At 68.5% G+C, this 109563-nt stretch carries 115 protein-coding genes, 3 tRNA genes and 1 pseudogene (1 of these 119 only partly in view); 65 read left to right on the forward strand and 54 right to left on the reverse strand.

Annotated elements, in window-relative coordinates:
- The 13 genes and pseudogenes from tuf to BUE42_RS03600 form a co-directional block, all read left to right on the forward strand.
- Nucleotides 1–342: pseudogene (gene tuf, locus BUE42_RS03540) on the forward strand (elongation factor Tu); the annotation flags it as partial.
- A gap of 114 nt (nt 343–456) precedes the next feature.
- A complete protein-coding gene (gene rpsJ / locus BUE42_RS03545) occupies nt 457–771 on the forward strand; it encodes a 30S ribosomal protein S10 (protein WP_047506357.1) in 315 nt (104 codons plus the stop codon).
- 248 nt (nt 772–1019) lie between these two features.
- On the forward strand, nt 1020–1691 hold the full coding sequence (gene rplC / locus BUE42_RS03550; RefSeq protein WP_073462815.1) for a 50S ribosomal protein L3: 672 nt from the start codon (nt 1020–1022) through the stop codon (nt 1689–1691).
- Entirely contained in the window at nt 1691–2311 is a 621-nt protein-coding gene (gene rplD / locus BUE42_RS03555) for a 50S ribosomal protein L4 (protein ID WP_073462817.1), read from the forward strand. The genes rplC and rplD overlap by 1 nt, the downstream gene beginning before the upstream one ends.
- Nucleotides 2308–2622, forward strand: coding sequence for a 50S ribosomal protein L23 (gene rplW / locus BUE42_RS03560; RefSeq protein ID WP_047506361.1), 315 nt, complete (start codon nt 2308–2310; stop codon nt 2620–2622). Before rplD ends, rplW begins: the two co-directional genes overlap by 4 nt.
- The gene (rplB, locus tag BUE42_RS03565; RefSeq protein ID WP_056809653.1) at nt 2622–3446 is read left to right on the forward strand and encodes a 50S ribosomal protein L2; all 825 of its coding nucleotides are present in this window, start codon (nt 2622–2624) and stop codon (nt 3444–3446) included. The genes rplW and rplB overlap by 1 nt, the downstream gene beginning before the upstream one ends.
- A gap of 9 nt (nt 3447–3455) precedes the next feature.
- Nucleotides 3456–3734: a 30S ribosomal protein S19 gene (rpsS, locus tag BUE42_RS03570; RefSeq protein ID WP_073462818.1), complete on the forward strand. Its 279-nt coding sequence runs from the start codon at nt 3456–3458 to the stop codon at nt 3732–3734.
- An 11-nt stretch (nt 3735–3745) separates the two neighbouring features.
- Entirely contained in the window at nt 3746–4075 is a 330-nt protein-coding gene (gene rplV, locus BUE42_RS03575; RefSeq protein ID WP_073462820.1) for a 50S ribosomal protein L22, read from the forward strand.
- Between the two features lie 16 nt (nt 4076–4091).
- On the forward strand, nt 4092–5003 hold the full coding sequence (gene rpsC / locus BUE42_RS03580) for a 30S ribosomal protein S3 (RefSeq protein WP_073462822.1): 912 nt from the start codon (nt 4092–4094) through the stop codon (nt 5001–5003).
- 11 nt (nt 5004–5014) lie between these two features.
- Nucleotides 5015–5431 carry a 50S ribosomal protein L16 gene (gene rplP / locus BUE42_RS03585; protein WP_047506369.1) on the forward strand — a complete coding sequence of 139 codons (417 nt, stop codon included), beginning with the start codon at nt 5015–5017 and terminating at the stop codon, nt 5429–5431.
- 19 nt (nt 5432–5450) lie between these two features.
- The gene (gene rpmC, locus BUE42_RS03590) at nt 5451–5648 is read left to right on the forward strand and encodes a 50S ribosomal protein L29 (protein WP_047506370.1); all 198 of its coding nucleotides are present in this window, start codon (nt 5451–5453) and stop codon (nt 5646–5648) included.
- The gene (gene rpsQ / locus BUE42_RS03595) at nt 5645–5932 is read left to right on the forward strand and encodes a 30S ribosomal protein S17 (RefSeq protein ID WP_073462824.1); all 288 of its coding nucleotides are present in this window, start codon (nt 5645–5647) and stop codon (nt 5930–5932) included. The genes rpmC and rpsQ overlap by 4 nt, the downstream gene beginning before the upstream one ends.
- 97 nt (nt 5933–6029) lie before the next feature.
- Nucleotides 6030–6536, forward strand: a complete 507-nt coding sequence (locus BUE42_RS03600; RefSeq protein WP_073462826.1) for a peroxiredoxin — start codon at nt 6030–6032, stop codon at nt 6534–6536.
- A 6-nt stretch (nt 6537–6542) separates the two neighbouring features.
- Here the strand turns inward: BUE42_RS03600 and BUE42_RS03605 are convergent, their stop codons facing one another.
- Nucleotides 6543–7655, reverse strand: coding sequence for a YbdK family carboxylate-amine ligase (locus BUE42_RS03605; protein WP_073462828.1), 1113 nt, complete (start codon nt 7653–7655; stop codon nt 6543–6545).
- 1 nt (nt 7656) lies between these two features.
- Nucleotides 7657–8937, reverse strand: coding sequence for a cation:proton antiporter (locus tag BUE42_RS03610; protein WP_073463373.1), 1281 nt, complete (start codon nt 8935–8937; stop codon nt 7657–7659).
- Nucleotides 8938–9154: 217 nt separating this feature from the next.
- Here BUE42_RS03610 and htpG point away from each other — a divergent pair, with 217 nt between their 5' ends.
- Nucleotides 9155–11035 carry a molecular chaperone HtpG gene (gene htpG, locus BUE42_RS03615; protein ID WP_073462831.1) on the forward strand — a complete coding sequence of 627 codons (1881 nt, stop codon included), beginning with the start codon at nt 9155–9157 and terminating at the stop codon, nt 11033–11035.
- Nucleotides 11036–11042: 7 nt separating this feature from the next.
- On the opposite strand, the gene BUE42_RS03620 is transcribed toward htpG, so the two are convergent.
- The 3 genes from BUE42_RS03620 to BUE42_RS03630 form a co-directional block, all read right to left on the reverse strand.
- On the reverse strand, nt 11043–12077 hold the full coding sequence (locus BUE42_RS03620; RefSeq protein WP_073462833.1) for a serine/threonine protein kinase: 1035 nt from the start codon (nt 12075–12077) through the stop codon (nt 11043–11045).
- Between the two features lie 38 nt (nt 12078–12115).
- On the reverse strand, nt 12116–12931 hold the full coding sequence (locus BUE42_RS03625) for a DUF2726 domain-containing protein (RefSeq protein WP_073462835.1): 816 nt from the start codon (nt 12929–12931) through the stop codon (nt 12116–12118).
- A 158-nt stretch (nt 12932–13089) separates the two neighbouring features.
- Nucleotides 13090–13800: a GNAT family N-acetyltransferase gene (locus tag BUE42_RS03630; RefSeq protein ID WP_073462837.1), complete on the reverse strand. Its 711-nt coding sequence runs from the start codon at nt 13798–13800 to the stop codon at nt 13090–13092.
- Between the two features lie 290 nt (nt 13801–14090).
- Here BUE42_RS03630 and rplM point away from each other — a divergent pair, with 290 nt between their 5' ends.
- From rplM to erpA, 5 genes are all read left to right on the forward strand, one after another.
- A complete protein-coding gene (gene rplM, locus BUE42_RS03635; protein WP_073462839.1) occupies nt 14091–14519 on the forward strand; it encodes a 50S ribosomal protein L13 in 429 nt (142 codons plus the stop codon).
- A 9-nt stretch (nt 14520–14528) separates the two neighbouring features.
- Entirely contained in the window at nt 14529–14921 is a 393-nt protein-coding gene (gene rpsI, locus BUE42_RS03640) for a 30S ribosomal protein S9 (protein ID WP_047506382.1), read from the forward strand.
- 225 nt (nt 14922–15146) lie between these two features.
- Complete coding sequence (locus tag BUE42_RS03645) at nt 15147–15809, forward strand: DUF6776 family protein (protein WP_369822941.1); 663 nt, start codon at nt 15147–15149, stop codon at nt 15807–15809.
- A gap of 98 nt (nt 15810–15907) precedes the next feature.
- Nucleotides 15908–16336 (forward strand): bactofilin family protein, encoded by a 429-nt coding sequence (locus BUE42_RS03650; protein WP_073462843.1) that lies wholly within the window; start codon nt 15908–15910, stop codon nt 16334–16336.
- A gap of 43 nt (nt 16337–16379) precedes the next feature.
- Nucleotides 16380–16757, forward strand: coding sequence for an iron-sulfur cluster insertion protein ErpA (gene erpA / locus BUE42_RS03655; RefSeq protein ID WP_073462845.1), 378 nt, complete (start codon nt 16380–16382; stop codon nt 16755–16757).
- A gap of 42 nt (nt 16758–16799) precedes the next feature.
- Here erpA and BUE42_RS03660 read toward each other — a convergent pair whose 3' ends face one another.
- Entirely contained in the window at nt 16800–17924 is a 1125-nt protein-coding gene (locus BUE42_RS03660) for an anhydro-N-acetylmuramic acid kinase (RefSeq protein ID WP_073462846.1), read from the reverse strand.
- Nucleotides 17925–17970: 46 nt separating this feature from the next.
- On the reverse strand, nt 17971–19350 hold the full coding sequence (locus BUE42_RS03665) for a M23 family metallopeptidase (protein ID WP_073462847.1): 1380 nt from the start codon (nt 19348–19350) through the stop codon (nt 17971–17973).
- A gap of 246 nt (nt 19351–19596) precedes the next feature.
- Between BUE42_RS03665 and tyrS the strand changes: the two genes are divergently transcribed.
- From tyrS to dtd, 4 genes are read left to right on the forward strand one after another with little or no spacing between them, the layout of a single operon-like run.
- A complete protein-coding gene (gene tyrS, locus BUE42_RS03670; RefSeq protein WP_073462850.1) occupies nt 19597–20823 on the forward strand; it encodes a tyrosine--tRNA ligase in 1227 nt (408 codons plus the stop codon).
- A 5-nt stretch (nt 20824–20828) separates the two neighbouring features.
- The gene (locus BUE42_RS03675) at nt 20829–21185 is read left to right on the forward strand and encodes a DUF5329 family protein (RefSeq protein WP_073462852.1); all 357 of its coding nucleotides are present in this window, start codon (nt 20829–20831) and stop codon (nt 21183–21185) included.
- Nucleotides 21185–22084, forward strand: a complete 900-nt coding sequence (locus tag BUE42_RS03680) for a cation diffusion facilitator family transporter (protein WP_235002070.1) — start codon at nt 21185–21187, stop codon at nt 22082–22084. The genes BUE42_RS03675 and BUE42_RS03680 overlap by 1 nt, the downstream gene beginning before the upstream one ends.
- Nucleotides 22081–22524 (forward strand): D-aminoacyl-tRNA deacylase, encoded by a 444-nt coding sequence (gene dtd, locus BUE42_RS03685; RefSeq protein WP_073462854.1) that lies wholly within the window; start codon nt 22081–22083, stop codon nt 22522–22524. The genes BUE42_RS03680 and dtd overlap by 4 nt, the downstream gene beginning before the upstream one ends.
- 6 nt (nt 22525–22530) lie before the next feature.
- Here the strand turns inward: dtd and BUE42_RS03690 are convergent, their stop codons facing one another.
- The 3 genes from BUE42_RS03690 to BUE42_RS03700 all read right to left on the reverse strand — a co-directional run bounded on the left by BUE42_RS03690 (nt 22531) and on the right by BUE42_RS03700 (nt 27373).
- Nucleotides 22531–23502: a tripartite tricarboxylate transporter substrate-binding protein gene (locus BUE42_RS03690; RefSeq protein WP_073462856.1), complete on the reverse strand. Its 972-nt coding sequence runs from the start codon at nt 23500–23502 to the stop codon at nt 22531–22533.
- 113 nt (nt 23503–23615) lie between these two features.
- Nucleotides 23616–26621: an FAD-binding and (Fe-S)-binding domain-containing protein gene (locus tag BUE42_RS03695; RefSeq protein ID WP_073462858.1), complete on the reverse strand. Its 3006-nt coding sequence runs from the start codon at nt 26619–26621 to the stop codon at nt 23616–23618.
- Nucleotides 26622–26680: 59 nt separating this feature from the next.
- Nucleotides 26681–27373: a GntR family transcriptional regulator gene (locus BUE42_RS03700; RefSeq protein WP_073462860.1), complete on the reverse strand. Its 693-nt coding sequence runs from the start codon at nt 27371–27373 to the stop codon at nt 26681–26683.
- Between the two features lie 137 nt (nt 27374–27510).
- On the opposite strand from BUE42_RS03700, the gene BUE42_RS03705 reads away from it, so the two are divergent.
- Together BUE42_RS03705 and BUE42_RS03710 are read left to right on the forward strand one after the other, a co-directional pair.
- On the forward strand, nt 27511–28752 hold the full coding sequence (locus tag BUE42_RS03705) for a pyridoxal-phosphate-dependent aminotransferase family protein (RefSeq protein ID WP_073462862.1): 1242 nt from the start codon (nt 27511–27513) through the stop codon (nt 28750–28752).
- 35 nt (nt 28753–28787) lie between these two features.
- On the forward strand, nt 28788–29765 hold the full coding sequence (locus BUE42_RS03710) for a Bug family tripartite tricarboxylate transporter substrate binding protein (protein WP_073462864.1): 978 nt from the start codon (nt 28788–28790) through the stop codon (nt 29763–29765).
- Here the strand turns inward: BUE42_RS03710 and BUE42_RS03715 are convergent, their stop codons facing one another.
- The 9 genes from BUE42_RS03715 to BUE42_RS03755 all read right to left on the reverse strand — a co-directional run bounded on the left by BUE42_RS03715 (nt 29766) and on the right by BUE42_RS03755 (nt 39016).
- The gene (locus tag BUE42_RS03715; RefSeq protein ID WP_073463375.1) at nt 29766–31040 is read right to left on the reverse strand and encodes a phenylacetate--CoA ligase family protein; all 1275 of its coding nucleotides are present in this window, start codon (nt 31038–31040) and stop codon (nt 29766–29768) included.
- Nucleotides 31040–31333, reverse strand: a complete 294-nt coding sequence (locus BUE42_RS03720) for a hypothetical protein (RefSeq protein ID WP_073462865.1) — start codon at nt 31331–31333, stop codon at nt 31040–31042. The genes BUE42_RS03715 and BUE42_RS03720 overlap by 1 nt, the downstream gene beginning before the upstream one ends.
- A 12-nt stretch (nt 31334–31345) precedes the next feature.
- The gene (locus tag BUE42_RS03725; RefSeq protein WP_073462867.1) at nt 31346–32167 is read right to left on the reverse strand and encodes an ABC transporter ATP-binding protein; all 822 of its coding nucleotides are present in this window, start codon (nt 32165–32167) and stop codon (nt 31346–31348) included.
- A 4-nt stretch (nt 32168–32171) separates the two neighbouring features.
- Complete coding sequence (locus BUE42_RS03730; protein ID WP_073462869.1) at nt 32172–33506, reverse strand: ABC transporter substrate-binding protein; 1335 nt, start codon at nt 33504–33506, stop codon at nt 32172–32174.
- A gap of 32 nt (nt 33507–33538) precedes the next feature.
- Nucleotides 33539–34603 carry a branched-chain amino acid ABC transporter permease gene (locus BUE42_RS03735; RefSeq protein WP_073462871.1) on the reverse strand — a complete coding sequence of 355 codons (1065 nt, stop codon included), beginning with the start codon at nt 34601–34603 and terminating at the stop codon, nt 33539–33541.
- 2 nt (nt 34604–34605) lie between these two features.
- Entirely contained in the window at nt 34606–35535 is a 930-nt protein-coding gene (locus BUE42_RS03740) for a branched-chain amino acid ABC transporter permease (protein ID WP_073462873.1), read from the reverse strand.
- Nucleotides 35535–36317, reverse strand: coding sequence for an ABC transporter ATP-binding protein (locus BUE42_RS03745; RefSeq protein ID WP_073462875.1), 783 nt, complete (start codon nt 36315–36317; stop codon nt 35535–35537). Before BUE42_RS03745 ends, BUE42_RS03740 begins: the two co-directional genes overlap by 1 nt.
- Nucleotides 36314–38260, reverse strand: coding sequence for an AMP-dependent synthetase/ligase (locus BUE42_RS03750; RefSeq protein WP_073462877.1), 1947 nt, complete (start codon nt 38258–38260; stop codon nt 36314–36316). The genes BUE42_RS03745 and BUE42_RS03750 overlap by 4 nt, the downstream gene beginning before the upstream one ends.
- A 114-nt stretch (nt 38261–38374) precedes the next feature.
- Nucleotides 38375–39016, reverse strand: coding sequence for a VOC family protein (locus BUE42_RS03755; protein WP_073462879.1), 642 nt, complete (start codon nt 39014–39016; stop codon nt 38375–38377).
- 83 nt (nt 39017–39099) lie between these two features.
- On the opposite strand from BUE42_RS03755, the gene BUE42_RS03760 reads away from it, so the two are divergent.
- Nucleotides 39100–39918: a Crp/Fnr family transcriptional regulator gene (locus BUE42_RS03760; RefSeq protein ID WP_083613856.1), complete on the forward strand. Its 819-nt coding sequence runs from the start codon at nt 39100–39102 to the stop codon at nt 39916–39918.
- Here BUE42_RS03760 and BUE42_RS03765 read toward each other — a convergent pair.
- Together BUE42_RS03765 and BUE42_RS03770 are read right to left on the reverse strand one after the other, a co-directional pair.
- Nucleotides 39854–40627 carry a tetratricopeptide repeat protein gene (locus BUE42_RS03765; protein WP_073462881.1) on the reverse strand — a complete coding sequence of 258 codons (774 nt, stop codon included), beginning with the start codon at nt 40625–40627 and terminating at the stop codon, nt 39854–39856. The two genes, BUE42_RS03760 and BUE42_RS03765, sit on opposite strands and share 65 nt — an antisense overlap.
- A gap of 15 nt (nt 40628–40642) precedes the next feature.
- Nucleotides 40643–41353, reverse strand: coding sequence for a TetR/AcrR family transcriptional regulator (locus BUE42_RS03770; protein WP_073462883.1), 711 nt, complete (start codon nt 41351–41353; stop codon nt 40643–40645).
- Between the two features lie 145 nt (nt 41354–41498).
- On the opposite strand from BUE42_RS03770, the gene BUE42_RS03775 reads away from it, so the two are divergent.
- From BUE42_RS03775 to BUE42_RS03840, 14 genes are all read left to right on the forward strand, one after another.
- Complete coding sequence (locus tag BUE42_RS03775; protein ID WP_073463376.1) at nt 41499–42419, forward strand: ABC transporter ATP-binding protein; 921 nt, start codon at nt 41499–41501, stop codon at nt 42417–42419.
- Nucleotides 42416–43192, forward strand: coding sequence for an ABC transporter permease (locus tag BUE42_RS03780; RefSeq protein WP_073462885.1), 777 nt, complete (start codon nt 42416–42418; stop codon nt 43190–43192). Before BUE42_RS03775 ends, BUE42_RS03780 begins: the two co-directional genes overlap by 4 nt.
- Before the next feature lie 39 nt (nt 43193–43231).
- On the forward strand, nt 43232–43504 hold the full coding sequence (locus BUE42_RS03785) for a BolA family protein (RefSeq protein ID WP_047586287.1): 273 nt from the start codon (nt 43232–43234) through the stop codon (nt 43502–43504).
- Nucleotides 43505–43587: 83 nt separating this feature from the next.
- Nucleotides 43588–44847 carry a UDP-N-acetylglucosamine 1-carboxyvinyltransferase gene (gene murA, locus BUE42_RS03790; protein ID WP_073462887.1) on the forward strand — a complete coding sequence of 420 codons (1260 nt, stop codon included), beginning with the start codon at nt 43588–43590 and terminating at the stop codon, nt 44845–44847.
- A complete protein-coding gene (hisG, locus tag BUE42_RS03795; protein WP_073462889.1) occupies nt 44847–45491 on the forward strand; it encodes an ATP phosphoribosyltransferase in 645 nt (214 codons plus the stop codon). The genes murA and hisG overlap by 1 nt, the downstream gene beginning before the upstream one ends.
- Nucleotides 45488–46807, forward strand: coding sequence for a histidinol dehydrogenase (gene hisD / locus BUE42_RS03800; RefSeq protein ID WP_073462891.1), 1320 nt, complete (start codon nt 45488–45490; stop codon nt 46805–46807). Before hisG ends, hisD begins: the two co-directional genes overlap by 4 nt.
- On the forward strand, nt 46807–47886 hold the full coding sequence (gene hisC, locus BUE42_RS03805) for a histidinol-phosphate transaminase (RefSeq protein WP_073462893.1): 1080 nt from the start codon (nt 46807–46809) through the stop codon (nt 47884–47886). Before hisD ends, hisC begins: the two co-directional genes overlap by 1 nt.
- Nucleotides 47886–48485 carry an imidazoleglycerol-phosphate dehydratase HisB gene (hisB, locus tag BUE42_RS03810; protein ID WP_073462895.1) on the forward strand — a complete coding sequence of 200 codons (600 nt, stop codon included), beginning with the start codon at nt 47886–47888 and terminating at the stop codon, nt 48483–48485. Before hisC ends, hisB begins: the two co-directional genes overlap by 1 nt.
- The gene (gene hisH, locus BUE42_RS03815) at nt 48486–49142 is read left to right on the forward strand and encodes an imidazole glycerol phosphate synthase subunit HisH (protein WP_073462897.1); all 657 of its coding nucleotides are present in this window, start codon (nt 48486–48488) and stop codon (nt 49140–49142) included. It abuts the gene before it with no gap.
- An 82-nt stretch (nt 49143–49224) separates the two neighbouring features.
- Nucleotides 49225–49980, forward strand: a complete 756-nt coding sequence (gene hisA / locus BUE42_RS03820; RefSeq protein ID WP_073462899.1) for a 1-(5-phosphoribosyl)-5-[(5-phosphoribosylamino)methylideneamino]imidazole-4-carboxamide isomerase — start codon at nt 49225–49227, stop codon at nt 49978–49980.
- Entirely contained in the window at nt 49980–50744 is a 765-nt protein-coding gene (hisF, locus tag BUE42_RS03825) for an imidazole glycerol phosphate synthase subunit HisF (RefSeq protein WP_073462901.1), read from the forward strand. The genes hisA and hisF overlap by 1 nt, the downstream gene beginning before the upstream one ends.
- Nucleotides 50741–51349: a 16S rRNA (guanine(966)-N(2))-methyltransferase RsmD gene (gene rsmD / locus BUE42_RS03830; protein WP_235002072.1), complete on the forward strand. Its 609-nt coding sequence runs from the start codon at nt 50741–50743 to the stop codon at nt 51347–51349. Before hisF ends, rsmD begins: the two co-directional genes overlap by 4 nt.
- Nucleotides 51350–51371: 22 nt before the next feature.
- Nucleotides 51372–51872, forward strand: coding sequence for a pantetheine-phosphate adenylyltransferase (coaD, locus tag BUE42_RS03835; protein ID WP_073462903.1), 501 nt, complete (start codon nt 51372–51374; stop codon nt 51870–51872).
- Nucleotides 51873–51897: 25 nt separating this feature from the next.
- Nucleotides 51898–52155: a YfhL family 4Fe-4S dicluster ferredoxin gene (locus tag BUE42_RS03840; protein ID WP_073462905.1), complete on the forward strand. Its 258-nt coding sequence runs from the start codon at nt 51898–51900 to the stop codon at nt 52153–52155.
- Nucleotides 52156–52166: 11 nt separating this feature from the next.
- Here BUE42_RS03840 and BUE42_RS03845 read toward each other — a convergent pair whose 3' ends face one another.
- The 9 genes from BUE42_RS03845 to BUE42_RS03890 form a co-directional block, all read right to left on the reverse strand.
- Nucleotides 52167–52589 (reverse strand): hypothetical protein, encoded by a 423-nt coding sequence (locus BUE42_RS03845; protein WP_073462907.1) that lies wholly within the window; start codon nt 52587–52589, stop codon nt 52167–52169.
- Nucleotides 52586–53224, reverse strand: a complete 639-nt coding sequence (gene pth / locus BUE42_RS03850; RefSeq protein ID WP_073462909.1) for an aminoacyl-tRNA hydrolase — start codon at nt 53222–53224, stop codon at nt 52586–52588. The genes BUE42_RS03845 and pth overlap by 4 nt, the downstream gene beginning before the upstream one ends.
- Nucleotides 53225–53275: 51 nt before the next feature.
- The gene (locus tag BUE42_RS03855) at nt 53276–54631 is read right to left on the reverse strand and encodes a peptidase inhibitor family I36 protein (RefSeq protein ID WP_159445363.1); all 1356 of its coding nucleotides are present in this window, start codon (nt 54629–54631) and stop codon (nt 53276–53278) included.
- Nucleotides 54632–54785: 154 nt separating this feature from the next.
- Nucleotides 54786–55427, reverse strand: coding sequence for a 50S ribosomal protein L25/general stress protein Ctc (locus tag BUE42_RS03865; protein ID WP_073462911.1), 642 nt, complete (start codon nt 55425–55427; stop codon nt 54786–54788).
- A gap of 105 nt (nt 55428–55532) precedes the next feature.
- Nucleotides 55533–56495: a ribose-phosphate pyrophosphokinase gene (locus BUE42_RS03870; protein WP_056809748.1), complete on the reverse strand. Its 963-nt coding sequence runs from the start codon at nt 56493–56495 to the stop codon at nt 55533–55535.
- A 139-nt stretch (nt 56496–56634) separates the two neighbouring features.
- Nucleotides 56635–56711, reverse strand: a tRNA-Gln gene (locus BUE42_RS03875).
- A gap of 74 nt (nt 56712–56785) precedes the next feature.
- Nucleotides 56786–57667: a 4-(cytidine 5'-diphospho)-2-C-methyl-D-erythritol kinase gene (gene ispE / locus BUE42_RS03880; RefSeq protein ID WP_083613857.1), complete on the reverse strand. Its 882-nt coding sequence runs from the start codon at nt 57665–57667 to the stop codon at nt 56786–56788.
- A 30-nt stretch (nt 57668–57697) separates the two neighbouring features.
- On the reverse strand, nt 57698–58237 hold the full coding sequence (locus tag BUE42_RS03885; protein ID WP_083613858.1) for an outer membrane lipoprotein LolB: 540 nt from the start codon (nt 58235–58237) through the stop codon (nt 57698–57700).
- Nucleotides 58234–60093 (reverse strand): tetratricopeptide repeat protein, encoded by a 1860-nt coding sequence (locus BUE42_RS03890; protein WP_073462912.1) that lies wholly within the window; start codon nt 60091–60093, stop codon nt 58234–58236. Before BUE42_RS03890 ends, BUE42_RS03885 begins: the two co-directional genes overlap by 4 nt.
- Nucleotides 60094–60217: 124 nt before the next feature.
- On the opposite strand from BUE42_RS03890, the gene mutM reads away from it, so the two are divergent.
- The 3 genes from mutM to mutY all read left to right on the forward strand — a co-directional run bounded on the left by mutM (nt 60218) and on the right by mutY (nt 64252).
- Nucleotides 60218–61045 carry a bifunctional DNA-formamidopyrimidine glycosylase/DNA-(apurinic or apyrimidinic site) lyase gene (gene mutM, locus BUE42_RS03895; protein WP_073462913.1) on the forward strand — a complete coding sequence of 276 codons (828 nt, stop codon included), beginning with the start codon at nt 60218–60220 and terminating at the stop codon, nt 61043–61045.
- Nucleotides 61046–61203: 158 nt separating this feature from the next.
- Nucleotides 61204–63183: a dynamin family protein gene (locus BUE42_RS03900; RefSeq protein WP_073462915.1), complete on the forward strand. Its 1980-nt coding sequence runs from the start codon at nt 61204–61206 to the stop codon at nt 63181–63183.
- Nucleotide 63184: 1 nt separating this feature from the next.
- On the forward strand, nt 63185–64252 hold the full coding sequence (mutY, locus tag BUE42_RS03905) for an A/G-specific adenine glycosylase (protein ID WP_073462917.1): 1068 nt from the start codon (nt 63185–63187) through the stop codon (nt 64250–64252).
- Here the strand turns inward: mutY and BUE42_RS03910 are convergent.
- From BUE42_RS03910 to BUE42_RS03925, 4 genes are read right to left on the reverse strand one after another with little or no spacing between them, the layout of a single operon-like run.
- Nucleotides 64245–64865: an LON peptidase substrate-binding domain-containing protein gene (locus BUE42_RS03910; protein WP_073462919.1), complete on the reverse strand. Its 621-nt coding sequence runs from the start codon at nt 64863–64865 to the stop codon at nt 64245–64247. The two genes, mutY and BUE42_RS03910, sit on opposite strands and share 8 nt — an antisense overlap.
- A 29-nt stretch (nt 64866–64894) precedes the next feature.
- Nucleotides 64895–65842 carry an RNase adapter RapZ gene (rapZ, locus tag BUE42_RS03915; protein WP_073462921.1) on the reverse strand — a complete coding sequence of 316 codons (948 nt, stop codon included), beginning with the start codon at nt 65840–65842 and terminating at the stop codon, nt 64895–64897.
- A gap of 10 nt (nt 65843–65852) precedes the next feature.
- Nucleotides 65853–67550 (reverse strand): DNA repair protein RecN, encoded by a 1698-nt coding sequence (gene recN / locus BUE42_RS03920; RefSeq protein WP_073462923.1) that lies wholly within the window; start codon nt 67548–67550, stop codon nt 65853–65855.
- A 4-nt stretch (nt 67551–67554) separates the two neighbouring features.
- Complete coding sequence (locus BUE42_RS03925) at nt 67555–68427, reverse strand: NAD kinase (protein WP_073462925.1); 873 nt, start codon at nt 68425–68427, stop codon at nt 67555–67557.
- Nucleotides 68428–68496: 69 nt separating this feature from the next.
- Here BUE42_RS03925 and hrcA point away from each other — a divergent pair, with 69 nt between their 5' ends.
- On the forward strand, nt 68497–69519 hold the full coding sequence (gene hrcA / locus BUE42_RS03930; protein WP_073462926.1) for a heat-inducible transcriptional repressor HrcA: 1023 nt from the start codon (nt 68497–68499) through the stop codon (nt 69517–69519).
- A 58-nt stretch (nt 69520–69577) separates the two neighbouring features.
- Nucleotides 69578–69654: transfer RNA gene (locus tag BUE42_RS03935), tRNA-Ile, on the forward strand.
- A gap of 48 nt (nt 69655–69702) precedes the next feature.
- Here BUE42_RS03935 and BUE42_RS03940 read toward each other — a convergent pair.
- The 4 genes from BUE42_RS03940 to BUE42_RS03955 are packed head-to-tail and all read right to left on the reverse strand — an operon-like array spanning nt 69703 to nt 71947.
- Nucleotides 69703–70575, reverse strand: a complete 873-nt coding sequence (locus tag BUE42_RS03940) for an anti-sigma factor family protein (RefSeq protein WP_073462927.1) — start codon at nt 70573–70575, stop codon at nt 69703–69705.
- Nucleotides 70576–70580: 5 nt separating this feature from the next.
- Nucleotides 70581–71093, reverse strand: coding sequence for an RNA polymerase sigma factor (locus BUE42_RS03945; protein WP_073462929.1), 513 nt, complete (start codon nt 71091–71093; stop codon nt 70581–70583).
- Nucleotides 71094–71112: 19 nt separating this feature from the next.
- Complete coding sequence (locus BUE42_RS03950) at nt 71113–71478, reverse strand: COG4315 family predicted lipoprotein (RefSeq protein WP_235002110.1); 366 nt, start codon at nt 71476–71478, stop codon at nt 71113–71115.
- Between the two features lie 16 nt (nt 71479–71494).
- Complete coding sequence (locus tag BUE42_RS03955; protein ID WP_073462933.1) at nt 71495–71947, reverse strand: nuclear transport factor 2 family protein; 453 nt, start codon at nt 71945–71947, stop codon at nt 71495–71497.
- A 65-nt stretch (nt 71948–72012) separates the two neighbouring features.
- On the opposite strand from BUE42_RS03955, the gene BUE42_RS03960 reads away from it, so the two are divergent.
- The gene (locus BUE42_RS03960) at nt 72013–72657 is read left to right on the forward strand and encodes a tRNA-uridine aminocarboxypropyltransferase (protein ID WP_083613859.1); all 645 of its coding nucleotides are present in this window, start codon (nt 72013–72015) and stop codon (nt 72655–72657) included.
- An 87-nt stretch (nt 72658–72744) separates the two neighbouring features.
- The gene (locus BUE42_RS03965; RefSeq protein WP_073462937.1) at nt 72745–73113 is read left to right on the forward strand and encodes a DUF1428 domain-containing protein; all 369 of its coding nucleotides are present in this window, start codon (nt 72745–72747) and stop codon (nt 73111–73113) included.
- Nucleotides 73114–73218: 105 nt separating this feature from the next.
- Here the strand turns inward: BUE42_RS03965 and metE are convergent, their stop codons facing one another.
- A complete protein-coding gene (gene metE / locus BUE42_RS03970) occupies nt 73219–75522 on the reverse strand; it encodes a 5-methyltetrahydropteroyltriglutamate--homocysteine S-methyltransferase (RefSeq protein WP_073462939.1) in 2304 nt (767 codons plus the stop codon).
- A gap of 104 nt (nt 75523–75626) precedes the next feature.
- Between metE and BUE42_RS03975 the strand changes: the two genes are divergently transcribed.
- The gene (locus tag BUE42_RS03975) at nt 75627–76511 is read left to right on the forward strand and encodes a LysR family transcriptional regulator (protein ID WP_073462941.1); all 885 of its coding nucleotides are present in this window, start codon (nt 75627–75629) and stop codon (nt 76509–76511) included.
- An 81-nt stretch (nt 76512–76592) separates the two neighbouring features.
- Here BUE42_RS03975 and BUE42_RS03980 read toward each other — a convergent pair whose 3' ends face one another.
- Nucleotides 76593–78554, reverse strand: a complete 1962-nt coding sequence (locus BUE42_RS03980; RefSeq protein WP_235002074.1) for a glycosyl hydrolase family 18 protein — start codon at nt 78552–78554, stop codon at nt 76593–76595.
- Between the two features lie 291 nt (nt 78555–78845).
- On the opposite strand from BUE42_RS03980, the gene BUE42_RS03985 reads away from it, so the two are divergent.
- Nucleotides 78846–79688 carry an alpha/beta fold hydrolase gene (locus BUE42_RS03985; RefSeq protein ID WP_235002076.1) on the forward strand — a complete coding sequence of 281 codons (843 nt, stop codon included), beginning with the start codon at nt 78846–78848 and terminating at the stop codon, nt 79686–79688.
- On the opposite strand, the gene BUE42_RS03990 is transcribed toward BUE42_RS03985, so the two are convergent.
- The 3 genes from BUE42_RS03990 to BUE42_RS33615 form a co-directional block, all read right to left on the reverse strand.
- Nucleotides 79610–79894, reverse strand: a complete 285-nt coding sequence (locus BUE42_RS03990) for a helix-turn-helix domain-containing protein (RefSeq protein WP_073462945.1) — start codon at nt 79892–79894, stop codon at nt 79610–79612. The two genes, BUE42_RS03985 and BUE42_RS03990, sit on opposite strands and share 79 nt — an antisense overlap.
- 98 nt (nt 79895–79992) lie before the next feature.
- Nucleotides 79993–80631, reverse strand: a complete 639-nt coding sequence (locus BUE42_RS03995; protein WP_073462948.1) for a phosphoribosyltransferase — start codon at nt 80629–80631, stop codon at nt 79993–79995.
- Nucleotides 80632–80671: 40 nt separating this feature from the next.
- Complete coding sequence (locus BUE42_RS33615; protein ID WP_235002080.1) at nt 80672–81745, reverse strand: glycoside hydrolase family 16 protein; 1074 nt, start codon at nt 81743–81745, stop codon at nt 80672–80674.
- A gap of 190 nt (nt 81746–81935) precedes the next feature.
- On the opposite strand from BUE42_RS33615, the gene BUE42_RS04005 reads away from it, so the two are divergent.
- From BUE42_RS04005 to pssA, 3 genes are all read left to right on the forward strand, one after another.
- On the forward strand, nt 81936–82979 hold the full coding sequence (locus BUE42_RS04005; protein ID WP_073463389.1) for a LacI family DNA-binding transcriptional regulator: 1044 nt from the start codon (nt 81936–81938) through the stop codon (nt 82977–82979).
- Between the two features lie 172 nt (nt 82980–83151).
- Nucleotides 83152–85953, forward strand: a complete 2802-nt coding sequence (locus BUE42_RS04010; RefSeq protein WP_073462950.1) for an AbfB domain-containing protein — start codon at nt 83152–83154, stop codon at nt 85951–85953.
- Between the two features lie 75 nt (nt 85954–86028).
- Entirely contained in the window at nt 86029–86643 is a 615-nt protein-coding gene (gene pssA / locus BUE42_RS04015) for a CDP-diacylglycerol--serine O-phosphatidyltransferase (protein ID WP_143171286.1), read from the forward strand.
- On the opposite strand, the gene BUE42_RS04020 is transcribed toward pssA, so the two are convergent.
- The gene (locus BUE42_RS04020) at nt 86624–87586 is read right to left on the reverse strand and encodes a LysR family transcriptional regulator (RefSeq protein ID WP_073462955.1); all 963 of its coding nucleotides are present in this window, start codon (nt 87584–87586) and stop codon (nt 86624–86626) included. The genes pssA and BUE42_RS04020 overlap by 20 nt on opposite strands.
- A gap of 111 nt (nt 87587–87697) precedes the next feature.
- Between BUE42_RS04020 and BUE42_RS04025 the strand changes: the two genes are divergently transcribed.
- Together BUE42_RS04025 and BUE42_RS04030 are read left to right on the forward strand one after the other, a co-directional pair.
- Nucleotides 87698–88555, forward strand: a complete 858-nt coding sequence (locus BUE42_RS04025) for an oxidoreductase (protein WP_073462957.1) — start codon at nt 87698–87700, stop codon at nt 88553–88555.
- Nucleotides 88556–88612: 57 nt separating this feature from the next.
- Nucleotides 88613–89560, forward strand: a complete 948-nt coding sequence (locus BUE42_RS04030) for a ketopantoate reductase family protein (RefSeq protein WP_073462958.1) — start codon at nt 88613–88615, stop codon at nt 89558–89560.
- Here BUE42_RS04030 and BUE42_RS04035 read toward each other — a convergent pair.
- From BUE42_RS04035 to BUE42_RS04045, 3 genes are all read right to left on the reverse strand, one after another.
- A complete protein-coding gene (locus BUE42_RS04035) occupies nt 89541–90074 on the reverse strand; it encodes a hypothetical protein (RefSeq protein WP_073463391.1) in 534 nt (177 codons plus the stop codon). The two genes, BUE42_RS04030 and BUE42_RS04035, sit on opposite strands and share 20 nt — an antisense overlap.
- 77 nt (nt 90075–90151) lie before the next feature.
- Nucleotides 90152–90583 carry a nucleotide triphosphate diphosphatase NUDT15 gene (locus tag BUE42_RS04040; protein ID WP_073462959.1) on the reverse strand — a complete coding sequence of 144 codons (432 nt, stop codon included), beginning with the start codon at nt 90581–90583 and terminating at the stop codon, nt 90152–90154.
- Nucleotides 90580–91347, reverse strand: coding sequence for a class I SAM-dependent methyltransferase (locus BUE42_RS04045; protein ID WP_073462961.1), 768 nt, complete (start codon nt 91345–91347; stop codon nt 90580–90582). Before BUE42_RS04045 ends, BUE42_RS04040 begins: the two co-directional genes overlap by 4 nt.
- A gap of 94 nt (nt 91348–91441) precedes the next feature.
- Here BUE42_RS04045 and BUE42_RS04050 point away from each other — a divergent pair, with 94 nt between their 5' ends.
- Nucleotides 91442–91810 (forward strand): hypothetical protein, encoded by a 369-nt coding sequence (locus tag BUE42_RS04050; RefSeq protein ID WP_073462963.1) that lies wholly within the window; start codon nt 91442–91444, stop codon nt 91808–91810.
- Here the strand turns inward: BUE42_RS04050 and BUE42_RS04055 are convergent, their stop codons facing one another.
- A complete protein-coding gene (locus tag BUE42_RS04055) occupies nt 91811–92221 on the reverse strand; it encodes a hypothetical protein (RefSeq protein WP_073462965.1) in 411 nt (136 codons plus the stop codon). It abuts the gene before it with no gap.
- Between the two features lie 111 nt (nt 92222–92332).
- Here BUE42_RS04055 and BUE42_RS04060 point away from each other — a divergent pair, with 111 nt between their 5' ends.
- Nucleotides 92333–94555 (forward strand): TonB-dependent receptor, encoded by a 2223-nt coding sequence (locus BUE42_RS04060; protein ID WP_073462966.1) that lies wholly within the window; start codon nt 92333–92335, stop codon nt 94553–94555.
- Nucleotides 94556–94557: 2 nt separating this feature from the next.
- On the forward strand, nt 94558–95721 hold the full coding sequence (locus BUE42_RS04065) for a PepSY-associated TM helix domain-containing protein (protein ID WP_073462968.1): 1164 nt from the start codon (nt 94558–94560) through the stop codon (nt 95719–95721).
- 256 nt (nt 95722–95977) lie between these two features.
- On the opposite strand, the gene BUE42_RS31445 is transcribed toward BUE42_RS04065, so the two are convergent.
- From BUE42_RS31445 to BUE42_RS04090, 3 genes are all read right to left on the reverse strand, one after another.
- Nucleotides 95978–98104: an RICIN domain-containing protein gene (locus BUE42_RS31445; RefSeq protein ID WP_083613861.1), complete on the reverse strand. Its 2127-nt coding sequence runs from the start codon at nt 98102–98104 to the stop codon at nt 95978–95980.
- Between the two features lie 163 nt (nt 98105–98267).
- Nucleotides 98268–99290, reverse strand: coding sequence for a pirin family protein (locus tag BUE42_RS04085; protein ID WP_073462971.1), 1023 nt, complete (start codon nt 99288–99290; stop codon nt 98268–98270).
- A gap of 40 nt (nt 99291–99330) precedes the next feature.
- On the reverse strand, nt 99331–99582 hold the full coding sequence (locus tag BUE42_RS04090) for a hypothetical protein (RefSeq protein WP_073462973.1): 252 nt from the start codon (nt 99580–99582) through the stop codon (nt 99331–99333).
- A 201-nt stretch (nt 99583–99783) separates the two neighbouring features.
- Here BUE42_RS04090 and BUE42_RS04095 point away from each other — a divergent pair, with 201 nt between their 5' ends.
- The 3 genes from BUE42_RS04095 to BUE42_RS04105 are packed head-to-tail and all read left to right on the forward strand — an operon-like array spanning nt 99784 to nt 102412.
- Entirely contained in the window at nt 99784–100917 is a 1134-nt protein-coding gene (locus BUE42_RS04095) for a sensor histidine kinase (RefSeq protein WP_073462975.1), read from the forward strand.
- On the forward strand, nt 100914–101690 hold the full coding sequence (locus BUE42_RS04100; protein WP_235002082.1) for a LytR/AlgR family response regulator transcription factor: 777 nt from the start codon (nt 100914–100916) through the stop codon (nt 101688–101690). Before BUE42_RS04095 ends, BUE42_RS04100 begins: the two co-directional genes overlap by 4 nt.
- Nucleotides 101687–102412 (forward strand): head GIN domain-containing protein, encoded by a 726-nt coding sequence (locus BUE42_RS04105; protein ID WP_143171287.1) that lies wholly within the window; start codon nt 101687–101689, stop codon nt 102410–102412. The genes BUE42_RS04100 and BUE42_RS04105 overlap by 4 nt, the downstream gene beginning before the upstream one ends.
- 65 nt (nt 102413–102477) lie before the next feature.
- Here BUE42_RS04105 and BUE42_RS04110 read toward each other — a convergent pair.
- Nucleotides 102478–102554 (reverse strand) — tRNA-Met (locus BUE42_RS04110).
- Nucleotides 102555–102660: 106 nt separating this feature from the next.
- Between BUE42_RS04110 and ftsY the strand changes: the two genes are divergently transcribed.
- Nucleotides 102661–103716 (forward strand): signal recognition particle-docking protein FtsY, encoded by a 1056-nt coding sequence (gene ftsY, locus BUE42_RS04115; RefSeq protein ID WP_073462979.1) that lies wholly within the window; start codon nt 102661–102663, stop codon nt 103714–103716.
- Between the two features lie 12 nt (nt 103717–103728).
- Here the strand turns inward: ftsY and BUE42_RS04120 are convergent, their stop codons facing one another.
- Nucleotides 103729–104460: a DUF2726 domain-containing protein gene (locus BUE42_RS04120; RefSeq protein ID WP_073462981.1), complete on the reverse strand. Its 732-nt coding sequence runs from the start codon at nt 104458–104460 to the stop codon at nt 103729–103731.
- 139 nt (nt 104461–104599) lie between these two features.
- Nucleotides 104600–105979 (reverse strand): signal recognition particle protein, encoded by a 1380-nt coding sequence (ffh, locus tag BUE42_RS04125; protein ID WP_073462982.1) that lies wholly within the window; start codon nt 105977–105979, stop codon nt 104600–104602.
- A gap of 100 nt (nt 105980–106079) precedes the next feature.
- On the opposite strand from ffh, the gene BUE42_RS04130 reads away from it, so the two are divergent.
- The 4 genes in view from BUE42_RS04130 to BUE42_RS04145 are tightly spaced (at most 7 nt apart) and all read left to right on the forward strand, a layout consistent with a single transcriptional unit that may run on beyond the window.
- Nucleotides 106080–106889 carry a cytochrome C assembly family protein gene (locus BUE42_RS04130; protein ID WP_073462985.1) on the forward strand — a complete coding sequence of 270 codons (810 nt, stop codon included), beginning with the start codon at nt 106080–106082 and terminating at the stop codon, nt 106887–106889.
- Between the two features lie 7 nt (nt 106890–106896).
- Entirely contained in the window at nt 106897–107175 is a 279-nt protein-coding gene (locus tag BUE42_RS04135; RefSeq protein ID WP_073462987.1) for a PP0621 family protein, read from the forward strand.
- On the forward strand, nt 107172–109085 hold the full coding sequence (locus BUE42_RS04140) for a sensor histidine kinase (protein WP_073462989.1): 1914 nt from the start codon (nt 107172–107174) through the stop codon (nt 109083–109085). The genes BUE42_RS04135 and BUE42_RS04140 overlap by 4 nt, the downstream gene beginning before the upstream one ends.
- Nucleotides 109082–109563, forward strand: the beginning of a protein-coding gene (locus BUE42_RS04145; protein ID WP_073462991.1) for a sigma-54-dependent transcriptional regulator. Its footprint extends 1138 nt past the window's final position; 482 of the gene's 1620 nt are visible here — the first part of the coding sequence; the start codon lies at nt 109082–109084; the stop codon falls past the right edge of the window. Before BUE42_RS04140 ends, BUE42_RS04145 begins: the two co-directional genes overlap by 4 nt.

Raw genomic sequence — 109563 nt, forward strand, 5'->3', positions numbered from 1 at the left:
ACCAAGCGCGAAGACGTGCAGCGCGGCCAAGTGCTGTGCAAGCCGGGCAGCATCAAGCCGCACACGCACTTCACCGCCGAGGTGTACGTGCTGAGCAAGGAAGAAGGCGGCCGCCACACGCCGTTCTTCAACAACTACCGCCCGCAGTTCTACTTCCGCACGACGGACGTGACCGGCGCGGTGGAGCTGCCGAAGGACAAGGAAATGGTGATGCCTGGCGACAACGTGAGCATCACGGTGAAGCTGATCAACCCGATCGCGATGGAAGAAGGCCTGCGCTTCGCCATCCGTGAAGGTGGTCGCACCGTCGGCGCCGGCGTCGTCGCCAAGATCCTCGAATAAGGTGGAGTCATCGGTCGGCTGGCGTGCTGCTTCGGCATCGCGCGGGCCGGCCACTCTCTCCCTCCATCGATTTCGCGGTCCGCGAGGACCGCATGCTCTTTTCAGGAAACTGCCATGGCCACCAAGCAAAAGATCCGCATTCGCCTGAAGGCGTTTGACTACAAGCTGATCGACCAATCGGCGCTCGAGATCGTTGACACCGCGAAGCGCACCGGCGCGATCGTCAAGGGCCCGGTGCCCCTGCCGACCCGCATGCAGCGCTTCGACATCCTGCGCTCGCCGCACGTCAACAAGACCTCGCGCGACCAGTTCGAGATCCGCACCCATCAACGCCTGATGGACATCGTCGACCCGACCGACAAGACCGTGGACGCGCTGATGAAGCTCGACCTGCCGGCTGGCGTCGACGTCGAGATCAAGCTGCAGTAATCGGAGCGCCTGCGAGGAAGTGGTTGCGGCTTTGGCCGCAGCTGGCTAGAATCGCAGGCTTTCCGCAGTAGCCGGCCTTTCGAGGTTGGCTACTGAAGAAGTAGCCGGCCCTCGCGGGCCGGTTCGGCGCTTGTTCCCAGGAGCAAGACGCCACCAAGTCAGTCCGGCCAATCGATGTCGGGCATGTCAAACAAAGGCTTCCAAGCGCTCCCAGTTGTTGGGGGTGGTGCGGGGGCTGGAGAATATTCATGAGTCTTAGCGAACAAGTCGGTTTGCTGGGCCGCAAGGTGGGCATGATGCGCATCTTCACGGACGACGGCGATGCCGTTCCTGTGACGGTGCTCGATGTGTCGAACAACCGTGTCGTCCAGGTCAAGACCGAAGCCACCGACGGCTACAACGCCATTCAAGTGGCGTTCGGCGCGCGCAAAGCATCGCGCGTCATCAAGCCGGCAGCCGGCCACTTTGCGAAAGCAGGGGTCGAAGCCGGTGTCGTCCTGAAGGAATTCCGCGTCACCGCCGACGTCGTCGCAGGCTTCAAGCCCGGCGCGCAGGTGCCGGTGACGACGTTTGCCGTGGGCCAGCTCGTGGACGTGCAAGGCACCTCCATCGGCAAGGGCTTCACGGGCACCATCAAGCGCCACAACTTCAAGTCGCAGCGCGCGTCGCACGGCAACAGCCGTTCGCACAACGTGCCGGGCTCGATCTCGATGGCGCAGGATCCGGGTCGCGTGTTCCCGGGCAAGAAGATGTCCGGCCAGATGGGCGACGTCACCAAGACCGTCCAGAACCTCGACATCGTCCGCATCGACGAAGCTCGCCAGCTGCTGCTGGTCCGCGGCGCGGTGCCGGGCGCGAAGAACGGCCATGTGGTCGTGCGTCCCGGCGTCAAGGTGAAAGCCAAGAAGGGAGCCCACTGATGCAACTCGAGCTCCTCAACGATCAAGGCCAGGCGACCTCCAAGGTCGACGCACCTGACACCGTGTTCGCCCGTGACTACAACGAAGCCCTGGTCCACCAGGTCGTCGTCGCGTTCCAGGCCAACGCCCGCCAAGGCACGCGCGCCCAGAAGGACCGCGCCGTCGTGAAGCACTCGACGAAGAAGCCGTGGCGCCAAAAGGGAACGGGCCGCGCCCGTGCCGGCATGACCTCGTCGCCGCTGTGGCGCGGAGGCGGCCGGATTTTCCCGAACAGCCCGGACGAGAACTTCACGCACAAGGTCAACAAGAAGATGTACCGGGCCGGTATGGCCGCCATCTTCTCGCAGCTGGCCCGTGAAGGCCGTGTCGCGGTGGTCGATTCGATCACCGTCGACTCGCCGAAGACCAAGCAGCTCGCCGCCAAGTTCAAGGCCATGGGCCTCGACTCGGTGCTGGTGATCGCCGACCAGGTCGACGACAACCTGCTGCTCGCCGCGCGCAACCTCGCCAACGTGATGGTGGTCGAGCCGCGTTACGCCGATCCCCTGTCCCTGGTCTTCTTCAAGAAGATCCTGGTGACCAAGGGTGCGATCGAGCAACTCAAGGAGATGCTGGGATGAGCACGACCAAGCATGACGAGGGCCGCCTGGCCCAGGTGCTGGTGGCGCCGATCGTGAGCGAAAAAGCCACGTCCGCTGCCGAGAAGCACAACCAGGTGCTGTTCAAGGTGCTGCGCGATGCCACCAAGCCCGAGATCAAGGCAGCAGTCGAACTGCTGTTCAAGGTCGAGGTCGAGTCGGTGCAGACCGTCATTCAAAAGGGCAAGGTCAAGCGCTTCGGCCGTTCCATCGGCCGCCGCGACCACGTCAAGAAGGCGTATGTGTCGCTGAAGGCTGGCCAGGAGCTCAACTTCTCCGGGGAGGCCGCGTAATGGCCGTCATCAAAGTCAAACCGACGTCGCCCGGCCGCCGTGCCGTCGTGAAGGTGGTTCACAGCCACCTCTACAAGGGTCGTCCGGAAGCCTCGTTGCTCGAACCGCAAATGCAGAATGCGGGTCGCAACAACAACGGCCACATCACGATGCGCCACAAGGGCGGTGGTCACAAGCACCACTACCGCGTGGTCGACTTCGTGCGCAACAAGGACGGCATTCCGGCGAAGGTCGAACGCATCGAGTACGACCCGAACCGCACGGCGCACATCGCGCTGGTGTGCTACGCCGACGGCGAGCGCCGCTACATCATCGCCCCGCGTGGCCTCGATGTCGGTGCCACCGTGCTGAGCGGCGCTGAAGCGCCGATCAAGGCCGGCAACACGCTGCCGATCCGCAACATCCCGGTGGGCTCGACGGTCCATTGCGTCGAACTGCTGCCGGGCAAGGGTGCACAGATCGCACGCTCGGCCGGCACCTCGGTGACGCTGCTGGCACGCGAAGGCACCTACGCCCAGCTGCGCCTGCGCTCCGGTGAAGTGCGCCGCATCCACATCGACTGCCGCGCGACGATCGGTGAAGTGTCCAACGAAGAGCACAACCTGCGCCAGTACGGCAAGGCCGGTGCGCGTCGCTGGAAGGGCATCCGTCCGACGGTTCGCGGTGTCGCGATGAACCCGGTGGATCACCCGCACGGTGGTGGTGAAGGTCGTACCGGCGAGGGCCAGGTGCCTGTGTCGCCGTGGAACACGATGACCAAGGGCTACCGCACTCGCAACAACAAGCGCACGCAGACGTTCATCGTCTCGCGTCGCAAGAAGTAAGGGGCTGCCATGACCCGTTCGCTCAAAAAAGGTCCGTTCGTCGACCACCACCTGATGGCCAAGGTCGAGAAGGCCGTTGCCATCAAGGACAAGAAGCCCATCAAGACCTGGTCGCGTCGCTCGACGATCCTCCCGGACTTCATCGGCGTGACGATCGCGGTGCACAACGGCAAGCAGCACGTGCCCGTGTACATCACCGACCAGATGGTCGGCCACAAGCTCGGTGAATTTGCGCTGACCCGCACGTTCAAGGGCCACCCGGCCGACAAGAAGGCCAACAAGAAGTAAGGATGACGACGATGGAAACCCGTTCAATCGTTCGCGGCGTCCGCCTCTCTGCCGACAAGGGCCGGCTGGTGGCCGACCTGATCCGCGGCAAGAAGGTCGACCTGGCGCTGAACATCCTGAGCTTCACGCCCAAGAAGGCCGCCGGCATCATCAAGAAGGCTCTGGAGTCGGCAATCGCCAACGCCGAGCACAACGACGGTGCCGACATCGACGAGCTCAAGGTCAAGACGATCTTCGTCGAGCAAGCCGCCACCCTCAAGCGCTTTTCCGCACGGGCCAAGGGCCGCGGCAACCGCATCAGCAAGCCGACGTGTCACATCTTCGTGACCGTGGGCAACTGAGCGCAGAAGGAAAACCATGGGACAGAAAATCCATCCGACCGGTTTCCGGCTGCCGGTCACCCGCAACTGGGCTTCGCGCTGGTACGCATCGAACGCGAATTTCGCGACGATGCTGGCCGAAGACCTGAGGGTCCGCGACTTCCTGAAGATCCGCCTGAAGAGCGCCGCCGTCTCGCGCATCCTGATCGAGCGCCCCGCCAAGAGCGCCCGCGTCACCATTTTCTCGGCTCGTCCGGGCGTGGTGATCGGCAAGAAGGGCGAGGACATCGAGAAGCTGAAGGCCGAACTGACGCGCCGCATGGGCGTGCCGGTCGCGGTCAACATCGAAGAAGTGCGCAAGCCCGAAATCGATGCACAGCTGATCGCCGACAGCATCACCCAGCAGCTCGAGAAGCGCATCATGTTCCGCCGCGCCATGAAGCGCGCGATGCAGAACGCGATGCGCCTGGGCGCCCAGGGCATCAAGATCATGTCGTCGGGTCGCCTGAATGGCATTGAAATCGCACGTTGCGAGTGGTACCGCGAAGGCCGCGTGCCGCTTCACACCCTGAAGGCCGACATCGACTATGGCTTCTCCGAAGCCAAGACGACCTACGGCATCATCGGCGTGAAGTGCTGGGTCTACCGTGGCGACCGCCTCGCCAATGGCGAAGTGCCGCAACTGAAGGCCGAGGTGCCTGAAGACGATCGCCGTCCGCGTCGCAACACGCGCCCCGGCGCTCCGGCTGGCCGTGGCCGCCCGGGTGGCGGTGCCGGTGACCGTGGTGGCGATCGCGGCGGAGACCGTGCACCCCGCCAAGGCGGTGCCCCGGTTGAAGGCAGCGACAAGCCGGCCGAGGCGACGGGTGCTCCCGCCACCGACGCGCCGACCAGCGCAGCCAAGCGCGTGCGCAAGGCCCCCGACGCCACCGGCTCGGGCAAGGCCTAAGGAGAACTAGCATGATGCAACCGTCTCGGCGGAAATACCGCAAAGAGCAGAAGGGCCGCAACACCGGCGTCGCCACCCGTGGCGCGAACGTGTCGTTCGGTGATTTCGGCCTGAAGGCCACGGAGCGTGGTCGCCTGACCGCGCGCCAGATCGAGGCCGCACGTCGTGCGATCTCGCGTCACATCAAGCGTGGCGGCCGGATCTTCATCCGCATTTTCCCGGACAAGCCGATCTCGCAAAAGCCTGCCGAAGTCCGCATGGGCAACGGCAAGGGCAATCCGGAGTACTACGTCGCTGAAATCCAGCCCGGCAAGGTGCTCTACGAACTCAACGGTGTGCCCGAAGAGCTGGCCCGCGAAGCGTTCAAGCTGGCTTCGGCCAAGCTGCCGCTGAGCACCACCTTCGTGTCGCGTCAGGTCGGCTCTTGAGGCCTGACTGGAGAACCACATGAAAGCATCTGAACTCCGCACCAAGGACGTCGCCGGCCTTGAAAAGGAAGTGGCTGACCTGCTGAAGGCCCACTTCGGTCTGCGCATGCAGAAGGCGACTCAGCAACTGACCAATCACTCGACGCTGGGCAACACCCGCCGCGACATCGCGCGTGCGAAGACCGTCCTGGCCGAGAAGAAGAGGGCTGCCAAATGAGCACCACGCAAACCACGACCGAAGCGCCGCAGAAGAACACCCGCACGCTGGTGGGCAAGGTCGTCAGCGACAAGCGCGCCAAGACCGTCACCGTGTTGATCGAACGCCGCACCAAGCACGAGCTGTACGGCAAGATCGTCGGGAAGTCGAGCAAGTACCACGCCCATGACGAAAAGGGCGAGTACAAGCTGGGCGACGTGGTCGAGATCGCCGAAGGCCGTCCGATCTCCAAGACCAAGTCTTGGGTGGTCACGCGCCTGGTCGAGAAGGCTCGCGAAGTCTGATTTGAGTTGACCCTGGGGCCTTCGTCAGAAGGCACCCCGAAGACGGTCGGAACGCTGGGATACTGGCGTCCGGCCGTTTTTTCATTTGGAGATCGAGATGCTCAAAGTTGGTGACAAGCTGCCCGCAGGCTCGCTGCAGGAATTCATCGAGGTCGAAGGCAATGGCTGCAGCCTGGGCCCGAACACCTTCGACGTCGAGAAGGAAACCGCCGGCAAGAAGATCGCGATCTTCGCGCTGCCTGGCGCCTTCACGCCGACCTGCTCGGCCCAGCACGTGCCGGGCTACGTGAAGAACGCCGAGGCGCTGAAGGCCGCCGGCGTCGACGAGATCTGGTGCGTGTCGGTCAACGACGCGTTCGTGATGGGCGCCTGGGGGCGCGACCAGCACACCCAGGGCAAGGTGCGCATGATGGCCGACGGCAGCGGCACGTTCACGCAGGCCACCGGCCTGACGCTGGACCTGGTCGCCCGCGGCATGGGCGTGCGCTCGCAGCGCTACTCGATGCTGGTCGACAACGGTGTCGTCAAGACGCTGAACATCGAGGCGCCGGGCAAGTTCGAGGTCAGCAACGCCGAGACGATCCTGGCGCAGGCGAAGGGCTGATCCGGGCTACGCCATCCAGCGCTCGGTGGCGCTGTGCACCACCGACGACAGCGGCTCGCCGGTGGCGCGCAGCCCACGCAGCCACTGCGCGTCGTTGCCGTGCCGCAGGCTGTCGCGGATCAGGTTGCTCGCGTCGAGCGAGCGCAGGTCGAGCGCATGCTCGTCGACCCGCGCGAGCGTGCGCACGATGTTGTCGCGCAGCTTCTCGCGCTGCTTGGTCTGCGGGTCGACGATCTCGCCGTCGAGCCCGAAGCGGCAGGCCTGGAAGCGGTTGAAGGTGTAGACGAGGTAGTCGTCTTCCGACGGCTCGAACGGCCGCTCCTCGCGCAGGTAGCGGCAGATCGCCTGCAGGTAGCAGGCGAGCGCCGCGGCCTTGTCGACATCGAGCGGCGTGTCGCACACACGCAGCTCGATGGTGCCGAACTCGGGCTTCGGGCGGATGTCCCAGTAGAAGTCCTTCATCGACTGCACGACGCCGGTGCTGGTCATCTTGTCGAAGTACAGCCCGAAGTCGTCCCAGGTGGTCACGAACGGCGCGCGCCCGGACAGCGGGAACGCAAACACCGAGTTCAGGCGCGCCGAATCGAAACCGGTGTCGACGCCCTGAACGAACGGCGACGACGCGCTCAGCGCGATGAAGTGCGGCACGTAGCGCGACAGCGCATGCAGCAGCCACAACGCCGTGTCGCCATCCTCGCAACCCACGTGCACGTGCTGGCCGAACACGGTGAACTGCTTCGCGAGGTAGCCGTACAGCTCGCTGATGTAGTGGAAGCGCTCGGTGGGGAAGATCTGCTGGTCGCTCCAGTGCTGGTACGCATGCGTGCCGCCGCCGGCGATGCCGATGTTCAGCTTGCGCGCCGCCTGCGACAACTGGCCGCGCAGGTCGTGCAGTTCGGCGACCAGCCCGCTGTGCTCGCGCTGGATCGAGGTGCCGATCTCGATCATGCTGCGCGTGATCTCGGGCTTCACGTCCCAGGCACCGGTGTGCTTCGCGAGCACGCGCAGCAGGTCCTCGGCTTGCGGTGCCAGGTCGAAGTCGTGCGTGCTGACGAGTTGCAGTTCCAGCTCGACACCCAGCGTCAGCGGGTCGGAGGTGGTGAATTCGGCGAGTGCCATGTCAGGGGACCTTCTTGTTCGTGACGGGCGCGCACTCCTGCGCCAGGTCGCGCACGGCGCGCTCGGCCAGCAGCGGGCCGATGAACTGCAGCAGCGTGGTCGAGATCAGCAGCGCCTGCAGCACGCCACCGTTGGCGCCGGGCAGCTGCGACGGCCAGCCGAAGGTGTCGGCGGTGAGCAGCACCGCGAGGCTGCTCATCGGCTGCAGCGCGATGGTCAGCGCGCCGGCCTGACGCCAGCCGAGGCCGCTGGGCCGGGTCAGCACGGCGATCGCGATGCCCTTGCCGATCAGCCGCGCCACGATGATCACGAGCACCCACGGCCACAGCGTCGAGAAGCCGTCCAGCGTGAACAGCATGCCCAGGCAGATGAACAGCATCACGCTGAGCGTGGCGCCGGCCGTGCCGAGCTGCGGCTCGACGGTCAGGCCGTGCGCCATCCGCGAGCGCGCCACCATGCCGGCCACCAGCAGCGCCAGCAGCGGCGACAAGCGCCACTGGGCCGCCAGCATCGCCGCGATGATGACCAGCGCGATCTGCAGCACCGGCGCGGTGGTCAGGCCGCGCACCTGCTTCGTGAGTTGCGTCAGCACCCAGCCGGCCGCGACGCCGAGCAGGAAGGAGCCGCTGACCACCAGCAGCGCGCTGGTGATGGCCGGCTCCAGCCCGGGCTCCACGGTGATGCCACCGCTCGCGGCGAGCACGCCCCAGGCCTTCAGCGCCACCACCGCGAGCACGCTGTTGATGGCGGACATCATCAGCAGGCGCTCGGTGACCTGGCCGCGCGGCCGCATCTGGTGCACCAGCGCCAGCACGATGACCGGCGAGGTCGACATCGCGACCGCACCGGCCAGCGCGGCCGAGATCGACGGCGCATCGAAGGCCAGCAGCCCGACGTAGACCGCCAGGCCCGACAGCACGCCCTCCAGCACGCAGGTCAGCGCGAGCCAGGGGTTGTCGATCAGCCAGCGCGGCCGGATCCGGCTGCCGAGTTCGAACACCAGCACGCCGATGGCCAGGTCGATCAGCGGCTTGACCGGATCGAGGTCGGTGCGCTCCAGCAGCCGCAGCGCCAGCGGGCTGGCCAGCGCGCCGGTCAGCATGTGGCCGCACAGCCGAGGCAGCCGGAAGCGCCGCCTCAGGATCTCGCCCAGCACCACGGCGACGACCATCACGATCGCGAAGCCCAGCACCGGGTCGATCCCGCGCAACCTGTCGAGCGTCCAGGAGGCGGTGGCGGCGGAGGGGGCGAACCAGTTCTCGAGCGTGGAGGACAGGGACATCGGCAGGGGCATCGGCAGGCGGCAAGCGAAAGACGCGACGGTCGCCCGGATCGCCGCAAGGATGGTGGAAACTTCGGGGGCCTTGAAGGTAACCGTATCCGACCTCAGGTGCAGCGCCTGCGCGGCGCAAACTTGTGTCAGACAGCGCCTACAAACTCGCCCTCGGACGTTCGCTCTCAACGCACGTCTTCAACCCTATTTCAGCTTCAGCAAGACCATGGACAAGCAAACACTTTCCTTCCAGGCCGAGGTCAAGCAGATCCTGCACCTCGTTACGCATTCGCTGTACTCCAACAAGGAGATCTTTCTTCGCGAGCTGGTCTCGAACGCGTCGGACGCCTGCGACAAGCTGCGCTTCGAGGCCCTGAACAACGCCGGGCTGTACGAAGACGCGCCGAACCTCGAGGTGCGCATCGCATTCGACAAGGCCGCCAAGACGCTGACGATCACCGACAACGGCATCGGGCTGTCGGCCGACGAGGCGGTGGCCAACCTCGGCACCATCGCGAAGAGCGGCACGCGCGAGTTCATGAGCAAGCTCGAAGGCGACCAGAAGAAAGACGCGCAGCTGATCGGCCAGTTCGGCGTCGGCTTCTACAGCGGCTTCATCGTCGCCGACCGCATCACCGTCGAGTCGCGCCGCGCGGGCGTGCCGGCCGAGCAGGGCGTGCGCTGGAGTTCCGAGGGCAGTGGCGATTTCGAGGTCGAGACGATCACGCGGACGCAGCGCGGCACCTCGGTGACCCTGCACCTGCGCGAGGGCGAAGAAGAGTTCCTCACGGCCTGGAAGCTGCGCTCCATCATCAGCAAGTACTCCGACCACATCTCGCTGCCGATCCTGATGCAGAAAGAGGAGTGGGACGCCGACAAGCAGGAGCAGGTCGTCCAGGACGAGTGGGCGCCGGTCAACAAGGCCGCGGCACTCTGGACGCGCAGCAAGAGCGACATCACGCCGGAGCAGTACACCGAGTTCTACAAGCAGATCAGCTACGACACGGAGGCGCCGCTCGCGTTCACGCACAACCGCGTCGAAGGCCGCAGCGAATACACGCAGCTGCTGTACGTGCCGGCGAAGGCGCCGTTCGACCTGTGGAACCGCGACAAGCGCGGCGGCGTGAAGCTCTACGTGAAGCGCGTCTTCATCATGGACGACGCCGAGGCGCTGATGCCGGTCTACCTGCGCTTCGTGAAGGGCGTGATCGACAGCGCGGACCTGCCGCTGAACGTCTCGCGCGAGCTGCTGCAGGAAAGCCGCGACGTGAAGGCCATCCGCGAGGGTTCGACCAAGCGCGTGCTGGGCATGCTCGAGTCGCTGGCCGACAGCGAGGACGCGGCCGAGCGTGCGAAGTACGCCGCCTTCTGGAAGGACTTCGGCGCGGTGCTGAAGGAAGGCGTCGGCGAGGACCACGCGAACCAGGAGAGGCTGACCAAGCTGCTGCGCTTTGCGTCGACGCATGCCGATGAAGGCGTCTCGTTCGCCGACTACCTCGGCCGCATGAAGGAAGGCCAGGACGCGATCTACTACATCACGGCCGACACCCTGGCCGGTGCCAAGAGCAGCCCGCAGCTCGAGATCTTCCGCAAGAAGGGCATCGAGGTGCTGTTGCTGGTCGACCGCGTCGACGAGTGGCTGCTGAGCCACCTGTACGAGGTCGAGGGCAAGTCGCTGCAGAGCGTCGCGAAGGGCTCGGTCGACCTCGGCAAGCTGCAGGACGAGGCCGAGAAGAAGCAGGCCGAAGAGGTCGCGACCGCGTTCCAGCCGGTGCTCGATCGCCTGAAGGAGGCGCTGAAGGACCGTGCGAAGGACGTGCGCGCGACCTCGCGCCTGGTCGATTCGCCGGCCTGCCTGGTCGTCGAGGAGGGCGACATCAGCGGGCACCTCGCGCGCCTGCTGAAGCAGTCCGGCCAGAGCGCGCCGAAGACGAACCCGGTGCTCGAGGTGAACGTCGAACACGCGCTGGTGAAGCGGCTCGAGAACAGCGCGCAGTTCGACGAACTCGCGAACATCCTGTTCGACCAGGCCGTGCTGGCCGAAGGCGGTCAGCTCGAGGACCCGGCGGCGTATGTGCGCCGCGTCACGGCGCTGCTGACGGCCTGATCCAGGCTCAGTACGCGGGGCCGCCGAAGGCCGGCGGCTCCCGCAGCGTCGCGATCTGCTCGCGCAGGCGCACCGCCTGGTCGGTCCAGTAGACCGGGGCGCCGAACCACGGGAACGCGATCGGGAAGGCCGGGTCGTTCCAGCGCCGCGCGAGCCAGGCGCTGTAGTGGATCATGCGCAGCGTGCGGAAGGCTTCGATCAGGCGCAGTTCGCGCCAGTCGAACTCCATGAAGTCCTCGTAGCCGCTCAACAGCGCATGCAGCTGGCGGGTCGCGACGCTGCGCTCGCCCGACAGCAGCATCCACAGGTCCTGCACGGCCGGGCCGGACAAGGCATCGTCGAGGTCGACGAAATGCGGGCCGGCGTCGGTCCACAGCACGTTGCCGGCGTGGCAGTCGCCATGCAGGCGGATCGTTCGCATGCTGCCGACGGCCTCGAAGCAGGCGGCGATCTCGGCCAGCGCGTCGCGGGCCGCGCGCTCCCAGCCGGGCTTCGCGTCGGGCGGGATGATGTCGCCGGCGAGCAGCCAGTCGAGCGGGCCCTGGCCGTAGGTCGCGATGTCGAGCGTCAGCCGGTGCGCGAAGGCCGACTTCGCGCCGACCAGGTGCATGCGGCCGACGAAGCGGCCGATCCACTCCATCGTGGCCTCATCTTCCAGCTCGGGCGCGCGGCCCGAGCGGCGCTCGGTGATCGCGAAGCGGTGCGGGTCGGCGCCGCCGGTGAAGCGGCACAGCGTCGAGGTGATGCCGCTCTGCTCGCTGGTCAGCGACCACGGGTTGACGATGGGGATCTCGGCCTCGGCGAGTTCGTTCGCGAACGCGTGCTCCTCGAGGATCTGCTCGTCGCTCCAGCGGCCGGGGCGATAGAACTTCGCGACCACGACGCGCTTGTCTTCGAGGAACACCTGGAAGACGCGGTTCTCGTAGGAATTCAGCTGGATCAGCCGGCCGTCGCCGCGCAGGCCGACCGAATCGAGGGCGTCGAGGACGACTTCCGGCGTGAGGCCGGCGTAGGGGGTTTCAATCGGCGAGGCGGATGACATGCCCGCATCGTAAGCGGCAGCCGCGCCGCCGCCGCGAATCAATGCCGCGTGCTCGACGCGTAGTGCGGCGGATCGACCACGACGCCGCCGACCTCGTCGCCCAGCGTGCTGTCGCCCGGGTTGGTGGTCGCGAACGCCGGGCCCTGGCGCGCGGCGGGCTTGCCGCTGCGGTCGGTGAGCCCGGAGAACTCGCTGCTCGAGAAGGCATCGAGCCGGCTGTCGGGCGAGAAGAACGAATCCTGGAACAGCGTCGAATCGCTCCACAGCGCGGTGCGCTCGGCCCGCTTGGTCGCGACGGTGGTCGACAGCGTGTCGCGCGCCTCGTGCAGCGTGTGGGTCGGCGCGGGTTGCGGCGCGCGCGAGGCGGCACCGCTGTGCGGCACGAGCAGCTGCAGTTCGGCGATCGACGGCAGGTGCTCGGTCGAGCAGCGCAGGTAGCGCACGCGGCAGGCGGCCAGCACCGATTGCTTGATCTGCTGCAGCCGGCGCGAACCGCCGCGTTCGACATCGAGGTCGATGGCGGCGAGCACGCGGCCGTTCGCGCTGCAGACCGCGAAGGTCACATGGTTGGAGCCGAGCAGGTCGAACCAGAAACGGACCTCGGCCGGATCGTTCGGCTGGCAAAAGCGCACCAGCGGAAGTTTCGACAGCACGATGTGGTGCGGCAACGCCTCGCGCAGCAAGCGGTAGATGCGGCGCTCATCGGTGCTGAAGACGGGGCGGGCGGTGAGCGCCCACTCGGTCGGCAGCGGCTTGGGTTGTGGCGGCTTGCGACCGCGCCACAGCAGCACGAGGAGCGCGAGGGCCAGCAGCGTGGTGACTGCCAATGCGGCGATCCAGGGCAGGACTTGCATGATCAGGGCACAGACTCGATAGGGTCCATCGGACCGGGGCCGAAGGCACCCGTCGAGCGACGAACCGAAGGCATCCTAGCGGCCGGGCTGCGGGGACGCATCCCCCACATCGGGGCCGTACAGTTGTCAGATTTGTGTCTGAAAACGCGTTTCTTCGCTCATTCCGATGCGACGCGTCGCGTGCCGCTCACGTGGGCCTTCACTTCCGTGACGGTGTCGAGCAGGCTGCCGATGCGCTGGGTGTGGCGCTTGAACTGGTAATTCAGCTCGGCGGCATGGCGCTCGACCAGCTGGCCCATCTGCGACGCGAGGCTGTCGGGCGGCAACTTCAGCCAGGCTTCCGATTCGGAGCCGTCGCGCTCGACCAACGCGCCGGCGCGGCGGGCGATCTTCAGCATCGCGGTGTTCTCGCTGAGCGCATGGATAAACAGGCGATCACAGCCGCGGTTGCGCGCCTGCAACACGGCGCGTTCGAAGAGCCGGGCGCCATAGCCGCGGCCGCGTGCGTGGCTGGCCACCGACACACCGAACTCCGCCATCGCCGCGTCTTCCGGCCGGCTGACCGGCGCGTAGGCGAGGTGGGCCAGCGCGATCAACTGGAGGCGCCGATTGAAAATGCCGAACAGCTCGTCGCGCTCGAAATTCAGCGATGCGACGTAGCGCTCGATCTGCGCATCGGTGGCCGGATAGCCGAATCGAAGATAGCGATCACTTTCGTTCAACGAAAGCAAGTGCATCGAGATGCGCTCCCGATGGCGCTCGGACATCGATCGGATCGGCACCCAGCTGAAACGCGATGACTCGGGCGCACCGCCAGGGTTCGACGCGAGAGGCGACGAACGTTCGGGAGAGGTGGCGATGCTGCTCATGGAGTGGTCTTAGTAGAAACCCTAATGTACCAGTTCAGACCTCCTCTTGCGAACGAGGCGAAGCAAGCGAGCCCCCTAGCCAGTTCCGATCGTGATCCGCTACACTAGAAGGCTTTTCCGTCATGGCCCGGAGAGAACCGTGCAAAACCACGGGATGGCGCGTCCACCAGGCGCACCGCGACGCCATCCTGCCTGAGAGGCTGCCCGAACAAGCAGCACCGATCGCAGCGAAGGAAGTCAGGCCGTAAACCGCTGGTCGCATGTCGCGACCGGCTCATTGAAAGAACCTCATGAAGACCTTCAGCGCCAAGCCGGCCGAAGTGACGCACGAGTGGTTTGTGATTGACGCCACCGACAAGGTGCTCGGACGTGTTGCCAGCGAAGTGGCACTCCGTTTGCGCGGCAAGCACAAGGCCATTTACACGCCTCACGTCGACACCGGAGATTTCATCGTCGTCGTCAACGCAGACAAGATCCGCGTCACGGGCAACAAGGCCACCGACAAGATCTACTACCGTCACTCAGGCCACCCGGGCGGTATCCACGCCACGACCTTCAAGGACATGCAAGCCAAGCACCCCGGCCGCGCGCTGGAAAAGGCTGTCAAGGGCATGCTCCCCAAGGGGCCGTTGGGTTACGCGATGGTCAAGAAGCTGAAGGTGTATGCCGGTGGTTCCCACCCCCACACCGCCCAGCAGCCCAAAGTGCTGGAAATCTAAGGAGCGGTGATGATCGGAAATTGGAACTACGGAACCGGCCGCCGCAAGTCGTCGGTGGCTCGCGTCTTCATCAAGAAGGGCACCGGCCAGATCGTCGTCAACGGCAAGACCGTCGACGAGTATTTCGGTCGCCAGACGTCGATCATGGTGGTCAAGCAGCCTCTGGTGCTGACCTCCAACGACGGCGCGTTCGACGTCAAGGTCAACGTGCACGGCGGTGGTGAGTCGGGTCAAGCCGGTGCGGTGCGCCACGGCATCACCCGCGCGCTGATCGACTACGACGAGACGCTCAAGCCCGCCCTCAAGCACGCTGGCTTCGTGACGCGCGATGCGCGTGAAGTCGAGCGCAAGAAGGTCGGCCTGCACGGTGCTCGCCGCAGGAAGCAGTTCAGCAAGCGCTGATCGACGCTCACGCGTTGCAAGAAGGGGCCGCTTTCGAGCGGCCCTTTTGCTTTTGGGGTCGCGGTTCCGGCAAGGTTTGGAAACAAGCACGCGGGCGGCCGCTTCTACAATCCCTAGCTCGAACAGGGGCGCCGGGCTCCGCAGCACGAGCCCTTCACTTCCTCTTCTCCTGACCCCATGCGCTGGAAACTGCTTCGTCGTCGCATGTCCATCAGCGCCCCGCGCATGATCGTCAGAAGCCACCTGCCGTGGCCGTTGCGCTGGGCGCTCGTGGCCCTGGTGTTCGGCTTCTCCGCAGCGCTGGCGTTGTGGGCCTTCGAGTTCGGCAAGGACATCGCCGGCCTGGACCGCGATGCCAAGGCCGAGCTGGGGCAGTTGCGGGTCGAGGTCGCGCAACTGCGCGCCGAACGCGAAGGCGCGCAGTCGATCGCCAACACCGCCGGCAGCCTGCTGCGCACCGAGAAGGTGGCGCAGGACAAGCTCGCCCAGCAGCTCAAGCAGCTCGAGTCCGAGAACATGGCCTTGAAGGCCGATCTCGGCTTCTTCGAGCGCTTGCTGCCGGCCGGCACCACCGAGGCCCTGACGGTGCGCGCGCTGCAGGCTGAGGCCAAGGCGCCGGGACAACTTCGTTACCAATTGCTGGTGATGCAGATGGGCAAGTCGGCCCCGGAATTCACCGGTCGCTACGACATCGTGCTGACCGGCCTGCTCGACGGCAAACCCTGGTCGATGTCGATGCCCAACGGGGGCCTGCCGCTGGCCGTGAAGCAGTACCTCCGTCTCGAAGGAATGATCGATCACCCGCTGCAGGCCGTGGTAAAAACCGTGCAGGTCAAGGTCATCGACAGCCGCGGCGCTGTCAGGGCGACGCAGATGCTCAAGCTCTGAAGCCAGCCTCCGAAGAAGCACTGAGCGCACCCGCCGCAAGACCCTGGCAAGAGCCACACAGACGGCACCCCTCGTTGGATCACGTTGGAGCAACCACCATGTTCGGCAAAACCAAGCAGCCTCCCATCCGCACCCTGATCGGCGAGGGCACCGTGATCACCGGCGAATTGCGCTTTGCCGACGGCCTGCGCATCGACGGCGAAGTGCAGGGCGACGTGATCGCCAGCAGCGAGGCCTACAGCATTCTCGTGATCAGCGAGAAAGCCAAGGTGATCGGCAAGGTCAAGGCCGGCCACGTGATCATCAACGGCACCGTGATCGGCCCCGTTCTGTCAGATCAGCTGCTCGAATTGCAGCCCAAGGCCAGCATCGTCGGCGACGTGCGCTACGAATCGCTCGAAATGCACCAGGGCGCCCGGATCGACGGCGAACTTCACCCGCTGAAGGCCGATGAAAAAGCCCCTTTGAAGCTCGCCACCGCGAATTCGGGGCCGGCAATCAATCCCACAACGGCACAAGCGGCGTGAGCCCGACGGATAATCGGTCTGTTCGTCTCCCAAGGAATACCCCATGAGCGCAGTTGCAGAGAACATCCAGAGCCTTGATTCCAGTGAGCCGCCGGTGCCGCTGGTCTTCACCGACAGCGCCGCGAGCAAGGTCAAGGAACTGGTCGATGAAGAAGGCAATCCCGAGCTGAAGCTGCGGGTTTTCGTGCAAGGCGGCGGTTGCTCCGGCTTCCAGTACGGCTTCACCTTCGATGAAATCGTCAACGACGACGACACGCAGATGAGCAAGAACGGCGTCACGCTGCTGATCGACGCGATGAGCCTGCAGTACCTGGCCGGCGCCGAGATCGATTACAAGGACGACCTCGAAGGCGCGCAGTTCGTGATCAAGAACCCGAACGCGACGACGACCTGCGGTTGCGGATCCAGCTTTTCGGTCTGAGCCTTCGGGCTCCCGCACCAGGCCGCTTTCGAGCGGCCTTCTTCATTTCGGATACAGCGCGCCCAGCACCCGCGGGCCGCGCGCCCCGGTGACCGACACCAGGTTGCCCGGTTCGCGCCGCACATGCGCCCGCGCCAGCCACGCAAACGCGGCCGCCTCGACCTCGCTGGCCGGCAGGCCGCGGTCATCGCTGCGGACCACCTTGCGGCGCGGCAGCAGCGCGGCCAAGCGGCCCATCAGCTGATCGTTGAAGGCGCCGCCGCCGCACACCACCACCTCCGGCGCCGCAGCGGCATGGCGGTCGACCGAATCGGCGCAGGCCTGGGCCGTCAGCTCGCACAGCGTGGCCTGCACGTCTTCCGGGCGCAGTGCATGGCCGACGCGCGACAGCTGATCGTCCAGCCACTCCGGGTTGAACAGGTCGCGGCCGGTGCTCTTCGGCGGTGTCAGCGCGAAATACGGATCGGCGCGCATCGACGTCAGCAGGCTGGCCTCGACGCGCCCCGAGGCCGCCCAGGCGCCGCCGGCATCGAAGGGGCGGTGGCAGTGGCGCTGGCACCAGTGGTCCATCAGCGCGTTGCCGGGGCCGCAATCGAAGCCGATCGTGTGCCCGTCGTGCGCCGACCAGGCGGTCAGGTTGCTGATGCCGCCGATGTTGAGCACGGCACCGGCGCGGTCGACCAGGCCGAACACCGCGCGATGGAAGGCCGGCACCAGCGGCGCGCCTTGGCCACCGGCGGCGATGTCGCGGCTGCGGAAATCCGCGACGACGTCGATGCCCGCCAGCTCGGCCAGCGCGGCCGGCGCGTTCACCTGCACGGTGTACGGCAGCTCGTCGCCCGGTCGGTGCCGCACCGTCTGCCCGTGTGCGCCGATGGCCCGGATGTCGGCTGCGCTCAGGCCGGTCTGCGCCAGCAGCAGGCTGACGACGCCGCCATAGACCTGCACCAGCGCGTGCCCGGCGTGGGCCGCGCGGTTCAGTTCGTCGTCGCCGGCGCGCTGCAAGGCCATGAAGGCCTCGCGCACATGCGCGGCAAAAGGAAGGTGGGCATGCGCCAGCACCTTCATGTGGGCGCCGCTGAAATCGGCGATCACGCCGTCCACGCCGTCCAGCGAGGTGCCGGACATCAACCCGATGTAGCGTTCCGCGATGAGGTGCTCGGTCATCGCGCGATGGTAGCCGTGCGGCGCCGGCTTGCGAGGCCCGCCGGGTTTACTCGGCGTCGCCGGTGTAGCTCGCGAGCGATTCGGCGCCCTTGAGCTGCTGGCGCCAGGTGCCGGTGACCTTCGCCAGCTCCTGCTGCGCCGACGCGGTCAGCACGATCGCTTCCGAGGTCTTGGCGACCACCAGCGGATCCTGCTGCTGGCCCTTCAGCTTGAACTCGAAGTGCAGGTGCGGCCCGGTCGCCCAGCCGGTCATGCCGACGTTGGCGATGTGCATGCCCTGCTCGACATGCTGGCCGCGCTTCACGTCGATGCGGCTCAGGTGGGCGTAGACCGTCTCGCGGTCGTTGCTGTGGCGAACCTTGACGACGTTGCCGTAGCCGTTCTGCCAGCCGGCGAAATCGACCACGCCGTCGCCGACGCTGCGCACCGAGGTGCCGGTCGGTGCGCCGTAGTCCACACCCAGGTGGGCGCGCCAGCTCTGCAGGATCGGGTGGAAGCGCATCGAGAAGCCCGAGGTCACGCGCGAGAACTCCAGCGGGCTCGCGAGGAACGCACGGCGCTTGCTCTGGCCGTCGAAGCCGAAGTAGCCGCCCTTGCCGGACGGGTCCTTGAACCACACGGCCGAGTAGCTGCGGCCGTTGTTGACGAACTCGGCGGCCAGCACGCGGCCGGCGGCCTGGTTCCAGGTGATCACTTCGCCGTCGGCGGTCAGCGCTTCGTAGACGACGCTGAAGGTGTCGTTCTTGCGCAGCTCGCGGTGGAAGTCGATGTCGGTCGAGAAGATCTCGGCGACCTGCACGGCCACCGGGTCGGGGATGCGCGATTCGTCGGTGGCGGCGAACAGCGAGCTGCGGATCGTGCCGCTGCCCAGCCGCACCTGGGCGGCCAGCGGTGCCAGTTCGACCCTGGCCTCGAAGCGGCCGTCGACGCGCTTCACGCTGAGTCGCGAGAAGTGGGTCGACCACTGCGCCGGATCGGCGGCCGGGAAACGGGCGACCAGTTCCTCGAGCTGGCCCGATTCATCGCTGCGCACCTGCACCATCTTGCCGGCGCGGCCTTCGAGCAACAGGCGGGCGGTCTTGTCGGTGCGCAAGAAGGTGGCTGCCGCGACATCGGTCACGTTCACGCGGCGCAGCAGGCTGTCGGCGGTGTCGGCGTTGCGGGTCAGGTCGCTGCGGTAGAGCGACAAGTCGTGGCTGGCCAGCGCTTCGAGCTGCGATCCGACGTCTTCCGGGGTGACGCTTTCCGTCACCACGCGGCGCGGCAGGTCGGACGCATCGGGGGCCATCGGCGCGATGGCGAAGGCGGTGACGCCGGCGCCCATCAGCAACGCGACCACCGTGCCGGCGAGCGTGCGCGGATGGCGGTGGACGAAATGCTGGGTGGTGGTGCCGGCCGAGGCCAGCGCTTGATCGAGAGAATCCAACGAGTTCACTGCTGTGAAGGGCGGTGAAGCCCTGTCTGCAAGCACACCGCCATCGGACGCCGCGCTCTGGTCTGTCTTGCTGCCTGCAGGCGTCCACTAGAATCGCGGTCGCTTGCGGGCCCCTGTGTCTGGAGGGGGCCGGCACCCGGAAGCGGCGCAGTATAGCCACCGACTTCCGCGCCAATGTTTCTGGCGCTAATCCCGGAATACCCCCACAAGTTCGTTCTGCAACCGGCCCCGAAAACCATGTCCGCCCAGCCGCCTTTTCCGATCACCGACCGCACGCGCGAGGCGCTGGCGGTGTCATTGAGGGGCTGTGACGAGCTGTTACCCGAGGCCGAATGGCTGAACAAGCTCGCACGCTCTGAAGCAACCGGCGTGCCACTGCGAATCAAGCTCGGCCTGGACCCGACCGCGCCCGACATCCACATCGGCCACACCGTGGTGCTGAACAAGATGCGCCAGCTGCAGGACCTGGGGCACACGGTGATCTTCCTGATCGGCGACTTCACGTCGATGATCGGCGACCCGTCGGGGCGCAACAGCACCCGCCCGCCGCTGACGCGCGAGCAGATCGAGGCCAACGCGCAGACCTACTACCGCCAGGCGGCGCTGGTGCTGGACGAGAGCCGCACCGAGATCCGCTACAACTCCGAGTGGAGCGATCCGCTGGGCGCGCGCGGCATGATCCAGCTCGCGTCGCGCTACACGGTGGCCCGCATGATGGAGCGCGACGATTTCACGAAGCGCTTCAAGGCCGGCACGCCGATCAGCGTGCACGAGTTCCTGTACCCGCTGATGCAGGGCTACGACTCGGTGGCGCTGAAGAGCGACCTCGAGCTCGGCGGCACCGACCAGAAGTTCAACCTGCTGGTGGGCCGTGCGCTGCAGAGCGAATACGGCCAGGAGCCGCAGTGCATCCTGACGATGCCGCTGCTCGAGGGGCTGGACGGCGTCGACAAGATGTCGAAGAGCAAGAACAACTACATCGGCATCACCGACGCGCCGAACGACATGTTCGCGAAGATCCTGTCGATCAGCGACACGATGATGTGGAAGTACTTCACGCTGCTGAGCTTCCGGCCCGAGGCGGAGATCGCGGCGCTGAAGGCAGGCGTCGACGGCGGGCGCAACCCGAAGGACGCGAAGGTGCTGCTTGCCAAGGAGATCACCACCCGCTTCCACAGCGCGGCGGCGGCCGAGGCGGCCGAGGCCGACTTCAACAACCGGGCGAAGGGCGGCATCCCCGATGTGATCGACGAACTCGCGCTGTCGGGCGCGCCGCTCGGCATCACCGCGCTGCTGAAGCAGGCCGGCCTCGCGCCGTCGACCAGCGAGGCCGGGCGGCTGATCGAAGGCGGTGGCGTGCGCATCGACGGCGACGCGGTCAGCGACAAGGGCCTGAAGCTGAACGCCGGCACCTACGTCGTGCAGGTCGGCAAGCGCAAGTTCGCGCGCGTCACGCTGGGCTGATCGCGATGCGGCGGCGGATCGTCCTCGGCCTGCTGGCGGCTGCATTCGCGTTGACTGCGCAGGCTGCGCCGTCCGAGGCCGAACGGGCGCGCATCGAGCGGCTGATCGCCTTCGTCGCGGGCCAGACCGGCCTGAAATTCGTCCGCAACGGCGGCGCCTATTCGCCGGCCGATGCGGCGAAGTTCCTGCGCGGCAAGTTCGACAAGATGGGCGAGCACGTCACCACCGCGCAGCAGTTCATCGACGAGATCGCGAGCCGCTCCAGCACCACCGGGCAGGCCTACCAGATCCGTTTCGCCGACGGTCGCAGCCTGCCCGTGGCGCAGTTCCTCGGCGACGAACTCAAGCGCATGGACCGCTGATGGGCACGCCGATGGGTGTCGAGGCACTGCTGCGCCTGTCGGTGATCGCGGCGCTCGCGACCATCGGGCTGAAGACCTGGGCGTGGTGGGTCACCGGCTCGGTCGGGCTGCTGTCGGACGCGATGGAATCGGTGGTCAACCTGGCCTCGGCGCTGTTCGCGCTGCTGATGGTCAACATCGCGCGCCGGCCGGCCGACGAAGACCATCCGTCGGGTCACACGAAGGCGGAGTACTTCTCGAGCGGCTTCGAAGGCATGCTGATCGCCGCGGCCGCGGTGAGCATCATCTGGGCCGCGGCGCAGCGCTTCGCGCACCCGCAGCCGCTCGAATCGCTCGGCTGGGGTCTGACGCTGTCGGTCGCCAGCTCGGCGATCAACGGCCTGCTGGCGTGGTGGATGATGGCCGGCGCGCGGCAGCACCGCTCGATCGTGCTCGAGGCCGACGCGCGTCACCTGATGACCGACGTGTGGACCTCCGCCGGTGTCGTCGCCGGCTTGCTGCTGGCCAAGTTGACCGGCTGGCTGTGGCTCGATCCGCTGCTCGCGATCGGCGTGGCGCTGAACATCCTGCGCGAAGGCGGTCACCTCGCGTGGCGCTCGATCGAGGGGCTGATGGACAGCGCGGTCGAGCCCGAGATCCGCGAACAGATCGACGGCACGCTGGCGCAGTTCGCCCCCCACCCGATCCGCTTCGACCACGTCGTCACCCGGCGCGCCGGGCAGCGGCGCTTCATCGACATGCACATGCACGTGCCGGCCGACTGGACGCTCGGCCGCGCGGCCGCGCTGCGCGCCGATGTCGAGCAGGCGCTGATGCACGACGTGCCGGGCTTGCGGGCTTCCATCCAGCTGCTGCCGACGAACGTCGAGGCGCAGTCCGCCGACGGGCTGGCGCGATGATCTCCATCACGCAGCGGGTGTCGCAGGCGCGCGTCGAGGTGGCCGGGCTGGTGATCGGCGCGATCGACGCCGGCCTGCTGGTGCTGGTGTGCGCCGAACCGGACGACACGCCGGCGGTCGCCGACAAGCTGGTCGCGAAACTGCTGAAGCTGCGCATCTTCAGCGATGAGAACGGCAAGATGAACCGCAGCGTCACCGACATCGGCGGCGGGCTGCTGATCGTCAGCCAGTTCACGCTGGCGGCCGACACCTCGGGCGGCAACCGGCCGAGCTTCACCGCGGCGGCGCCGCCTGCGCTCGGGCGTGAACTCTATGAACGGGTGCTCGCCACCGCGAGGTCACAGCACCCGAACGTCGCCAGCGGCGAGTTCGGGGCGGACATGAAGGTGCACCTCGTCAACGACGGCCCCGTGACCATCCCGATCACGTTGCGGGCCTGAACCCACTCAGTCGGCGTACTGGCCGGCGGCCTTGATGATCGGGCCCCACTTGTTGATCTCGGCCTCGACGAACTTCTTGTGCTCCGGGCCGTTCACGCGCGCGTCGGTCATCACGACGGCGCCCAGGCCTTCTTCGCGGTGGATGAAGTCGGGGTCCTTCAGCGCGATCTTCAGCGCCGCGTTGATCTTGTCGGTGACGGCCTTCGGCGTGCCCTTCGGCGCGTACAGCGCGTGCCAGATGCTGACGTTGAAGCCCTTCAGCCCCGATTCGTCGAGCGTCGGCAGCTTGGCCAGCGCCGGCGTCGTCAGGCGCTTGGTGCTGGTCACCGCGTACGCCTTCACCTTGCCGCCGGCGATCTGGCTGGTGGTGTTGGTGGTCTGGTCGCACATCAGGTCGACCTGGCCGCCGAGCAGGTCGGTCATCGCCGGGCCGGTGCCCTTGTACGGCACGGTCGTCATGTCGACCTTGGTCGTGCTCATGAACAGCAGGCCGCACAGGTGCGAGGCCGATCCGAGCCCGGCGTTCGCCAGGTTGATCTTGCCCTTGTTCGCATCGAGCCACTTGGTCAGCTCGGCGTAGTTGGTGGCCGGCAGCGAGGGCTTGCCGATCAGCGTCATCGGCACTTCGTTGATCATGCCGAGGTACTCGAAATCCTCCAGCGTCTTGTACTGCATGTTGCGGTACAGCGCGGGCGAGGTGCTCATGCCGATGTGGTGCAGCAGCAGCGTGTAGCCGTCGTTCGAGGCCTTGGCGACCTTGGTCGCGCCCAGCGTGCCGCCGGCACCGCCGACGTTGTCGATGATGATGACCTGGCCGCCCAGCGGCTTGCGCAGCGCCTCGGCCAGGTCGCGCGCGACCTTGTCGGTCGGGCCGCCGGCGGAGAACGGGACGACGATGGTCACCGGCTTCTCGGGGTACTCGGCCAGTGCCGCGGTCGCCGTCAGCAGTGCGGCGCCGGCCAGCAGGAGTTTCTTCATGGTCGTGTTCCTTTCGAGCGAGCGTGTCGGTGAGTCAGAAGACCCGAGCTTAAGGAAGCGCCGAGGCACCGGCATGGCGGAAACTACGTAACCCGGAGGCGACGCAAGGCCATTCAGCCCAGGTGATCGGCCAGTACCCGGGCGACGTGCAGGGCCTCGCGCTGCGCACCGTCGGCGATCTGGTGCCTGCAGCTGGTGCCGTCGGCGACGATGATCGCGTCGGGCGCCTCGCGCACCGCCGGCAGCAGGCTCAGCTCGGCCATCTGCATCGACACCTCGTGGTGGCTCGCCTCGTAGCCGAAGCTGCCGGCCATGCCGCAGCACGAACTCTCGATCAGCGTCGGCTGCGCGCCGGGAATCAGCTTCAGCACGTCGAGCACCGGCTGGATCGCGCCGAACGCCTTCTGGTGGCAGTGGCCGTGCACCCGCATCGCCTGTGCCGCCGGCTTGAAGCGCGGCGCGAAGCGGCCCGCCTTGGCTTCGCGCGCGAGGAACTCCTCGAGCAGCAGCGCCTGGTCGGCCAAGGTCTTCGCGTCGTCGCCCAGGCCCATCACCAGCATCTCGTCGCGCATCGTCAGCAGGCACGACGGCTCCAGCCCGACGACGGCGATGCCGCGCTGCGCGAACGGCAGCAGTGCCTTCAGCAGCTCGCGCGCATTCGCCTTCGCCTGCTCCGGCATGCCGGCCGCGAGGTACGTGCGCCCGCAGCACAGCGCCGCGCCCGGGCGGCTCGCGGCATGCACGGTGTAGCCGGCCGCCTGCAGCACGCGCACCGCGGCGGTCGCGTTCTCGCTCTCGAAGCTGCCGTTGAAGGTGTCGACGAACAGCACGACCGGCTTGTCGGCCTTCAGCACGTCGGCGCGCGTGGCGAGGCCGATGTGCGGCGCGACGCGCCGGAAGGTGTCGCGGCGAAAGCGCGGCAGACTGCGTTGGGCCGACAGCCCGAGCCAGCGCTCGGCCAGCCGCTTGGCGCCGGGCAGCGTCTCGCGCAGGTTGAACAGCCACGGCGCGGCGCTCGCGAGCCGCGCATACGCGGGCAGGTGCGCGATCAGCCGGTCCTTCAGCGTGTGGCCGTGTCGCGCCTTGTCGTGTGCGGTGAACTCGAGCTTCATCTTCGCCATGTCGATGCCGGTCGGGCAGTCGCGCTTGCAGCCCTTGCAGCCGACGCACAGGTCCATCGCGTCGCGCACCGCATCGCTCGTGAAGCCCTGTTCGCCAAGCTGGTTCGACAACGCGAGCCGCAGCGTGTTCGCGCGGCCGCGCGTCAGGTGCTGCTCGTCGCGCGTGACGCGGTAGCTCGGGCACATGGTGCCGGCGTCGAACTTGCGGCAGTGCCCGTTGTTGTTGCACATCTCGACGGCCTTCGCGAAGCCGCCGCTCGCGTCGCCGCCGGTGCCGGGCGCGGTGGTGGTTTCGGTCGCCGGGTCGTTCTGCACGTTCCACGCCGACCAGTCGAACACCGGCTTCAGCGCGATGGTCTTGTAGCCTGGCGCATAGCGGAACAGGCTCGCATCGTCCATCTTCGGCGGATCGATGATCTTGCCCGGGTTCATCAGGTTGATCGGGTCGAGGTGCTGCTTGATCGCGCGGAAGGCTTCGTTGATGCGCGGCCCGAACTGCCACGCGATCCACTCGCCGCGGCACAGGCCGTCGCCATGCTCGCCGCTGTAGGCGCCCTTGAACTTGCGCACCAGCGCGCTCGCTTCCTCGGCGATCGAGCGCATCTTGTGCGCGCCGCCGCCCGGGCCGCCTTGCCGCATGTCGAGGATCGGCCGCACGTGCAGCGTGCCGACCGAGGCGTGCGCATACCAGGTGCCCTTGCTGCCGTGGCGGCGGAACACCTCGGTCAGCGCGTCGGTGTACTCCGCCAGGTGCTCCAGCGGCACCGCGCAGTCCTCGATGAAGCTGACCGGCTTGCCGTCGCCCTTCAGGCTCATCATGATGTTCAAGCCAGCCTTGCGCACCTCCCACAAGGCCTTCTGCGGTGCCTCGTCGCGCATCTCGACCACGCTGCCGGGCAGCTTCAGTTCGCCCATCAGCTCGACCAGCTGCTTCAGTTGCTTCAGCAGCACCGCCTTGTCGCCGCCGCTGAATTCCACCAGCAGGATCGCCTGCGGCTCGCCGATCAGCGCCGCGTCGATGGTCGGGCGGAAGGCCGGGTTCGCGCGCGACAGCTCGATCATCGTGCGGTCGACCAGCTCGACCGCGCTCGGGCCGAGCTTCACGATGTGCTGCGCCGAATCCATCGCCGCATGGAAGCTCGGGTAGTTGACGACGCCGAGCACCTTGTGGCCCGGCAGCGGCGCGAGCTTCAGCGTCAGCGTGCGCGTGAAGCCGAGCGTGCCCTCGGCGCCGATCAGCAGGTGCGCGAGGTTGACGCTGCCGTCGCTGGTGTAGGGCCGCTCGCTCTGCGGCCGGAAGATGTCGAGGTTGTAGCCGCCGACGCGGCGCATCACCTTCGGCCAGCGCAGGTCGATCTCGTCGCGCTGCGATGCCGCGAGATCGCGCACGAAATCGGCGATCGCGGCCTCCTTTGCGCCCAGCTGGTCGACGCGGCCGAAGCGCACGTTGCTGCCGTCGCTCAGCCAGGCCTCGGCCGCGAGCACGTTGTGCACCATGTTGCCGTAGGCGATGCTGCGCGAGCCGCAGGAGTTGTTGCCGGCCATGCCGCCCAGCGTGGCCTGCGCGCTGGTCGACACGTCGACCGGGTACCACAGCCCGTGCGGCTTCAGGTACGCGTTCAGGTGGTCGAGCACGATGCCGGGCTCGACCTGCACCGTCATCGCGTCGCGGTCGAACGCGAGCACGCGGCGGTAGTGCTTGCTGGTGTCGATCACCAGCGCCGCGCCGGTGGTCTGGCCGCATTGCGAGGTGCCGCCGCCGCGCGGCAGCAGCGGAATCTTCAGGTCGCGCGCGATGTCGATCGCGATGCCGATGTCCTGCGCGGTGCGCGGCACGAACACGCCGACCGGCATGATCTGGTAGATCGACGCGTCGGTTGCATAGCGGCCGCGCGACGCGATGTCGAACAGCGTCTCGCCCTGCGTGTTGGCGCTGAGGCGCCGTGCCAGCTCGGCCGCTTCGGGCAAGGATGACAGCCCCTCGCTCGACGAGTACATCGATCGATCCCCCGAGGGGATGCGGGCCGGCTTGGGAGCGGCCCGGCGCTCGGCCCGCGTCATGCGGACACCTTCGGGGAGGAATCGAGTTCGCCGTGCTTCATCAGCTCGAGCACCACGTCGCGCTTGTTCAGCAGGTGCTGCACCAGCAGCCGGTGCAGGCCGGCGCCATCGCGTGCCGACAGCAGCTCGATCATGCGCTCGTGCTCGCTCATCGCGCGCGCCCACTTGGCCTCGTCGCAGTTCGAGCGGAAGCGCAGCGCCTGCAGCCGGGCGTTCACCGTGCCGTAGGTCTGCGTCAGCACCGGGTTGCGCGCGGCCGCGTTGATGTGCTTGTGGATCACCGCGTTGATGCTGTAGTAGGTCGGCAGGTCGCGCCGCGTGTAGGCGGCCAGCATCTCGAAATGCAGCGCGCGGATCTCGGCCAGCTCGGCATCGGTGATGCGCTGCGCCGCCAGCTCGCCCGACAGGCCTTCGAGCCCGGCGATCACCTCGAAGGTGTCGGCGATGTCCTGCGCCGACAGCTCCATCGCGACCGCGCCGCGGTTCGGCAGCAGCTCCACCAGGCCTTCGGCGGCCAGCATCTTGATCGCCTCGCGCAACGGGGTGCGCGACACCTTCAGCTCCTCGCACAGCGCGCGCTCGTTGAGCTTGCTGCCCGGCGGGATGTGGTTCTCGACGATCAACTGGCGCAGCCGCGTGCACACCTGTTGGTGCAGCACCTGGCGGGGAATGGAAATGATGTCGGCCATGGCGAGCTTTCTGAATTTGTATTCATTTTCTGTGCAGGTCGATGGTCATCATACGGATGCCATCGCGGGTGACAACCATTGACAAATGAATTTTGTATGCAAAACTAAATCGCATTCGGACCTCGTCAGGAGTCGTCATGATCGCGCTAGACCAGCATCCCAGCGGCCGTCATTTCCTGCAGATCCCCGGGCCCAGCCCGGTGCCGGATCGCATCCTGCGGGCCATGAGCCTGCCCACCATCGACCACCGCGGGCCGGAGTTCGGCGTGCTGGGGCTGAAGGTGCTCTCGGGTATCCGGCAGGTGTTCCGCACGCGCCACCCGGTGGTGATCTACCCGGCCTCCGGCACCGGCGCGTGGGAGGCGGCGCTGGCCAATGTGCTGAGCCCCGGCGACGCGGTGCTGATGTACGAGACCGGCCACTTCGCGAGCCTGTGGCAGAAGATGGCGCTGCGCCTGGGCCTGAAGCCCGAGTTCCTCGCGCTGCCCGGCACCGATGCGCTGACCGGCCTGCCGAACAGCTGGCGCCACGGCGTGCAGGCCGACCTGATCGAGCAGCGCCTGCGCGCCGACGGCGGCCACCAGATCAAGGCCGTCTGCGTGGTGCACAACGAAACCTCGACCGGCGTCACCTCCGACATCGCCGCGGTGCGCCGCGCGATCGATGCCGCGAAGCACCCGGCGCTGTTGCTGGTCGACACGATCTCGGGCCTGGCCAGTGCCGACTACCGGCATGACGACTGGGGCGTCGACGTCACGGTGAGCGGCTCGCAGAAGGGCCTGATGCTGCCGCCGGGCATCAGCTTCAACGCGGTTTCGCCGAAGGCGATCGAGGCCAGCAAGAAGGCCACGCTGCCGAAGGCCTTCTGGGCCTGGGACGAGATCATCGAGATGAACAAGACGGGCTACTGGCCCTACACGCCGAACACCAACCTGCTGTACGGCCTGAGCGAGGCGCTCGACATGCTGCTCGACCAGGGGCTCGAGAGCGTGTTCGCCCGCCACCACCGCTGGGGCGAGGCGGTGCGCGGCGCGGTGCGGGCCTGGGGGCTGCCGATCCAGTGCGCCGACCCGGCGGTGTACTCGCCGGTGCTGACCGGCGTGATCACGCCCGAAGGCGTCGACGCCGATGCGCTGCGCAAGCTGATCCACCAGCGCTTCGACCTGTCGCTCGGCACCGGGCTCGGGCGGGTCAAGGGCCGCATGTTCCGCATCGGCCACCTCGGCGACTGCAACGACCTGACGCTGATGGCGGCGCTGTCGGGCGTCGAGATGGGGCTGAAGCTGTCGGGCATCGTGACCGCCGGCAGCGGCGTGCAGGCGGCGATGGACTTCTTCGCTTCGCATCCGCAGTCCCCGGCCCTGCAGGCCGCGGCCTGAAGACAGCGCATTCCCACAACATTCAGGAGGTTCGCATGCAACGTCGTTCGCTACTCCAGGCCGCGGCTGGCACGGTCGCCAGCCTCGGGACACCGCGCCTGTTCGCGCAGGGACTGCCCTCGGGTCCGATCCGCATCATCGTCGGCTTCCCTCCGGGCGGCGGCACCGATGCGCTGGCCCGCGTGCTGGGCCAGAAGCTGGGCGTGATGTGGGGCCAGCAGGTGATCATCGAGAACAAGGCCGGCGTCGCGGGCGTGCTCGCGGCCGACTACGTGGCGCAGCAGCCGAGCGACGGCAGCACGCTGCTGATGGCGCACATCAACAGCCATGCGCTGGCGCCCAGCCTGCAGCCCAAGCTGAACTACAACGTCGAGCGCGACTTCGTGCCCATCATGCTGGTCGGCGTGACGCCCAACCTGCTGATCGCCGGCACGATGCAGCCGGCCGTCACGGTCAAGGACATCGTCGCGCTGTGCAAGGCCAAGCCGGGCGAGATCAGCTTCGGATCGGCCGGCTCTGGCTCGGCGCAGCACCTGGCGCTGGAGATGTTCAAGCTGAGCGCCAAGGTGAATGCGCTGCACATCCCGTACAAGGGCAGTGCGCCGGCCATCACCGACCTGATCGGCGGGCAGATCAACTACTGCTTCGAGACGATGACGGCGGCCACGCCGCACGTGAAGGGCGGCAAGGTGATCGCGATCGCGCAGACGCGCATCAAGCGCGCGAAGGGCCACCCGACGGTGCCGACGATGGCCGAGCAGGGCTTCCCCGATTTCGAGGCCACCACCTGGTACGGCCTGGTCGGCCCGGGCAAGCTGCCGAAGGGGCTGGCGCAGAAGATCAACGAGGACGCCAACAAGGTGATGGCGATGCCCGACGTGCAGGAACGGCTCGACAGCTACGGCGCCGAAGATGGCGGCGGGTCGTCGGAGAAGTTCACCGCGTTCATCCACACCGAGATCGCGAAGTGGGCGAAGGTGGTCAAGGAAGGCAACGTCAAGTCGGACACCTGATCAGTCGTATTTGCGCGCGTCCTCGATGACGCGCCCGTCGTTCGGCAGGCTGCCTGGCGCGCACAGCTCCACCTCGCCGCGCAGCTTGGTCACGTCGCGGATCGCGTCGGCGATGCGCGTGGCCAGGCCCTCGGGGGCGCCGGCCACCTCCACCCGCAGCGTCATGCGATCGCTCGCCATCTCGCCGCTGACCACCAGCCGCGCCCGCGCGATCTCCGGGAATCGCTTCACCACCTCCGCCACCTGCGACGGGTGCACGAACATGCCGCGCACCTTGGCCGTCTGGTCGGCGCGCCCCATCCAGCCCTTGATGCGGGTGTTGGTGCGCCCGGTCGGGCAGCGGCCGGGCAGCACCGCCGACAGGTCGCCGGTGCCGAAGCGCACCAGCGGGTAGTCCGGGTTCAGCGTCGTGACGACCAGCTCGCCGACCTCGCCCTCGGGGACCGGGTCGCCGGTGCCCGGCCGCACGATCTCGACGATCACGCCTTCATCGAGCACCAGCCCCTCGCGGGCCTCGGTCTCGTACGCGATCAGCCCGAGGTCGGCCGTCGCATAGCACTGGTAAGCCTCGATGCCGTGGCCGCGCAGCCAGTCGCGCAGCGCCGCTGGAAAGGCCTCGCCGCTGACCAGCGCGCGCCGCACCGAGCCGAGCGATCCGCCCGCCTCGAGCGCCTTGTCGACCAGGATCTTCAGGAAGCTCGGCGTGCCGACGTAGCCGTGCGGCCGCAGCTCGCGCATCGCCTGCAACTGCAGCTCGGTGTTGCCGACGCCGCCGGGGAACACGGTGCAGCCGATCGCGAGCGCGCCGCCTTCCATCATCGAGCCGGCCGGCGTCAGGTGGTAGCTGAAGCTGTTGTGCACCAGGTCGCCGGCGCGAAAGCCGGCCGCATGCAGCGCGCGGGCTGCGCGCCAGTAGTCGGTGGCCTCGCCCTCGGGTTCGTAGAGCGGCCCGGGCGACTGGAACACCCGGCGCGCGCCGTTCGGGCGGCGCAGGCCGCGCCAGCCGATGGTCGAGAAGCCGCCGAACACATCGTCGACGACACCGCTGCCGCGCTCGGCCTGCTGGCGCGCCAGCAACTCGCTCTTGCGCGTGACCGGCAGGGCCGCGAGTGCCGCGCGATCGGTCACGCGGTCGGCCTGCAGGCCGCTCGGCAGCGCGGCGAACGCCGGGGCGTGGGCCTGCGCATGGGCCAGCAGCGCGGGCAGGGCGGTGAACAGCGCGCGCTCGCGCTCGGCCGGCTCGCGGGTTTCGAGGGCGTCGAAGAAGGCCGCCATCATTCGTCATCCGCCCAGCGGGCCAGGCGCCTGCGGACCTCGTCGACCAGCTTGCGCACGTCGGCACCGCTCTTCAGCACCTGCGTGTCCCATTCCGGCGTCGTGATCGGCCGGCGGGCGATGCGCGCGGTGATCGCTGCGGCATCGCTCGCGAGCTGAAGCACCGGCTTGCCTTTCCAGTCGAACGCCGCACCGCGCTCGGCCAGCGGCTTCAGCTCGCGCAGCTGGCGCTTCAGCGTGACCAGCGTCTCGTCGGGCTTGAAGGCCGGTGGTGCAAAGAAATCATCGGACATCGTCGTCTCCCTTCAGCTCAGCCAGCGTTTGCGGCGCTTGTAGCTTTTCACGTCGCGGAAGCTCTTGCGTTCCACGTCGTCCTTCGCGCCGCCGGTGCCGAGGTAGAACTCCTTGACGTCCTCGTTCTCGGCCAGCGCCTTGGCCGCACCGTCCATCACGACGCGGCCGTTCTCGAGGATGTAGCCGTGGTCGGCATAGCGCAGCGCCATCGCGGTGTTCTGCTCGGCCAGCAGGAAGGTCACGCGCTCGCGCTGGTTCAGGTCCTTCACGATCTCGAACACCTCCTCGACGATCTGTGGCGCGAGGCCCATCGACGGCTCGTCGAGCAGCACCATCTTCGGGTTTGCCATCAGCGCGCGGCCGATCGCGCACATCTGCTGTTCGCCGCCCGAGGTATAGGCCGCCTGCGAGCCGCGCCGCGTCTTCAGCCGCGGGAAGTAGCCGTAGACCTTCTCCAGCGTCTGCGCGATCGCGGCCTTGCCGTCGCGCCGCGTGTACGCGCCGGTCATCAGGTTCTCCTCGATCGTCAGGTGCGCGAAGCAGTGCCGGCCTTCCATCACCTGCACCACGCCGCGGTTCACCATCTCGGCGGTGGAGAGCGCCTCGATGCGGTCGCCGCGCAGCTCGATGCTGCCCTTGGTGACCGCGCCGCGCTCGCCCGCCAGCAGGTTGCTGACGGCGCGCAGCGTCGTTGTCTTGCCGGCGCCGTTGCCGCCCAGCAGCGCGACGATGCCGCCCTCGGGCACCTGCAGCGAGACACCCTTCAGCACCAGGATCACGTGGTGGTAGATCACCTCGATCCCGTTGACGTTGAGCAAGACCGGCGCGTTCATGAGATCAGCTCTGGCAGTCTTCAGGGGTGCGGCGCGTCAGCTTCTTGTCCGTCGCGTACTTGTCCGCCGCCACCTTCACCATCGGCTTCAGGATCTGCTCGTCGGCCTGGTACCAGTCGGAGCTGAAGTTCCACTTGCTGCCGTCCCAGGTGTGCACCCGCGTCCAGCTGGTGCCCATGTGGTCCAGGCACGAGGTGCTGACCGGCCGCATCACGCCGGCGAAGCCGAGCGCATCGAGCTTCTTCTGGTCGAGCGCCAGGTTCTCCAGACCCCAGCGCACCTGCTCGCCGGTCATCACCTTGCCCTTGCCGTAGCGTTCCTGCGCGCGTCGCACCGCCTCGACGCCGAGCATCTGGATGATCAGCCCGCGCGTGTACAGCACCGAGCCGACCTCGTCCTTCGGGCCGGCGCCCTGGCCCTTGTCGTGCACGTACTTCAGGATGTCCTGGATCACCTTCGGCTGCTGGCCCGAGGTGTTCAGCGCGAGCGCGTTGTAGCCCTTGGCCGCGTCGCCGACGTCCTTCACGTCGGGCTCGGCGCCGGCCCACCACACGCCGTACATCTTCTCGCGCGGGTAGCCGGTGGCGATCGCCTCCTTCAGCGCGGTCGAGTTCATCACGCCCCAGCCCCACAGCAGCACGTAGTCGGGCTTCTGCTGGCGCACCTGCAGCCACGCCGACTTCTGCTCGACGCCGGGCGCCGTCACCGGGATCTTCACCAGCTCGAAGCCGTGCGTCTTCGCGCGCTCTTCCAGCAGCGGCATCGGCTCCTTGCCGAACGGCGAGTCGTGGTAGACGAGCGCGATCTTCTTGCCCTTCAGCTTGTCGAGCCCGCCTTCCTTCTTGCCGATGTGCTGGATCAGGATGTCGGCGGCCGTCCAGTACGAGCCCATCAGCGGGAAGTTCCACTTGAACACGCCGCCGTCCTGCGAGGCCGCGAGCCCGTAGCCGAGCGTGATCAGCGGGATCTTGTCGGCCGGCACCTTGTCGGTCAGCGCGAAGGTGATGCCGGTGGCCTGCGGGTCGAACAGCGTCACGCCGGGCCGGCCCTTCAGCCGTTCGTAACATTCGACGCCGCGGTCGGTCGCGTAGCCGGTCTCGCATTCCTCGAAAGTCAGCTTGACGCCGTTGATGCCGCCGTCGCGGGCGTTGATCATCTTCAGGTAGTCCTGCTTGCCGTTGGCCCACGGCGTGCCGTTGGGGGCGTAGGCGCCGGTGCGGTAGACGAGCAGCGGGAAGAACTGCTCCTTGGCCTGCGCCTGCGCGGCTGGCGCGGCAAGCAGGCCGGCCCAACCCACCGCGGCGATCGCGGCAACCCGTGCGAACGACTTGAATTCCATGTCTGTCTCCGTTGTGGTTGTTGAATGCGAGGTCAATGGGGGAAAGGCCACAGCCGCAGCTTCTCGCGTGCGGTGGACCACAGCCGCGCGAGCCCGTGCGGCTCGACGATCAGGAAGAACACGATCAGCGCGCCGAAGATCATCGACTCGAGGTGCGACGCGAGCGCGGTCGACAGCGGCATGTCGAACCAGCGCGGCACCTGGTTCAGCAGCAGCGGCAGCAGGATGATGAAGGCCGCGCCGATGAAGCTGCCGCTGATCGAGCCGAGCCCGCCGATGATCACCATGAACAGCAGCTGGAACGAGCGGTCGATGTTGAACGCGGCCGGCTCCCAGGCCCCGAGGTGGATGAAGCCCCACAGCGCGCCGGCCACGCCGACGATGAACGAGCTGACCGCGAACGCGGTGAGCTTGGCGTACATCGGGCGGATGCCGATCACCGCGGCGGCGACGTCCATGTCGCGCATCGCCATCCATTCGCGGCCGATGCTCGCGCGCACCAGGTTCTTCGCGAGCAATGCGAACACGCTGACGAACACGAGGCACAGCAGGTACTTCGACACCGGCGATTCGATCGGCAGCCCGAACACGTTCAGGCCCGACACGCTGACCGAGCCGGACGACGAGTTGTTGGTGAACCAGCTGATGCGCAGGAAGGCCCAGTCGGTGAAGAACTGCGCGGCGAGCGTCGCGACCGCGAGGTACAGACCCTTGATGCGCAGCGACGGGATGCCGAACAGCACGCCGACGCCGGTGGCGCACACGCCGCCGAGCAGCAGCGACGCGATCAGCGGCATGCCGGGGATGCGCACCTGGAAGTTGTAGGCCGCGTAGGCGCCGACCGCCATGAAGGCGCCGGTACCGAGCGAGATCTGGCCGCAGTAGCCGACGAGGATGTTGAGGCCGAGGGCCGCGAGCGACAGGATCAGGAACGGGATCAGGATCGCGCGGAACAGGTACTCGGGGGCGGTGAGCGGCAGCACGACGAAGGCGACCGCCAGCAGCGCGAGGACCGCGATGCGGTCCTGCAGCACCGGGAAGATCTGCTGGTCGGCGCGGTAGCTGGTCTTGAACTGGCCGTTTTCTCTGTACAGCATGCTCAGACCCGATCGATGATTTTCTCGCCGAACAGGCCCTGGGGCCTGACGAGGAGGAACAGCAGCGCCAGCACATACGCGAACCAGATCTCGATGCCGCCGCCGAGCATCGGCCCGAGGTAGATCTCCGACAGCTTCTCGCCGACGCCGATGATCAGCCCGCCGAGGATCGCGCCGGGGATCGATGTGAGCCCGCCCAGGATCACCACCGGCAGCGCCTTCAGCGCCACCAGCGACAGCGAGAACTGCACGCCGAGCTTGCTGCCCCAGATGATGCCGGCCACCAGCGCGACGATGCCGGCCACCGACCACACGATGACCCAGATGCGGTCGAGCGGGATGCCGATCGACTGCGCCGCCTGGTGGTCGTCGGCCACCGCGCGCAGCGCGCGGCCGGTGGCGGTCTTCTGGAAGAACAGCGCCAGCAGCGCGACCAGCGTGGCCGCGATCAGCGCCGCGACCAGGTCCTCCTGGCTGATCAGCACGCCGCCGTCGAAGCTGCCCTGCAGCACCAGCAGCGGCTCCTTCGGCATGCCGACGTCGATCTTGTAGATGTCGTTGCCGAACAGCGTCTGGCCCAGGCCGTCGAGGAAGTAGGCGATGCCCAGCGTGGCCATCAGCAGCGTGATGCCGTCCTGGTTGACCAGCCGCGACAGGCACAGCCGCTCGATCAGCCACGCGACCACCACCATCAGCGCCGCCGCGGTGACGAAGCCGAGCAGGTTCGCGAGCAGCTTGCTGTCGAAGTGGAACCACTGCGGGTACCAGCCGGAGAAGCGCGCCATCGCGAGCGCTGCGAACAGCACCATCGCGCCCTGCGCGAAATTGAACACGCCCGAGGCCTTGTAGATCAGCACGAAGCCGAGCGCGATCAGCGAATACAGCATGCCGGCCATCAGGCCGCCGAACAGGGTTTCGAGGAAAAAGCCCATCAGTGCTGAACCCCCAGGTAGGCGCGGATCACGTCGGGGTTGCCGCGCACCTCCGACGGAGTGCCGTCGCCGATCTTCTTGCCGTAGTCGAGCACCACCACCCGGTCGCTGATGTCCATCACCACCCCCATGTCGTGCTCGATCAGCACGATGGTCGTGCCGAACTCGTCGTTCACGTCGAGGATGAAGCGGCTCATGTCCTGCTTCTCCTCGACGTTCATGCCGGCCATCGGCTCGTCGAGCAGCAGCACCTGCGGCTCCATCGCGAGCGCGCGGCCGAGGTCGACGCGCTTCTGCAGCCCGTACGGCATCTTGCCGACCGGTGTCTTGCGGTACGGCTGGATCTCGAGGAAATCGATGATGCGTTCGACCACGCGCCGGTGTTCGATCTCCTCGCGCTCGGCCGGCCCGAAGCGCAGCGCCTGCAGCAGCAGGTTGCTCTTCATGCGCAGGTTGCGGCCGGTCATGATGTTGTCGAGCACGCTCATGCCCTTGAAGAGTGCGAGGTTCTGGAAGGTGCGCGCGACGCCCATCTCGGCCACCTGGCGCGAGTTCATGTGGCGGAAGGTGCGCCCGCGCAGCGCGATCGAGCCCTGCTGCGGCTGGTAGACGCCGTTGATGCAGTTCAGCATCGAGCTCTTGCCGGCGCCGTTCGGGCCGATGATGGCGCGGATCTCGTGCTCGCGCAGGTCGAAGCTGATGTCGGTCAGCGCCTTCACGCCGCCGAACGACAGGCTGATGTTCTTCACGTCGAGGATCACGTCGCCGACCTGTCGTGTCATGCGGCGCTCCTCACCGTGGCGAAGGTCTTCGCGTCGGCGATGCGCAGCTCGGCCGCGACCATGCCGCTGCGGCCGTCCTCGAACTTCACCGCGGTCTCGATGTACTGCGAGGCCCGCCCGCCGTACAGCGCGTCGACCAGCACCTGGTAGCGCTCGCCGATGAAGCCGCGCCGCACCTTGCGCGTGCGCGTCAGCTCGCCGTCGTCGGCGTCGAGCTCCTTGTGCAGCACCAGGAAGCGGGTGACCTGGCTGCCGGCGAGCTTCTCGTCGGCGGCGAGGTCGGCGTTGACCTGCTCGACGCAGTCGCGCACCAGCTCGACCACCTCGGGCTTTTGCGCCAGGTCGGTGTAGCCGGCGTACGGCAGGTTGCGGCGCTCGGCCCAGTGGCCCACCGCCTCCATGTCGATGTTGATGAAGGCGCAGACCTTCTCGCGCCGGTCGCCGAAGGCCACCGCCTCCTTGATGTACGGAAAGAACTTCAGCTTGTTCTCGACGTACTTGGGCGCGAACATCGCGCCGTCGTTCGCGCCGCCCAGCAGCCGGCCGACGTCCTTCGCCCGGTCGATGATCTTCAGGTGGCCGTGCGCGTCGAGGAAGCCGGCGTCGCCGGTGCGGTACCAGCCGTCGGCCGACAGCACCTCGGCGGTCGCCGCCTCGTTGCGGTAGTAGCCCTTCAACAAGCCGGCCGAGCGCACCAGCACCTCGCCGTCGGCAGCAACCTTCAGCTCCACGCCGTCGATCGGCACGCCCACCGTGTCGGCGCGCGCCTGGTGGTCGGGCTGCAGGCAGACGAACACGGCGGTCTCGGTCGAGCCGTAGAGCTGCTTCAGGTTGATGCCGATCGAGCGGTAGAAGCTGAACAGGTCCGGCCCGATCGCCTCGCCGGCGGTGTAGGCCACGCGCACCCGCGACAGGCCCAGCGTGTTGCGCAGCGGGCCGTAGATCAGCAGGTTGCCGAGGCCGTAGGCGATGCGATCAAGCAGGCCGAGGCGCTGGCCGTCCATGCGCGCCGGGCCGATGCGCCGCGCCAGCGCCATGCAGCGCCGGAACAGCCAGCGCTTGGGCGCACTCGCGTCTTCCATGCGGATCATCACGCTGGTGAGCAGCGCCTCGAACACGCGCGGCGGCGCGAAGTAGTAGGTCGGCCCGATCTCCTTCAGGTCGATGCCGACGGTGGCCGCCGATTCGGGGCAGCTGACGACGTAGCCGCAGGCCAGCCACTGGGCGTACGAGAACACGTTCTGGCCGATCCATGCCGGCGGCAGGTAGGCGAGCACCTCTTCGCGATCGGTCAGCCTGTCGAAGCGGGCGCCGGCGCGGGCCCGGTCGATCAGGCTCGCATGCGTGTGCACCACGCCCTTCGGGTGGCCGGTGGTGCCGGAGGTGAAGAACATCGCGGCCACGTCCTCGGGCCGGTTGCGCTGCAGCTCGTCGTCGACGTGGGTCGGGTGCGCGGCATTGAACAGGCGTCCGGCGGCGACCAGCGCGTCGAGCGAGGCCAGGCCCGGCTCGTCGTAGTGACGCAGCCCGCGCGGGTCGTCGAACCAGAGGTGGGTGAGGGCGGGACACTGCGGGCGGATCTCGAGCAGCTTGTCGACCTGCTCCTGGTCCTCGACCACCGCGAACGCGACGCCGGCATTGACGATCGGGAACACGAACTCGGTCGCGACGGCATCCTGGTAGAGCGGCACCGGGATCGCACCGAGCGACTGCGCGGCGAGCATCGTCGCGTACAGGCGCGGCCGGTTCTCGCCGACGACGATCACATGCTGGTCGCGCTGCAGGCCGGCCTGCGCCAGCCCGCCGGCGAGCTCGCGCACCAGCGTGGCGAGTTGCGCCCAGCTCAGCGTCTGCCAGATGCCGAACTCCTTCTCGCGCAGCGCCGGGGCGTCCGGCCGTTGCGCGGCATGGTCGAGCATCAGACGGGGGAACGTCGTCAGCACCGCGTGTCTCCTTGTTGTGTCCTGCCGTTTGCGACGACTGTACGAACAAGTTTGACGCCAGGTTGTCGTTCTGACGACAATCTTCGGGACATCCCCCTTCGGTCTTACCCGGGGCTACGCGCCGATCGTGCGCAGGCCGGTCGGCGTGTGGATGTGCGCGACGAGGCGGGGCGTGGCGCCTGCGGGGAGCGGCGACACGCGAACGGTCTGGTCCAGGCCGAGCGTCGCGAGCAAGGCCGTCACCCGATCAGGCTCCGGATGCTGGGCCTCGAAGCTGTGCAGGCTGCAGCCCACGTCCTGAAGGCGAGAGGCCGGGTGCACGGGCGCCTGCCATTCGATGAGCGCCGGTGCGATGCCCTCCATCGGCAAGCTCCCGTCAGACGGGATGGTGATGAGCCACTGCAACGTGGCGCGGGTGATCGGCTCGACCGTGCCCAGCGCTTCGGAAGCGGCCGCGGCGGCGTGCCGGATGTCGTTGGTGCGCGCGACCCAGTTGGACAGGCGGGGCGGGGTATCCGGTCGCAGCGTGTCCAACGCAAACCAGCGCGGTCGGGTCGGCGCAGGCGCGTCGGGATTCACCGCGATGACCTCGAGGAAGAGGCTGTCGCCCAGGCGCAGCAGCAGGTTGTGCGTGCCCATGCGTGGGTGCTCGCCACCGGCCTGCATCTCGACGCCGAGCGCATCGCGGACGAACGCGGCACCTTGCGCCAAGGTGGGCGCGGTGACGGTGATGTGGTCGAGCTGGCAGCGGCGCATCGAAGATCCTCGGGGGCAGGTCACCCCGATTCTGCGGGACGGCGTTTCGCATAGAGTTCAAGCGATGACGCGAGGGCGGATCCATGGGCGCAGCGATTCCACCGGTGGTGCAGAAGGCGGGGCAGCCGCCGCTGCGGGTGCGCGCCCGCCAGGCCAGCGTCGACGAGCTGCGCGACATCCCCTGGCTGCAGTCGCTGCAGGCCGATGAACGCGAGCGCGCGGTCGACGACCTGAAGGTGGTGCAGGTCGAGGCCGGCGAGCTGCTGTGCCGCGTCGGCAAGCCGGCGACCTTCTGGTTCGGTGTGGTCGACGGGCTGCTGAAGATGAGCAACGACTCGGCGCTCGGCATGCCGATCACCTTCACCGGCGTGCCGCCCGGCGGCTGGTTCGGCGAGGGCACGGTGCTGAAGCGCGAGGTCTACCGCTACAACATCCAGGCGCTGCGCAAGAGCGTGGTGGCGGGCATCACGGTCGAGACCTTCCACTGGCTGATCGACCGCAGCATTCCGTTCAACCGCTTCGTGATGCAGCAGCTGAACGAGCGCCTAGGCCAGTTCATCGGGGCGCGCGAGATCGACCGGCTGAACGATCCGGATGCGCGGGTGGCGCGCAGCCTGGCCTCGCTGTTCCATCCGGTGCTGTATCCGGGGGTCGGCACCTTGCTGCGGATCACGCAGCAGGAGCTGGGCTACCTGGTCGGGCTGTCGCGGCAGCGGGTGAATGAGGCGCTGCATGCGCTGCAGGCCGAAGGCTTGATCCGCATCGAGTACGGCGGGCTGCGGGTGATCGACCTCGAAGGCTTGCGTCGACGCCTGCAGCGTCCCGCCGAGGCTGGCGCTACTCCTCCAGCTCCGCCTTTGCCATCTCCACATCCAGCCGCTCCATCGCATCGGCCGGGTTGAAGGCGGCCGCATCGGCATACAGCTGCTCGGCCTCCTTCATCTTCTTGTCGCCCTCGAGCATCACCAGCCCGTTCGCGTACTCCACCATCGCGATCGCCGAATCCGGGTTCAGCTTCAGCGCGGTCTTGAACGCCGCCAGCCCCGCCTCCTTGCTCGCCCCTTGCGTGCGCCCGAGCAGCGAGCCCACCTTGTCGATCACCTCGGCGTGGAAGGTGCCGAGACCGATGTGCGCGTCGGCATGCTTCGGCTGCAGCTTGATCGCCGTCTCCAACGCGCCCTTGACCTTGCTGCCCAGCCCCTGCGTCAGCGCCTTCGCGACGCTGATGCCCTGGCTGTAGCGCCCGAGCGCATAGGCCGACAGGTACCAGGCGTTCGCGTTCTTCGGGTCTTCGGCGGCCTGCGCCTCGGCGCGCTCGGCGACCTCCTGGAACAGCGCGAGCTTGGTCTTCTCGTTCTTCTCCAGGTAGTTCGCATAGATGGCCTGCGCCTTGTTGGCCACCGTGATGCCAGCACCGCCCGCCTTCAGCCCGGCCTCGGTCGCCTTCTGGAACTCGCCGGCATGGAACAGCGCCCAGGCGGCCAGCACTTTGTCGTCCTTCGGCAGCGGCTCGGCATCGCCGGCATGCAGCCGGGCCCACTTCTTCTTCAGGCTCGCGGCGTCGAAGCTGTACTCGGCGGCGTCGTACGGGAAAGCGGTCCACTTGGCCATGGTTGTCTCCTGGGGTCAGCGCTTCGGCAGCGCACTCTGGTAGTTGCCGACCAGCGCGAGCAGGTGTTCGCGCGCGGCGGCATCGAGGTAGGGCGTCAGCAGGCTCAGCACATGGAAGGCGCCGCGCAGCAGCGCCGCGCCGGCACCCTCGGGCTCGAGCGCGCGGCGCGGGTCACGCACGTACTCGTAGCTCAGCCAGTAGGTCAGCACCACCACCATCGCGGTGGCGACCGGTTCGGTCTCGCGGCTGTCGAAGGAGGACTTGCCGGGCTTGGCGGCCTTGGTGATGGCGCCGCCGCGCACCAGGCCGGCGAGCACCGCGCGCACCGCGCGCGATTTCTCGTCGAGGATCTTCTGGAACTGCGTCTCCAGCCGGCGGTTCTTCGACAGCAGGTCGTTCAGGTCGCGGTACAGGAAGCGGTACTGCCAGATCAGCTCGAACAGCATGTGGAAGAACAGCCAGGCGTCCTCGACATGGCGCACGTCGTCGGCCGCACGCAGCAGCTCGCCAAGGGATTGCTCGTAGCGGCCGAACAGCGTGTTGATCAGCTCGTCCTTGGCGGGGTAGTGGTAGTACAGGTTCCCAGGGCTGATCTTCAGCTCGGCCGAGATCAGCGTGGTCGAGACATTCGGTTCGCCGAAGCGGTTGAACAGGTCGAGTGCCACTTCGAGGATGCGCTCGGCGGTGCGGCGCGGCGGCTTCGGGTCTTTCGATGCGGTGGCCATCGTCGTTGTCGTTCTGGCGTGGAGCGCGGGGCAGGTCCCTTGCGCGGGCAATCTAGCACCAAGTTCCGCGCTGGCCGGCCGGTATTTGCCCGTGCCAGCAGGAATGGCGGGCGCTGCCTACAATCGCCGCCTCTTCCGGATCAACATGCCAGCCATCTCGTTCCAGCAGGTCAGCAAGACCTATCGCTCAAAAAGCGCGCACAACGAGGTGCGCGCCCTGTCCGAAGTCAGCATGGACATCGAGCCCGGCGAGTTCTTCGGGCTGCTCGGGCCCAACGGCGCCGGCAAGACCACGCTGATCAGCATCCTCGCCGGCCTGTCGCAGGCCACCAGCGGGCGCGTGCTGGTGCATGGCCATGACGTCGTCACCGACTACGCAGCCGCGCGCCGCAGCCTGGGCATCGTGCCGCAGGAACTGGTGTTCGACCCGTTCTTCACGGTGCGCGAGGCGCTGGTGATCCAGAGCGGCTACTTCGGCGTGCGCGGCAACGACGCCTGGATCGACGAGCTGCTGCACCACCTCGGCCTGGCCGACAAGGCCAACGCCAACATGCGCCAGCTGTCCGGCGGCATGAAGCGCCGCGTGCTGGTCGCGCAGGCGCTGGTGCACCGCCCGCCGGTGATCGTGCTCGACGAGCCGACCGCCGGCGTCGACGTCGAGCTGCGCCAGACGCTGTGGCACTTCATCGCGCGCCTCAACAAGGAAGGCCACACGGTGCTGCTGACCACCCACTACCTCGAAGAGGCCGAGGCGCTGTGCAACCGCATCGCGATGCTGAAGCAGGGCCGGGTGGTGGCACTCGACCGCACCTCGGCGCTGCTGGCCGGCACCGCGAGCACGATGCTGCGCTTCAAGATGGATGCGCCGCTGCCGGCCTCGCTGGCCGCGCAGTCGCGCGTGACCGGGCGCATCGTGCAGATCAAGGCGCATGACGCGCACGAGGTCGAGACGGTGCTGGGCGTGCTGCGCGCCGCCGGCTGCCAGCCGGAAGACCTGGAGATCGGCCGCGCCGACCTGGAGGACGTGTTCCTCGACATCATGAACGGCCCCGAGGTGAAGGCATGAGCGCTGTCCCTGGCTTGTTGTCGGGCACGCGCACGCTGCTCTACAAGGAGGTGCTGCGCTTCTGGAAGGTCAGCTTCCAGACCGTTGCCGCGCCGGTGCTGACGGCCGTGCTGTACCTGCTGATCTTCGGCCACGCGCTCGAAGACCATGTGAAGGTCTACGGCACCGTCAGCTACACCGCGTTCCTGATCCCCGGCCTGGTGATGATGAGCGTGCTGCAGAACGCGTTCGCCAACAGCAGCTCGTCGCTGATCCAGAGCAAGATCACCGGCAACCTGGTGTTCCTGCTGGTCACGCCGCTCAGCCACTGGGCCTGGTTCCTGGCCTACGTCGGCGCGGCCATCGTGCGCGGGCTGGTGGTCGGGCTGGGCGTGCTGCTGGTGACGGCATGGTTCGCGCCGCTGACGGTCGCGCAGCCGCTGTGGATCCTGGTGTTCGCGATCGCCGGGGCCGCGCTGATGGGCGCGCTCGGGCTGGTGGCCGGCCTGTGGGCCGAGAAGTTCGACCAGATCGCCGCGTTCCAGAACTTCATCGTGATGCCGATGACCTTCCTGTCGGGGGTCTTCTACTCGGTGCATTCGCTGCCGCCGCTGTGGCTGAAGGTGAGCCACCTGAATCCGTTCTTCTACATGATCGACGGCTTCCGGCACGGTTTCTTCGGCGTCAGCGACGTGTCGCCGTGGACCAGCCTGGCGGTGGTGGCGGGCAGCCTGGCGGTGGTCTGCGGGCTGTGCCTGCACCTGCTGCGCATCGGCTACAAGATCCGGCACTGATCCTCCGGGCTTTCCGGCTGGGTGATAATCGCCGTCCTTATGGCCGACCCCACCCCCGACGACGTCCAGCGCTACATCGCGCAAGGGCTCGCCTGCGAGCACTTGCAGGTCGAGGGCGATGGCCGCCACTTCTTCGCCACCATCGTGTCGGCGGAGTTCGAAGGTGCCAGCCGCGTCGCGCGCCACCAGCGCGTCTACAAGGCCCTGGGCGATAGAATGCGCGAGCAAATCCACGCGCTGTCGATGAAGACCCTCACGCCCGCCGAGTGGGCCCACGCTGCCGAGCCCGCCTCGGCCCACCACCACCACTGAACCCAGCCGCAGTGTCCGCTGCGGCTGGCGGGCCTGCGGGTGCAGGTCATCCAGCCGTGTCGGGCCTGGGCGATTCCCACGCCATGGACAAACTCCTCATCCGCGGTGGCCGCCAACTGAACGGCGACGTCACGATCTCCGGTGCCAAGAACGCCGCGCTGCCCGAGCTGTGCGCCGCGCTGCTGACGGCCGAGCCGGTCACGCTGACCAACGTGCCCCGCCTGCAGGACGTCAGCACCACGCTGAAGCTGCTGCGCAACATGGGCGTCAGCGCCGAGCGCAGCGAATCCGAACCTGACACCGTCTCGCTGAACGCCGCGGCCGTCACCTCGCCCGAAGCCCCCTACGACCTGGTCAAGACCATGCGCGCGTCGATCCTGGTGCTGGGCCCGCTGCTGGCCCGCTTCGGCGAGGCCACCGTCTCGCTGCCCGGCGGCTGCGCGATCGGCTCGCGCCCGGTCGACCAGCACATCAAGGGCTTGCAGGCGATGGGCGCCGACATCGTGGTCGAGCACGGCTACATCATCGCGAAGACCAAGCGCCTGAAGGGCGCCCGCATCACGACCGACATGGTCACCGTGACCGGCACAGAGAACCTGCTGATGGCCGCGACGCTGGCCGAGGGCGAGACGGTGCTGGAGAACGCCGCCCAGGAGCCCGAGATCCGTGACCTGGCCGAGATGCTGATCGCGATGGGCGCGAAGATCGAAGGCCACGGCGGCAGCCGGATCCGCATCCAGGGCGTCGAGCGGCTGGGTGGCGTGCAGCACCGGATCGTTCCCGACCGCATCGAGACCGGCACCTTCCTGTGCGCGGTGGCCGCCACCGGCGGCGACGTCGTGCTGCGGCGCGCGCGCGCCGACCACCTCGACGCGGTGATCGACAAGCTGCGCGAGGCCGGCGTCACGATCGAATCCGGCGACGACTGGATCCGCGTGAAGAACGCGAAGCGCCCGCGCGCGGTGAGCTTCCGCACCAGCGAGTACCCGGCCTTCCCGACCGACATGCAGGCGCAATTCATGGCGCTGAACTGCATCGCCGAAGGCTCGGCCAAGGTCACCGAGACCATCTTCGAGAACCGCTTCATGCACGTCAACGAGCTGGTGCGGCTGGGCGCGAAGATCGAGGTCGACGGCCACACCGCGGTGATGAACGGCGTCGAGCGCCTGTCGGGCGCCACCGTGATGGCGACCGACCTGCGGGCCTCCGCCAGCCTCGTGATCGCCGGCCTGGTGGCCGACGGCGAGACGGTGGTCGACCGCATCTACCACCTGGACCGCGGCTACGACCAGATGGAAGCCAAGCTGCGCGGCATCGGCGCCGACATCGAGCGGGTGAAGTGATGCTGACGCTCGCCCTGTCAAAAGGTCGGATCTTCGACGAGACGCTGCCGCTGCTGAAGGCAGCCGGCATCGAGGTGACCGAGGACCCGGAGAAGTCGCGCAAGCTGATCCTGGGCACCAACCAGCCCGAGGTGCGTGTGGTGCTGGTGCGCGCGACCGACGTGCCCACCTATGTGCAGTACGGCGGCGCCGACCTCGGCGTGGCCGGCAAGGACATCCTGCTGGAGCACGGCGGCCAAGGGCTGTACCAGCCGCTCGACCTGCGCATCGCGAAGTGCCGCATGAGCGTCGCGGTGCGGGCCGATTTCGACTATGCCGCGGCCGTCAAGCAGGGCTCGCGCATCCGCGTCGCGACCAAGTACGTCGGCGTCGCGCGCGACCACTTCGCCGAGAAGGGCGTGCACGTCGACCTGATCAAGCTGTACGGCTCGATGGAACTCGCGCCGCTGACCGGCCTGGCCGATGCCATCGTCGACCTGGTGTCGACCGGCAGCACGCTGAAGGCCAACCACCTGGTCGAGGTCGAGGAGATCATGCAGATCTCGTCGCGCCTGGTCGTCAACCAGGCGGCGCTGAAGCTCAAGCGCGAGCCCTTGCGCCAGATCATCGATGCCTTTTCCACTGCCATAGAGTCCCGACCATGAGCGTGAAGATCCGCCAGCTCGCCACCACCGCCCCCGGCTTCGAGGCCGATTTCCAGCGGGTGCTGCATTGGTCGGCGGAGACGGATCATGCGATCGAGGAGCGCGTCGCGGCCATCCTGGCCGACGTGCAGGCACGTGGCGACGCGGCGCTGCTGGAGTACACGCAGCGCTTCGACGGGCTGACGGCTGCCTCGGTCGCGTCGCTCGAGATCACCCGCGACGAGCTGCAGGCCGCGCTGCAGGCGATCACGCCGGCGCAGCGCGCGGCGCTCGAAGCGGCGGCCCAGCGCGTGCGCAGCTACCACCAGCGCCAGCTCGACGCCTGCGGCCGCTCGTGGAGCTACCGCGATGAAGACGGCACGCTGCTCGGCCAGAAGGTCACGCCGCTCGACCGCGTCGGCATCTACGTGCCGGGTGGCAAGGCGGCGTACCCGTCGAGCGTGCTGATGAACGCGGTGCCGGCGAAGGTGGCCGGTGTCGGCGAGATCGTGATGGTCGTGCCCACGCCCAAGGGTGATCGCAACGCGATGGTGCTGGCCGCGGCCGCGATCGCCGGCGTCGACCGCGCGTTCACGCTGGGTGGGGCGCAGGCCGTGGCCGCGCTGGCCTATGGCACCGCCACTGTGCCGGCGGTCGACAAGATCACCGGCCCGGGCAATGCCTATGTCGCGAGCGCCAAGCGCCGGGTGTTCGGCAAGGTCGGCATCGACATGATCGCCGGGCCGAGCGAGATCCTGGTGCTGGCCGACGGCAGCACGCCGCCCGACTGGGTCGCGATGGACCTGTTCAGCCAGGCTGAGCACGACGAGCTCGCGCAAAGCATCCTGCTGTGCCCCGACGCGGCCTACATCGCGCGCGTGGCCGAGGCCATCGAGCGCCTGCTGCCCGACCTGCCGCGCCGCGACGTGATCCGCGCGTCGCTCGAAGGCCGCGGCGCGCTGATCCACACCCGCAGCATGGAAGAGGCCTGCGAGATCAGCAACCGCATCGCGCCGGAGCACCTGGAGGTCAGCTCGGCCGAGCCGGCGCGCTGGGAGCCGCTGCTGCGCCATGCCGGTGCGATCTTCCTCGGCGCGTTCACCAGCGAGAGCCTGGGTGATTACTGCGCCGGCCCGAACCACGTGCTGCCGACCTCGGGCACCGCGCGCTTCTCGTCGCCGCTGGGCGTCTACGACTTCCAGAAGCGATCGAGCCTGATCGAGGTCAGCGAGGCCGGTGCCCAGGTGCTCGGTCCGATCGCGGCCGAGCTGGCATACGGCGAAGGCCTGCAGGCGCATGCCCGGGCCGCCGAACTTCGACTGAAAGGGAACCGCTGATGAGCGCCGCGCTGGAACAACGCATGCAACGGGTGATCCGCCAGGACATCCAGTCGATGCACGGCTACGCGGTGCAGCCGTCGGCGGGGCTGGTCAAGCTCGACACGATGGAGAACCCGTTCCCGCTGCCGCCTGCGCTGCGCGAGGCATTGGGCAAGCGGCTGGCCGACGTGGCGCTGAACCGCTACCCGGCCGAGCGAGGCGACCTGCTGCGCGAAAAGCTCGCCGCGCACGCCGGCATGCCGGACGACTGCGACATCATGCTGGGCAACGGCTCCGACGAGCTGATCTCGCTGCTGGCGCTGGCCTGCGACGTGCCGGGCAACAGCGTGCTGGCGCCGCTGCCGGGCTTCGTGATGTACGCGATGTCGGCCAAGCTGCAGGGCCTGCCGTTCATCGGCGTGCCCACCACGGCCGATTTCGAGCTCGACCTGCCGGCGATGCTGGCCGCGGTGCGCGAGCACCAGCCGGCGCTGGTCTACCTCGCCTACCCGAACAACCCGACCGCGAACCTCTGGGACGATGCGGCGATCGACGCGATCATCGAGGCCGCGCCCGGCCTGGTCGTGATCGACGAGGCCTACCAGCCATTCGCCGCGCGCGATTCGATGGCCAGGCTGAAGCGGCATGAGCACGTGCTGCTGATGCGCACGATGAGCAAGTTCGGGCTGGCCGGCGTGCGCATCGGCTACCTGATCGGCCGCAAGCCGCTGGTCGCCGAGGTCGACAAGCTGCGCCCGCCGTTCAACATCAGCGTGCTGAACTGCGAGGCGGCGCTGTTCGCGCTGGAGCATGTCGACGAGTACGCGCGCCAGGCGGCGATCATCCGCAGCGAGCGCGACCGGCTGCTGGCCGCATTGCGCGATCTGCCGGGCGTGAAGCCGTTCCCGAGCGAGGCCAACATGATCCTCGCGCGCGTGGCCGATTCGGCCGCCGCGTTCGCCGGCATGAAGGCGCGCGGCGTGCTCGTGAAGAACGTCGCCGGGCTGCACCCGCTGCTGGCCAACTGCCTGCGCCTGACGGTGGGCACGCCCGACGAGAACGTGAAGATGCTGCAAGCCCTGAAGGAAAGCCTCTGATGAGCACCGTGGAACGCAAGGCGGAGGTGGTCCGCAACACCAACGAGACGCAGATCCGGGTCGCGCTGAACCTCGACGGCACCGGTGCCGCGAGCTTCCACACCGGCATCGGCTTCTTCGACCACATGCTCGACCAGATCGCCCGCCACGGGCTGATCGACCTCGACATCGACGCGAAGGGCGACCTGCACATCGACGGCCACCACACGGTGGAAGACGTCGGCATCACGCTTGGCCAGGCGATGGCCAAGGCGGTGGGCGACAAGAAGGGGCTGCGGCGCTACGGCCATGCCTACGTGCCGCTCGACGAAGCGCTGTCGCGGGTCGTGATCGACTTCTCCGGCCGGCCGGGGCTGCACATGCGGGTCGACTTCAAGAGCGGCATGATCGGCGCGCTCGACACGCAGCTGGTCTACGAGTTCTTCCAGGGCTTCTCGAACCACGCCGGCGTCACGCTGCACATCGACAACCTGCACGGCGAGAACGCGCACCACCAGTGCGAGACGATCTTCAAGGCCTTCGCGCGGGCGCTGCGGATGGCGCTGGAGATCGATCCGCGGGCGGCCGAAGTGATCCCGTCGACGAAGGGGAGCCTGTAAGTGGCACGAACGGTCGCGGTCGTCGACTACGGCATGGGCAACCTGCGCTCGGTGTCGCAGGCGGTGCTGCACGTGGCGCGCGGCGAAGGGGTCGACGTGATCGTCACCTCGAAGCCCGACGAGGTGTACGCCGCCGAGCGCGTCGTGCTGCCCGGCCAGGGCGCGATGCCCGATTGCATGCGCGAGCTGCGCGATTCCGGCCTGCAAGAGGCGGTGCTGCACGCCGCGGCCAACAAGCCGCTGATGGGCGTGTGCGTCGGCATGCAGATGCTGCTGTCCACCAGCGAAGAGGGCCCCACCGATGGGCTCGGGCTGATCCCCGGCGCGGTGCGGCGCTTCCAGCTTGCCGGGCAGTTGCAACCCGACGGCAGCCGCTTCAAGGTGCCGCAGATGGGCTGGAACCAGGTCTGGCAGCGGGCCCAGCCGCGCGTGCACCCGATCTGGGCAGGCGTGCCGGATGGCGCGTACTACTACTTCGTCCACAGCTTCTACGCGCAGCCGGTCGATCCGGCCGACAGCGCCGGTGAAACCGATTACGGCGTTCGCTTTACCTGCGCGCTGGCTCGGGATAACATTTTCGCCACGCAGTTCCACCCCGAGAAAAGTGCCGAGCACGGGCTTGCCCTGTACCGCAACTTCCTGCATTGGACTCCTTGACCACACGTCAGCGCTTTCCAGCGTGTTCCTTGCGACCTTCTCGGTTTGTTCGCTCACCTCTCCCCACCCCACTGATTCGGCCATGCTGCTGATCCCCGCCATCGACCTGAAAGACGGTCACTGTGTCCGCCTGAAGCAGGGTGACATGAACGACTCCACCACCTTCAGCGAGGACCCGGCCGCGATGGCGCGACGATGGGTCAACGCCGGGGCGCGGCGCCTGCACCTGGTCGACCTGAACGGCGCGTTCGCCGGCAAGCCGGTCAACGAGGCGGCGATCAAGGCCATCCTGGCCGAGGTCGGCGACGACATCCCGGTGCAGCTGGGCGGCGGCATCCGCGACCTCGACACCATCGAGCGCTACCTGGATGACGGCCTGAGCTTCGTGATCATCGGCACCGCCGCGGTCAAGAGCCCCGGCTTCCTGAAGGACGCCTGCAGCGCGTTCGGCGGCCACATCATCGTCGGGCTGGACGCGAAGGACGGCAAGGTCGCGACCGACGGCTGGAGCAAGCTGACCGGCCACGAGGTGGTCGACCTCGCGAAGAAGTTCGAGGATTACGGCGTCGAAGGGGTGATCTACACCGACATCGGCCGCGACGGCATGCTGAACGGCATCAACATCGACGCGACCGTCAAGCTGGCGCAGGCGCTGTCGATCCCGGTGATCGCGTCGGGCGGGCTGTCCGACCTGGCCGACATCGAGCGGCTGTGCGCGATCGAGGACCAGGGCGTCGAAGGCGTGATCTGCGGCCGGGCGATCTACACCGGCAACCTCGATTTCGCGCTGGCGCAGAAGCGCGCCGACGAACTGAACGGCACACTGAACGGCGCCTGATGCTGGCCAAGCGAATCATTCCTTGCCTCGACGTCACCGGCGGGCGGGTCGTCAAGGGCGTCAACTTCGTCGAGCTGCGCGATGCCGGCGATCCGGTCGAGATCGCCGCCCGCTACAACGAGCAGGGCGCCGACGAGATCACCTTCCTCGACATCACCGCCACCAGCGACGGCCGCGGCCTGCTGCTGCACATGATCGAGGCGGTGGCCTCGCAGGTCTTCATCCCGCTGACGGTGGGCGGCGGCGTGCGCACGGTGGACGACGTCCGCACGCTGCTGAACGCCGGGGCCGACAAGGTCAGTTTCAACTCGGCCGCGGTGGCCAACCCGCAGGTGATCCGCGATGCGTCGGCCAAGTACGGCGCGCAATGCATCGTGGTGGCGATCGACGCCAAGTCGCGCGAGGACGGCCAGTCCGGCTGGCAGGTCTACACCCACGGCGGGCGCCGCAACACCGGCCTCGATGCGGTCGAATGGGCGCGCACCATGGCCGAGCACGGCGCCGGCGAGATCCTGCTGACCAGCATGGACCGCGACGGCACGCGCATCGGCTTCAACCTGCCGCTGACGCGCGCGGTCAGCGATGCGGTCGACGTGCCGGTGATCGCCTCGGGCGGCGTCGGCACGCTGGAGCACCTGGTCGAGGGCATCCAGCAAGGCGGTGCCGATGCGGTGCTGGCGGCCAGCATCTTCCACTACGGGCAGCACACGGTCGGTGAAGCGAAGGCCTTGATGGCCGCACGCGGGATCCCGGTTCGCCTGTGAGTGCCGCGAAGAAGGCTGGCCCGCCGCGCGAGGTGCGCGTGATCGGCGGCGTGTGGAAGCGCAGCAAGCTGCCGGTGGCCGACGCTCCGGGCCTGCGGCCCACGCCCGACCGGGTGCGCGAGACACTGTTCAACTGGCTGGGCCAGTCGCTCGACGGCTGGCGCTGCCTGGATGCCTACGCCGGCAGTGGCGCGCTCGGCTTCGAGGCCGCATCGCGCGGCGCGGCCGAGGTGATGTTGATCGAGCGCGACAGCCGGCTGGCGCGCGGCCTGCGCGAGGTGCAGGAGCGGTTGAAGGCCGTGCAGGTGCGCATCGAGGCAGCGGACGCACTGGCCTGGATGGCGCGCAGCGCGCCGGGCCGCTTCGAGCTGGTCTTCATCGATCCGCCCTTCGACGCCGATGTGTTCCTGCCGGCGCTGAAGGCCGCGGCCCCGCTGGTCGTGGACGGCGGCTTCGTCTACCTGGAAGCCGACCGGGCCTTCACCGAGGCCGAGCTGGCGCCGCTCGGCCTGGTGCTGCAGCGCCACGGCCGCGCCGGTGCGGTGCATTTCCATTTGCTGCGCCGCAGCTACACTGCGCCGCAAACGCCCGTGGAAACCGTGTGAGCCCGATCCGAAGGAGCCTGTCTTGACCTCTGTGACCCGCCTCACCGCCGTCTACCCCGGCACGTTCGATCCGATGACGCTCGGGCACGAAGACCTGATGCGGCGCGCCGCGCGCCTGTTCGAGCGGCTGATCGTCGCGGTGGCGGCCGGCCACCACAAGCGCACGATGTTCACGCTCGACGAGCGGCTGGAGATCGCGCAGGAGCTGGCGGCCAAGCACCCGAACATCGAGGTGATCGCGTTCCGCGGGCTGCTGCGCGACTTCGTGGTCTCGCATGACGGCAAGGTGGTGGTGCGCGGGCTGCGCGCCGTCAGCGACTTCGAGTACGAATTCCAGATGGCCGGCATGAACCGCCAGCTGATGCCCGACGTGGAAACGGTGTTCCTGACGCCCAGCGACCACTACCAGTTCGTTTCCGGCACTTTCGTGCGCGAGATTGCCACCTTGGGCGGTGATGTCTCGAAGTTCGTGTCACCCTCGGTGCTCAACCGACTTCAACAACGCGTCAAACCGGACGCGTGATCGAGCCTCTTGCGGGACCCATGCCATGGCCTTGATGATCACCGACGACTGCATCAACTGCGATGTGTGCGAGCCCGAGTGCCCGAACCAGGCGATCTCGATGGGTGCGGAGTACTACGTGATCGACCCGGGCAAGTGCACCGAGTGCGTCGGCCACTTCGGCGAGCCGCAGTGCGTGCAGGTCTGCCCGGTCGCCTGCATCCCGGTCAACCCGGAGCACGTCGAGACGCAGGAAAGCCTGTGGGACAAGTACCGGCGGCTGCAGGCGCAGGCCGCCGGTTGACCGTCACCTGATCACTTCGCGGGCTTGCCCTTGGCGGCGGGCACGATGATGCGCACCTCGTCGTCGCCTTGGCGGTCCTTCGCGGACTTGCTCTTCGTCTTGCCGGACTTGCCTTTGGCGGCTTTTGCCTTCGGTGCCGAGGCCGCATGCGCGACCGGCGCGAGGTTCATCGCGCTCGACGGCCGGACGGCGGCTTCACGTGCCAGCCGGTCCTGTTCCATCTTCGAGCCGATCTCGGCCTGCTTGTGTGCCGCCGCTTCGGCCTCGGCGCGCTGCTTCGCGGTGCGGCCATCACGGGCATCGACCGCCTCGCCATCGGCACACGGCAGCTGAGAGTAGACGTTGTGGTCGGGGCCACAGCGGTACACCGTCGGCCCAGCCATCGCGCTCGAGCACGACAGGGCGCTCAGCATCGCGATCAGCGCCGGCTTCATTCGGTTTTCTCCACGGGCACCCCAGGGGCGTCAGGCGCCGCAGGCCGCGGCGGCTTCGGGCGCGGAGGCTTCGCGTTCAGCTTCATCGTCGCGCGCTCCATCTCGCCGGCGGCGATCAGGTCGAGCACGGTCATCGTCTTCGCGATGGTCTCTTCGATCGCATCACGCGCCTCGGGCTTGGGCTTGCGCAGCACGTAGTCGATGACCTCGGCCTTCACGCCCGGGTGGCCGATGCCCAGCCGCAGCCGCCAGTAGTCGGCGGTGCCGAGTTGCGCATGGATGTCGCGCAGCCCGTTGTGGCCGGCATGGCCGCCCCCGCGCTTGAACTTGGCCTGGCCGGGCATCAGGTCGAGCTCGTCGTGGGCGACCAGGATTTCCTCGGGGGCGATCTTGAAGAAGCGCGCCAGCGCCGCGACCGACTTGCCCGACAGGTTCATGTAGGTCTGCGGCTCCAGCAGCCAGACCGGCCCGTCGGGGCGGTTGACCCGCGCGACGAGCCCGAAGTAGCTGCGCTCGGGCACGAGCGAGGCCTTCCATTCGCGCGCGACCGCATCGATCCACCAGAAACCGGCGTTGTGGTTGGTCGCTTCGTATTCCGGCCCGGGGTTGCCGAGGCCCACCATCAGTCGAATCATCCGCGGATTATCGACTGGGGGCCCGGCGTGCCGGACCGGTACAGGTTTACTTCACTGCTTCACCAGAGGCGCCACGCCGTTCGCGAACGGCCAGCCCTGCGTCTCGTCGGTGCCGATTTCCCAGTCGAACGCGCCGCGGATCGTCGGGTGGTTGGCCTTGACCTGGTTCCAGGTGTCGATCGCCTGCTGGCGCGTCATGTAGTTCGTGACGCCGGCATTGATGCCGAAGCCGACGACCACGTGCTCCGCGCCCAGCAGCCCGACCCATTCCTTGATGCTGTTGACGACGTAGGCCGGGTCGGCCAGGTTCGGGCCGTCGTAGTACTGCGGCGCGCAGTAGTCGATTGCGCCAGCGTCCACCATCGACTTGCAGAACACCTTGTCGACCGAGTTCCACGGCGCCGGCGGCGCGCTGATGACGAAGCCGGGGAACTGGCGCTTGAGCTCCAGGCTGATCCAGATCATCTCGTTGGTGTCCGGCGCCTGGCTGCCTTCGAAGGTGTTCCAGTCCATGCCGTCGAGGCCGCCGAGCTGGTTCGCGATCCCGACCACGCTGTTGACGAAGGTCTGCGACTTGGTGCGGTTCGGGAAGCTCATGCCGTTGCCGGCGCCGCCGACCGACAGGATGATCTTGCGGCCCTGTGTCGTGCGGGCGTACTGGATGTCGGCCTTCAGGTTGGTCGCGGCACCGCGGCCATCGCCGGGGGCGCTCCAGGTGACCGCGCCGGTCGTGCCGGGCGAGCCGCCGACCGGGCGCGCGGCGAACAGGTAGACGAGGTTGTAGTTCGCCGGCAGGTCGCGGATGCGCAGCGGCGAGGGCTTCCAGTCGGGGTAGTAGCCGCCGGCGATCTTGGCCGGCAGGCCGCCCGGGTTCCCGTTGCCGCCGTCGCAAGTGGTCGGCTGCCAGTACCAGGTGCTGATCGTCGGGTTGGTCGCGTCGCTGCCGTTCGCGGTGACGTTGACGAGCTTGTAGTAGTTGCCGTTCGGCAGGTAGTGCACGACCGTGCCCACGGTGCGGTAGACGGTGCCCTCGACCCAGTCGACCGCGCCGCAGCTCGCGGCCTGCGTCAGCTTGTACGACGAAACGAAGTCGTTGAAGCCCAGCGGCACCAGGTTGGCGTTGTCGGCGGCGAGCTTCAGCGAGCGGCCGCCGTAGTTCGAATGCTCGAACAGCTCGACCTGGTAGCCGCTGCGCAGCTTGATCGACGACGCGCGGTCGTTCCAGGCGCTGCCGATCCAGCCGCTGCCGGTGCCGCTGCAGGTCGACGCACCCTGGTAGTTGACGTGCTCATAGAAGCACACCGCGTCGGCGTCGGCCGCCTGGGCGGCGGGGGCGAGTGCGCTCCCCAGCGCCAGCAGCGCGGCCCAGCCGGCCCGCCGCAGTGGATGGGTGATGGAAATCGACATGCTTGCTCCCCGGGGTTGGATGGGGCTGGACGGTAAGCCCATCGGCGTGTGCAAACCGTGTCTCAAACGTGACGACTGAAACCGCTTTCAATCTGCGTGCCCATAAAAAAGCCCCGCCAAGGCGGGGCTTCGTGCGGGCAGCAGGCCGGAGGTCTCAGCCTCGGTTCTGCTTCTCGCTCTTCTTGGCCTTGGTCGGGGCGGCGGCCACCGGGGCCACGACCACCGGAGCGGCTTCTTCTTCGACCGGCATCGAGGTCGAGACGATCACCGGGTTCGGCTTGCCCTGCGTGACGACCTTGATGCCGTCAGCCAGCTTCAGGTCGCTGACGTGCATCGACTGACCCTTGGTCAGGTCGGCCAGGTCGACGGTCAGGAACTCGGGCAGTTGCGAAGCCAGGCACTGGATCTTCAGTTCGGTGGCGACGTGGTTCACCAGGCAGCCGTCGGTCTTGACGGCCGGCGAGTTTTCCTCGTTGATGAAGTGCAGCGGCACCTTCTTGACGATCTTGGTGGTGGCATCGACGCGTTGGAAGTCGATGTGCAGCACGATCTGGCGGAACGGGTGCATCTGGTAGTCACGCAGCAGCACCTGTTCGGTCTTGCCGGCCAGTTCCATCTCGAGGATCGACGAGTGGAAGGCTTCCTTCTTCAGCGCATGGAACAGCGCGTTGTGATCGAGTTCGATCATCGAAGGGGTGCCGGCGCCATAGACGATGCCGGGAACTTTTTCAGCCAAGCGCAGGCGGCGGCTCGCTCCGGTCCCCTGCAGCTTGCGCTCGAATGCGACGAATTTCATGTTGACTCCAAAAGATTGGAAGACACCCGCGACCAGGCGTCTCGAATGGGGCCTTGCGGCCCCGCGAACTCGACCGGCGCCAAAGCGCCGGCCGTCGTCTGCGGATCAGAAATTGCTGTTCTGTTCCGCGAACAAGGAAGTCACCGATTCACCGTCGGAGATCCGACGGATGGTTTCGGCGAACAGGAATGCCACCGACAGCGGACGCACCTTCGAGCAGGTCTTGCCCTCGTCGCTGAGCGGGATGGTGTTGGTGATGACGACTTCGTCGAGCTGCGAGCCCTTGATGCGCTCGATCGCCGGGCCGGAGAACACCGCGTGCGTGCAATACGCATAGACGTTCTTCGCGCCGCGTTCCTTCAGCACCTCGGCCGCCTTCACCAGCGTGCCGGCGGTGTCGATCATGTCGTCCATGATCACGCAGTTGCGGCCGTCGATGTCGCCGATCACGTGCATGACCTCGGAGACGTTGGCCTTCGGGCGGCGCTTGTCGATGATGGCGAGGTCGCAGCCGAGCTGCTTGGCCAGCGCCCGGGCACGCACCACGCCGCCGACGTCCGGCGACACGACCACGAGGTCTTGATACCGCTTGCTCTGCAGGTCCGACAGCAGCACCGGCGACGCGTAGATGTTGTCGACCGGGATGTTGAAGAAGCCCTGGATCTGATCGGCGTGCAGGTCCATCGTCAGCAGGCGCTCGACGCCGACGGCCTCGAGCATGTTGGCGACCACCTTGGCGCTGATCGGCACGCGCGTCGAACGCGGGCGGCGGTCTTGCCGGGCATAACCGAAGTAGGGGATCACGGCCGTCACGCGGCGGGCCGAGGCGCGCTTCAGTGCATCGACCATGATGCACAGCTCCATCAGGTTCTCGTTCGTCGGCGCGCAGGTGGGCTGGACGACGAAGATGTCACGGGCGCGGACGTTCTGCTGGATCTCGATGGCGACTTCACCGTCGGAGAAGCGGCCGACCGAAGCCTTGCCGAGTTCGATGCCGAGATGCGATGCGATCTCCTGCGCGAGGGCGGGATTGGCATTGCCGGTGAACAGCACGGTGTTGAAAAGCACGTTTCCTCCGTCGACGCTCTTGTGGGGTGCGTTGCGGGGTGCATCGAGGGGCGCATTCATGGTCCAGCGCACCCACCCTTCCGTTTCAGCCCCGCGTGCGCTGGTGTGAGCACCGGGAAACAAGGCACATCAAAGAATTTGGCAGGGGAGGAAGGACTCGAACCCTCGCATGTCGGAATCAAAATCCGATGCCTTAACCAACTTGGCGACTCCCCTACACCGGTCGACCGCAATCATCGGATTGCGACCCACCTTCAACTTTTTCAGTCTCTGCGCAGCATTGGCAGTCTCTACCAGCCCTGCAAGGGATGCTGCACCAGACTTCGGCACATCCGACCCACCCAACCCGACGGCAGGTCCGTCGGCATTGTCGCCGTGGGTACGTCGGCTGTGCTCTTCAAGATACCAGCCCTGGAGAACACCGCACTGCCTGAGCCCGTCATGCGGCTGTTGCCGAACCGGGCCTCGAGCAGACGGGCGGCTTGCGCCACCTCGGAACACTGGCTCTCGGCAGGCGGCTGCAAATCGTTGCGACCGAACCCATCGAGAAGGCTTTGTATTCCGCCGTCCTCAAGGAAGCCTGCGACTATAGCAGCATCTGTATTGCGAACCAACAGGGGGCTGAGAAAGATGCCACGGGTTTCGATGCTTGCTGCGGGTTTCACGACGGCCAGCCATTGCGCGGGCAGCTCCAACGGCGTCAGTTTCTCGCCGATGCCCTCGACCCACGCAGGGCCGCGGCCGAGGAAGAACGGCACGTCGGCACCCAGCGTCAGCCCGAGCGCCATCAGCTGCTCGCGCGGCCAGTTCAGCTGCCACAAGCGGTTCAGCGCGAGCAGCGTGCTGGCCGCGTCGGAGCTGCCGCCGCCCATGCCGGCGCCCCAGGGCACCTGCTTGTCGATCGAGATGTCGGCGCCGAGCGGCGTGCCCGACGCCGCCTGCAAGGCCCGCGCAGCGCGCAGGCACAGGTCGTCGGCCGGCAGCGTGGCGCTCAGGTCATGGCGCGCGAGCTGCCCGTCGCGGCGCAGTTCGATGTGCAGCGTGTCGGCCCAGTCGATCAGCACGAACACCGACTGCAGCAGGTGGTAGCCGTCGTCGCGCCGGCCGATGATGTGCAGGAACAGGTTCAGCTTGGCCGGCGCGGGCACGTCGTACAGGGCGGTCAGGCTCATCGGGAGGCGGCGTTCTTGAAGCGACGGCGATCAAGGGCGATCGATGCGCGCACGCACGACGACGGCTGGCGCTTGCGCGCGCTGCGCCACCACCCAGCCCTCGTCGAAGCGGGCGAGGTCGACGTCCCAGCCCAGTTGCTGGAAGCCCGCTTCGGCCGGCGGCACGGACGGACGGCTCGGCGCCCCGGCCCAGGCGCGCCCGCGCAGCCAGTCGAACAGCGCGACGATCGGCAGGCTCTCGCCGAGCATGTCCTGCGTCAGCGCGTCGAGGTCCGGGTAGCTGCGTTGTTCGCCGCCGGTGGTCAGCAGCGCCTTGCGGCCGGACCAGCGCGCCTGCGCGATCGTCGTGCCGAGGGGGGTCGACAGGTCGAGCCGGCCGTCCTGCGGCGTGCCCTGCAGCTCGAAGCTCGCGCTGACCGAGCGCGCCGGGGTCGACGGCGTCGCGTCGACCTTCACCGACATCCGCCCCGACAGCGATTCGGACGACGCGGTCGGCGTCACCGGCTGCAGCGTCGTGCAGCCAGCCAGCATCACGCCGGCCAGCAGCGTCGCGAGGGCTCGCAGGCTCACAGGTCGACCCGCAGCCGCGCGAGCGTTTCCTTCAGCACGTCGTTCGCGTTGTCGCGCGTGCGGGCGTCGCGAAGCACCTTGCGGGCTTCATCGCGCTGGCCGCTGATCCACAGCAGCTCGCCCAGGTGGGCGGCGATCTCGACGTCCGGCCGCGAGCGGTAGGCCTGTTGCAGCAGGCGCAACGCTTCAGGGCGGTTGCCCAGCCGGTACTCCACCCAGCCCAGGCTGTCGGTGATGAAGGGCTCGCCCGGCGCCAGGTCGAGCGCCTTGCGGATCAGGTCGCGCGCCTCGGGCAGGCGCTGGTTGCGCTCGGCGAGCGAGTAGCCCAGCGCGTTGTAGGCATGGTGGTGATCGGGCTTCAGCTCGATGACGCGGCGAAGCAGGCGCTCCATCTCGTCCATGCGGTTCAGCTTCTCGGCCATCATCGACTGCTCGTACAGCAGGTCGGGATCGTTCGGGAAGCGCTGGTTCGCCTTCGCGAGCACCGTGTTGGCCTCGTTCCATTGCTTCACGTCGCGCAGGATCTGCGCTTCGGCGAGCAGCTTGGCACGCGCGTCTTCGGTGGTTTTCTCGGGCGCGCGGCGGATCAGTTCGCGGGCGTCCTTGACCTTGCCCTGGCGGGCCAGCAGCGAAGCGCGCCGCGTCTGCACCTCGAGCGCACGCTGCGGGCTGTCGACCTTCTTCAGCCAGGCTTCCGCGCCGGCGTAGTCGCGCTGCTGCTCTGCCGCCTGCGACAGCAGCAGGTAGGCCTGCACCAAGCCCTGGTCCGTGGTCGGCGGCGCTTCGTCGTCATCGTCGTCGCCGCCGGGCAGGACCGGCGCCGGCGCCGGCGCCTGCGTGAGGCTGCCGCTGCCGGCGCGCTGCACGTACTGCATCAGCGCGGCCTGCGCTTCCTTCGGGTGGCGCAATTCGAGGTGCAGCGCGCCGAGCGTGAGCCACGGCGTCGGCAGCTGGGGCTCGGCGCGGGTCACTGCCTCGAGTTGCGGCACCGCATCGGCATAGCGTTGCGCCGAATTCAGCACCCGCGCGTAGAGCAGGCGGAACGAGCTGCTCTTCGGCTGGGCGTCGAGGTAGTCGGCGATCAGCGGCTCGACCGGCTGGCCGGTCGTCAGCAGCTCCAGCGCCAGCAGCGCCGGGCCTTCGGCGTCGCGGTCAAGTGAATGGGCCTGCTGCGCGAGTTCGAAGGCGCGCTTCGCATCGCCTGCCGCGAGCCACGCGCGGCCGATCGCGACCCGCGCCGCGGCGCGCGTCTCGGGAACACCGAAGGCCGGTTCGAGCCAGGCCTGCAACTGGGTCGCGGTCTGCGTCTTGTCGGTGGTGCGGGCGAACAGCCGCGGCAGCGAGGCGATCAAGGCGCCGCGTTCGTTGACCGGCGTCGCCGCGAGCATCGCGCGCACCGGTTCGTCGGCCTCGGCCTGCCGGTTCAGCGCGATCAGCAGCCGCACCTGGTAGCCCATCGCCTCGACCGAATCGGGGATCGCGCTGCGCCAGGCCTGCGCGGACGCCAGCGCCTGGTCGCCGGCGCGCGCCTGCAGCGCGATCTCGGTGGCGCGGCGGAACAGCTCGGGGTCGCGCGTCTTGCGGGCGGCGTCGAGCAGCACCTGGTAGGCGGTGCCGACCTCGCCGGAGCGCAGCTCCATCTCGCCGATCAGCAGTTGATAGAAGAGCGGCGCGTCGATCGTCGAGTTCTCGAACGGCTCGGGGGGGACGCCGCTGGCGGCTTCGGAGGCCGGGGCGGGCAGGGCGCCGTCACCCGGGGGCGGCACCTGGGCCTGCGCACCGGTCATCAGTGCCAGCGCACAGGCCACCGCGAGCGCCGTGCGCGCTGCGTGGGGAACGAGGGAAAGGGCCGGCATGCAATGCTCTCCTGAAACCGTGGACGATTCTAGGGTCTGGTGAGCGCCCCCGGAGAAGACCCCGGAGAAGCGGCGCAAGCCCCCGCAGCCGGTCCGACCCGGGCGCGTCGTGATAATTCCCTCCATGCCAGAACTTCCGGAAGTCGAGGTCACCCGACAAAGCTTTGCCGAGCGCATCGCCGGTGCCCGCGTGACCAGCGTGCGCCTGGGCAAGCCACTGCGATGGCCGCTCGGCCACGAGCCGGCGGCGCTTGTCGGACAGCGCGTCGGCGACGCGACCCGCCGAGGTAAATATTTGTGGCTGCCGTTGTCGGCCGATGTCGAAGGCCGGGCCGGGCTGCTGATGCACCTCGGCATGTCGGGCTCGCTCGCGTTCAGCGACCAGCCCGGCCCGCCGGGGACGCACGATCACTTCGACCTCGCGACCACCCGCGGCACGCTGCGCCTGACCGATCCGCGGCGCTTCGGCGCGGTCGTCTGGTCCGAGGCGCTCGACGGCGGCACGGCGGGCAAGCTGATTGCCGGTCTCGGGCTGGAGCCCTTCGATCCGGCCTTCACCGGCGCCTACCTGCATGCGGCGCTGCAGCGGCGGCGCATCGCGATCAAGCAGGCCCTGCTCGGCGGCGACATCGTCGTCGGCGCCGGCAACATCTACGCCTGCGAGGCGCTGTTCACCGCCGGCATCAACCCGCGGCTGCGCAGCGACCGCCTGAGCCGCCCGCGCGCCGAGCGGCTGGCGGTGGCGGTGCGCGAGACGCTGGCGCGGGCGCTCGCGCTGGGCGGCTCGACGCTGCGCGACTTCCGCGATGCGCACGGCATGGCCGGCGCGTTCCAGCTGCAGGCCGGCGTCTACGGCCGCGAAGGCGAGCCCTGCAGCGTGTGCGCGACGCCGATCCGCCGCATCGTGCAAGGCCAGCGCTCGACGTTCTTCTGCCCGCACTGCCAGCGCTGAGTCAATCCCGAATCGCCGCCCGGGAGCCCGCCACAACCCCAAGGAATCGACACTTCGCGCCGGGCTCGGGTGTCGAGATGTTTCCACCGGAGGTCGTCCGACGACCTTGCGCTACCATGAAAGCGCGACGCGCCTCTTGCCTGCGCGCCCGCCCACCCATGTCAACTTCCTTTGCTAGCAGCGTCGATGAGCTGGGCCAGTGGCGACAGTCGATCGGGCGCCGGCTCGACGAGTTCGGCCGCTTCCTGACCGACAACGACCTGGCCGATCCCGCGGCCAGCGAAGCGCTGGACGCGTTGCGCCGCAACCTGGTGGGCGAGAAGCTCGTGGTGGCCTTCGTCGCGGAGTTCTCGCGCGGCAAGTCCGAGCTGATCAATGCGATCTTCTTCTCAGACACCGGCCGCCGCGTGCTGCCGGCCACGCCGGGCCGCACGACGATGTGCCCGGTGGAACTCGGCTACGAGGCCGGCGAGGCGCCGGCCCTTGCGCTGCTGCCGATCGCGACCCGCCTCGAGGGCCTGTCGCTGGCCGAACTGCGCGGCCAGCCGAAGGCCTGGGGCCACATCCCGCTCGACATCCATTCGCCCGACCAGCTGACCGAGGCGCTGCGCGAGGTGATGCGCACGCAGTGGGTGTCGGTCGACGATGCGCGCGCGCTCGGCTTCTGGAGCGACGACAACGGCGAGGACAACCCGCCGACGAACGACGCCGGCGAGGTCGAGGTGCCCGCCTGGCGCCACGCGATGATCAACTACCCGCACCCGCTGCTGCAGCGCGGCCTGGTGGTGCTCGACACGCCGGGCCTGAACGCGATCGGCGCCGAACCCGAGCTGACGCTGAGCCTGCTGCCGGCCGCGCACGCGATCGTCTTCATCCTCGGCGCCGACACCGGCGTCACCAAGTCCGACATGACGATCTGGCGCGACCACCTCGGCTCGCCGTCGAGCTCGGCCTTCGTCGTGCTGAACAAGATCGACGCGCTGCAGGACCCGCTGGCCACCGTCGAGCGGGTGAAGGAGCAGATCGAGCAGCAGCGCCAGTCGACCGCGCGCACGCTGGATGTCGCGGCCGAGCGGGTGTTCCCGCTGTCGGCGCGCCAGGCGCTGGCCGCGCGCATCGACGGCGATGTCGCGGGCCTGGCGCAGAGCCGCCTGCCCTTCCTCGAAGAAGCGCTCGGCGCGCAGTTGCTGCCGCAGCGCCGCGAGGCCTTCCAGCAGACGGTGATGGAATCCGCCAACCGCATGGAGGCGCAGGTCAACCGGCGCCTCGGCGACCGCCGCCGGCAGATGGCCGAGCAGGTGCTCGAGCTGCGCGGCTTGCGCGGCAAGAGCGGCGCCAAGGTGCGCCTGATGCTCGAGCGCGTGCAGGCCGAAACCACCGAGTTCGAGCAGTGCACTGCTCGGCTGCAGGCGATGCGCATGGTGCACAGCCGCATGCTGAAGAACGCGCTGCTCGACCTGACCAGCGACCGCTTGCGCCAGGAGGTGGTCGAGATGCAGGGCGCGATGACCGCATCGCTGCTGCACCTGGGCGCGAAGAAGGCCTTCATCGCGCTGTGCGGCCGCCTGCGCGAACTGCTCGAGGCGGCGCAGGTGCGCGGCATCGAGATCCACGACATGCTCGGCGCGTCGTTCGCGAAGCTGAACGCCGAGTTCGGCTTCAGCCTCGCGATCACGAAGGCGCCCGACTTCGGGCGTTTCATCAACGACCTGACGCTGATCCAGCGCAACTACGTGCAGTACCTCGGGCTCACGCAGGCGCTGCGGCTGTCGCAGCCGAAGTTCATGGAGCAGTTCCGCCGCATGCTGGTGTCGAAGCTGCGCGTGGTGTTCGAGAACGCGAGCGGCGAGTTCGAGTTGTGGAACAAGACCGCGTCGGCCCAGGTCGATTCGCAGCTGCGCGAACGCCGCCGCGGATTCCGCCGGCGCCGCGAGGCGCTGGAGCGCATCCAGTCGGCCGCCGGCGACCTGGAGCAACGCCTGTCCGAGCTGGAGGCGCAGGACGCGCAGTTGCAGCAGTTGCAGGCGCGCAGCACCGAACTCGGCAACCGGCTCAAGCAGCAGGCGCAGCGCGAGCTGACCGGCACGGCGAGTGCATCCCCCAGCGGCGCGATGCCGCTGTACGCGGCCCAGGCCTGAGTTGTCACCCCAGGACAGTTTCGCGAAGCCGCTGATCGCGTGGCAGCGGGAGCACGGCCGCCATGCGTTGCCGTGGCAGCAGACGCGCGACCCGTACCGCGTGTGGCTGTCCGAGATCATGCTGCAGCAGACCCAGGTCACGACGGTGCTGGGCTACTACGCGCGCTTCCTCGAACGCTTTCCCGATGTGCAGGCGCTGGCCGCCGCGTCGCAGGACGACGTGCTCGCGCTGTGGAGCGGCCTCGGCTACTACAGCCGTGCGCGCAACCTGCATGCCTGCGCGAAGGCGGTGGTGGCGGAGCACGGCGGCGCGTTCCCGCGCAGCAGCGCGGTGCTGCAACAGTTGCCGGGCATCGGCCGCTCGACCGCGGCGGCGATCGCGGCCTTCTGCTTCGGCGAGCGGGTCGCGATCCTCGACGGCAACGTCAAGCGCGTGCTGACGCGCTTCCTCGGCTTCGACGGTGACCTGGCCGAGGCGCGCCAGGAACGCGCGCTGTGGGATGAGGCCACGCGCCAGTTGCCCGACGACGGCATCGAGTCATACACACAAGGGTTGATGGACCTCGGCGCCACGCTGTGCATCACGCGTTCGCCGAGCTGCCTGCTGTGCCCGGTGCAGGCCGGTTGCCAGGCGCTGCGCGAAGGCGCGCCCGAGCGCTACCCGTTGAAGACGCGCAAGCTGAAGCGCGGCCGGCGCAGCAACGCCTGGCTGTGGCTGCAATGGGGCGAACGCCTGTGGCTGGTGCAGCGGCCCGGCAGCGGTGTGTGGGCCGGGCTGTGGAGCCTGCCGGAGTTCGACGCGCCCGAGGCGCTCGACGCGGCGTCGGCCGACTGGCCTGGCACGCCGCAAGGCCTGCCGATGTTCACGCATGTGCTGACGCACCTCGACTGGACGCTGCAGCCGGTGCGCTGGACCTTGCCGGGCGATGCCGCGGCTGGCGAGGTGGCCGCGATCACCGCGACGCTCGCGGGCGACGGTCAACGCGGCGAATGGGTCACGCTGCCGCAGGCGCTCGCGATGGGCCTGCCTGCGCCGCTGCGCAAGCTGCTGACCACCACGCCTACTTGACGACGCCCTTGCTGCGCAGGAATTCGTCGACCAGCTGAAGCCGCACCGCGGCGTCCGGCAGTTCCATCAGCTTCTGTTTCGCGGCCAGCGAGATCGGCAGGATCTCGCACCAGCGGTTCGCGACCCAGCCGGCGTTGTCGAACAGGAAGGGCTTCAGGAAGGGCTGCGCGCCCTGCTGCTTCAGCGTCGCGATCGCGTTGGCGAGGCCGCGCACCGTCTCGATCATCGCGTCGGTCGGCAGCGAGACCTCGTCGTCGGCGAGCAGGTCGACGTTGGCGAGCCACAGGCCGTCGGCCTGCTGGCGCATCCGGTTCACCGCGAAGCGCCGGGTGCCGCGGCAGCGCACCTGCAGGATGCCGGGCTGCGTGCTGTCGACGTCGAGCAGCTCGGCCAGCGTGCCGGTCTCCTCGAGGGCCACCGGTTCGCCGGGCTTGCGCACCTCGGCGCCCTGGCGCAGCGAGACGACGCCGAACGGCGTGTTCTCGCGCAGGCAGGCGCTCATCAGGTCGAGGTAACGCGCTTCGAACACCTTCAGGCTCAGCAGCCCGCCAGGAAACAGCACCGCCTGAAGCGGGAACAACGGAAGGTCGGTGGTGGAGATGTCGGAAGTCATTCAACGGCGCGGCCGGGTGGGCCGCGTTTTCAATCGCGGGCGTCGAGCTCGCGGTGGCGAATCAATGTACCGCTGCGCGCGGCAAAACGCTTCGCCAGGGATTCGGTGAGGTAGACCGAGCGGTGCTGGCCGCCGGTGCAACCGATGGCAACCGTCAGATAGCTGCGCTGGTCGCGTTCGAACGACGGCAGCCAGCGTGCAATGAAGGCTTCGATCTGGGCCAGCATCTCGGCCACTTCGGGTTGGGCTTCCAGGTAGGCCGCGACCTCGGGATCGCGGCCGGTCTGCGGGCGCAGCTCGCGGATGTAGTGCGGGTTCGGCAGGATGCGCACGTCGAACACGAAATCGGCGTCGAGCGGCACGCCATGCTTGAACGCGAACGACTCGAACACCAGCGTCAGCCGGTGCGCCATCGCCTTCACCAGGTCGCGCATCCACAGGCGCAGCTGGGCGGGGCGCAGCTGGCTGGTGTCGACGACGGTGGAGACCTCGCGCAGCTCGGCGAGCAGCTCGCGTTCGAGTTCGATCGCTTCGGTGAGCGCGCGGTGGCCGTCGGCCGCGCGGTCGTCCTTGCGGCGGCCGGGCGACAGCGCCGAGGCCTCTTGCGACAGCGGGTGCGGACGGCGCGATTCGGAGAAGCGGCGCACCAGCGTGTCGGTGTTCGAATCGAGGAACACCGAGCGGATCGCGATGCCTTCGCCGCGCAACTCGGCGATCAGCGGCAGCAGGTGGGGCAGCGAGCCGGCGCTGCGCACGTCGACCGCGATCGCGACGCGGCGCATCGAGCGTTCGTGCTCGAGCCGCAGGAAATCGCGCAGCAGCTCGGGCGGCAGGTTGTCGACGCAGAAGAAGCCGGCGTCTTCGAGCGCATGCAGCGCGACCGACTTGCCCGAGCCGGAGATGCCGGTGACGAGCACGACCTCGTGTGGCGACGCCGCGGCCGGCGCCGTTGGAACATCCGGCGGGATCTCGTTCATGGGATCGCGCTCATGATTTCTTGCGTCCGCGCGGCGCAGGCGCCAGCGCATCGGCGGCCACCGACAGCATCTCCTGCGCGTGCGCGAGGCTGGTGCCCGACATGCGTTCGCCGCCCAGCATGCGGGCGATCTCGGCGACGCGCACCTCGCCGGCGACGGCGTGGATGTCGCTGTGCGTGCTGCCGGCCTCGGTGCGCTTCGAGACGACGTAATGCAGGTCGGCGCAGGCGGCGACCTGCGGCAGGTGGGTGACGGCGAGCACCTGGCGGTCGCGGCCCAGCTGCTTCATCAGCCGGCCGACGGTGTCGGCCACCGCGCCGCCGACGCCGGAATCGATCTCGTCGAAGATCAGCGTGCCGGCGGCATCGGCGCCTTGCGAGAGCTGGCTGGTCGTCACCGCGATCGCGAGCGCGATGCGCGACAACTCGCCGCCCGAGGCCACCTTGCCCATCGGCCGCGGCGTGCTGCCGGCGTGGCCGGCGACCAGGAACTCGGCCGACTCGAGGCCGAAGGACTGCGGCGCCTCTTGCGCGGTCAGCGCGACCTCGAAGCGGCCGCCGGCCATGCCGAGCTGCTGCATCGCCTGCGTGACGGCCGCGGCCAGCTTCGGGGCCGCCGCCTTGCGCGCCGCGGAAACGCGCTTCGCTTCGGCGCTGAACGCCGCATGGGCCGAAGCCAGCGCGGATTCGAGCGCGTCGAGGTCGGTGGCGGCGTCGAGCGCGCGCAGCTCGTCTTTCCACTGGTCGAGCAGCGCGGGCAGCTCGGCCGGCGCGCGGCGGTAGCGGCGTGCCAGGCTGACCCAGGCGGACAGGCGCTCGTCGAGTTCCTGCAGCCGCTCGGGCTCGAGCTCGGTGTGGTGCAGGTAGCCGCTGAGCGTGTGCGCCGCATCCTGCAGCTGCGCCTGCGCGCTCTGCAGCACCTCGGCCACGTCGGCGAGGCGGGTGTCGAATTCGGCCACATTGCCGAGCGCATCGGCGGCGCTGCTGGTCAGCGATTCGGCATTGACCTCGGCCTCGCTCAGCGCGTCGAGCGCGCTGCGGGCGGCGTCCATCAGCGCCTGCGAGTTCGACAGCCGGTGGTGGTCGGCATTCAGCGTCTCCCACTCGTCGGCTTCGGGGCCGAGCTTGTCGACCTCGCCGATCTGCCAGGCGAGGCGCTCGCGCTCGCGTTCGAGGTCGGCCTGCTGGCTGCGCGCCTTGTCGAGCGCATCGCCGGCGGCCTTCCAGCGCGACCACACCGCGCCGAGCGGCGCGACGTCAATGCCGGCGTAGGCATCGAGCAGCGCGCGCACCGAGGGGCTGCGCGTGAGGCTCTGCCACGCGTGCTGGCCGTGGATGTCGACCAGGTGGTCGGCCGCCTCGCGCAGCTGCGCGACGGTGGCCGGGCTGCCGTTGACCCACGCGCGGCTCTTGCCTTGCGCGTCGATGACGCGGCGCAGCAGCAGCGTGTCGGCGTTGTCGAAGCCGGCGTCGTCGAGCCAGGCCGCAAGGCTGTCGGGGGCGTCGAACTCGGCGCTGATGTCGGCACGGGCCGCGCCTTCGCGCACCACGCCGGCGTCGCCGCGGCTGCCGAGCGCCAGCTGCAGCGCGTCGATCAGGATCGATTTGCCGGCGCCGGTCTCGCCGGTCAGCACCGAGAAGCCGCCGGCCAGTTCGACCTCGAGCGAGGTCACGATGACGAAGTCGCGCAGCGCGAGTCGTTTCAGCATGGGGTCAGAGTCCGGCGTTCCAGTGAAGTTTTCCGCGCAAGGTCGCGTAGTAGCTCCAGCCGCGCGGGTGCAGGAAGCGCACCTGGTGCGCCGAGCGGCGCACGATGATGCGGTCGCCGTGCAGCAGGCTCGCGAGGCTTTGCATGTCGAAGCTGACGCTCGCATCGCGGCCGGCGACGATCTCGATGCAGATCTCGCCGATGTCGGGCAGCACGATCGGGCGGTTGGAGAGGTCGTGCGGCGCGATCGGCACCAGCACCCAGCCGGCGATGCCCGGGTGCAGGATCGGGCCGCCGGCCGACAGCGCGTAGGCGGTGGAGCCGGTGGGCGAGCCGACGATCAGGCCGTCGGCGCGGTGGTTGGCGACGAATTCGTCGCCGATGTCGATCTTCAGCTGCACCATGCTGGCGGTGGCGCCGCGGCTGACGACCACGTCGTTCATCGCGATGCCTTCGAAGATCACCTGGCCGTCGCGCCAGACGCCGCCTTCGAGCATGGTGCGGCGTTCTTCTTCGTAGTCGCCGGCGATCATCGGTGCGAGGGCTTCCTCGAACTGGTCGATCGGCAGGTCGGTGATGAAACCCAGGCGCCCCTGGTTGATGCCCACCAGCGGCAGGTTGAAGGGGGCGAGCTGGCGGGCGATGCCGAGCATGGTGCCGTCGCCACCGACCACGACCGCGAGGTCGCAGTGCTGGCCGAGCTGTTCGGGGGTCAGCGCCGGGTAGTCGGTCATGCCGGTGTTGCGCGCCGTTTCGGCTTCGAGCGAGACCTCGAGTCCTTGCCGGCCCAGAAATTGCGCAATGTCCTGCAGCACCCCCCGCATTCCGAGGGCCTGGTACTTTCCCACCAGCGCTGCGTGTCGAAAACGGGTCGGCATGCGCGGGATTACACCACAGCGCCCCTCGCGAACCGGGGCGGAAAATGGCCTCGCGCCTACAATGAAAGCATGCTGGACGAGCGAGCCAAAACACTGCTGAAAGCGCTGGTCGAGCGCTACATCGCCGACGGGCAACCGGTGGGGTCGCGCACGCTCTCGAGGGCGTCGGGGCTCGACCTGTCGCCGGCGACCATCCGCAACGTGATGGCCGACCTGGAAGAGCTGGGGCTGATCGCGAGCCCCCACACCAGTGCGGGGCGCATCCCGACGGCGCGTGGTTACCGGTTGTTCGTCGACACGATGCTGACCGCGCAGCCGCTCGACCTGGCGCGTGCGACGCCCGCGATGGAGCAGCCGCAACTGCACCCCGACCAGCCGCAGCGCGTGATCGCGAACGCGGCGCAGCTGCTGTCCAGCCTGTCGAGCTTCGTCGGCGTGGTGACGGCGCCGCGCAAGACGAGCGTGTTCCACCACATCGAGTTCCTGCGGCTGTCGGAGCGGCGGGTGCTGGTGATCCTGGTGGCGCCCGATGGCGACGTGCAGAACCGGGTGATCTTCACCGCGCAGGACTACACGCAGAGCCAGCTGGTCGAGGCGAGCAACTACCTGACCGCGCAGTACGCCGGCCTGACGATCGAAGAAGTTCGCGAGCGGCTGAAGACCGAGGTCGATGCCTTGCGCGGCGAGATCGCGGCGCTGATGCAGGCGGCGGTGCAGGCCGGCAGCGAGGCGATGGCCGACAGCCAGGAGCAGGTGGTGATCTCCGGCGAGCGCAACCTGTTGACGGTGCAGGATTTCAGCAGCGACATGGGTTCGCTTCGCAAGCTGTTCGACCTGTTCGAGCAGAAGACGCAGCTGATGCGTCTGCTCGACGTGAGCAGCCGCGCCGAGGGCGTGCGCATCTACATCGGCGGCGAGAGCATGGTGGTGCCGTTCGAGGAGCTCTCGGTGGTGTCGGCGCCGTACGAGGTGAACGGCCAGGTGGTCGGCACGCTGGGCGTGATCGGGCCGACGCGGATGGCCTACGACCGGATGATCCAGATCGTCGACATCACGTCGCGGCTGGTGAGCAATGCGCTGAGCCAGAAGTAGGTCCGTTCGGCTGCACAGCAGCGCGAGTTGCCCACCTACAATCGCGCTCTCTCCCCGAGGGCCGTTAGCTCAGTTGGTCAGAGCAGAGGACTCATAATCCTTTGGTCGCTGGTTCGAGCCCAGCACGGCCTACCAAATTCTGCGGGTGATCACGGGAGTGATCACGCTTCAGAACGCAGGGAGTCAGCGAGGTGCGAGCTGTCGGTGCACCTCTTGCGCGACGCGCAGCAGATCCTTGCGGTCGGAGCCACCGGAGATGGCATAGCCGAACTGCTTGTCGACCCAGTAGAAGACGTTCACTGGCCCGTCGCGCCCGAAGCTGAAGGCCGTGTTGCTGCCGTCAGCGGCCGAGGGTGCCTCCCGCGTCACGTACAAGGTCATGCGCTGACCGGCGGCGTCGTTGTACATGAACTGCGCAACCGGACCCTTGTCGCCAGGCAGCAGCCGCCCGCCGATCAGTTCGTAGCCGACGGTCTTGAGCAGTGGTGGCCTGACGTCCGAACCCAAGCGCTTGGACAGCCATGACACGAGCGCCTGCTCCTCGTCGGCGCCGACTTCCACCGGTCGACGAACGTCGGGGCTGTAGACGACGTGGGCCACGGCTGCGCGACGGGCGAAGCCATGCAGGGCTTCATCGGTCGACGCCACCTGTTCTTGCGTCGACCGCGCACCTTCGGCATAGGCCAAGCGCACGCGTTCCGCATCGACCGATCCGCGCGCCCACCACGATGACCCCGCACTCAGCGCGGCGATCGCGATGCCGGCCGCGAGGCCGCGCCACGGCACGGGCTGGATGCGGCGTTGCAGCAGGGCCGGTATGCGCGCCGGCAGATGCGGCGGCACCGCCTCATGCAGCACGGGGTCGAGCAGGCGATGCAAGGCCTCGTTCTGTTGCTGCCAGGCTTGCACGCGCGCCAGCTCGCTCGGGTGGGCGTCGAGGTACATCATCACCTCGGCATCGCGTGCCGGGCTCAGCTGGCCGTCGACGTGGGCGTGCAGGTCGGCCTCGGTGATCGGAGCGCCGGGGCCTTGTGGTGTCAGTTGAAGATGGTCCATGGTCGTTACTTCACCCGCTGGATTCTGGATTGCATGGTGCGGCCCTCGAGCTCGGCACGAAGCCGCTCGCGAGCCCGCGACAGGCGCGACATCACGGTGCCGATCGGCACGCCGATCGCGCTCGCCACGTCCTGGTAGCTCATCTCCTCGAGGCCGACCAGCAACAGCACCTCGCGCTGCTCGGCCGGCAGCCGGGCCAGCACGCGCTCCAGGTCGCGCAGCTCCAGCCTGTCGGCCTGCATCGGCCGCTCGGGCTGCTCCGGCAGTTCGGAGTCGACGAGTTGCTCCGGATTGCTGCGCTGGCTGCGCACGCGGTCGATGAACAGGTTGTGCATGATGCCGAACATCCAGGCCCTCACCTCGCCGCGCCGCTGCCACAGCGAGAACTTGCTGCAGGCCCGCTCCAGCGTGTCCTGCACCAGGTCGTCGGCACGCTCGCGGTCGCCCACCAATCCCCGCGCGTAGCGGCGCAGGTGCGGGATGCCCGCGACGATCTCGGCTTCGTCCTCTGAACGCATGGTGGCGGCTCGGTGAGGTTCAGGGCGTGATGACGTGCCAGACGTCCTTGAACTTGTCGCCGGTGCGGTCACCGGGCTTGGCGTCGGCAGCGTACAGGTAGACCGGCTTGCCGTGGTGGGCCAGCTGGCGGCTGCCGTCGTCGCGTGTCACGACCTGGTCGGCGCGCGTCTCGGCGGGTGCCGGCACCGGCGGCCACAGAGCGGCGCAGCCGCCGTTGCAGGTGCTCCTGCCGCTGCCCGCCACGTCCTTGTCGAAGGTGTAGACGGTCATGCCGGCGGCATTCACGGCCACGCCGTCGACCACCTTGAGCGGCGGCTCGACATGCGCGAGCGATGCGAGCGTGACCGCGGCCAGCACTGCCCCGATGAGAGTTCGTTGGATCATCATGGCTCGCACCCGCTCAGTAGGCTGCGGTCTTGGCGACCGGGGCGGCGCTGATCGACAGCTTGGGGTCGATCTGCCAGGTTTCGGAGACCAGCAAGTTGTCGCGGTACACCAGCGCGTAGCGCACCTTGATCGGCATCTTGCCGACGAACAGCAGGTTGGCGGTGACGGTCGAGCCCTTGGGGTTGCTCGACTCCTGCACGTTCTCGACCATGACGGTCAGGTTGCCCTGCGAACCGGTGAACTTCTCCCAGACGCCGCGGATGGCGTCCTTGCCGAGGTAGCTGCCGTCCAGCGGTCCGCCGACCCATTGCAGCTGGGCGTTGTCTTGATAGCCGCGCATCAGCACCTGCACGTCACCGCTGCCGATGGCGCGGAAATGGGTGTCGGCGTTGTCGCTGGCGGGGCTGGCGATGGCATGGCCCGCGACGGTGAGTGCGGCGAGCGAAAAGAAGGAGAGGGATTTCATGGCGGTGTCTCTGCGTGAGGTGTGGATGACATCTGCACAGACGGAGGAGCCCACCGCAATATTCCATGCAGGCCGGACCGGCGTGCGAACATGCCCGCGTGAACGGTACGTCAACCCTCTGCCGCGTGGCTTGCGCGCGCTGCCTGCGGCCGCAGGTGACCTGTTTGTGTGCGCTGGCAAAAGCGACCGCCCATCGCACCGAAGTGCTGGTTCTGCAGCACCCGCATGAACAGCGGCAGGCCAAGAACAGCGTCGCGCTGCTGCGTCTGTCTCTGGCGCACTGCGAGGTGGTCGTTGGCGAGCGCTTCGAGCCTGGGGCGTTGGCGGCCCTGTTGAAGAGGCCTGGGAGGGACACGCGGCTGCTCTACCCGGACGTGCCTATGGCCCCGGCGTCGTCAGCCGCTGGGACCACGGCGGGTGCGTCCGTGCGTCTGGTGGTCATCGATGCGACGTGGCGCAAGAGCCTGCGCATGCTTCTGGAGCACCCGACCCTGGCGGCGCTGCCGCGGCTGTCGCTGGACGCGCCAGCGCCGACCCGCTACCGCGCGATTCGCGCGGCGCGGCGAGCTGACCAAGTCTCGACACTGGAGGCTACCGTGCAGGCGCTGGCGACACTGGAGGGCCCGTCCTTCGACGCCGCGCCGCTGCTCGACGCATTCGGCCTCTTCGTCGCGGGCGTTGCGGCCCGTCAGCGGCATCAGGACCCGTGATGTCGATTTGGCTTCCCGTCGTTCGTCGTTGGGTATGAGGTGCCTCGGGCGGGCGCACCCACCGTTCAACTCAACAGGAGCGAAGACATGTCCTACATCGATGGTTTCGTGATCGCGGTCCCCACCGCCAACAAGCAGAAGTTCATCGAGCACGCGCGCCATTTCGACCAGATGTTCATCGAGCTGGGCGCGATCCGCGTGATCGAAGGCTGGGGCGACGACGTCCCCGACGGCAAAGTGACCGATTTCCGCCGCGCAGTCCAGGCCACGGGTGAGGAGACGGTGGCCTTTTCGTGGGTCGAATGGCCGGACAAGGCCACGCGCGACGCCGGCATGAAGAAGATGATGGAAGACCCGCGCATGGATCCTTCCACGCCCGGCAACCCGCCCATGCCCTTCGACGGCAAGCGCATGATCTTCGGCGGCTTCGAACAGGTGGTCGAAGTGAAGGCTTGAGGGGCGACCTCGTGACTCTTCTCACGCACCGGCGCGGCGACGCCCTCGGATCGCCGTCGGCGCAAACCCGAATCACTCCCTGGACCGGATGGCAAAACGCGAGGATCAGGCGGTCTGGCGCAGCGCCTTGGCCGCCGACACCATGTTGGTCAGCGCCGGGATCACCTCGGCCCACTGGCGCGTCTTCAGCCCGCAGTCCGGGTTGACCCACAGCCGCTCGGCCGGCACGCGTTCGGCCGCCTTCTTCATCAGCTGCACGATGTGCTCCTGCGTCGGGATGTTCGGCGAATGGATGTCGTACACGCCCGGGCCGATCTCGTTCGGGTACTTGAAGTTCTCGAAGGCATCGAGCAGCTCCATGTCCGAGCGCGAGGTCTCGATCGTGATCACGTCGGCGTCCATGTCGGCGATCGACGCGATGATGTCGTTGAACTCCGAATAGCACATGTGGGTGTGGATCTGCGTCTCGTCCTCGACGCCGTTCGCGGTGATGCGGAACGATTCGACCGCCCAGTCGAGATACCCCTTCCACTGCGACTTGCGCAGCGGCAACCCTTCGCGCAGCGCGGCCTCGTCGATCTGGATCACGCGCACGCCAGCCTGTTCGAGATCCAGCACCTCCTGGCGGATCGCCAGCGCGAGCTGGTGGCAGGACACCGAGCGCGGCTGGTCGTCGCGCACGAAGGACCAGTTCAGGATCGTCACCGGGCCGGTCAGCATGCCCTTCATCGGGCGCTTCGTCAGCGATTGCGCGTAGCGGATCCACTCGACCGTCATCGCCTTCGGCCGGCTGATGTCGCCGAACAGGATCGGCGGCTTCACGCAGCGCGAGCCATACGACTGCACCCAGCCGAACTGGCTGAAGGCGTAGCCGTCGAGCTGCTCGCCGAAGTACTCGACCATGTCGTTGCGCTCGGCCTCGCCGTGCACCAGCACGTCCAGGTCCAGCGCTTCCTGCTCGCGCACGCTGCGCTGGATCTCGGCCTGCATCGCGGCCTTGTAGCCGGCTTCATCCAGGCGCCCGGCCTTGAACTCGCTGCGGGCGTGGCGGATGTCGGCGGTCTGCGGGAACGAACCGATGGTGGTGGTGGGGAAGGGCGGCAGCTTCAGCAGCGCGGCCTGCTTCGGGGCACGCGTCGCATAGGCGCTCTTGCGCTCGCCGAGCGCGGCGTTCAGCTTGGCGACGGCGGCCTTCACCGCCGGGTTGTGGACGCGCGGCGAACTGCGGCGCGCCTCGATGGCGGCCTGGTTGGCGGCCAGCTCGGCCTTCACCGAATCGCGGCCGTTCTTCAGCGCGGCGGCCAGCAGCCGCAGCTCGTCCAGCTTCTGCAGCGCGTACGCAAGCCACGACTTCAGGTCGGCATCCAGCTTCTGCTCGCTCGCCAGGTCGACCGGCACGTGCAGCAGCGAGCACGAGGGCGCGATCCACAGCCGCTCGCCCAGGCGCTCCTTCAGCGGCTCGATCCAGTCGAGCACCGCGTTCAGGTCGGTCTTCCAGATGTTGCGGCCGTTGATCACGCCCAGCGACAGCACTTTCAGCGGCGACAGGATGTTGAGCAGCGGCTGGATGTCGTCGCGGCCGTTGATCGCGTCGATGTGCAGCCCGGCCACCGGCAGGTTGGCGGCGAGGTGCCGGTTCTCCTCCAGCGGGCCGAAGTAGGTGGCCAGCAGCAGCTTGACGCGGCTGCTCTTCAGGTCGTGGTACGCGGTGTTGAAGGCGTGCTGCCAGTCGGCATCGAGTTCGGTCACGAGGATGGGCTCGTCGATCTGCACCCACTCCACGCCCGCGGCGGCGAGCTTCTCCAGCAGCTCGGCGTAGACCGGCACCAGGCGTTCGAGCAGCGCGAGCCTGCTGGAATCGTCCTTCGCCTTGCCCAGCGCCAGGTAGGTGACGGGGCCGACGATCACCGGCTTGGCCTTGACGCCGGCCTGGCGCGCTTCTTCCAGCTGTTCCAGCAGGCGCGAGGCGTCCAGCTTGAACTGCGTGGCCGCGGTGAACTCGGGGACGATGTAGTGGTAGTTGGTGTCGAACCACTTGGTCATCTCGCCGGCGGCGACGCCACCGCCGCAGCAGCCGGCGTGGGCCTCGGCCCCTCCCGTTGCCTGGGCTGAGCGGCCGCGCGCGACGCGGAAGTAGTTGTCCAGCACATCGCCGTGGAAGCCCTGCACCCGCTGCGGCAGGTTGCCGAGCGTGAAGCTCATGTCGAGCATCTGGTCGTAGAACGCGAAGTCGCCGACCGGAACGAGGTCCAGGCCGGTCTGGTTGATCCAGTGGCGCTGGCGCAGGTGGGCACCGAGGGCCTTGAGTTCGTCGCGCGAGGATTCGCCCTTCCAGTAGGACTCCAGCGCGAATTTCAATTCGCGCTTGGCGCCGATGCGGGGAAAGCCGAGGTTGTGGGTCGTGGTCATGGCGGAGGCAATGGCGATCGTGGAAAAACAACCCCAGGTTACGTAGCCTTTTGCATGAAGTAAAATGGTATTAATTTGACAATCCATGAGAACAGCTCATACACATGCTGGAGCGAAGTCATCTGGCCATCGTTCAAGAGGTCGAGAAGCAGGGCTCGTTGACGGCGGCTGCCGCGGTGCTGTGCCTGACGCAATCGGCCCTCAGCCATTCGATGAAGAAGCTGGAGCAGCAGCTGGGCACCGACATCTGGTTGCGCGAAGGCCGCAGCCTGCGGCTCACGCAGGCGGGGCAGTACGTGCTGGCGGTGGCCAACCGCGTGCTGCCGCAACTCGACCTGGCCGAAGAGCGGCTGCGCCAGTTCGCGCAGGGCGAGCGCGGCGCGCTACGCATCGGCATGGAATGCCACCCGTGCTACCAGTGGCTGCTGAAGGTCGTTTCGCCGTACCTCGCAGCCTGGCCCGACGTCGATGTCGACGTGAAGCAGAAATTCCAGTTCGGCGGCATCGGTGCGCTGTTCGGCTACGAGATCGACATGCTGGTGACGCCCGACCCGCTCTACAAGCCGGGGCTGCGCTTCGAGCCGGTGTTCGACTACGAGCAGGTGCTGGTCGTCGGTCGTGATCATCCGTTGGCGGCGGCGGCCTACGTCAAGCCGAAGCAGTTGACGCCGGAGGTGCTGATCACCTACCCGGTCGCGACCGACCGGCTCGACGTCTACACGCAGTTCCTGATGCCGGCCGGCGTGACGCCCAAGGCGCACAAGACCATCGAGACCACCGACATCATGTTGCAGATGGTCGTCAGCGGCCGCGGCGTCGCGGCGCTGCCGCGCTGGCTGGTGGAGGAGTACGCGCGGAAGATGGATGTCGTGGCCGTGCGCCTGGGGCCGCGTGGCATTGCCAAGCAGATCTTCCTCGGTGCCCGCGAGGCGGACACCGACATCGACTACCTGCAGGCCTTCATCGACCTGGCGCGCCGGTCGCCATGAAAAAAGAGGCCTGTCCCGATCAGGGAAGGCCTCTCGACGCGCAGGCCACACACCCGGGCGGGTGTGCGACGACGGCGTGGCTTACTTCGCGCCGGCGGTGGCTTTCATCAGCTCGCCGCTCAGGTCACCGTCCAGCGACCAGCTGAAGATGCCACCCAGTCCCTTGGACTTCAGGTAGTTGATCTTGGTCTGGATCACGTCCGGCGTGTCGTAGCTCCAGAAGTTCGTGCCGTCGAACTTGTAGCTCTGCTTCGTCACCGGATGGACGAACACCGTGCCCGGGGCGTTCTTCAGGACCTTGTAGTCCTCGATGCCCGCCTCGTAGGTGCCGCGCGCCGGAGCGCTGGCCTTCTGGTACAGGCCGTTGTTGACATTCGGCACACCCGTCCAGCCCCGGCCGTAGAACGGCACGCCGAGGTTGATCTTGCCCGGCGGCATGCCGGACTGGACCAGGATGCCCACCGCCTCGTCGATGTTGTAGTACGACGCAACGGAGCGCACACCCGGCTTCAGCGGATCGAAGTAGTTCGGGCTGGACTGGTCCGGATAGAGGTTCGACTGGAAGTCGGTCGGGCCTTGCGGCTCGAACCCACCGTGGAAGTCGTAGCTCATCAGGTTGACCCAGTCCATGTACTGGCCGTACTGCCCGGGCTCGGTGGCGTCGATCTTGTCCTTGCCCGAGCCGAGCGCGGCGGTCAGCAGGTAGTGCTTGCCGTTCACCGCGTCGAGCTGGGTGCGGAACTCCTTCATCAGCAGCGTGAAGTTGTGGCGGTCGGCCGCGCTCACGGTGTTGTACGGCTGGCCGATCACGGCCGGGAATTCCCAGTCGATGTCGACGCCGTCGAACACGCCGGCCAGCACGCCGTCACCCCCCTTGCCGCTGTACGCCGGCAGGTTGCCCTTGATGTAGATGTTCAGGCAGGAGCTGACCAGCTGCTTGCGCAGCGCATCGGTCTGCGAAGCGGCGGAGAACCACTTCGACCACGTCCAGCCGCCGAGCGAGATCAGCACCTTGAGGTTCGGGTACTTCGCCTTGAGGCCCTTCAGTTCGTTGAAGGAACCGGCCAGCTTCGAATCCCAGGTCGGTGCGGCACCGACCAGGCGCAACGGCGTGCGGCCATAGTCGGCCCAGGCGTCACCGCCGGTGCCGGCGCTCGGATCGTTCGGGTTCGTCGCACCCGGCTCGAGCTTGTCGATGCCTTGTGCGCACTCGTACCCGCCATTCTTCTGGTAGATGTTCGCGAAGGCGTAGTTGACGAAGGTCAGCGCGTTGGCCGAGCCCGACGAGATGATGTCGGCGACCTCATAGCCGCGGCCATACACGCCCCACTGCGTGAAGTAGGAACCGACCTGGCGGCCGCCGGGAGCCGGGGCGGGCGCGGGCGCCGGGGCAGGTGCCGGAGCGGGAGCCGGTGCAGGCGAGGGTGCCGGCGCCGGCGCGGGGGCTGGCGCGGGAGCCGGTGCCGGGGCGGGCGCCGGCGCAGGGGCCGGAGCGCCTGCGCAATTGCCGACGGCCGTCCACGGTTGGCCGCTGCCTGCGGGGCCGCTGCTGGAGGCCGGGTTGTTGTTCTGCGTCCAGTAGTTGGCCTTGTAGTTCACGCCGTTGTAGCTGACGGTCGCGCCACCGGTGTACGCGGTTCCAGCCACCCACGCGAGGTAGCAGGTGCCGCCCGGGTTCGGCGCGGGGGCCGGTGCCGGCGCGGGGCTCGGCGCCGGTGCGGGCGATGGCGCGGGGGCAGGAGCCGGTGCGGGGGCGGGGGTGCCGCCGTTGGTCGGCGACCACAGCGATGGCGTGGTCGCCGGCGTCCAGTTGGTGCCGGCCCAGGCGGTGTGCGTGACCAGCGCGACATAGTCGCGGCCGCCGTAGCTCACCACCGTGCCGACGGTGTAGGTGACGCCTTCGCGCCAGGCGGGCGCGCTGGACTGCGCCAGTTGCACGTCGCTGGCCCAGACGCGCTGCGTGTCGTTGGCCGTTGCGGCCTGGACCTGCCCCCACATGCTGCCGATCGCGACGGCAACCATGGTCATACCCAATGTTTTCATCTTCATCTCTCCTGTGGATCCTTGAACCAGGAGGGAGTGTGCTGGTACTGAATTGGTATTCCAATCTCGGTTTCTCAAAGATACCAATTCCAACCGCTTGAATAGCCGTGTGTGCGCCCGAAGCGGTCATTCACTGCGTCGATCCCCATGGCCCGTGGGGCCTTGTCGGGTGCGCTACAAAGCCGCGTCAACCTGGCTCAAGCAATGCGCCCTTCGACCCGGCAACGACTTCGCCTGTCTGGCGGCACGGAACTGTCTTTCATCACGGCTGGTGAGGCGTCCCGGCCTGCCGTGCTGCTGCTGCACGGATTCCCGAGCTCCGCGCGAACGTTTCGCGAGGTCGTGCCGGGGCTGTCGCAGGCCGCCTATGTGATTGCACCCGATCTGCCGGGCTTCGGCGAATCCGATGTGCTGCCGGCGGTCTCGTTTGCCGCGCTCGGTCAGGCCATCGCAGAACTGCTGGACCGGCTCGGGGTCGGCCCGCGCTACCTCTATCTGCATGACTTCGGCGCGCCGGTGGGCTTCCACATCGCGATGCAGGCGCCCGAACAGGTCCTCGGCCTCGTTGTCCAGAATGCCAACGCGCATCGAAGCGGGTTGGGACCGCCCTGGGCCGCGACGATGGCCTACTGGTCGCAGCCGAACGCGGACAACGAAGCGGCGGCGACCGCTCACCTGACTTTCGAAGGCACGCGCGACCAGTACCTCGCCGGTGTCCCGCCGGAAGTGGCCGCGCGGATTCCGGCCGACAACTGGGAGGAGGCGTGGCGGGTGATGTGCCTGCCGGGTCGGATGGAAACGCAGCGAGCGCTGATCGCGGACTATGGGCGCTACGTCGCCCGGTTCGACGCCATCGCCGAGTACCTCGCGCGCTGGCAGCCGCCTTCGCTGATGCTCTGGGGCAGGCACGATGCGTTCTTCGATCTCGCCGAGACCCTGTCATGGATGCAGGCGCTGCCGAGGATGGAGGTGCATGTCTTCGACGCCGGCCACTTCATGCTGGAGACGCATGCGGCCGCGGCCGTGTCGTTGATGCTCGACTTCATCGGGCGGTTTCAGTCTTCGCCGCTGCCCGCATTGGCGTCCAGCGAGCGTCGGCGCTCGGCCAGCGCATCGTCGAGCGTGGAGACCTGACTGCGCGGCGAGAAGCGCAGCTCATGCCCCAGCGCATCGAGCAGGCGCAGCAGCTTGCCCGATCCGAACTCGGCGACGCCGCCGGTCTCGAAGCGCGCGAGCGTCGATGGCCCGATGCCGCTCAGCTCCGCCAAGGCCTTCTGCGTCAGCCCTTGGGCTTGACGGAGGCGGGCGATTTCTCGGCCCAGTAATGAGAGGTTGTCCATATGCTGTATTTGCTATGCGACTTGGTGAGGTCTCCCGGGCGAATCCACGGGATCCGCAGAGAAGATATGTCATATACGGCATAAAAATAAGGGGCATTTCACGGCTGCAGCAAGCTCCGGACCTCCTCGTCGCTCGTCTGCGCAAAGTCCTCGTACCAGCAACCCACCGCGCGGAAGGGCTCGGGCGTCGTCGCGCAGACGACTTCGTCGGCCTCGCGCCGCAACGCGTGGCAGGTGCTGCGGGCGCCGGTCGGCACCGCGATGACGATGCGCGCCGGATTCATCGCGCGCAAGGCCCGCGCCGCGGCCCGCATCGTCGCGCCGGTCGCGATGCCGTCGTCGACCAGCAGCACCGTGCGCTGCGCGATCACCAGCGCCGGGCGCGCGTCGCGGTAGAGCTGCTCGCGCCGGGCCAGTTCGAGCGCCTCGGCCTGTGCGACCACCTCGATCTGCGCCGCGGCGATGCCCAGCATGCGCACCACGTCGCCGTTCATCACACGCACGCCGCCGCTGGCGATGGCGCCCATCGCGAACTCACCGTGGCCCGGCACGCCGAGCTTGCGCACGACGAACACATCGAGCGGCAAGCCGAGCGCCTGCGCCACCGCGTGGCCCACGGGCACGCCGCCGCGCGGCAGCGCGAGCACCAGCGTGTCCGGCCGGGCACGGTATGCGGACAGGCGCCGGGCGAGCACCTGCCCCGCATCGCGGCGGTCGTGGAACAACGGCTCCTGCATCGACGACTCCTTCGTCAGCAGAAGCTACTGTGCCGCGGCGTCACTTCTTCTGCCAGACCTTCACGTAGTCGACCTCCATGCTGACCGGGAAGATCGTGTCGTCGACCGATCCGCCCATGTCGCCGCCGATCGCCAGGTTCAACAGCAGGTACTGCGGCTTGTCGAACGGCCAGCTCGCGGAGCCCTGGTGCTTGTTGGCGTAGGTGTGGAAGGGCTTGTTGTCGACGCCGATGACCAGGCTCTCGGGCGTCCAGGTCAGCTGGTAGTTGTGGAAGGCGCTGCAGGCGTCGTTGATCTTGGTCTCGCCGCCGTCGCCGAAGGTGCCGGCGGTCGAGGTGGTGTGGATGGTGCCCTCGATCGCGGTCGGGTTCTTGCCGACCTGCTCCATGATGTCGATCTCGCCGCCGGCCGGCCAGTCGCCGGTGCTTCCCAGCATCCAGATCGCCGGCCAGGTGCCGCGCCCGCAGGGCAACTTGGCGCGGATCTCGAAGAAGCCGTAGGTCCAGCTCACCTTGCCGTTCGTGATCAGGCGCGCCGAGCTGTAGTCCTGGCCGCCGTAGTCCTTCGCGGTGGTCAGGCGCTCCTTGCGCGCGGTGATGACCAGCTTGCCGTCGCTGATCTTCGAGTTCTCGGCGCGGGCTACCGCGTAGTACTGCAGCTCGTTGTTGTACCAGCCGGTCGCGTTGGCCTCGGTGTCGTAGACCCACTTGCTCGCATCGGGCAGCGTGCCGGTGTCGAACTCGTCGGACCAGACGAGGGTGTAGCCGGCTGGGGCGTTGCTCGGGGCTGGAGCCGGTGCGGGTGCGGGTGCGGGTGCGGGTGCGGGTGCCGGGGCGGGAGCTGGTGCGGGTGCCGGGGCGGGAGCTGGTGCCGGAGCAGGGGAGGGCGACGGCGCAGGAGCGGGCGCCGGTGCAGGCGATGGGGTGGGTGCAGGAGTAGGCGCGGGCGATGGTGCCGGCGCAGGTGCGGGTGCGGGAGCCGGTGAAGGCGCCGAGCTGACCGGCGGCGGTGCCGCGGTGTCGTCGCTGCCGCCGCAAGCGGCCAGGGCCAGCACGCCGGCGCACAGCGCGGCCAGGCGAGCCATCGAATGAAGTCGGTTGTTGTTCAGCGTCATGATTCTTCCTCTGGCGCGCAGCATGCCTGCTGCAGCGCCCACCACCCGCAAGCCCGGCGTGACGATCGCTACATCTTGTAGTCGCTCCCGTACCATATGAGCGCCGAGCCCGTGTCTTATTACTAATCTACTTGCCGTCGACATGCCCGCCAAAGCGCCGCCCGCCACCGAGCCTGCCCGCCGCGTCACGATGACCGATGTCGCGACGCAGGCCGCGGTGTCGCAGTCGACGGTGTCGCTGGTGCTCAACGGCATGACCGGCACCCAGCTGTCGGACGAGACGCGCGCCCGCGTGCTGCGCGTGGCCGCCGAGCTCGGCTACCGGCTGCCGGATCGGCGCGGCACGGCCGCCGCGGCGGGGCGTCGTGGCAAGACCCGCATGGCCGCGACGTCCACGCCGCTGATCCTCTACCTGGTCGACGAGGTCTCCACCAGCCCGCACCCGGTGCTGTCGATCGACGGCGCGAAGGACGAGGCCTGGAACCAGGGCGCGTTAGTGGCAGTGTTCGCGACGCGCTCGAATGCCGGCATCGAGGCCGCCGTGCTGTCGACGATGCTGGCCAACCCGGCGCTGATCGGCGTCATCTACTCGACGATCTTCACGCGCCAGGTCAGCGTGCCGCCGCAGCTCGGGCGCGTGCCCACCGTGCTGCTGAACTGCAGCGAGGCCGAGCCCGCGTCGGGCGGCGAGCCGCGCTTCTCGTCGGTCGAGCCGTCCGAGGTGCTGGGCGGCTTCGTCGCGACCGAATGCCTGCTCGATGCCGGTCATCGCCGCATCGCCTTCATCAACGGCGAACCCTGGATGGACGCCGCGCGCGACCGCCTGAAGGGCTACCGCCGCGCGCTCGCGAGCGCCGACATCGCCTATGACGCGGCCCTCGTGCGCGAGGGCGACTGGCAGGTCGCTTCAGGCCACGACCTCACGCTGTCGCTGATGAAGCAGCCGAAGCCGCCGACCGCGGTCTTCTGCGCCAACGACCTGATGGCCGTCGGCTGCCTCGAGGCGCTGCGCCAGCTCGGCAAGCAGGTGCCGCACGACGTCGCGGTGATCGGCTACGACGACCAGGAGATCGCGCGCCACACCAGCCCGCCGCTGACCACGCTGGTGCTGCCCAACTACGAGATGGGGCGGCTCGCCGTGGAGATGCTGCTGGCCCAGGTCGCCGCGCCCGACGGCCGGCGCAGGCGCGTCAAGGTCGACGGCCGGCTGGTGCCGCGCCAGACGGTCGGCTGATCAGGGAATCCTTCCTCCTCACACGGCCTTACACCTGCGCAGTTGACGCGCGGCAGTTGGCGTGCGCCTAATATTAGTCAATTATTAGCGATGAGCCGTGCCCCTGGCGCGAGCCGTCCGTCATCGAGCTGGCGCCGCAAACACCCGTTCCGAGGCCACAGAAGGAGACACGATGAACACCACCTACCGGCGATGGCTGGCGAGCCTGCTCGTCCCATTGATCACCGCAAGTTGCGGCGGCGGCTCCGAATCCGCCGCCGCCGATGAAGCCCCGCAGCGAGCGGGCACGGCCCACGAATCCGCCCAGGCCGTCAGCGCACGCCTGACGACGCCGTGGACCGCCGCCGCGCAGCAGGCCGCGGTGCCGCTGCCCGAGTACCCGCGCCCGCAGCTGACGCGCACCGACTGGCTGAACCTCAACGGCACCTGGAGCTACAACGGCGGCAGCGCCGCGCCGAACGCCGACAGCCCGCCGGCCACCGCGCCCGGCTTCCCGGCCAACCCGGAGCAGATCAAGGTGCCGTACCCGGTGGAGTCCTACCTCTCCGGCATCCAGCGCATGAACGACCGCAACCTCTGGTACAAGCGCGCGTTCACCGTGCCGGCCGGCTGGAGCGGAAAGCGCGTGAAGCTGAACTTCGGCGCGGTCGACCGCAAGGCCACCGTCTACGTGAACGGCCAGCAGGTCGGCCAGCACAGCGGCGGCTACGACGCGTTCAGCTTCGACATCACGCCGTACCTGCGCAACGGCAGCAACGACCTGGTGGTCGGTGCGTTCGACCCGACCACCGGCGACGACATGCTGGGCAAGCAGACGCTGAACCCCGGCGGCATCTTCTACACGCCGAGTTCGGGCATCTGGCAGACGGTGTGGCTGGAGCCGGTCGCGACGCCGCACATCACGCGCCTCGACATGACTCCCGACCTGCCGAACAACCGGCTGCGCGTGATCGTGCGCGGCAGCGGCCTGGCCGGCCAGGCGATCGAAGCCGTCGCGTCGAGCGGCGGCGCGCAGGTGGGCGTGGCCACCGGCAGTGCCGATGTCGAGTTCACGGTGCCGGTGCCGAATGCGCATCGGTGGTCGCCCGACGATCCCTTCCTGTACGACCTGACGATCCGCGTGCGCAGCAACGGCGTGCTGGTCGACGAGGTCGGCAGCTACTTCGGCATGCGCTCGATCGCCGTCGGCACCGTCGACGGCGTGCCGCGCCCCTTGCTGAACGGCAAGTTCGTGTTCCAGTACGGTCCGCTCGACCAGGGCTTCTGGCCCGACGGCCTGTACACCGCGCCGACCGACGAGGCGCTGAAGTCCGACCTGCAGGCCATCAAGGACCTGGGGCTGAACATGGTGCGCAAGCACATCAAGGTGGAGCCGCAGCGCTGGTTCTACTGGGCCGACAAGCTGGGCCTGCTGGTGTGGCAGGACATGCCGCATGCGTGGGACGCCGAATCGAGCGCCGCGGTGCGCGCCAAGGTCGAGGCCGAAGACCGCGAGATCGTCGACGAGCACCGCTCCTCGCCGGCCGTCGTCACCTGGGTGATCTTCAACGAGAGCTGGGGCGATTTCGACATGGTCCGCATGGCCAACCAGTTCAAGGCCTGGGACCCGAGCCGGCTGACCGACACCCACTCCGGCATCAACTTCGCGCCCGGCGACCAGGGCACCGGCGACCTGATCGACAACCACGACTACCCGGGGCCGAGCGCGCCGGCGTACCAGCCGAACCGCATCTCGGTGCTCGGCGAATTCGGCGGCAACGGGCTGCGCGTCGACGGCCACATGTGGAACCCGGCATCGACCTGCTGCTACACGCTCTACCCCGATGCGGCGACGCTGACCAACGTCTACCTCGAGCAGGTGAACGGCCTGCGCGAGCTGGCGGTGTCGCGCGGCCTGAGCGCGGCGGTCTACACCGAGATCACCGACGTCGAGGACGAGCTGAACGGCTTCCTGACCTACGACCGGCAGGTGCGCAAGATGGATTTCGCGCGGCTGAAGACGGCGCACCAGGCGCTGATCGGCGGCGAGCCGTACCTGCGGCGCGGCAGCTCGTATTCGTTCCGCACCGTGACGCCGGGCGTGACCAACCGCTACCTGCGTCACGCCGGCAGCCTGGGCGTGACCGAGGTGGTCGATGCCAGCAGCAGCGAGCTGCTGAAGAAGGACAGCTCGTGGAAGGTCGTCAACGGGCTGGCCGACAGCAGCTGCCTGTCGTTCGAATCGGTCAACCAGCCGGGGCAGTTCCTGCGCCACCAGAACTTCAGGCTGCGCATCGACCCGAGCGACGGCAGCGCGCTGTTCCAGGCCGACGCCACCTTCTGCCCGCGCAAGGCGCTGGACGGCGGCGGCGGGCTGTCGCTCGAATCGAAGAACCTGCCCGGCCACTATGTGCGGCATGCCAATGCGGAGGTCTGGCTGAACCCGCTGCAGGACACCAGCGGCTATCGCGCCGATGCGTCGTGGGCACCGGCCACCGGCTGGTGGCGCAGCAGCGTGCTGGTGGCGGCGAACACGGTGCACTCGCTGCGCGTGCTGACGCCGGGCTTCGACAACCGATACCTGCGGCACCAGAACGCGCTGGCCTACACCGAGGTCGTTACGGCTGGCAGCGACGCCACGCTGAAGCTGGATGCCAGCTGGCGCATGGTGCCGGGGCTGGCGGATGCGAGCTGCTACTCGTTCGAGTCGCGCAACTTCCCCGGCGAGTACCTGCGGCACAGCGCATCGCGCGTGCGCCGCGACGCGCTGCAGGACAGCGCGCTGTACCGGGCGGACGCCACCTTCTGCGCGCAGGGCACGGCCGACGGCAGCGCCGGCACGCGCTTCGCGGCATCGAACTACCCGAACCGCTACCTGCGCCACTACGCGGCCGAGGTGTGGATCGCCGACGGGCAGGGCGGCAGCAGCTGGAACACCTCGGGCAGCTTCGATGCGGACACGAAGTGGGCGGTGGAGAACGCCTGGGCGCCCTGATGCGGCCGGGGCGGGCAGTCAACAGGGTGAACAGGCCCTAAACTGCCCGCCCGACCGACGATGGAGCGCCAGCGCATGAAGCCGAAGCCGTTTTCGATGATCCGCGAGTTCCACCTCGCCGACTGGTTCACGCTCGGCAATGCCGTGTCGGGCACCGGCGCGCTGTTCTCGATGATGTCCTACCTCGCGAGCGCGAACGTGGTGCACATCCACTTCGCCTGCGGCCTGGTGATCGCCGCGCTGGTGTTCGACGTGCTCGATGGCCGCGTCGCGCGCTGGCGCCAGAAGGCTTCGGCGCTGGGCCGCGAGCTCGATTCGCTGGCCGACGTGATCTCGTTCGGCGTCGCGCCGGCGATCATCGCCTACGGCTGCGGGATGCGTGGCCTGTACGACCGCATCGTGCTCGCGTACTTCGTCGCCTGCGGCGTGTCGCGGCTGGCGCGCTACAACGTCACCGCCGAGGCGCTGTCGGACGACAGCGGCAAGGTCACGCATTTCGAAGGCACGCCGATCCCGACCTCGATCGTGCTGGTGCTGATGCTCGGCGTGGCCGCGTGGGCCGGCGCGCTCGGCCCGAACCTGTGGTTCGGCGAGGTGATGGTCGGCGAGCATTTCTTCCACCCGCTGGTGCTGCTGTTCGGGCTGTCGGGGTCGCTGATGATCAGCCGGATCAAGATCCCGAAGCCTTGAGCTTGCGCCGTGGCTTCAGCTCGTGCGGCTCCAGAAAGAACGCCGCATTCCCCGCCACCCGCTCCACCACCAGGTCGATGAAGGCCCGCACGCGCGCCGGTTGCGCGATGCGGCTGCCGTAGTACAGGTACAGGTTCAGGTGCTCGGCCACATGCTCGGTCAGCACCGGCACCAGCCGGCCGCTGCGCACCAGCGGAGCGGCGGTCGCTCCCACCAGCTGGCCGATCGCATGGCCTGACAGCACCGCGTTGGCCTCCAGCTCGACATCGTTGGTGCACAGCACCGGCGCGAAGTCGCGCGCGACGATCTCGGCGCCGACCTTGAATTCCCATGGCATCACCTTGTTGGTCGACGGATGCCGGAAGCCGCTGCAGCGGTGGTGCGCCAGATCGTCGATGTGCCGTGGCGTGCCGTGCTTCGCCAGGTAGCCCGGTGTCGCGCACACCACCAACTGCAGCGGGAAGAGTCGGCGCGAGATCACGCCGTCGTCCGGCGGCGTGCCGGCGCGAAAGCCGACGTCGACCCGGTCCGCGACCCAGTTGCCCAGGCGATCGTCCAGCTGCACGTCCGGCTCGATCTCAGGATGCCGCTCGCAGAACTCCGCCAGCACCGGCCACAGCACCGGCAGCATCAGCGAGCGCGACGCGACGATGCGCAGCGGCCCGGCAATCTCTTCGCGGTCGCGGCGTGCGCCGTGCAGCGCGCGCTGCAGCGTCGACAGGCCCGGCTGAGCGGCCTCGAGGAAACGGCTGCCCTCTTCGGTCAGGCTGAGCCGCCGCGTCGTGCGGTGGAAGAGCCGCACCCCCAGGTGCGATTCGAGCTGCGCGAGCGCTTGGCTGGCCGCCTGCGGCGTGATGGCCTGGGCCGTGGCGGCCTGGCGCAGGCTGCCCAGCTCGGCGGCGCGGATGAAGGTGGCGATTGCCCGGAGTTCGTTGAAGGCCATGGCGGGATTGTCACGATTGGCTTGCGGATGTCTCCAGTGATTGTGGGCTAGTTCAAGCTCAATCGAGTGCCTAAAGTTGCGTCACTCCACCACCACATCAAGGAAATCACCATGGCAAGCACTTCCGATTTCAAGCGCGTCTGGTTCGTCACCGGCGCGGCACGCGGCATCGGCGCGCGCATCGTCGACGCGGCGCTCGCGCAGGGCGATGCGGTTGTCGCCACCTCGCGCGATGCGAGCACGCTGGAACAGCGCTTCGGTGCGCAGCCCGGCCTGCTGGCGGTGGCGCTCGACGTCACATCCGAGGCGCAGTCGGCCGCCGCCGTCACGGCCGCGCTGGGGCGCTTCGGCCGCATCGACGTGCTGGTCAACAACGCCGGCTTCGGACTGCTCGGTGCCGTCGAGGAGGCGAGCGCCGACGAAGTGCGCCGCCTGTACGAGACCAACGTCTTCGGGCTGCTGAACGTCACGCGGGCGGTGCTGCCGGCGATGCGCGCGCGCCGCAGCGGCCACGTGATCAACATCTCGTCGCTCGGCGGCTACCGCTCGGGTGCCGGCTTCGGCGTCTACTGCTCGACCAAGTTCGCGGTCGAAGGGTTGACCGAGGCCTTGCATGCCGAGCTGCAGCCGCTGGGCATCCACGCCACCGTGGTCGAGCCCGGCTACTTCCGCACCGAGTTCCTCGAAGGCTCGTCGCTGGTGGTCTCGCCGCGCATCGTCGACGACTACGCGCCCACCGCCGGCCAGGTGCGCGAGGCCGCGAAGCGCATCAGCCTGAACCAGCCGGGCGATCCGCTGCGGCTTGCTCAGGCGATGCTCGCGCTGGTCGAGTCGGCCACGCCGCCGCTGCGGCTGCCGCTGGGCACTGACACGCTGCAGACGATCCGCGACAAGCACGCGTTCGTCGAGCGCGAGACGGAGACGTGGGAGCAGTTGTCGGCATCGACCGATTTCCCGAAAGGCACCTGAGCGGCACTGAGGTGACATCTGTCGGACACTGCGGCCCTCGCCACTCCGAAGACCGCCATGGACCGCAGCTCCGTCACCCCCTGGACCGTCGCCGTGATGGGCGCCGGCGCCGTCGGCTGCTACTTCGGCGGCATGCTGGCGCGCGCCGGCCACCATGTGACGCTGATCGCGCGGCCGCAGCATGTGGACGCCATCGCGCGCGACGGCCTGCGCATGCAGACGCGCACGTTCGACGAGCGCGTTCGCCTGCAGGCCAGCACCGACGTGGCGGCGGTGCAGGGCGCGCAGCTGGTGCTGTTCTGCGTGAAGTCCACCGACACCGAATCGGCCGCCGCGGCGATGCGCCCGCACCTGTCGCCCGGGGCGCTGGTGCTGACGCTGCAGAACGGCGTCGACAACGACGAGCGGGTGCGCGGCGTGTTGTCGAACGAGGTGGCTGCCAGCGTGGTCTACGTGGCCACCGAGATGGCGGGGCCGGGGCACCTGCTGCACCACGGCCGCGGCGAGCTGGTGATCGCGCCGAACAGCGTCGCGGCGAGCCTGGTCGAGGTGCTGGCCGCCGCCGGCGTGCCGGCGACGGTCTCCGACAACGTGCGCGGCGCGCTGTGGGCCAAGTTGATCCTGAACTGCGCCTACAACGCGATCTCGGCGATCGGCCGCGTGCCGTACGGCCGCTTCGTCGACCACCCCGGCGTGCCGCAGGTGATGGGCGACGTGATCGCCGAATGCCTGGCGGTCGCGCAGGCCGAAGGCGTGCAGGTGCCCGGCGATGTGGAGGCCACGGTGCGCGGGCTGGCCGCGACGATGCCGGGCCAGTTCTCGTCGACCGCGCAGGATGTGATGCGCGGCAAGCCCAGCGAGATCGACCACCTGAACGGGCTGGTCGTGCGGCGCGGTGAGCGGCACGGCGTGCCGACGCCGGTCAACCGCGTGCTGCACACGCTGGTCACGCTGATCGAGGCCGAAGCCCGAACAGCGCCGGATCTCAGCTCGCGATCTGCTTGAACTTCGGATTGCGGACCACGTCCTCGATCAGCTTCTGCACGGCCGGGCCGAAGGCCTGTGCCACTTCCTGGCAGGCCTTGTCGGCGATGAAGCTGCCCGAGAACGGGAACTTCGACTGGGTCGAGAAGCTTTCGTTGCGGGCGTTCGAGACGACCAGCGTGAACGTCCAGTTGCCATCGCTGATGCCCGAGCTGAAATCGATCTGCTCGAGCTTGCCCGACAGCTTCAGGCTCGAAGCCGGGTCGTACAGGCCGGCCAGCTTCAGCTCGTCGATGAAGGCTTTCTCGATGTAGGTCTCGAAGCTGGGCTCGACCTTGACGGAGCCGGCGGCACGGCACGAGATCGAAGCGTCGCCAGGCTTGGCGGCCTGGAACTTCGCGACCGACACCGGCTTGATGCTGGTCGCCTTGAGGGCTTCCACGTTCTTGACGGAAGCGCCGTAGGGCGCGACGTTGAAGGCACAACCGGTCATCAGGGCGGTCGCGGCGAGGAAGGGCAACAGGCGAAGGTACATGACGCGTTCCAAGTGGATGAAGCCGCGGATCATACGGAACGGTCTGTCAGATATCGATGCGGATGACGTGGCGTCCTTCACGTTGATGAGGCGGAATCCGCACAAGGCGAGCTTGGATCGAAGCCGGTGGCCAGCAGCGACGCGAGCGGCGCGAACAGCGGCTGCGGCAGCGCCGACCCGTCGAACCACTGCCAGCCGTCGCACTTGTCCGGCTCCAGCGTCGCCGGCTCGCCGAGCGTGTGCCGCGCCACCACGAAGACGGTCAGATAGTGCTGGCGGACCTCGTCGAACACATCGCTGGTGTAGGGGCCGCGCTCGCAGGGGCCGAGCACGAGCCCCGTCTCTTCGAGCAACTCGCGGCGCGCGCAGTCTTCGATCGACTCGCCGTACTCCAGGCGCCCGCCGGGGGCCGACCAGGTGCCTGCGCCGTGCGAGCCGCGCCGGCGGCCGAGCAGCAGCTGGCCGTCGCGCAGCACGAGGATGCCCACGCCCACGCCGACGTGTGTCATGGCGCTGCGGCCTTCCGGGTCCTGCCGATGAGCACCGGCTGGAACAGCACATCGTCGCGGCGTTGCACCTGGGCGAAGCCGGCTTCGTGCATCAACGCGGTCAGTCGCTCGATGCTCACCGCGTAGTAGCGGCTTGTCGCGACACGGGTCGTGCAGGTGCCATCCGGCGCTTCGGTCGTCAGGTACATGCGCAGGTCGTAGTGCTCACCGTCCCACTCCCAGACCTGGACGGCGATGAAGCGGTGGCCGTCCGCGTGCTTGTGCATGCCATACGGATGCACGTCGGGCGTCTTGCGGACGACGGCGGCGTAGTCGCGCACGGAGATCACGAGGCTGCCGCCCGGCCGCAGGCAGCGGTGGGCCTGGCGAAAGCACGCCAGCAGATCGTCGTCCGTCAGCAGGTGCGGCACGCTGTTGTCGCAGGCGAGCACGGCGGCCATCGAGCCGGTGGTCACGTGCGCCAGCGTCCGCAGGTCGTCGACGCCGGCCAGCGCGTTCAGCGAGCGGCGCTGCAGCTCCGCCTTCAGTCGTTCCACCGCCGCGGGCGAGATGTCCGACGCGACGACGCGGTGGCCGTGCGCGAGCAGTCCGAGCGTCTGTGTGCCTATGCCGCAGGCTGCGTCCAGCACCGGGTCGCCGGGCTGCACGCCTTCTTCCGCCAGCAGCGTGGCCAGCGCCTGCCCTTGCCGCCGGATCGCGCTCTCCCAGTCGCCGTAGAGCAAGTGGTAGTGCGGTGCGAGGTGGTCGTAGAAGGAGCTTGTCATTTCGCCAAATCATGCATGACATCGCACGCGATGCCGCCCGCGACCCGGACGGCGCGCAGCATGGGAACCACAGGCCCTTCCAGAAAGACCCGCCATGAGCATCACCGTCAGCGCCGCACCGTCCCCGCTCGCCTCGTACCGGTCGATCGGACCGATGCCGTTGCAGCCCGGTCAGTCCGCCTTCCAGGCGGCATCGATCGGTGCGTTGCGACGGCCGGCCGGCGATCCTGCCATCGAGGCGCCCGGCGCGAAGCCGGCCGAGCCCGGCGTCGCCCACACGACGCGCAGCCCCGAACTCGTCGAGATGTTCGACTTCATGCTGCAGCAGCACATGCAGCAGCAATGCCAGAAGTCGCCGCTCGACGAGCACAAGTCCGACGGCATCGCGGTCGAACTCGCGCAGGACAAGGTCAGCGAGCAGCGCAACTACGCCAGCCACCCGCACCTGATGCTGGCGGTCTGATCAGTCGCTGATCAGCTTGCTGTCGTAGAACGACAGCGTCTCGTTGAAGCGCATGCACGACTTGGCGGTGACCGTCGGCGCCATCTCCTGGTCGTAGCGGTCCTTGAAGCGCACGAACAGGCCGAGCGCGACGTCCCTGGCCTGCGCCGGCGTCACGCTGCCGGAGGCCATCGCGTGCTTCTCGATGCGATCCATCGAGCTCACCAGCAGCGCGGCATGCGATTTCTCCCAGCGCTTCTGCGCCGCCATCGACGGGTAGCCGAGCTTGTCGCACTGCTCCGCGCCCTTCATCGCGAACGCGAAGTGCATCAGGTTGCTGGCGGCATCCTTCTCGGTCATCGCCATCGCGGCGCCGGCCGCGAGTTGCAATGCCAGGGCCACGGCCACGGTGCGCAAAGAATTCGGCTTCATCGGTTGGACCTCCCCGTCCGCAAGGATTGCGCCGCGATGGTAGCGCTGTCAGCGGCGTTTCGCGTTCCACTAGAATGCGAACGATTCCTATTTGTCAATCGTGAGATCCCCATGAACCGTTGTACGCCGATCGCCTGCGCCGCCGCGCTGGCCTGCCTGATGCCTGTCGTGCAGGCCCAGACCGCCGCCGCACCCGAGGCCGCTGCCAGTGCGCCGGTGACGACGCTGCCCACGGTCAACATCAGCGCGAGCGCCGACGCATCGGCGGCCGGCCTGAGCAAGCCGTATGCAGGCGGCCAGGTGGCCCGCGGCGGCCGTGCCGGCATCCTCGGCACGCGCGACAACATGGAGACGCCGGTCAGCATCACCAGCTACACCAACGAGCTGATCCAGGATCGCCAGGCGCGCAGTGTCGGCGAGGTGCTGCAGAACGACAGCGGCGTGCGCATGGCGCGCGGCTTCGGCAATTTCCAGGAGGCGTATTTCATGCGCGGCTTCATCCTCGGTTCGGATGACGTGGCCTACAACGGCCTCTACAGCCTGCTGCCGCGCCAGTACATCGCCACCGAACTGTTCGAGCGCGTCGAGGTGCTGCGCGGAGCATCAGCCTTCCTGAGCGGCGCGGTGCCGGGTGGCGGCGGCCTGGGCGGCACGATCAACCTGGTTCCCAAGCGCGCCACCAACGAGCCGCTGACGCGCCTGACCACCGGCATCGCCAGCGGCGATCAGGCGAACCTCGCTGCCGACGTCTCGCGCCGCTTCGGTCCGGACAACAGCGCCGGCATCCGCGTCAATGCGGCCTGGCGCACCGGAGGCACCGCGGTCGACGACGAGAAGGCCGACCTGGGGCTCGCCGCGGTCGGCCTGGACTGGCACGACCGTAACGTGCGGCTGTCGGGCGACCTCGGCTACCAGGACAACCAGCTCAAGCGCACGCGACCGAGCGTCACGTTGGCAGGCGTCACCGCATTGCCCTCGGCACCGGACGGCGCGTCGAACTTCGCGCAGCCCTGGTCGTATTCGAACGAGCGCGACCTGTTCGGCACGCTGCGCGGCGAGTTCGATCTCACGCCCGAGCTGACCGCCTGGGCGGCCTATGGACTGCGGCGCAGCGACGAGTCGAACTCGCTCGCCAACCTGACGGTCGGCGCCGACGACGGCAGCGGTTCGACCTACCGCTTCGACAACGCCCGCGAAGACAGCGTCGACACCGCCGAACTGGGCCTGCGCGGCAAGCTGCGCACCGGGCCCGTCGGACATGAATGGGTGGTGTCGTATTCGGCGTTCCGGCTGAAGTCGAAGAACGCCTATGCCTTCGACCCCGCGGCGGCATTGGCGACCAACCTGTACACGCCGAGTTCGTACGCCGAGCCGGCATGGAGCGCCACGGCCGGCTTCGGCAACAACCTCGCTTCGCCGGCGCTGACCAACCGCACCCAACTCACCAGCTTCGCGATCGGTGACACGCTGTCGCTGCTGGACGACCAACTGCTGGTGACGCTGGGGGTGCGGCGCCAGAAGTTCGACGTCAAGGGCTACAGCTACGGCGATCGCAACGGCGACGGGGGCGGTGCCGAGACCGGCTACGACCGCTCGCGCACCAGTCCGATGCTGGGCGTGGTCTACAAGGCGACCAAGCAGTTGTCGCTGTACGGCAACCATGTCGAAGGCCTGACGCCGGGCGAGACCGCACCGACCTGGCTGACGCCGCCGCCGTTGAATGCCGGCCAGTCGCTCGATCCGTACGTGTCGAAGCAGAACGAGCTCGGCCTGAAGTTCGACGGCGGGCGCCTGGGCGGCAGCTTGGCGTTGTTCACGACGACGAAGCCGCGCTCGCTGGTCAATGCGGCCAGGGTCTTCACATCGGAAGGCGAAGATCGCCACCGCGGTGCCGAGCTGAACGTCTTCGGCGAGGCGGCTCCCGGCGTCAAGCTGCTCGGTGGACTGACCTGGCTCGACGCCAAACAGCAGACCACCGGCAACGCCGCCACCGAAGGCAAGCGCGTGCTGGGCGTGCCGCGCGTGCAGGCCAACCTGGGCACCGAGTTCAACGTGCCGGGTGTCGAGGGCCTGGCGCTCGACGGCCGCATCGTCCACACCGGCAAGAGCTTCGCGGATTCGGCCAACACGCTGGAAGTGCCGGCCTGGACCCGGCTGGACCTGGGCGCGCGCTGGCTGCTCAACCTGCAGGAGCGTCTCGTGAGCCTGCGCCTGCGGGTCGACAACGTGACAGGCAAGGACTACTGGGCCTCGGCCGGCGGCTATCCGGACAACGGCTACCTGGTGGTGGGTGCGCCGCGCACCGTGTCGCTCAGCGCCAGCATCGACTTCTGACCATGCTGAGCGCCAGCGCCCTGAAGACCTGGTCGTGGTGGCACAAGTGGAGCAGCCTCGTCTGCACCGCGTTCATGCTGCTGCTGTGCCTGACCGGCCTGCCGTTGATCTTTCACCATGAGATCGATCACCTGACCGGCGGCGAGATCGAGGCGCCGGAGATGCCGGCCGACGCGCCGCGCGCCAGCCTCGACCAGGTGCTCGCGTCGGCGCGCGCGCTGTACCCGGAGCGCATCGTGCAGTTCGCGTCGCAGCCCGAGGACGACGACCGCCTGTGGCACATCACGCTGACCCCGACGCCCGCGCCGACGCAGGACTTCAAGTCGATCGCGGTCGATGCGCGCACCGGCGGGGTGCTCGGCGAGGTGCCGGTCAACACCGGTTTCATGAGCGTGATGCTGCGCCTGCACGTCGACCTGTTCGCCGGTCTGCCGGGCAAGCTGTTCCTCGGCGCGATGGGCCTGCTGCTGCTGCTGGCGATCGTCTCGGGGCTGGTGCTGTACGCGCCGTTCATGCGCAAGCTGCGCTTCGGCGAGGTGCGCCGCGAGCGCTCGGCGCGCGTCAAGTGGCTCGACCTGCACAACCTGCTGGGCGTCGTCACGCTGGTGTGGGCGCTGGTCGTCGGCGCCACCGGCATGATCAACACCTGGGCCGACCTGCTGATCAAGCTGTGGCAGTACGACGCGCTGACCACGCTGCTCGCGCCCTACCAGGGCCAGCCGCTGGTCGAGGAGGGCGCCCGCGCACCGACGCAGCGCATGCTGGTCGCCGCCAAGGCGCAGGCGCCGCACATGCGCGTCGGCTTCATCGCGTTCCCCGGCACCAGCTTCTCGAGCCCGCACCACCACACCTTCTTCATGCGCGGCACCGAGCCGCTGACGGCCCGCCTGCTGCAGCCGGTGATGGTCGACGCGCAGACGGCACAGGTCACCGCGTCGCCGCAGGTGCCGTGGTACATCGCGACGCTGCTGCTGTCGCAGCCGCTGCACTTCGGCGATTACGGCGGCTTGCCGCTGAAGATCGTCTGGGCGCTGCTCGACCTCATCACGATCGTCGTGCTGGGCAGCGGGTTGTACTTGTGGTTCAAGCGCAGGCAGCCGAGGTCGCTGCTCGACGAGGCCGGCGTGCGGCTGGCCGGGGCGTCGCAGGACTTGCCGCAAACCTGACCGCAGGGCGCCCGGTTCGCGACTGGCGGCGGCGGTGCGCCCGGCTCGGTCACCGGATCCGCCGGGTGCGGTGACGGCGGGTCGTCGATCTCGGGCAAGGACGGTGGAGCGCCCGGCGGCACGGATGGCGCGGCCGGCGGTTCCGGCACGGTGTGCAGCAGAAGCGGCCGAATCGATGTCATGGCGGAGCCTGTGTGCGTTGGCGACACAGGCCCCCGGGCAATCGGCGTTCCCTCCGCCGATTCGCTCACACCATTCAGTTCACCGTGAACAGGTTCAGGTTCACCGAGTTCGCGATCGCTGCATTCCCGGCGGTGTTCGGGTGAAGGTGGTCACCGGTGTCGTTCGCCGGCAGCATGCGCGCCGGATTCGACGGATCGCGCGTGGCCAGGTCCTGGTCGATCACGCCGTCGCAGCCGCTCGCGCTGCTCTTCACGAAGTTGTTGTAGGCCTGCCGCGTCGTCTCCTGCGACGGCGTCCAGACGTTGTCGCTGTACGGCGTCAGCGTCGAGCAGAGGAACTTCACCTGCCGCGCATGGGCCTTCGCGATCATCCGCTGCAGCGGGCCGAGCAGCTGCTCGAGCGTGGGCTGCGGGTTGCCGCGCAGGTCGTTGATCGGGTCGTCCGAATAGATCACCCACTTCACGCCGGCCTGGCCCAGCACGTCGCGGTCGAAGCGGTTCTCGGCGCTCGGGCCGGCGCCGTCGCGCAGGCTGCTGTTGCCGCTGATGCCCTGGTTCAGCACGCCGACGCCGATGCCGGCCGCGTTCAGCCGGTTCGCCAGCACGTTCGGCCAGCGCTGGTTGGCGTCGAAGTTGGTGCCGACGCCGTCGGTGATCGACGCGCCCAGCGTCGCCACGCTGCCGCGCAGGCTGCTGTTCGACACGTCCAGGTTGGTCAGCACCCGGTAGCTGCCGCTGGTCGCGCTGGGATTGATCGTCGCGTTGCCGCTGACGTTGCCGGCCGCCACGTAGTTGGTCTGCAGCCCGGTCTGGTGCTCGGTGCTGACCGTGGTCGCGTTCGGCATGTAGAAGCTGATCGCCACGTCGGACAGCGCGGCGACATTGAAGTCGACCGAATCGCTGACCGCCTCGCCCCCGGCCGGGATCACCACCGTGGCCTGGCCGCCGAAGCTCAGCGTGCGGTCGCTGGCCGCGACGATCGACGATCCGCTGGCGCGCTGCGCGATGTGCACGTTGGCGATCGTGATCGGCTGGCTGCCGAACACGTTGGACAGGTGCACGCGCGCGGCCGCGCCGCCGACGCTGGTGTGCACGATCTGCCGCAGCGTCTGCTGGTTGAAGCTGGTGTTGCCGCCCTGCGGCGAGGCGCCCCAGGTGCCGACCCAGGTACCGGTCGGCGGCGGGGGGGTGTCACCGGCGGGCACCGGCGTCCAGCGCTGGTTCGCCGCACCCAGGCAATCCCATTGGTGGATGCGCGCGCCGGGCAGGGTGCTGACGCCGCTCACGTCGATGCAGCGTCCGCTGTGGCGGGCCGCGATGCGCAGTGCGCCGGCGTCATTCGTCACCACGAAGCGCTGGTTCGCGCCGCCGCCATACGCCCATTGCTGGATCAGCGCGCCGTTGTCGAGCGAGATGTCGCTCACGTCCAGGCCCTTGCCGCTGTTGACGTTGACGAAGCTGTAGGTGCCTTCGGCGGCGGGCTGGGCCTCGAACAGCTGGCGGTCGGCCTGGCTGCACGCGGCCTGGGCCGTCTTCGCGCCGTTGTCGAGCGAGCCGTTCTCGACGTCGATGCACAGCCCGGAATGCACCGCCTTCAGCGCATAGCGGCCGATCGCCAGCACGCCCTGGCCGGTGGTCGACACCGGGTACAGCAGGAACTGCTGCGCGCCGCTGGCGCTGCAACTGGCCTGGCGCAAGCCGGCACCGTCGTTCAGCGAGCCGCCGTCGATCGCGATGCACTTGCCGCTGCCGGCGTTCTTCAGCGCGAAGCGGTTGCCCTGGCTGCGCTGCGGCACGAAGCGCTGCGCGTTGGTGTCGTTGTTGGTCCACTGGTGGATCACCGCACCGTCGGCGGTCGAGCTCGCGGCGAGATCCACCACGCGGCCGGTGCCGACCGCGACCAGCTTGTAGCTGCCGCCGGCCTGCACCGTCAGGTCGAAGGTCTGCGTGACGGCACTGCTGCAGGTGCTCTGCACGAAGGCGCCGCCGTCGCTGGCAGGCGGCACCGCGTCGACGCACTTCGAGCTCTGCACGTTCTTCAGCACGTAGCGGCCGGCCGCGACGGCGGGCACCGCGAGCGCGGCGGCCTGCTCATGGGCGGCGGATTCGGCGCTCGCGGAGGAAGAGGGGGCATCGCCGCCGCCGCAAGCGGCCAACAGCAATGGCAGGCAGGCGAGTGCTGCCCGGTTCAGCGTGGTCATCGGCGTGTCCCCTCATGTCGTGTGTGAGGGCCGCACTATGGAAGCGTTTCCATTTAACGCAAGCCACGACTCGATACAAGAGCTGACCGCAGGGCATTTGCACGGCGACAGGAACCCATCGGCATGACCGATGGATTCGTCACACGATGTCGGATGGACCGGCTCAGGGCTGCTCGTCGCTGCCGTCCGGGCGGCGCGCGAAGCGCTTCGGCTCGGCGCCGTGCACCGGCGCGTTGTCCTTCCACGGCCAGCCGCCGAAGCCGGTCTGGCGGTAATCGGTGAAGGCTTGTTGCAACTCTTGCTGCGTGTTCATCACGAACGGGCCGTATTGCGCGACCGGCTCGCCGATCGGCCGGCCTTGCAGCACCAGGAACTCGGCCGTCTCGGCGCCGTTGACGATCTCGACTGGCGCGCCGGCGCGCAGCTCGATCGCCGCATGGCGATCGACCGCGACGCCATCGACCGTCACCGCGCTGCCGACGAAGAAGTACAACTTGCGCCGCGTGCCGTCGCCCTGCGCGGCCGGCAGCGTCCAGCGCGCATGCGGTGCCATGCGAAGGGTCCAGATCGCGAGGTCGGCCTCGGCCTGCGAGGCCCATGAATCGGGCGGCGGCGCGAGCGGGTCGGCCACGCCGTCCAGCCGGCCGGCGATGCAGACGACCTCGGTCTGCCGTCCACCGTCGTCGGTGTGTGTGCGATGCGGGATCTGCTCCGACCAGAACATCGTGAAATGCGGCGGCACCATCTTGCTGCGCGCCGGCAGGTTCAGCCAGATCTGGAACAGCTCGAGCCGGTTCGGCGCGTCGCGCTTCAGCAGCGGGAACATCTCGGCATGCACGATGCCCTGGCCGGCGGTCAGCCATTGCACGTCGCCGCCGCCGAAGCGGGCCATCGCGCCGAGCGAGTCGGAATGGTCGACCAGCCCGTGGCGCACGATGGTCACCGTCTCGAAGCCGCGGTGCGGGTGGGATGGGAAGCCCGGCACCGTCATGCCGTGGTACATGCGCCAGCCGTCGAGGCCGGCGAAGTCCTGGCCCATGTCGCGGCCGGTCAGCAGCGCATCGGGGCCGAACTGCGCATTGCCGCGCGGGTAGGCGTCATCGTGGTGGACGCAGAACAGGAACGGGTCGAGGGTCTCCCACGGAAAACCGAGGGCACCGACATGGAGGATGGATTCACCGGGCATGCGCGGCAGTGTCCCTCAAACCGCGACGGGTTGCAGGTGCTCAGGCCGTACTCGACACCGGCTGCGTGAGCCGCACGCCGTTCTGCGCGATCGACATCACGCCGTCGGCGTCGACCGTGACCGGCCGCCCATCGGCCAGCCGGTATTCCGACTCGCCGGTCGGCTCCCAGTCGCCGCCGAGGCCGGGCGCCGCGTCGAGCCGGGCCAGGTGCTCGAAGCCGTGCACGACGTAGTCGCGCCCGTCGTCGCCATGCAGGCGCAGGGTTTCCAGTTGATGCAGACGCTTTTCCATCGAGGTCTCCTTCAGCAGGGATCGGTCGGTCGATTGAACTGCAAGCCGGCCGCGCAAGCCACCTCGGCGCTCAAGGCCGCGGGGCGGGAAGGGTTTCGGCATGCGTTGGGGTGCTTCACCCGCAGCCGCACTTCGAGCCCGCCATCCGGCGATCGGTCGCAGCAGCCCGCGGCATCGGCCGCGACTCCCTAAGATCCACCCATGCCCGACCACAGCGACCCCGCCCCGACCCCGGGCGGCCCCCGACGCCGCACCGACTGGAAGCCCTGGCTCGTCTACGCGGCCGGCTGCCTGCTGTCGTGGCTGCTGTACGTGCTGGCCGGCACCGAATTCCAGCGCGGCATCTGGCAGCTGTGGGAGGCGGTCTACCAGGCCACACTGCAGCTGTGGCCGGCGATGCTGCTGGGCGCGCTCGTGCTGCCGTGGGTGCGCTGGCTGCAGCCGCGCACGCTGCCCCCCTTCGCCACGGTGACCTTGCACACCGCATGCGCGCTGCTGTTCGGTGCGCTGTGGCAGGCGCTCGACTTCACGACCTCGCTGCTGCTGTTCGGTGCCGACCACGCGTTCGCGGTGTTCGCGCAGACGCTGCTGTGGCGCGCGATCTGGGGCGCCGTCGTGTACACCGCGATCGCGACCGGCTTCACCGCTCTGCTCGAAGCCCGCCGCGCGCGGCGCGCCGCGCTGGCCGCCGCGCAGGCCGAATCGGCGCTGGCGCAGGCCGAGCTGGCGGCGATCACCGGCAAGCTGAACCCGCATTTCCTGTTCAACACCTTGAACACGCTGATCGCGCTGACCCGCAAGGACCCGCAGGCCGCCGAAGCGGCGCTGATGCGCTTTGCCGGCATGCTGCGCTATGTGCTCGACACCAAGCGCAGCGCGGCCGACCGCGTCGCGCTGGCCGACGAGGTGGCCTTCGTGCGCGACTACCTGGCGCTGGAAAGCCTGCGCCTGGGCGCGCGCCTGCGGATCGACTGGCAGCTCGACCCGGCGACGCTGCAGGACGAGATCCCGCCGCTGAGCCTGCAGCCGCTGGTCGAGAACAGCGTGCTGCACGGCGTGGCGCCGCGGCTGCAGGGTGGCTGCATCCGCATCGTCAGCGAACGCAACGGGCTGAACCGCGGGCTGGACCTGACCGTGGCCGACGACGGCCCGGGCTGCGACCCGGCGCGGCTGGCCGACCCCGGCGCCCCTGCCGACGGCCATGCGCCGCGCACCGGCATCGGCCTGAACGCGCTGAAGCGCCGCTTCGCGCTCGACTACGACGGACGCGCCCGCCTGCGCGTGCACACCGCGCCCGGTGCCGGCTTCCGGGTGGACTTGTGGATACCGCAATGAACGACATGACGAACGACATGACGAAAACGCGCGTGCTGATCGCCGAAGACGAACCGCTGGCCGCCGAGGCGCTGGCCGACTGGGTCGCGCAGATGCCGCAGCTGACGCTGGTGGCCACCTGCGCCGACGGCGTGGCGGCGCTCGCGCAGATCCGTGCGCTGCAGCCGCAGCTGGTGCTGATGGACATCCACATGCCGGGCCTCAGCGGCTTGCAGGTCATGAAGGCGCTGGCCGACGACGGGCAGCGGCCGACGGTGATCTTCACGACCGCGTACGACGAGCATGCGCTGGCGGCCTTCGAGCTGCATGCGGTCGACTACCTGCTGAAGCCGTTCGCGCGCGAACGGCTGGTCGAGGCGGTCGAGCATGCGCTGGCCTCGGGCGCGGCGCAGGCGCAAGAGGCGACGGCACAGGCGGTGCACGCGCTGGAGCAGGCGCCGGCCGAGCCGCTGACGCGCGTGCTGGTGCGCGACCAGGGCAAGATCTTTCCGCTGCACGTCGACCAGATCGAGTACCTGAAGTCCGACACCAAGTACACCGCGCTGGTGAGCCGCGGCCGCAGTTTCCTGGTGCGCCTGCCGATCGCCAGCTTCGAGCCGCGGCTCGATGCGGCGCGCTTCATCCGGCTGCACCGCGGCTGCATCGTCAACCTCGATTTCGTCGACGCGATGACGCCCGACGAGAACTCGCAGCTGGTGGTGCAGATGCGCGACGGCAGCCGCATCACGGCGAACCGCGACGTGTCGCGCCGGCTGCGGGAGCAATCGCTGTGAGGGCGCTGCGGATCGGGTTCGGCGCGCTGGTTTCTTCACTGGCCATGGGCTTGATCGGCGTGTGCGCGCAGGCGCAGCCGGCACCGGTCGGCCGCATGTACGCGCCCGGGCCCTTCGACCAGATCGAGATCGACGGCACGGCACGCATCCGGATCACGCAAGGTGAGCGCGACCAGGTGTTCATCGCCGGCGACGACCTGGCGCAGCAGGGCGTCGAGGTGGACGTGGTCAACGGGCACCTGCGCATCCGCACGGCCGGCGGCTGGAAGTTCTGGCGCGAGGACCGGCCGGCGATCGAGGTGCAGCTTCGACAGCTGACCCACGTGATGCTGTCCGGCGCGGGCGAGGTGCAGGCGCCGGCTCGGATCCGCGGCGACCAGCTGGTGATCGGCATCTCCGGATCGGGCAGCGTGCGCTTCGACGATCTCGCGGTGCGTCAGCTGCAGTTCGACATCTCGGGCTCGGGCGACGGGCACCTGGCCGGCCGGGTCGAGCAGCTCGGGCTCAACGTCTCGGGTCGCGGCAAGCTGGTGGCCGATCAGCTGCGCGCCACGCGGGCGAGGGTGGCGATCAGTGGCGTGGCGAATGCCGAGTTGTGGGTGATCGACGACCTGCAGCTCGCGATCTCGGGTGCGGGCAAGGTCGATTTCTGGGGCCACCCGGTGGTGCGGCGCTCGGTGTCGGGGATGGGGAACATCACGGCGCGAGGGGACAAGCCCTGACACGCCGGCCGGCACCCCAAAAGACAAAGCCCGCACGACCTGATGTTCGTGCGGGCTTGCTTGTTTGGTGGCGCTTCAGGGATTCGAACCCCGGACCTGCGGATTATGATTCCGTCGCTCTAACCGACTGAGCTAAAGCGCCTGAGCCTCAGATTATAACCAGGGTTTTTGGCACTTTCGGTCCACCTCGGCACTCCTTGTCGTGGGACCCTTCACACTCTCGCCCTCACCCGACCGACCCTCCACGAATGTTCAGCTTCTTCAAGAAAAAGCCGGCCCCCGCCGATGCTGCGCCGCCGCCCGTCGGGGCGCCTGCTGCCGCGCCGGCGCTCGCTGCCCCGCCGGTGGCCGTGCTGCCGGTCATCGTCCCGCCCGAACCCGAGCGCCGCAGTTGGGTCGACAAGCTGCGCGGCGGCCTGCGCAAGACCGGCTCCAGCATCGCGCAGGTTTTCACCGGCACGCAGATCGACGAGGCCTTGTATGAAGAACTCGAGTCCGCGCTGCTGATGGCGGATGCCGGCGTCAAGGCGACCGAGTTCCTGCTCGGCGACCTGCGCCGCCGCGTGAAGGAGTCCAAGGCCGGCGATCCCGCGCAGGTCAAGGTGCTGCTCGCCGCGGCAGTGGCCGACCTGCTGCGTCCGCTCGAGAAGCCACTGCGCGTCGGCGAGCACGCACCCACCGTGATGATGGTGGTCGGCGTCAACGGCGCCGGCAAGACCACCAGCATCGGCAAGCTGACGCGCCACCTGGCCGACAGCGGCCGCAAGGTGCTGCTGGCCGCGGCCGACACCTTCCGCGCCGCCGCGCGCGAGCAGCTCGCGGTGTGGGCCGAACGCGCCGACGTGCCGGCGCAGCAGGCCGGCTCGGTGGAGATCGTCTCGCAGGCCGATGGCGATCCGGCCGCGGTCAGCTTCGATGCGGTCGTTGCCGGCAAGGCGCGCGGCTGCGACGTCGTCATCGCCGACACCGCCGGCCGGTTGCCGACCCAGCTTCACCTGATGGAGGAGCTGAAGAAGATCAAGCGCGTGATCGCGAAGGCGCAGGGCGGCGCACCGCACGAGGTGCTGCTGGTGATCGACGGCAACACCGGGCAGAACGCGCTGGCCCAGGTGAAATCATTCGACGACGCGTTGGGCCTCACCGGCCTGATCGTCACCAAGCTCGACGGCACCGCGAAGGGCGGCATGCTGGCGGCGATCGCGCGCGAGCGGCCGATCCCGGTCTACTTCATCGGCGTCGGCGAGAAGCTCGAAGACCTGCAGACCTTCAGCGCGCGCGAGTTCGCGCAGGCGCTGCTGGATTGACTCGGCGTTGAATCAGCGGATGCGGGGCGAGTTGCCCGAGCGCGGGATGTTCGCGGGGGGGGCGGCCGGGGCCAGCGGTGCCGGCGCCGAATCGATGTCGTCGAACCACGTCGACGGCGGCGGTTCGCGCATCTCGAGCCCGTCGTCCTCGTCGGCCTGGTGGCGGCCGACCGGCTGGTAGCCGGCGGTCGTCGACGGTGCATGGGTCGACGGCGTGCTCTCGCTCGCCTTGTTGCCGATGATCGCGTTGCGTGCGCCGGTCGCGCTCGGCAGTGCATCCTCGCGCCACACGTGCAGCGGGATGCCGGCGGCTTCGAGCACGCGGTCCATCCGGTTGTGGCGCTGCGAGGTGCGCTCTTTCTCTTGCGCCTCGGGCGCGCGGATGTCGACCACCGCGATCACCTGCGAGCTGCTGTCGCAGACCACCAGATCGGCACACAGCAGCCCGACGCGGCGCAGCCACTCCGAATACGAATGCCGCGTCGGCACCTTGACGAAGCGCGCCAGCGGCACCTGGGCCAGGATGATGTGCTCCGGCAACCCGCCGCGCAGCGCCAGGTAGGCCTTGCGTTCGGCGGTGGTCAGGATGCGCGTGGCCTGCGGCTGCCACGACTGCAGCGTGTCCAGCGCCTCCAGCGAGCGCGGCTTGTTGCGCTTGGCGGCAGGCTTGGCGCTGCGGTTGTTCATCTTCCAGATCACCAGGCCGCCCACCAGCACCAGGGCGGCGATCAACAGCAATTCCATCTCGAGGTCCAGGTCCTTGTTGGGGGGCAGCGCGGACCTTAGCGGTCAGCGCGCGCGGGGTCAATCATTGTGCCGCCTGCGAGGCGGTTGCAGCGAGTTACCTGCCCACCGGTTCGGGGTGGGATGTGACAAGTCGTTCTCAGCGCGGGCCGCCCGGGCCGCCCAGGCCCTTCATGCCGCCCATGCGCTTCATCATCTTCATCAGGCCGCCGCCCTTCATCTTCTTCATCATTCCCTGCATCTGCTCGAACTGGTTCAGCAGCCGGTTGACCTCTTGCACCTGCACGCCGGCACCGGCGGCGATGCGGCGCTTGCGGGTGGCCTTCAGCAGCTCGGGCTTGCGGCGCTCCAGCGGCGTCATCGAGTTGATGATGCCTTCCATCCGACGCACGTCGCGCTCGGCGCGGTCCATGTCGGCCTGGCCCAGGTTGCCGGCCTTCGCGGTCATCTGGGTCGGCAGCTTGTCCATCAGGCCCGACAGCCCGCCCATCTTCTTCATCTGGCTGATCTGCGACAGGAAGTCGTTCAGGTCGAAGTTGTCGCCGGACTTCAGCTTCTCGGCCAGCTTCTGCGCCGCCGCCACATCGACGCCCTTCTGCACCTCCTCGACCAGCGCGACGATGTCGCCCATGCCCAGCACCCGGCCGGCATGGCGCTGCGCGTCGAACACCTCCAGCCCGTCGATCTTCTCGCTGACGCCGGCGAACTTGATCGGCGCGCCGGTCACCTGGCGCACCGACAGCGCCGCCCCGCCGCGCGAATCGCCGTCGGTCTTGGTCAGCACGATGCCGGTCAGCGGCAGCGCGTCCTTGAAGGCCTTCGCGACGTTGACCGCATCCTGGCCCTGCATCGCGTCGACGACGAACAGCGTCTCGACCGGCTTCAGCTCGGCGTGCAGTTCGCGGATCTCGTTCATCAGCTGCTCGTCGATCGCCAGGCGCCCGGCGGTGTCGACCAGCAGCACGTCGAAGTAGTGGCGCTTCGCGTGGTCGAGCGCGGCGCGCGCGATGTCCAATGGCTTGTCGTTCGCGCTCGACGGGAACCATTCGGCGCCGGCCTGCTTCGTCACCACCTTCAGCTGCTCGATCGCGGCCGGCCGGTAGACGTCGGCCGAGACGGTCAGCACCTTCTTCTTGCGCTTCTCGATCAGGTGCTTGGCCAGCTTGGCGGTGGTGGTGGTCTTGCCGGCGCCCTGCAGGCCGGCCATCAGGATCACCGCCGGCGGCTGGGCCGCGAGGTTGATGTCGGAGACGCCGTCGCCCATCGTCGCCGCCAGCTCGCGGTTGACGATGCCGACCAGCGCCTGGCCGGGCGACAGCGAGCCGACCACCTCGGCGCCGAGCGCCTTCTCCTTCACGCGGGCGATGAAGTCGCGCACCACCGGCAGCGCCACGTCGGCCTCGAGCAGCGCCATGCGCACCTCGCGCAGCATGTCCGTCACGTTGCTGTCGGTGATGCGGGCCTGGCCGCGCATCGTCTTGACGAGCCGGCTCAGGCGATCGGTGAGGGTGGAGGCCATGGGGCGAAGCGGGCGCGAAGGACGCGGCCCGCGAAAGTACACTGTGGACCATGAGTTTATCGCCCAGGGTTGCAACGCATTGAGCACGCCGTCGACATGGATGCTGTGGGTGCCCAGTGCCGCCGCCCTGCTGGCCTACGCCGCGGCGGTACTGCTGGGCGAGCGCCGCACCGAGCCCGCAGCCGCTGACGCCCGGGACAGCGCCGCGCCGCGCCGCGCGCTGATCGCCGGCTGGATCGCGCATGCACTGGCCATCGTGGTCGACATGGCCGGTATCGGCAGCCCGATCTCCGGCGCGCGCTTCGGCTTCGCGCCGGCGCTGTCCGCCACGCTGTGGCTGGTGATCGCGGTCTATGCGGTCGAGAGCCGCTGGGTGCCGCTGCCCGGTGTGCGCCGATGGCTCGGCCTGCTGGGCGCCGCCGCGGTCGTGCTGGCAGCCATCTTCCCGGGCGAGTTCCGCCCGCAGGCGGTGTCCGCCTGGGCGCCGCTGCACTGGGCGCTGGGCATCGCGTCGTACGGGCTGTTCGGCGCTGCTGTGCTGCACGCGGTGATGCTCGACACCGCCGAGCGCCGCATGCGCTCCAACCTGCGCGCCGCCTCCCGCAGCGGCATGCCGCTGCTGCAGCTCGAGCGCCTGACCTTCCAGTTCGTCACCGCCGGTTTCGCGCTGCTGTCGGCCACGCTGCTGCTCGGCTGGTGGTTCACCAATCCGTGGCGCTGGGACCACAAGGCGACGCTGTCGGTGCTCGGCTGGATCGTGTTCGCCGGGCTGCTGATCGGCCGCCAGGTGCTCGGCTGGCGCGGCCGGCATGCGATCCGCTGGCTGTATGCCGGCGCGCTGCTGCTGCTGTTGGCCTACGTCGGATCGCGCTTCGTGTTCGAGGTCGTGCTGCACCGCACGGCCACCTGAGGTCCGCATGGGAAAGTTCATCGTTCTGTTGGTGGTGGTGTTCCTGATCGTCTGGCTGGTGCGCGGCGGGCGCCCCGGCCGCTCGGTGCCGGGCCCGACGACGCCACCGACGCCGCCTGCCAACACCGCGAACTCCGACAACCCCGCTGCCCCGCCCGACACCATCGTGGCCTGCGCGCACTGCGGGCTGCACCTGCCGAAGGCCGACGCGTTGCCGGGCCGCGGCGGCGTGTTCTGCGGCGAAGCCCACCGCGCCGAGTTCGAGCGCGCACAGGCGCCGCGATGAGCAGCGCGCCGCCCAAGCCCGAGCGCCGCCGCACCGACCGCCGCTCGACCGTGCGCGCAACCACCCGCCCCAGCCAGGAATCCTGGTTCGGTGCGCTCGGCGAGGACAGCCAGTCCCGCGAGGGCTGGGCCGAGGAGGAGTCGCGCTACGACGGCAACTGGCAGGCCGCGCAGGCGGCGCAGGCCGACAGCAACTTCCTCACGCGCCAGGCGCGGCGCCTGATCGGCTCCGGCCAGACGGCCTTCCAGCGCATCTACGGCGCCTTCATCAGCGCGCGCGCCGCGCTCGGCGTCGCGCTGGTCGCGACGCTGGTGGTCGCGGCGATCTTCGGCGTGAGGCCGGCGTGGCCGGTGGTCGCCGTCAGCGTCGCGTATGCGGCGCTCGCGCTGTCGATGTGGGTGCTGCCGCGCTACCGCCGCACGGCCGCGCCGCGCCAGCTCGCGCGGCTGCGCAGCCCGCAATGGATCTCGACGATCGGCGTCGACATCGTCTGCTTCGGTGCGCTGCACTGGATGTCGCCGGCCTCCGGCCTGAACTACGTCGCGCTGCTGGTGCTGCCGGTGCTGATGGCCGGCGTGCTGACGCCGCGCCTGATGGCGCTCGCGACCGCGTCGGTGGTCACGCTCGCGCTGCTGGGGGTCGCGTGGTTGTCGGTGCTGGCCGGCGGGGTCGACGTCACCGCGCTGATGACGCAGGCCGGGCTGGCCGGCAGCGGCTTCTTCGTCATCACGCTGCTGGCCGGCGAGCTGGCCGGGCGGCTGGCGCGCGAGGAACTCACCGCGCGCGGCAGCCTGGAGCTGGCCCGCCAGCAGGCGCAGCTGAACCGGCTGGTGATCGAGGAGATGCAGGAGGGCGTGCTGGTGGTCGACCGGCGCGGCCGCGTGCGCACCGCCAACCCGGCCGCGCGCGCGCTGCTGGCGCCGAGCGGCGTGTCGCGCGAGGCGCCGTTCCAGCTGCAGGGCGTCGAGGCGTGGACCGCGCTCGTCAAGTCGGTCGAGCGCGCGTTCGCCGAATCGACCTGGCCCGAGGGCGGGCGCGACGTGCTGCTCGATTTCGACTCCGCGCCGCCGCGCACGCTGCGGGTGCGGGTGCGCTTCACGCGGCGCCAGGCGCCCGACCCGAGCGAGGAACTGTGCGTGCTGTTCATCGAGGACGTGCGCAGCATGCAGGCGCGCACCCGCCAGGAGAAGCTCGCCGCGATGGGCCGCGTGTCGGCCGGCATCGCGCACGAGATCCGCAACCCGCTGGCCGCGATCTCGCAGGCCAACGCCTTGCTTTCTGAAGACGTCACCACGCCGGGCCAGCGCCAGCTGACGCAGATGGTCACCGAGAACGTCAGCCGCCTGAAGCGCATCGTCGACGACGTGATGGAGGTCGCGCCGGGCGAGGTGCAGGACGGTGGCCCGATCGATGCGACCGCGCTGGTCGCCGCCGTCTGCAGCGAATGGGCGCGCACCGCGGGCATGCCGATCGGCGGCGACAGCCTGCTGCGGGTGCGGCTGCCCGAGGAAGCGCTCGGCGTCGTCTTCGACCCGGAGCACCTGCGCCGCGTGATGGTCAACCTGCTCGACAACGCCAAGCGCCACGCGCAGCAGACGCCCGGCGGCGTGCGGCTGACGCTGTCGGCGCGCGACGAGGTGCACGTGGTGCTGAGCGTCACCAGCAACGGCGAGCCGATCCCGCCGGAGGTCGAACGCTACCTGTTCGAGCCTTTCTTCTCCACACGCAGCCGCGGCACCGGCCTGGGCTTGTATATTTGCCGGGAACTGTGCGAACGCTACGGCGCGCGCATCGATTACCGGCTGCGCGCCGCCAGCGAGCCGAACCGCAACGAATTCTTTGTCGCGATGCGGCGCAAACCGCTGGCGGGCATCGAAGCGCCCGAGAACCGACTGCACCTCACATCATGAGTTCGCCTTCCCACTTCAGCCTGCTGGTCGTCGACGACGAACCGGACCTGCGCACGTTGTACGAGCTGACGCTGTTGCGCGAGGGCTATGACGTCGAGACGGCAGGCACCGTCGACGACGCCCTGCTGCACCTGAAGGACCGCACGTACAGCGCCGTCATCACCGACATGCGGCTGCCCGACGGCACCGGCCTCGACCTGCTGCGCCGGCTCGAAGAAGGCAACCGGCGCGAGAAGGCAATCGTCATCACCGCCTACGGCTCGGCCGAGAACGCGGTCGAGGCGCTGAAGGCCGGCGCCTACGATTACCTGACCAAGCCGGTCGACCTGAAGCAGTTCCGCGCGGTCGTCGCGTCGGCGCTCGGGCGCAGCGCGGCCACGGTGCCGACGATGGTGCCGTCCAGCCTGCCGTCCGAGAACGGCGCGCCGGCGGCCTCTGCCGGCACCCCCGGCGCGTCCGTCGCTGCGGCCCGGCCGGC

The sequence above is a fragment of the Rhizobacter sp. OV335 genome (assembly GCF_900142965.1).
GTDB lineage: Bacteria > Pseudomonadota > Gammaproteobacteria > Burkholderiales > Burkholderiaceae_C > Rhizobacter.

Coding starts and splice junctions, on each gene's coding strand:
- rpsJ (WP_047506357.1), top strand. CDS start 457: ATGGCCACCAAGCAAAAGATCCGCATTCGCCTGAAGGCGTTTGACTAC.
- rplC (WP_073462815.1), top strand. CDS start 1,020: ATGAGTCTTAGCGAACAAGTCGGTTTGCTGGGCCGCAAGGTGGGCATG.
- rplD (WP_073462817.1), top strand. CDS start 1,691: ATGCAACTCGAGCTCCTCAACGATCAAGGCCAGGCGACCTCCAAGGTC.
- rplW (WP_047506361.1), top strand. CDS start 2,308: ATGAGCACGACCAAGCATGACGAGGGCCGCCTGGCCCAGGTGCTGGTG.
- rplB (WP_056809653.1), top strand. CDS start 2,622: ATGGCCGTCATCAAAGTCAAACCGACGTCGCCCGGCCGCCGTGCCGTC.
- rpsS (WP_073462818.1), top strand. CDS start 3,456: ATGACCCGTTCGCTCAAAAAAGGTCCGTTCGTCGACCACCACCTGATG.
- rplV (WP_073462820.1), top strand. CDS start 3,746: ATGGAAACCCGTTCAATCGTTCGCGGCGTCCGCCTCTCTGCCGACAAG.
- rpsC (WP_073462822.1), top strand. CDS start 4,092: ATGGGACAGAAAATCCATCCGACCGGTTTCCGGCTGCCGGTCACCCGC.
- rplP (WP_047506369.1), top strand. CDS start 5,015: ATGATGCAACCGTCTCGGCGGAAATACCGCAAAGAGCAGAAGGGCCGC.
- rpmC (WP_047506370.1), top strand. CDS start 5,451: ATGAAAGCATCTGAACTCCGCACCAAGGACGTCGCCGGCCTTGAAAAG.
- rpsQ (WP_073462824.1), top strand. CDS start 5,645: ATGAGCACCACGCAAACCACGACCGAAGCGCCGCAGAAGAACACCCGC.
- BUE42_RS03600 (WP_073462826.1), top strand. CDS start 6,030: ATGCTCAAAGTTGGTGACAAGCTGCCCGCAGGCTCGCTGCAGGAATTC.
- BUE42_RS03605 (WP_073462828.1), bottom strand. CDS start 7,655: ATGGCACTCGCCGAATTCACCACCTCCGACCCGCTGACGCTGGGTGTC.
- BUE42_RS03610 (WP_073463373.1), bottom strand. CDS start 8,937: ATGTCCCTGTCCTCCACGCTCGAGAACTGGTTCGCCCCCTCCGCCGCC.
- htpG (WP_073462831.1), top strand. CDS start 9,155: ATGGACAAGCAAACACTTTCCTTCCAGGCCGAGGTCAAGCAGATCCTG.
- BUE42_RS03620 (WP_073462833.1), bottom strand. CDS start 12,077: ATGTCATCCGCCTCGCCGATTGAAACCCCCTACGCCGGCCTCACGCCG.
- BUE42_RS03625 (WP_073462835.1), bottom strand. CDS start 12,931: ATGCAAGTCCTGCCCTGGATCGCCGCATTGGCAGTCACCACGCTGCTG.
- BUE42_RS03630 (WP_073462837.1), bottom strand. CDS start 13,800: ATGAGCAGCATCGCCACCTCTCCCGAACGTTCGTCGCCTCTCGCGTCG.
- rplM (WP_073462839.1), top strand. CDS start 14,091: ATGAAGACCTTCAGCGCCAAGCCGGCCGAAGTGACGCACGAGTGGTTT.
- rpsI (WP_047506382.1), top strand. CDS start 14,529: ATGATCGGAAATTGGAACTACGGAACCGGCCGCCGCAAGTCGTCGGTG.
- BUE42_RS03645 (WP_369822941.1), top strand. CDS start 15,147: ATGATCGTCAGAAGCCACCTGCCGTGGCCGTTGCGCTGGGCGCTCGTG.
- BUE42_RS03650 (WP_073462843.1), top strand. CDS start 15,908: ATGTTCGGCAAAACCAAGCAGCCTCCCATCCGCACCCTGATCGGCGAG.
- erpA (WP_073462845.1), top strand. CDS start 16,380: ATGAGCGCAGTTGCAGAGAACATCCAGAGCCTTGATTCCAGTGAGCCG.
- BUE42_RS03660 (WP_073462846.1), bottom strand. CDS start 17,924: ATGACCGAGCACCTCATCGCGGAACGCTACATCGGGTTGATGTCCGGC.
- tyrS (WP_073462850.1), top strand. CDS start 19,597: ATGTCCGCCCAGCCGCCTTTTCCGATCACCGACCGCACGCGCGAGGCG.
- BUE42_RS03675 (WP_073462852.1), top strand. CDS start 20,829: ATGCGGCGGCGGATCGTCCTCGGCCTGCTGGCGGCTGCATTCGCGTTG.
- BUE42_RS03680 (WP_235002070.1), top strand. CDS start 21,185: ATGGGCACGCCGATGGGTGTCGAGGCACTGCTGCGCCTGTCGGTGATC.
- dtd (WP_073462854.1), top strand. CDS start 22,081: ATGATCTCCATCACGCAGCGGGTGTCGCAGGCGCGCGTCGAGGTGGCC.
- BUE42_RS03690 (WP_073462856.1), bottom strand. CDS start 23,502: ATGAAGAAACTCCTGCTGGCCGGCGCCGCACTGCTGACGGCGACCGCG.
- BUE42_RS03695 (WP_073462858.1), bottom strand. CDS start 26,621: ATGTACTCGTCGAGCGAGGGGCTGTCATCCTTGCCCGAAGCGGCCGAG.
- BUE42_RS03700 (WP_073462860.1), bottom strand. CDS start 27,373: ATGGCCGACATCATTTCCATTCCCCGCCAGGTGCTGCACCAACAGGTG.
- BUE42_RS03705 (WP_073462862.1), top strand. CDS start 27,511: ATGATCGCGCTAGACCAGCATCCCAGCGGCCGTCATTTCCTGCAGATC.
- BUE42_RS03710 (WP_073462864.1), top strand. CDS start 28,788: ATGCAACGTCGTTCGCTACTCCAGGCCGCGGCTGGCACGGTCGCCAGC.
- BUE42_RS03715 (WP_073463375.1), bottom strand. CDS start 31,040: ATGGCGGCCTTCTTCGACGCCCTCGAAACCCGCGAGCCGGCCGAGCGC.
- BUE42_RS03720 (WP_073462865.1), bottom strand. CDS start 31,333: ATGTCCGATGATTTCTTTGCACCACCGGCCTTCAAGCCCGACGAGACG.
- BUE42_RS03725 (WP_073462867.1), bottom strand. CDS start 32,167: ATGAACGCGCCGGTCTTGCTCAACGTCAACGGGATCGAGGTGATCTAC.
- BUE42_RS03730 (WP_073462869.1), bottom strand. CDS start 33,506: ATGGAATTCAAGTCGTTCGCACGGGTTGCCGCGATCGCCGCGGTGGGT.
- BUE42_RS03735 (WP_073462871.1), bottom strand. CDS start 34,603: ATGCTGTACAGAGAAAACGGCCAGTTCAAGACCAGCTACCGCGCCGAC.
- BUE42_RS03740 (WP_073462873.1), bottom strand. CDS start 35,535: ATGGGCTTTTTCCTCGAAACCCTGTTCGGCGGCCTGATGGCCGGCATG.
- BUE42_RS03745 (WP_073462875.1), bottom strand. CDS start 36,317: ATGACACGACAGGTCGGCGACGTGATCCTCGACGTGAAGAACATCAGC.
- BUE42_RS03755 (WP_073462879.1), bottom strand. CDS start 39,016: ATGCGCCGCTGCCAGCTCGACCACATCACCGTCACCGCGCCCACCTTG.
- BUE42_RS03760 (WP_083613856.1), top strand. CDS start 39,100: ATGGGCGCAGCGATTCCACCGGTGGTGCAGAAGGCGGGGCAGCCGCCG.
- BUE42_RS03765 (WP_073462881.1), bottom strand. CDS start 40,627: ATGGCCAAGTGGACCGCTTTCCCGTACGACGCCGCCGAGTACAGCTTC.
- BUE42_RS03770 (WP_073462883.1), bottom strand. CDS start 41,353: ATGGCCACCGCATCGAAAGACCCGAAGCCGCCGCGCCGCACCGCCGAG.
- BUE42_RS03775 (WP_073463376.1), top strand. CDS start 41,499: ATGCCAGCCATCTCGTTCCAGCAGGTCAGCAAGACCTATCGCTCAAAA.
- BUE42_RS03780 (WP_073462885.1), top strand. CDS start 42,416: ATGAGCGCTGTCCCTGGCTTGTTGTCGGGCACGCGCACGCTGCTCTAC.
- BUE42_RS03785 (WP_047586287.1), top strand. CDS start 43,232: ATGGCCGACCCCACCCCCGACGACGTCCAGCGCTACATCGCGCAAGGG.
- murA (WP_073462887.1), top strand. CDS start 43,588: ATGGACAAACTCCTCATCCGCGGTGGCCGCCAACTGAACGGCGACGTC.
- hisG (WP_073462889.1), top strand. CDS start 44,847: ATGCTGACGCTCGCCCTGTCAAAAGGTCGGATCTTCGACGAGACGCTG.
- hisD (WP_073462891.1), top strand. CDS start 45,488: ATGAGCGTGAAGATCCGCCAGCTCGCCACCACCGCCCCCGGCTTCGAG.
- hisC (WP_073462893.1), top strand. CDS start 46,807: ATGAGCGCCGCGCTGGAACAACGCATGCAACGGGTGATCCGCCAGGAC.
- hisB (WP_073462895.1), top strand. CDS start 47,886: ATGAGCACCGTGGAACGCAAGGCGGAGGTGGTCCGCAACACCAACGAG.
- hisA (WP_073462899.1), top strand. CDS start 49,225: ATGCTGCTGATCCCCGCCATCGACCTGAAAGACGGTCACTGTGTCCGC.
- hisF (WP_073462901.1), top strand. CDS start 49,980: ATGCTGGCCAAGCGAATCATTCCTTGCCTCGACGTCACCGGCGGGCGG.
- BUE42_RS03840 (WP_073462905.1), top strand. CDS start 51,898: ATGGCCTTGATGATCACCGACGACTGCATCAACTGCGATGTGTGCGAG.
- BUE42_RS03845 (WP_073462907.1), bottom strand. CDS start 52,589: ATGAAGCCGGCGCTGATCGCGATGCTGAGCGCCCTGTCGTGCTCGAGC.
- pth (WP_073462909.1), bottom strand. CDS start 53,224: ATGATTCGACTGATGGTGGGCCTCGGCAACCCCGGGCCGGAATACGAA.
- BUE42_RS03855 (WP_159445363.1), bottom strand. CDS start 54,631: ATGTCGATTTCCATCACCCATCCACTGCGGCGGGCCGGCTGGGCCGCG.
- BUE42_RS03865 (WP_073462911.1), bottom strand. CDS start 55,427: ATGAAATTCGTCGCATTCGAGCGCAAGCTGCAGGGGACCGGAGCGAGC.
- ispE (WP_083613857.1), bottom strand. CDS start 57,667: ATGAGCCTGACCGCCCTGTACGACGTGCCCGCGCCGGCCAAGCTGAAC.
- BUE42_RS03890 (WP_073462912.1), bottom strand. CDS start 60,093: ATGCCGGCCCTTTCCCTCGTTCCCCACGCAGCGCGCACGGCGCTCGCG.
- mutM (WP_073462913.1), top strand. CDS start 60,218: ATGCCAGAACTTCCGGAAGTCGAGGTCACCCGACAAAGCTTTGCCGAG.
- BUE42_RS03900 (WP_073462915.1), top strand. CDS start 61,204: ATGTCAACTTCCTTTGCTAGCAGCGTCGATGAGCTGGGCCAGTGGCGA.
- BUE42_RS03910 (WP_073462919.1), bottom strand. CDS start 64,865: ATGACTTCCGACATCTCCACCACCGACCTTCCGTTGTTCCCGCTTCAG.
- rapZ (WP_073462921.1), bottom strand. CDS start 65,842: ATGAACGAGATCCCGCCGGATGTTCCAACGGCGCCGGCCGCGGCGTCG.
- recN (WP_073462923.1), bottom strand. CDS start 67,550: ATGCTGAAACGACTCGCGCTGCGCGACTTCGTCATCGTGACCTCGCTC.
- BUE42_RS03925 (WP_073462925.1), bottom strand. CDS start 68,427: ATGCCGACCCGTTTTCGACACGCAGCGCTGGTGGGAAAGTACCAGGCC.
- hrcA (WP_073462926.1), top strand. CDS start 68,497: ATGCTGGACGAGCGAGCCAAAACACTGCTGAAAGCGCTGGTCGAGCGC.
- BUE42_RS03940 (WP_073462927.1), bottom strand. CDS start 70,575: ATGGACCATCTTCAACTGACACCACAAGGCCCCGGCGCTCCGATCACC.
- BUE42_RS03945 (WP_073462929.1), bottom strand. CDS start 71,093: ATGCGTTCAGAGGACGAAGCCGAGATCGTCGCGGGCATCCCGCACCTG.
- BUE42_RS03950 (WP_235002110.1), bottom strand. CDS start 71,478: ATGATCCAACGAACTCTCATCGGGGCAGTGCTGGCCGCGGTCACGCTC.
- BUE42_RS03955 (WP_073462933.1), bottom strand. CDS start 71,947: ATGAAATCCCTCTCCTTCTTTTCGCTCGCCGCACTCACCGTCGCGGGC.
- BUE42_RS03960 (WP_083613859.1), top strand. CDS start 72,013: ATGCAGGCCGGACCGGCGTGCGAACATGCCCGCGTGAACGGTACGTCA.
- BUE42_RS03965 (WP_073462937.1), top strand. CDS start 72,745: ATGTCCTACATCGATGGTTTCGTGATCGCGGTCCCCACCGCCAACAAG.
- metE (WP_073462939.1), bottom strand. CDS start 75,522: ATGACCACGACCCACAACCTCGGCTTTCCCCGCATCGGCGCCAAGCGC.
- BUE42_RS03975 (WP_073462941.1), top strand. CDS start 75,627: ATGCTGGAGCGAAGTCATCTGGCCATCGTTCAAGAGGTCGAGAAGCAG.
- BUE42_RS03980 (WP_235002074.1), bottom strand. CDS start 78,554: ATGAAAACATTGGGTATGACCATGGTTGCCGTCGCGATCGGCAGCATG.
- BUE42_RS03990 (WP_073462945.1), bottom strand. CDS start 79,894: ATGGACAACCTCTCATTACTGGGCCGAGAAATCGCCCGCCTCCGTCAA.
- BUE42_RS03995 (WP_073462948.1), bottom strand. CDS start 80,631: ATGCAGGAGCCGTTGTTCCACGACCGCCGCGATGCGGGGCAGGTGCTC.
- BUE42_RS33615 (WP_235002080.1), bottom strand. CDS start 81,745: ATGACGCTGAACAACAACCGACTTCATTCGATGGCTCGCCTGGCCGCG.
- BUE42_RS04005 (WP_073463389.1), top strand. CDS start 81,936: ATGACCGATGTCGCGACGCAGGCCGCGGTGTCGCAGTCGACGGTGTCG.
- BUE42_RS04010 (WP_073462950.1), top strand. CDS start 83,152: ATGAACACCACCTACCGGCGATGGCTGGCGAGCCTGCTCGTCCCATTG.
- pssA (WP_143171286.1), top strand. CDS start 86,029: ATGAAGCCGAAGCCGTTTTCGATGATCCGCGAGTTCCACCTCGCCGAC.
- BUE42_RS04020 (WP_073462955.1), bottom strand. CDS start 87,586: ATGGCCTTCAACGAACTCCGGGCAATCGCCACCTTCATCCGCGCCGCC.
- BUE42_RS04025 (WP_073462957.1), top strand. CDS start 87,698: ATGGCAAGCACTTCCGATTTCAAGCGCGTCTGGTTCGTCACCGGCGCG.
- BUE42_RS04030 (WP_073462958.1), top strand. CDS start 88,613: ATGGACCGCAGCTCCGTCACCCCCTGGACCGTCGCCGTGATGGGCGCC.
- BUE42_RS04035 (WP_073463391.1), bottom strand. CDS start 90,074: ATGTACCTTCGCCTGTTGCCCTTCCTCGCCGCGACCGCCCTGATGACC.
- BUE42_RS04040 (WP_073462959.1), bottom strand. CDS start 90,583: ATGACACACGTCGGCGTGGGCGTGGGCATCCTCGTGCTGCGCGACGGC.
- BUE42_RS04045 (WP_073462961.1), bottom strand. CDS start 91,347: ATGACAAGCTCCTTCTACGACCACCTCGCACCGCACTACCACTTGCTC.
- BUE42_RS04050 (WP_073462963.1), top strand. CDS start 91,442: ATGAGCATCACCGTCAGCGCCGCACCGTCCCCGCTCGCCTCGTACCGG.
- BUE42_RS04055 (WP_073462965.1), bottom strand. CDS start 92,221: ATGAAGCCGAATTCTTTGCGCACCGTGGCCGTGGCCCTGGCATTGCAA.
- BUE42_RS04060 (WP_073462966.1), top strand. CDS start 92,333: ATGAACCGTTGTACGCCGATCGCCTGCGCCGCCGCGCTGGCCTGCCTG.
- BUE42_RS04065 (WP_073462968.1), top strand. CDS start 94,558: ATGCTGAGCGCCAGCGCCCTGAAGACCTGGTCGTGGTGGCACAAGTGG.
- BUE42_RS31445 (WP_083613861.1), bottom strand. CDS start 98,104: ATGACCACGCTGAACCGGGCAGCACTCGCCTGCCTGCCATTGCTGTTG.
- BUE42_RS04085 (WP_073462971.1), bottom strand. CDS start 99,290: ATGCCCGGTGAATCCATCCTCCATGTCGGTGCCCTCGGTTTTCCGTGG.
- BUE42_RS04090 (WP_073462973.1), bottom strand. CDS start 99,582: ATGGAAAAGCGTCTGCATCAACTGGAAACCCTGCGCCTGCATGGCGAC.
- BUE42_RS04095 (WP_073462975.1), top strand. CDS start 99,784: ATGCCCGACCACAGCGACCCCGCCCCGACCCCGGGCGGCCCCCGACGC.
- BUE42_RS04100 (WP_235002082.1), top strand. CDS start 100,914: ATGAACGACATGACGAACGACATGACGAAAACGCGCGTGCTGATCGCC.
- ftsY (WP_073462979.1), top strand. CDS start 102,661: ATGTTCAGCTTCTTCAAGAAAAAGCCGGCCCCCGCCGATGCTGCGCCG.
- BUE42_RS04120 (WP_073462981.1), bottom strand. CDS start 104,460: ATGGAATTGCTGTTGATCGCCGCCCTGGTGCTGGTGGGCGGCCTGGTG.
- ffh (WP_073462982.1), bottom strand. CDS start 105,979: ATGGCCTCCACCCTCACCGATCGCCTGAGCCGGCTCGTCAAGACGATG.
- BUE42_RS04130 (WP_073462985.1), top strand. CDS start 106,080: ATGCTGTGGGTGCCCAGTGCCGCCGCCCTGCTGGCCTACGCCGCGGCG.
- BUE42_RS04135 (WP_073462987.1), top strand. CDS start 106,897: ATGGGAAAGTTCATCGTTCTGTTGGTGGTGGTGTTCCTGATCGTCTGG.
- BUE42_RS04140 (WP_073462989.1), top strand. CDS start 107,172: ATGAGCAGCGCGCCGCCCAAGCCCGAGCGCCGCCGCACCGACCGCCGC.